Genomic DNA, 115343 nt, shown 5'->3' on the forward strand with positions numbered 1-115343 from the left:
GGCATGGCTGCCGCGCTGACGGGGCAGTACGCGATCGCGATCCTCGACGTGATGATGCCCCGGATGAACGGGCTGGAAACGCTGCGCCGCATCCGCGCCGCCAGCCGCATGCCGATCCTGATGCTGACCGCGCGGGGCGACGATACCGACCGCATCGTGGGCCTGGAACTGGGCGCCGACGATTACGTGACCAAGCCCTGCACGCCGCGCGAGCTGACGGCGCGCATCCGCGCGATCCTGCGCCGCACGGCCGGCACGCCAATGGACCAGCTGGCATCGGCGCCGCTGGTAGTGGGCCAGTTGACGATGTGGCCGGAACAGCGGCGGGCCGCGTGGGCCGGCGCCACGGTGGATCTCACCAGCACCGAGTTCAACCTGCTCGAAGTGCTGGCACGCAATGCCGGCAAAGCCGTCAGCAAGAACACGCTGTCCGAACAGGGTCTGGGCCGGCCGATGGCCCGTTTCGACCGCAATATCGACGTGCATTTGTCCAGCCTGCGCCACAAACTGGGCACGCTGGCCGACGGCCGCTCGTGCCTGCAGACCGTCTACCGGATGGGCTACCAGCTGATCAAGGATTGACGTGGGCCGCCTGTTCTGGAAGTTCTTCCTGTCGATCCTGCTGGCGCAGGTGGCCGCCACGGTGGGCATCGGCGGCGCCCTCTGGCTGAAGAACCGCGCCGCGGAACAGGAACAGCGCCCGGCCATCGACACCAGCCCGCCGGCCGCGATGGCGATCGAGTCGGCCGCCGCCACGCTGGAGTTCGGCGGGCCCCTGGCACTGGGCCGGCTGCTGGAAAACATGGACCGCCACCGCGTGTTCGCCGTGGACGACCTGGGCAAGGAACTGCTGGGCCGCATCGTCAACCCGGTGCAGGCGGCGGCCGCGCGCGCGGTGCTGGACAAGGGCGATACTCGCGTGGTGCGCCGGGTGACACTGCCGAATGGCCGCCATTACCTGCTGTTCCTGCCGGCGCAGGACCGCATGATTTCGATGAGCACTGCCGACGCGCGGCCGCTGCTGGCCAGGGCCGGCATGCCGATGCTGGACGGCGGCCCGCGCTGGCCTGGCCCGCAGCCCGGATTTCAATACGGTTTCCAGGCCGCCCCCGCCGCCGCTGGCGTACCGCCGGCACCCGCGAGCGCAGCGCCGTCCCGCATGGATGGCGGCGGTCCCGGCCCGATGATGGGACCGGATGGCCCGCGCGGGCGCTTCCAGCCGCTGACCCCGTTCGTTCCGCTGGCCGCCGCGCTGGTCGCCAGCCTGCTGTTTGCCGCGCTGCTGGCCTGGTACTTTGCGCGCCCGATCCGCTCGCTGCGCCAGGCATTCGAAGCCGCCTCGCACGGCGATCTTGCGCCGCGCTTTGCCGGCACGGGCAAGCGCGGCGACGAGCTGACCGACCTGGGCCGCGACTTCGACCGCATGACGGCGCGGTTGCGCAGCCTGATGGATGGCCAGCGCCGCCTGCTGCACGACGTGTCGCACGAAATGCGTTCGCCGCTGGCGCGGCTGCAGGCGGCCATCGGCCTGGCGCACCAGAACCCGGCGCGGATGGCGTCGTCGTTCCAGCGTATCGAGCGGGAGAGCGTGCGCATGGACAAACTGGTCGATGAACTGCTGACGCTGTCCCGCCTCGAAGCGGGCGCCCTGGACGGCGCGCGCGAGGAAATCGACGTGGCCGAACTGCTGCAAGGGATCGTCGGCGATGCGCAGTTCGAAGCCGCGACACAGGGCCGCAGCGTGGCCGCGCGCGGCACGGCGGACGTGGTGCTGCTCGGCCAGCCGGACCTGCTGGCGCGCGCGATCGAAAACGTGGTGCGCAACGCGATCAAGCACAGCCCGGAAGGCGAGACGATCCTCGTCGACAGCGCCGTCGATGGCGGCGTGCTGCGCATCCGCGTGCTCGACCGCGGCCCCGGCGTGGCGCCACAGGACCTGCAGGCGATCTTCGAGCCCTTCTTCCGCAGCAGCGGCACCGAGAAGGACGTCGAGGGGCATGGACTCGGGCTGGCGATCGCCCGCCAGGTGGTGCAGCAGCATGGCGGCACGATCGGCGCCGCCAATCGGGAAAATGCGCGGGAAGGTGAGCGGAACGACCGGACTGGCGGTGGGTTGTGCGTGGAGATCGCGCTGCCGCTGGATTGAACACGTGGCCGTGCGCCGGGTGTGCGATTGCCGGTGCCTGTATGGGGCGCCGATGAAACAACGGCGCCTCCCGGCGCCGTTGTTTCATCAGCAGGCTTTTTCCATCAAGCCTTCGGCAGCGTCACGCCTTGCTGGCCCTGGTACTTGCCGTTGCGGTCCTTGTACGAGGTTTCGCATTCCTCGTCGCTCTGGAAGAACAGCACCTGGGCGCAGCCTTCGCCGGCGTAGATCTTGGCCGGCAGCGGCGTGGTGTTGGAGAATTCGAGCGTCACGTAGCCTTCCCATTCCGGCTCGAACGGCGTGACGTTGACGATGATGCCGCAGCGCGCATACGTCGACTTGCCGAGGCAGACCGTCAGCACGTCGCGCGGGATGCGGAAGTATTCGATGGTGCGGGCCAGCGCGAACGAATTCGGCGGGATGATGCAGACGTCGCTTTTCACGTCGACGAACGAATTCGAATCGAAGTTCTTCGGATCGACGATCGTGCTGTTGATGTTGGTGAAGATCTTGAACTCGTCGGCGCAGCGGATATCGTAGCCGTACGACGACGTGCCGAACGAAATGACCTTGCGGCCGTCCACTGCCCTTACCTGGCCCGGCTCGAAGGGCTCGATCATTCCGGTCGATTCCGCCATCCGGCGGATCCATTTGTCGCTTTTAATCGTCATCGCTAAGGCTTCAATGCTGTTGGTGGAAGGTGCGGCGCCGCCGCGTGGGGGCGATTTTACGCGATCGGGCCGGCCGATGAGAAGTTTTGCAAGGTTCCACGGTGGCTTGCGCTGGCCCGACGCTGGCGTTACGCCCGTCCCGCGCCGGTCCTATCCCTGCGGCGCCGGTGCACCGAGCGCCAGTTCCGCGCCGATCAGCTCGCACACCATGTCGCGGATCGCCTGCGCCGTCAGCACGGGGAACTCCATCGGGAACAGATGTCCGCCCGGCATCAGCCGGAAATTGCGGCCCACCAGTGCCTTCGTTGCCGCCAGCCCGGCCTGGCGGTTTTCCATCGAGATGCGCCCGGCCAGGTAACCGACCGGCACCGGGAACTCGCCGGCCACCAGCCCGCCCACGTGATGGGGCAAGGTGCGGTAGATCGCCGTTTCCACTTCCCGTGAGAAACGCAGTTGCACCCCTTCGGGATGTGGCGCCAGGCCCGCGTGCAGATAATCCTGCAGGACCCCGGGCGCCCATGCCGCGAACAGCTCCTTGCTGGCGAAATGGCGCAGCGCATCCGCTTCCCCCGGCCACACGTTCCGGCGCCGCACGGACAGGCGCGACGGCGAATAGCGGTCCTCGGCGTTGAGCCGCTTGATCACCCGCCAGGCAAACGCGCGCCAGCCCGCCACGACCGGCGAATCGAGCAGCACCACACAGCGCGCCAATTCGGGCCGCCGGGCCGCCGCCATCAGGCTCAGCATTCCGCCTAGCGAGTGGCCGGCAAGGATCACCGGCTTTCCACGGTAACGGGTCTCCAGCTCCGCAATCAGCTCGTCCACCAGCTCCCGCCAGCCATCCCGCACCGGAAAAGCCGGGTTGTGGGCATGCATGTCGAGAGCCTGGACGTCGAATTCCTTGTCAAGGTGCTCGAACAGCTGGCGGTAGGTGCCCGCGGGGTAGCTGTTGGCGTGCGAGAAATGCAGGATGGGTTTCATTGTGAAGGGCGCAGGGGCGCCGGTATTTCGGGCTTGCGCATGGTAGCGGACAAGTCTTAGATTTGCCTTACTTCAAGAATATTAAAACAAGAACCGGTATCGCCCGTGCCGATGGTGCCGGTACGGACAGACAATACAGGCAGTCATGCAAGCCCCTGCGCAAAGCCTGCTACGCTGGCGGCATGGACAGACTTTCGCCCCCCGGCCAGGCGGCCTATCATGGCCCCGGCATCACTTCCCCCGCCGAATGGCAAACCCGCGTCGACCTGGCGGCGTGCTACCAGCTGTGCGCGCTGTATGGCTGGGACGACGGCATCTATACGCATATCTCGGCGGCCGTGCCCGGCGAACCGGGCCATTACCTGATCAACGCTTTCGGCATGCGCTTCGACGAAGTCCGGGCGTCGAACCTGGTCAAGGTCGATGGCGGCGGCAACATCGCCGGGCCGTCGCAATACACGGTGAACGCATCCGGCTTCCGGCTGCACGGCGCCGTGCACAGGGCGCGCCCGGATGCCGGCTGCGTGATGCACCTGCATAACCTGGCCGGCATGGCGGTCGGCATGCAGGAAGGCGGCCTGCTGCCGCTGTCGCCCTACGCACTCCGTTTCTACGGCGTACTGGCCTTTCACGACTATGAAGGGATCGCGATGACGGAGGACGAGCAGGAACGCCTGGTGGCCGACCTGGGTGCCGCGCATGCCATGTTGCTGCGCAATCACGGCAGCATGACCGTGGGCCGCACCATTGCCGAAGCGTTCGTGCTGATGGAAACCCTGGACCGCGCCTGCGAGGTGCAGTTGCGCGCGCAGGCTGCCATGACGCCGCTGCGCCAGCCGTCCGAAGCGATGTGCCGGAAGGCGCATGCACAGCTGCTTGGCGACGGCTCGGCCGAAGGCGTGCTCGAATGGCCCTCGCTGCTGCGCCGCCTGGATGCCGCCGCGCCCCGCTACCGCACCTGACCTGCCTGCCACTGTTCACCGTTCACAATCAAAGGACAAGCCGATATGCCGACCATCAACGTTCAACTCTTCGAAGGCCGTACGCCGGAACAAAAGCGCGCATTCGTGCAGGCCGTCACGGAAGCCACCGTCAGGACCCTGGGCGGATCGCCCGAATCGGTCGACATCCTGATCCACGAGATCAAGCGCGAGCACTGGGCTACCGGCGGGAAGCTGTGGTCGGACGAGTAAAAATAACAACACTTTTGCACAAAATTTCCTGAACTCATCAGCGCCCGGCCCCGTATTATTCCTGCATTGATGATTCCTGCATGGTCATCGATCTCCAGCATCGCCGGAGTGGACACCTGCCGCGAAGGAGGCTTCGGATGAGAACAGCACCGGCAAGCATGCTCGCAAGCACGCTCGGCACGGCATCGCGCCTGGCCGCCCTGGCCGCCCTGCTGGCCGCCTGCGGCACCGCGCCGACCGGGCCGGCCACCGTGCCGCCCGCCGATCCCGCGGCAATCGCACAGGCCGGCCGGGACCCCTGCCTTGGCCGCGATCCGGCGAAGGAGGCCAGCGATACCCAGGGTGTGTCGGCCGCCTATCCCACCAATCCCTACACCGGCAAGGACGCCTATGCCAACGTCGTCGTGAAGGAAGGCACCGTGCTTTATTCGCTGACGCCGGGCGCGCCGCCCCGCTTCGCCGTCACCGAGCAAACGCTGCGCGAGGCCGGCGGCAACTGGGAAAAGTACTATGCGCTGGTGCAGGTCACCACCGATCCCGGAAAGGACGCCGATGGCAAGCCCCGCAAGCTGCGCGAGACGGTGCGGGCGTTCCACGTCGCCGAAGCGCTGTGCGCCGCTCATGGCATCGCCATGGCCAACCCGCAGTTCGGCAGCGGTGGCGGGGCGCAGTATTACATTTCGCCGGCCGACGGGGCGAAGCTTCGGCCGGGCGAGAACGTGCAGATTTCGCGCTGGCGCCTGGCCGACAGCGGTTCGCGATGACGAACGGATCGGCGTGGATCGACAACAGCGGCGGCGGCGGGCTGCAATACGATTTCCATCCGCCGGGCGACTGGACGAACGACCGGATCATGGCGGAACAGGCCGCCATCGCCGCGCTGCTCGAAGCCAGCGAAGACACCGAAGCCACCGAAGCCGACGATGATGGCATGGCCGCAGCCGGCTGGCTGCGGCTCGCCACGCGCCTGCCCATGGGCCTGCGCGCAGCCCTGGTCGCCGAGCTGCGCGCCGGTAACCGCCTGGCGGGCATCGGCAGCGCGGGCTGGCCCGGCGAAGGCAGCGTCGTCGTCAACATGCGGGAACGCTTTACGGCCGCCCGCTACGCGCCGCCGCCGGGCGTGATCTGGCGCGAGCTGAACGACCCGCAGTACGCCCGTGAGGAATTGAGCGCGAAAGCCGGCTCCGTCGAGTTCCTGGCCATTACCTGAACCGCCGCGGCATCACGTCGCAATGCCCTTGCCGAACATCCGCGATTCCGCCGCCAGTGCCAGCAGGTTCGGATCCCGCTCGCGCGTTTTCGGCAGCAGCAACGTGATCACCTGGTGCGATGCATACGGTTCGGCCAGCGCGATCAGCTCGATCCGCGCGCTGTACTCGGCCACCCGCGCGGGCAGCAGGCTGTAGCCCATGCCGCTGCCCACCAGGTTGATCAGCGAGAAGATGTCGCCGACCTGCATCGTGGTCTCGGGCACGAAGCCGGCTTGCCGGAACGCGTGATTGAAGCTGTCGGACGTGACGAATCCGCTGCCCAGCGTGATGAACTGCGCGTCGCGCAAGTCCTTCAGGTCCACCTGCGCCATGCCGGCATAGGGCGATCCCAGCGGCGCGGCCAGCCGCACCTCGTCCTCGAACAGCGGCACCGATACCAGGTTCGGGTGGTCGCCCGCTTCCTGCAGGCCGATGACGACCGCATCGAGGCGTCCATCGGCCAGGCCCTGCAGCAGATCCTTGTTCGAGCCCAGCGTCAGGTCGATGTGCACGTCGGGCCGGCGCAGCTTCAGGCCCATCAGGAGATGGGGAATGCAGCGCAGCGTCAGCGAATAAAGCGAGCCGATGCGCAGGCGGTTGCTGTGGAAGCCGGCCAGTTCGCGCACCTTGCGGATGCCTTCCTCGGTTTCCGCCACCGCCCGCTGCGCATGGCTGGCGAATGCGAACGCCGCCGGCAGCGCGGTCAGCTTGCGGCCCTCGCGCTGGAACAGCTGGCAGCGCAAGCCCTCCTCCAGCGAATGCAATGCGCGGTGCACGCTGACGACGCTCTGCCCCACCTCTTCCGACACCCGCGCAAGGCTCGACAGCCGCATGAAGGCCAGGAAGATTTCCAGTTTCTTCAGTGTGATTTCTTCGTCGATCATCCGGCCAGCTTACCCGAATCTTTAACACCAGAGTAAACCTGGCCTGTTCACGCCATCTTGTCCACGCCGTCTTGTTCACGCCATTGCCACCCGGCTCAGGAAAGCCGCCGCGGAGTGACTTCGGCCAGTGCCGCGACGAGCCGGCCGACATCGACGGGCTTGACGAAATACAGGTCGAAGCCCGCGGCGATCGCCGCCGCCCGGTCGGACGCCTGGCCATAGCTCGACAGCGCAATCAGCCTGGTGGCGCGCGTACGCGGTTCACTGCGCAGCTGCCGGGCCAGCGCCAGGCCGTCGATGTCGGGCAGGCCGATGTCGAGCAGGCACACGTCGGGCTGCAATTGCACGGCGCATGCCACGGCATGGCGCGAACTGGACAGGCTGACCACCCGGTGCCCGAGCGAGGACAGCAGCATTTCCACCATCGCCAGCGCATCCTCGTTGTCGTCCACCGCCAGCACCCGCAGGGACGTCGCGCTGGGCGCCGGCTCCCAGTCGCGCGCCGGCGCCGCATCGTGCGGGCTGTCGGCCAGCGGCAGGCACACGACAAACCGCGCGCCTTGCCCCGGCCCGGCGCTTTCCGCCTGCACCGTGCCGCCGTGCAGCGCCACCAGGCTGCGCACCAGCGCCAGCCCGATGCCGAGTCCGCCCTGCTTGCGGTCCGGGCTGCGCGCGCCCTGCACGAACATGCCGAACACGGAGTCGATCATGTCCGGCGGCAGGCCGATACCGTTGTCCGAGACGGTCGTGCGCACGTGGCGCGCATCGATCGCCAGCTCGACCTCGATCGTGCCGCCTTCCGGCGTGAACTTGGCTGCATTGCTGAGCAGGTTCGCGACGACCTGCACGAGCCGCTTTTCATCGCCCAGCACGGTCGCGGCCGTGGGCGGCTGGTGCACGTGCAGCAAGTGGCCACGCGCTTCGAGGGCCGGGCGGGCCTGCTCGGTGGCCTGGGCGACGACCCGTTTCATGTCGAGCGGCGCCTGGGCCAGTGTGATCAGGCCACGGGTGACGCGCGCCACGTCGAGCAGTTCGTCGATCAGGCCGCTCATGTGGGCGACCTGGCGATGGATGACCGCCAGCGTCAGTTCGACCTGTTTTTCGTCGCGCCGGCCCATCGACAGCAGCGCGGCCGCGGCGCTGATCGGCGCCAGCGGATTGCGCAGCTCGTGGGCCAGCATCGCCAGGAATTCGTCCTTGCGGCGGTCCGCCACGATCAGCGCCTTTTCCGCTTCGACGCGGTCGGCGATGTCCATGCTGACCGCGGTGGCGCCGGCCGGCTTGCCCGCGCCATCGACGATCGGTGCCGCCGAGACCAGCACGGTGCGGCGCGGCCGGCCGGCATCGAAGGATTCGATTTCAAGCAGGCACTTGTCGACGGCTTCGCCGGCCAGCGCCCGGTACAGCGGCCAGTCCTGCGGGCGCAGCTTGACGCCCTCGCCGCCCGGGCTGGACGTCCAGCCGTTCCAGGCGGCGAAATCGAGCACGCCATCGTTGCAGGGGATCGCGGTGCCGAACAGCGCGTCGTTGGCCGGGTTGGCATGCAGCAGCCGGCCCTGCCCGTCGAGCATCATGATGCCGACCGGCGCCGAGCGCAGCACCGAGGCGAGGTAGGCGCGATTGGCTTCCGCGCTCCTGGCACTGCGCACCGCCTCTTCACGGGCACCGCGCAGGGCACGCTGCGCCAGCACTTCGGCCGTGACGTCGATCGTGGTGTGGGAAATGCAGATGAGCTTCCCGGTCGAATCGAACAGCGGCGTATTGGTCGCGCTCCAGTACATGTCCTCGAACCAGGTCATGCCGTCCTTCGTCATCCGGATCGGGTAGCGCTGCGCCGGAATCACGTGCGGGGCACCCGTGGCAATCGCCACCGCGATCGAGCGCGCCAGCGGACCGACCCCGGTATCGCCCGTGTCCCCGGGGTCCTCGCCAAATGCCTCGAACAGCGGCAGGCCCAGCACATCCTCGCGCCGGCGCGAGACGGCTTTCAGGAAAGCATCGTTGACGGCGATGATTTCCAGGCCATCGGTCGGCGCCAGCAGATACTGGGGGATCGGCGAGCGGTGAAAGGCGGCAGTGAAGAGCGCATCCATCGGTGAGTTCCATCGCGGTAACAGGCCCGATTGTGTCATTGCCGGGCCCGCCCCGGCGCCCGTAACGGCCGCGCAGGCTATCGACCCGCATGAATCGGCCCGCCGGGCTATCATGGGGGTCGGTCCAGCCGTCCTCAGGGGTGGCGAAACCGTTCAACCCACCCTCTGTCTAGTTTATTTGGAGAAACTACAATGACGTATGCCTTGCCCCCACTCCCCTATGCCTACGATGCGCTCGAACCGCACTTCGATGCGCGCACGATGGAAATCCACCATACCAAACATCACCAGACGTACATCACCAACCTGAACAACGCCCTCGGCGAGGCTGGTGTCGAGGCGATCCCGGTGGAAGCACTGATCAAGTCGATCGACAAGCTGCCTGCGCAGATCCAGACGGCCGTGCGCAACAACGGCGGCGGCCACGCGAACCATGCGCTGTTCTGGACCGTGCTGACGCCGGCAGCGGCCGCTGCCGCACCATCGGGCGCGCTTGCCCAGGCGATCGACACCGAGCTGGGCGGCTTTGACAAGTTCCGCGAAGCGTTTACAAAGGCGGCGCAAACCCGCTTCGGCAGCGGCTGGGCGTGGCTGACGGTGGATGCCGACGGCAAGCTGCTGGTCGAAAGCAGCGCCAACCAGGACAGCCCGCTGATGGGCCAGTTCGCCGGCCTGTCGGGCGGTACGCCGATCCTGGGCCTCGATGTGTGGGAACATGCCTATTACCTGAACTACCAGAACCGGCGCCCCGACTACATCTCCGCCTTCTTCAACATCATCGACTGGAATGAAGTGGCGCGCCGCTACGAAGCCGCCCTGAAGTAAGCACCGCCGTTTTTCTTGTAGCACCCCGTAGCACCTCCGCAGCACCTCCGCAGCACCTTCCGGACCAAGTCAGCCGACTGCCAGCCCGTTCCGGTTTCCTCCCCGCAAACACGCTCCCGCTACGTCCACGGACCGCTCCCGCATCCGTTCGGTGCATCTCGCGCCAGTTATTGGGGCACTTTTCCGCAGCCGATTGTCGACAATCCCGTTTCGCGTAACGCGGCTGCCGGCCTGTACCAGCGCTTTTTAATTGCTGGAATCCAGCGCCCATGCGCCTTTCCACAGGCATTCCACACCCGGATTGTCGACAATCCAAGAGGGTGGCATGCCCCTTGCTAAGGAATGGTTGAGCCAACCAGACATCCGCTGCCATGCACGCTGCACCAATTTCGCCACCCGCCTCACCTGCATCGTCCCCGTCAACCGTGCCCGCCTTCGCGCCGGAAGACCGCATGTACCTCGACGTGTACGACGCGATCATGTCGCACCGCCTGCATGCGGGCACCAAGCTGACCGAGCAGGGGCTGGGCGAGATCTACGGCCTGGCGCGCCATCACGTGCGGCGCGTGCTGGCCAGGCTGGCGGCGGACGGCCTGGTCGACCTGGAGCGCAATCGCGGCGCCCGCATCGCCAGCCCGGGTGCGCGGGAAGCGGAAGACATGTTCGAGCTGCGCCACGTCCTGGAAGCGAAGGTGATGGACAAGCTGGCAGGCCGGCTGAGTGAAGCGGACGGCAGGGCCATGCGCGAACTGATCGCGCGCGAACGCGATGCCTGGATGCGCGGCGACCGGCCGCTATGGATACGCCTGTCGGCCGATTTCCACATCGAACTGGCCAAGCTGGCCGGCAATGCGCTGCTGGTCGATGCGCTGCGCCGGCTGGTCTCGCGCACCACCCTGCTGATCTCGAATCTCGACAACGCCGGCCAGCAACCCTGCTCCTTCGACGAGCATGCGGCGGTGATCGACGCGCTGCAGCACCAGGACAGCGCCCAGGCGCAGGAGCAGATGGCGCGCCACCTGGGCGAATGTGCCTGCCGCCTGCTCACCCGCGCGCCGGCGCGCTTCGACCTGCGCAGCGCGCTGGGCAAGGCCTGACCCATTTCACGGCGGCCCGCGGGCCGTCTTCACCACAGAGAGGAATCACCATGCATCCGACTTCCCGTTTTTCGCGCGCTTTTTCACCCTCTTCCCGCTTCAGCCGGTTTTCCCGCCTTGCCGCCGCGCTGGCGCTGGGCGTACTGGCCCTGCCTGCGCTGGCGCAGGACACGAAGATCAAGTTCCAGCTGGACTGGCGCTTCGAAGGTCCGTCGGCCCTGTTCCTGGTCGCCAAGAGCAAAGGCTATTTCGCGCAGGAGAAGCTGGACGTGACGATCGATGCCGGCAGCGGCTCCGGCAACGCCGTGAACCGGGTTGCCTCGGGCGCCTACGACATGGGCTTCGCCGACCTGGCCGCCCTGATGGAATTCACCGCCAATAATCCGACCGCGCCGGGCAAGCCGGTCGGCGTGATGATGGTGTACAACGACACGCCGGCCGCCGTGCTGGCCCTGAAGAAATCCGGCATCAAGTCGCCCGCCGACCTGAAAGGCAAGAAGCTGGGCGCGCCGGTATTCGATGCCGGCCGCCGCGCCTGGCCGCTGCTGGCCAAGGGCAACGGGCTCGATCCCGCGGCAGCCGCGTGGACCAGCATGGAACCCGCGCTGCGCGAAACGATGCTGGTGCGGGGCGACGTGGATGCGATCACCGGCTTCACGTTCACTTCGCTGCTGAACCTGAACGCCCGCGGCGTCAAGGACCAGGACATCGTCGTGCTGCCTTACCCGCAATACGGCGTGCGGCTGTACGGCAATGCCATCATCGCTTCCGATGCGCTGGTCAAGCAGAAGCCGGAAGCCGTGAAGGGATTCCTGCGCGCTTTCGCCAAGGCCGCGCGCGACGTGATGGCCAATCCCGAAGCGGCCATCAAGAGTGTCAAGGAACGCGATGGCCTGATCGACGAAAAACTCGAACTGCGCCGCCTGAAGCTGGCCATTTCCACCGCGGTCGCCACGCCGAACGCGAAAGCCGAGGGCTTTGGCCAGGTATCCGCGCCGCGGTTGTCGCTGATGGCGTCGCAAGTGTCCGACGTGTACAACACCAAGACACGCGTCGACCCGAAAGCGGTGTGGGTGCCGACCTTCCTGCCGTCCGCGGCTGAACTGAATGTGTTCCCGAAATGAACGCCGTCGCCGATACCCCTGTCAAGGACGGCGTCGTGGCCGACACGTTCGTCGATTTTCGCGAAGTCTTCCTGGCCTACGACAATTCGGACGAATGCGCGGTGGAAGACATCTCGCTGCAGACCAGGCCGGGCGAATTCATCGCCATCGTCGGCCCGTCCGGCTGCGGCAAGTCGACGTTCATGAAGCTGGCCACCGGCCTGAAGGCGCCCACCCGCGGCACCGTCCATATCGCCGGCCAGCCGGTGACCGGGCCGCTGAAGTTCGTCGGCATGGCCTTCCAGGCGCCGACGCTGCTGCCATGGCGCACCACGCTGGACAACGTGCTGCTGCCGCTTGAAATCGTCGAGCCGTACCGCCGCACCTTCAGGAAGGACCGTGACAAGCACGTCGAGCGCGCGCTGGCGCTGCTGAAGACCGTGGGCCTGGACGGCTATGCCGACAAATATCCGTGGCAGCTTTCCGGCGGCATGCAGCAGCGCGCATCGATCTGCCGGGCGCTGATCCACGAACCGAAGATGCTCCTGCTGGACGAGCCGTTCGGCGCGCTTGACGCCTTTACACGCGAGGAACTGTGGTGCGTACTGCGTGACCTGTGGACCGAGCGCAAGTTCAACGTCATCCTCGTCACGCACGACCTGCGCGAGGCCGCCTTCCTGGCCGACACGGTCTACGTGATGAGCAAGCGGCCGGGCCGCATCGTTGCGCGCCGCGAAAACCCGCTGCCGAGGCCACGCGACATCGACATCACCTACACCGAGCCGTTCAGCGCGCTCGTGCACGAGTTGCGCGAACATATCGGCCGCGTTCGCAGCACGTGAACGGCGAAAGCAGAAATATCGGCACATCAGAAATATCAGCAATAGCAGGAATACCGGGACCACCATGAACACCAAAGCCATCAAGACCTTCGCGCCGTGGGCGCTGCTCGCCGCCATCCTGCTGCTGTGGCAGGCCGCCTGCAGCCTTTTCGACGTTTCCGAATTCATCTTCCCGAGTCCGTATGCGATCGGCGTGGCGCTGGTCGACTACGCGGGCCCGATCGCCGGCCACGCATGGCAGACGTTCTGGGTGACGATGGCCGGTTTCGCCATCGCCGTCGCCGTCGGCGTGTCGTTCGGCGTGCTGATCGGATCGTCGCCGGTGATGTACGCAGCCGCCTATCCGCTGATGACCGCCTTCAACGCGCTGCCGAAAGCGGCCTTCGTGCCGATCCTCGTCGTCTGGTTCGGTATCGGCGCCGGCCCGGCGATCCTGACGGCCTTCCTGATCTCGTTCTTCCCGATCATGGTCAATATCGCCACCGGCCTGGCCACGCTCGAACCGGAGCTGGAAGACGTGCTGCGCGTGCTCGGCGCGCGCCGCCTGGACGTGCTGCTGAAGGTCGGCCTGCCGCGCTCGATGCCGTATTTCTTTGCATCGCTGAAGGTGGCCATCACGCTGGCCTTCGTCGGCTCCACGGTGTCGGAGATGAATGCCGCCAACGAAGGCATCGGCTACCTGCTGGTATCGGCCGGCTCGTCGATGCAGATGCCGCTGGCCTTCGCCGGCCTTGGCGTGATCGGCGCGATGGCGATGGCGATGTATGAACTGTTCGCCGTGGTCGAGCGCCGCTCCACGGCCTGGGCCCACCGCGGAGCGCGCTGACCCGCCGGAGTAACGCTCAGCAGCTTGATTGTTTTCGTATTGACAGCGCCGGCCAGGCGGCATCTACTGGCCGGCGACGTCCACAATGCTAGGGAGACAGCATGATCATGAAACCGGCCCTGGCCGGGCTGCTGGCGGCATGCTGCGCCGCCATGTCCCACCCGGCCAGCGCGGCGCCCGCCGAACGCTATGCCAATCCCATCATCCATGCCGACTATTCCGACCCGGACGTGATCCGGGTCGGCGACGATTACTGGCTCGTCGCGTCCAGCTTCCACTTTTCGCCGGGCCTGCCGGTGCTGCAGTCGAAGGACCTGGTGCACTGGAAGATCGCCGGCCACGTGCTGCCGAAGCTCGATTTTCATCCGTCCTACGACATGGTGCCGCCGTACACGCTGACGGACAGCATCTCGAAACCGGTGGGGCCCGGCATGCGCTATGCCGGCGGCGTGTGGGCGCCGGCCATCCGGCACCACGAAGGCCGCTTCTACGTTTATTGGGCCACGCCGGACGAAGGCATCTTCATGAGCACCGCTGCGCACCCGGCCGGGCCGTGGTCGGTACCGGTCACCGTTCTGGCAGGTGCCGGCTACGAGGATCCCTGCCCGTTCTGGGACGACGACGGCAAGGCCTGGCTGGTGCATTCGAAGGTCGGCGCCGGGCCGATCGTCCTGCATGCGATGACGCCGGACGGCACCCGCCTGCTCGACGCGGGCACGACGATCGTCGAGGATAAAGTGAACCTGCCGGTGCTGGAGGGACCGAAAGTGTACAAGCGCGATGGCTGGTACTACATCTTCGCGCCCATCGGCGGCGTCGGCACCGGGCCGCAGGCCGTGCTGCGGGCACGCTCGATCCAGGGGCCCTACGAACATCGCACGGTGCTCCACCCGGGGAACGGCCTGAAAGGGCCGCACCAGGGCGGCTACGTGGAGACGCCGTCCGGCGAAGGCTGGTTCATCCACTTCAACAGCACCGGTGCGTTCGGCCGCATCGCGCACCTGCAGCCGGTGGTGTGGAAGGATGGCTGGCCAGTGATGGGCGACGGCGGCCTGCCGGTGCCCGGCCACGCGGTGCCGCGCACCGCCGCGCGATCCGGGGATTACCGCCTGCAGGATTCGGACGAATTTGCGGGCGGCACGCTGGGCCTGCAATGGTCGTGGAACCACAATCCCGACGCGGCGCGCTGGAGCCTCGCGCAGCGGCCCGGCTTCCTGCGCATCGAGGCGAACCAGGCCCGGCACCTCGTCGGCGCCCGCAATACGCTGACGCAGATCCTGCAGGGGCCGGCCGCGGAAATCACCACCCGCATCGAGCTGCAGGGCATGGCCGAAGGCCAGCGTGCCGGGCTCACGCTGTTCGGCGTGAAAGTGCCGTGGATCGGCGTCGCGCGCGAAGGCGGCGCCAACTATCTCACCTATGCGAATGCCGGGGAAGAAACGCGCGGTGCAAAGCTCGCCGACGACGCCATCGTGCTGCGCGCCACCGTGCGCAACGACCAGACCGTGCGGTTTTCGTACGCGGCACGCGAGGGCGAGCGGTTCGTGGACTTCGGCCCCGTCACCGAACTGGCGAAGTTCTCCTGGTGGAAAGGCAGCAGGCCGGCGGTGTTTACGTATATCCGCTCGGACAGCGACGAGGGCAAGGCCGGGGCCGGGATGCCCCTGAACCGGACCGAGCGCAACTACATCGACGTGGACTGGTTCAGGGTGAAGGTGAACAGGTAGCGCGCGCGGCTACAGCCGCACGTTCAGCGTGGCAAAGAACGTGCGGCCCAGCGGATCGTAGGTGGCCGACACCGAATTGTTCGACGGCAGCTGGGTGGAGCCCAGCACCGGCGGATCGCGGTCGGTGACGTTGCGGACGCCGGCCGTGAAGTTGACCGCCTTGCTGAACTCGTAGCCGGCCGTCAGGTCGAGATACGTGTAGGAGCCGATGCGCGGATTGGTCAGCGACTCGTAAGCCGGCGGCGCGACGCCGCGGCGCTGCGGGACCAGGTACGCATCGGTTGTCACGCTGCCGCTGTAGCGGGCCCGCGCCGACAGCATCAGCTTGCCGCTGTTCATGGTCACGCGCGCAGTGCCTTTCCACTTCGACACCGGCTGACCGCAGGTGCCGCCCCAGGTGCCCACGCATTCGTTCGTCACGTCGGGAATATCCTGGATGGGCGTGAACGTCAGTTCGTCGACATAGGTCCAGTTGGTGTCGACACTCCAGCGCGTGCCGGCGCCGGACAGCCCCCAGGCGGTATTGAAACCGTAGTTCGCCGCCAGGTCGACACCGCGCGTCTCGATGCCGCCTATATTGGCCGCCGTCGTCATCACATAGGTGGGCGCGGCGATCTGGCCCGTGACGGGATCGCGGTTGATGGCCCGGCAATACACGCTGTCCGCGCTCTGGATCGTCAGGTAGCACAGGTCCAGCACGGACTGGATGCCGCCGCCGCCCAAGGTCGAGATGGCGTTGTCCAGCGTGATCTTGTAGTAGTCGAGGCTCATCTGCAGCCCGCGCACCGCGGTGGGCGCGAAGACGGCGCCGATGGTCGTGGTATGCGAGGTTTCCGCGGTGAGATCCGGATTGCCGCCGAGGATCTGCGTGAGGAACTGGGTCGGCTGCACGGAGGCGTCGAATACCAGGCCGCCCGGCACACCGGTCGCCTCGCACAACGCGCGTATGGCGGCGGTCTGCTGCCCGGCCGGCGCGCGACTGGAACAGGGGTCGATGGCGGTCGGTCCGTTGCGGCCCTGGCCGCCGAACAGCTCGCCCACGTTCGGCGCCCGGATCGACTTCTGCTTCTGCACGCGGAAGGTCAGGCTGTCCGATGGCGACCATTCGGTGCCGATCGAATTGGTCCATACCTTGCCAACCGATTCCACGTCGTAGTCCGAGCGGCGGAAGGCTCCGCTGACGCTCAGGCTCCTGGCGAACGGCCGGTCCTTCAGCAGCGGCACGCGGGCCTCGCCGTAGAACTCCTTGACGGTGGCCTCGCCCTCGGTCGGCCGCGCCGCGTTCCAGCCCGACACGTCGCCCGAGGACAGGAAGGCGTCCGGCGTGTACTTGCTGTACGAATGGCGGCGTTCGAAGCCGGCGGAAAAGTCCACCGGCCCGGACGGCAGCTCGGCCAGCTTGCCGGTGATGTTCCCGGCAACGACCTGCTGTTCGGCGACGATGTCGGAATTCGACGAGATCAGGATCGCCTCGCGTGCCGCGGGGCTGAGGTTCTGGCCGAACGGATTGAGTACCGGCGCGGCGCCGTTCTGCGCCAGCAGCGCGTTCTGGAAGCGGCTCAGCGAGATCGAGCCGGCCTGGTACTGCGATTCGGTAGTACGGGCGTGCGTGTAATAGATGTCGTATTTCAGGTCGCCCAGGTAGTTCTCGGACACCGCGGGCAGCTCGCCCTTCAGGCCAAGGGCGATGCGGAATACCGAGTGATCCGTCTCGGCCAGCCGGGTGCCCAGGTCGGACAGGCGGCGGTTCAGGTTGACGAGCGCCAGGCCGTCGCCGGCCACCGTCGTCAGTGTCTGCGAACCGTTGGTGGCGCGCAGCGTGCCCGATTCGCGCAGGTCGAGCTGGCGCATCACTTCCTGCATCTGCGTACTCAGGTAAGGATTGTTGGCGTTGACGAGGAAATTCCCGCTGGCGCTGGTCGGGCCGATCTGCACATTGGCGACGTTGCTGCTGTAGTGCATTTCCAGGTAGCCGGTGGCGCGCTCGCTGAAGTCGTAGTGGGCGAACGCGTTGCCCATCCAGCGCTTCTGCGGCGTGACGACATACGACAGCGGCCCCAGGTCGTAGCCGTCGTCGGGAGCGACGTACGGCCGCACTGACCTGCCGGTATCGTCGAAGATGGCGCCCAGCGTCCCCATGCCCTGCAGGCCGGCGGCACCCAAGGCCGCATCCAGCGCCGGATTCGATGCCGCCGAACCGATCACCGGCAGGTTGCCGATCCGGCCGTTGGGCACCGTGGACGAGCCGCTGTAGATCAGCCCGGGACGGCCGCCCGCCGACAGGCAGGTTTGCCCACCGGGCACGGCCAGCGGCGTACCCGGGCGGGTTGCCGACCACGACGCCGCCGTTACGCAACCGTCGCCCAGCGACGGCAGCGAATAGCCACCCAGTTCGCCGCGCGTCATGCCCTGGCGGTCCATGTAGTTCAGCGACAGCACGGCGTTGCCGCGGTTGCCGGCGAAGTTGCCGCCCACCGTCAGGTCGACGCTGTTCGTCGGCGTGCCGGTCGGCTGGTCCCGCGTGTGCTGGGCGTTGATCTCGACACCCTGGAAATTGTCTCGCAGGATGAAGTTGACGACACCGGAAATCGCGTCGGAGCCATACACCGCCGACGAACCGCCGGTCACGGTTTCGATGCGCCGCACCAGCGCGGCGGGGATGGCGTTGATGTCGGTCGTGAAATCCGGGCCGGTGATGGCAAAGCGGCGCCCGTTCACCAGCACTAGGTTGCGGGTCGGGCCCAGGTTGCGAAGGTTCAGCGTCGCCGTGCCGGACGGTTGGCCTGCCTGCATCGTGTTGGCGGTGGGGCTGCTCAATTGACTGGCTGCGAACTGCGGGGTGTCGGTCAGCAGGGTTTCCAGGTTCTGCGTGCCGGTCACCTTCAATTCTTGCGCATCGAGCACCGTGACGGGCGTGGGCGCGAGGAAGCCGCGGTTCACCAGGCGCGTGCCGGTGATGACGACCGTGGTTTCCCCGGGCGCGGTACCGGCCGTGTCCTGCGCCGCCGCGCCGCCGCCGATGCAGCTCGCTATCAGTGCCGCCGAAATGGTGCGTTGTTGCCGGGTTTTGTTCTTCTTGCTGCGCTGCTGGTGTCGCATCTTGTCGCCCCCAATCGAAATTAAGTCGTTACCCATCCGATGTCCCGGCTGTTCTCGCGTGCGGCCTTGCAACCGTGAACGTAAAACGATGGTATGAACGTTCCGATCGGAGCGTCAATGCGCCGGCCGCTCAAGGAAATGATTAATGTCGCCGTGGTCAGCGAAGTGCGCGAAGGAGATGGTTGCGTGCGGCATGCCGCCCTTCCGGTCATGCCGGATGAGCGGGAGATGCGCATCGTTGATCGGCAATCCCGGCCGCGATCAATGGGTTGACCGACCGCGGATAACGTCAATCGTGCCAGTAGCGCGGACGCGACAGCCGGTAAGCATCGACGCCCACCGTCGCGGCAAGATCGATGCGGATGGCACCCGCCGTGTCCGTCCGCATGGTCGCCACGTTGCGCCGTTCGTACCGCGCGACGACCTCCCGCTTCGGATGGCGGTAGCGGTTCCGGTAGCCGACCTGGAACACGGCAAGCGACGGCTGTACCGCATCGAGGAACGCTTCGGTCGACGAGGTGCCGCTGCCATGGTGCGGTACCAGCAGCACGTCGGCGCGCAACATTGTCGACGACCGGACCAGCAGCTCCGCCTCCTGGCGCGCTTCGATATCGCCGGCCAGCAGCACGGCCTTGCCGCCGGCGACGATGCGCAGGGTGCAGCTGCGTCCGTTGGTCTTCAGCGATGCGTCGGCATAACTGCCGGCGGTCGGGTGCAGCATCTCGAAGCGCACGCCGTCCCACTCCCAGCGCTGGCCGGCCACGCATCGCCAGTGCCGGGGCGACGCCAGGGTTACCGGGTGCGCCGGCGGCAGCGAGGACAGCGACCAGGCGGTACGGATCTCTCTCAGCACCGCCAGCGCGCCACCGGCGTGGTCGGCATCGCCATGGCTGACGACGACGCCGTCCAGCCTCCCTATGCCGCGCGCGCGCAGGTACGGCACGATCACACGGCTGCCGGCGTTCGCATCGGTACCATAAGCCGGCCCGGTGTCGTACAGCAGCCGGTGCCCGGCCGTTTCGACCAGCACCGCCATGCCCTGCCCCACGTCGAAGGCCAGGATGCGCGCGCTGCCGGGAGCGGGCGCCTCCGGCTGCGCGGTCAGCAGCGGTATCCATGTCAGCGCCCCCAGCCACCGCGTCGGCCAGCCGCGCGGGGCCAGCAGCCAGAAGGTGCCGAGCAGCGCGAGGACGAACAGGTACCACGGCGGTGCCGGCGCATGCCATACCGCCAGCGGCGCGGCACTGAACCATTGCAGCGCCACGGCCAGCCAGTGCATCATCTCATGCGCCAGCACCAGCAGCGGCGTCGCCAGCGGTTCCGGCAGCAGGCCGCCGGCCAGCGCGAGCGGCGTGACCAGCAGGCTGACGACGGGGATGGCGACCGCATTGGCCAGCGGGCTGATAACGGACACCTGCGCGAACAGCAGCATCGTCAGCGGCACCAGGCCGAGCGTGACGGCATACTGGGTGTTGACCGCGCCCTTCAGGACCGCCGTCATGCGCTGGCGGTGCGACAGGGGCGTCGGCCCGCGGGCATCCGGATCGATGGCGTCCGGATCGGCGGGATTCTTCCAGGCGGCCGTGCGGCCCACCGATGCATACAGGATGATGGCCACCGCGCCGAACGACAGCCAGAAGCCCGGCCACATCACGGCCCACGGGTCGAGCAGCACAACCAGCCCGGCGGCCAGCGCCAGCACGTGCGACACGCAGGCGATGCGGTTCGCCCATACGGCCAGCGCCACCACGCACAGCATGTACAGCGTGCGCTGCGCGGGAACCCCGAAGCCGGCCAGCAGCACGTACAGCAGCGCCGCCAGCAGGCCGGCCAGCGCACCGACCTTCTGCGCCGGCAGCAGCAGCGGCAGTTGCGCGTGGCGCAGGAAGAACGAGCGGCGCCACAGCGCTGCCGCGGCCCACGCGACGAGCCCGGCGATCATCGTGATGTGCAGGCCGGAGATCGACACCAGGTGGCCGACGCCGGTGCGCGTAAACAGCTGCCAGTCGTCCTGGTCGATGCCCCGCTGGTCGCCGACCACCAGCGCGACGATCACTTCCGCATACTCCCTGCCCTGCAGCGCGCGCCGGATTTTCGCGCGCAAGCCATGGCGCAGCCGTTCCACGGTATTGCGCGGGGAGAAATTGAAACCGTCCAGCCGGTCGTGCGGCCCCTCGGCGCGGACGTAGCCGGTGGCGCGGATGTCCTGTTCCAGCAGCCAAAGTTCGTAATCGAAGCCATGGGGATTGGCGTTGCCGTGCGGCCGCTGCAGCCGCACCTTCAGGCGCCAGCGCTCTCCCGGCCGCAGTTCCGGCACCGCTTGCACGTTGCCCCGAAAGCCGGCATACCAGGCCAACGCGATGCGCGGCGGCACCTGCAAGCCGCCGGCATGCTCGACGGCAAAAAAGAAGCGCGTGAACTGGGCGGTGTGGTTCGGCAGGTTGTCGATGGTGCCGGTGACGATGACGTCGCGCCCTTCGTCGGCCTTGGCCAGTTGCGGCGCCAGCGCCTGCGACGCCAGCGATGCCGCCCAATAGAAACCCAATGCGGCGCCGTACGCGACGCTGGCGAGCAGCCGCCACCTGCCCCGCAGCCGCGAAACGGGCGGAAATGTGAGCGCCAGCAGCACCAGCATCAGCACCAGCAGGCCCGCTAGCGCACCGCCCGGATGTGCAGGCAGCGCGGCTTGCGTCTGCAGGAACGCCGCACCGGCGACAAAACCAAGGATCGCGCTGCGCATGCCGGTGCGCCGGATCAATGACGCCCGGAGCGCGGCCTGCGCAGCCGGGATCGAACCCGCTCGAACTTGAATCCTGTAATGGTCATGGGGCCTCCGGAGTCCATACGGGTCTGACAACGGCCATCCTGAAAGGTTCGGTCCGCCTGAGTGGGCCTGCGACCATATTGCAAAAGGAAATATCGAAGCTGCCAATCATTCTTTGACTTTCCTGCCGTTGCACAGGACACTTGCCGTTGTGGTATCGGTACCATCGCCGTGCCGCATGACAAACCGAAAACATGGAGAACAGTGAATGAAGGTGGCTGGAAAAGTAGCAGCGAAAAGCGTGTTGGCGCTGGCGGTCATGGTCCCATTCTCGGCAAGCCTCGGGGCACAACCCGTCGAGGCGGCCGCGTCGCCACCCGCGGTACCGGCCACTGAGTATTACGGCGATGCCCGGCCGGATGCGCCCGAACTGGCGGCGCGCGGCCCGCTGCGGGTTGGCGTGCGCACCCAGGTCGTCGAACACCGGGACCAGTTCGATATCCTGCGCGCCAGTGAAAACGCCCCGGATCCCCGTTACACGCGCAGGCTGACGCTGGAAATATGGTATCCGGCTGACCTGGCGCCGGGCCAGGCCGAGCATACCGTGTACACCGACGTGCTGGGGTCAGGACCGGGCAACCCGGCGCGGCCCAACACGCCCTTCTCGTTCCCCGGCCGCGCTGCGCGCGACGCGCGACCGGCGCCGCCGCAGACGCCGTCGGACCGTTACCCGCTGGTCATCGTGTCGCACGGCTATCCGGGCTCGCGCCTCCAGATGAGTTACCTGACCGAACACCTGGCATCGAACGGATTCGTCGTCATCGCCATCGACCATGCGGAATCGACGCGGGCCGACAAGGCAGGTTTTGCCAGCACGCTGCTGAACCGGCCGCTGGACGATCTGTTCGTTCTCCGCACGGTGAGTGCATGGGCACAAGCCGGCAGCGGCCATTTCCTCGCCGGGCTGGTCGACACCGGCCGCACCGCACTGGTCGGCTATTCGATGGGCGGCTATGGTGCGCTCAATGCGGTAGGCGCGGGCATCAGCGCAGCCGCCGTCGCTTACGTTCCCGGCGGCCGGCTGGCCATCCACCAGCAAGGCGATCCGCGCCATGAAACAAGGCGCGACGCGCGCATCAAGGCGGTCGTCGCCATCGCGCCGTGGGGCGGCGCGAACGGGATCTGGGATGCGGCGGGCTTGGCGGGGCTGCGTACGCCGACACTGTTCATCAGCGGCGACCAGGATGACATTTCCGGCTACCAGGATGGCGTGCTGCGCCTGTTCCAGGGTGCCGTCCACGCCGACCGCTACCTGCTCACCTACCGGGGTGCACGCCACAATACCGGTCCGAATCCGCCATCGCCGGCCGCGGCGGCGGCCGGTCTGGAAGATTTCATGGCGTATGCCGAACCGGTATGGGACAGCCGGCGCATCAACAACATCAACCAGCATTTCATTTCCGCCTTCCTCGGCATCACGCTCAAGGCGCAACCGCTGCAGGCTTACCTGGATGTGCCGCCGCTGCCTGCCGGCGGCAAGGCGGGGCCGGATAGCGCAGCATGGAAGGGTTTTCCAACACGCACGGCGGTCGGGCTAGAACTGCAGCATTTGCCCGCGCAGTAGCGGGCTAGCCGGGCATGAGGGCGCGCAGCCGCGGCATGACGGCGTGCGCGTTGGCCGTCGTGGCGGCTTGCAGTTCGTCCAGGCCGATGCCGCGCAATTGCGCCAGCACTTCGGCGATGCCGGGAACCTGGTCCGGCGTGTTGACGCCGGGGTGAAGCCACTGCGGCGCGATATCCGGCGCATCCGTTTCCATCACGATGGCCGACAGCGGCAACTGCTCCGCCAGTCGCCGGATCTGCAGTGCCCGAGTAAAAGTCAGGTTGCCACCGAAGCCCAGCTTGAAGCCGATGTCGATGTAGCCCTGGGCCTGCTGGAAGCTGCCGTTGAATGCATGGGCGATGCCGCCGGCCGGCGCGATCTGCCGCACATGTTTCAGCACCTGGTCCTGCGATTTGCGCACGTGGGTCAGGACCGGCAGGCCGAACTCGCGGGCGATCTTCAGCTGTTCGCGGAAGAACAGGACCTGCTTGTCGCGCATCTCAGGCGTGCACAGTTGAGGCAGGAAAAAGTCCAGCCCGACTTCGCCGATGGCGACGAAGTTCGGGTCATGTAGCGCTTCCCGCACCGTCTCGCGCATGGCGGCCAGGTCGGCGTCGGTGGCGTTCGGCACGCAGATGGGATGAATGCCGATCGCGTACGAAGCATTGCCGGCCGCGGCGCCCAGCTTGCGCACGGCCTCCCAGTTGGCACGGTCGATCGCCGGAATGACGATCATGCCGACCCCCTTTTCCAGCGCGCGAGCGGCCACCCCGAGCGCATTGTTGCCGAATTCACGCGCATCGAGATGGCAGTGCGTATCGATCCACATGGCCTACTCCTGGCGCAGGCCCTCGTCCGTCAACCGCAGCACCCGGTCGCAGCGGCGCGCCAGCTCCGGATCGTGGGTGACGATGACGAAGGCCGTGCCCAGCGTGCGCGACAGCTCCAGCATCAGGTCGAAGATCGCCTCGGCCGTGGTGTGATCGAGGTTGCCGGTGGGTTCGTCGGCCAGCACGCAGGCCGGTTGCGTGACGAGCGCCCGCGCCAGCGCCACGCGCTGCCGCTCGCCGCCGGACAGCTCGCCCGGTACGTGCGTCACCCGTTTCGCCAGGTTGACGCGGGCCAGCATCGCCTGCGCCGCTTCCTCGGCCTGGGCGCGCTTCATCCGCCGGATCATCAGCGGCATGGCCACGTTGTCCAGCGCGGAAAATTCCGGCAGCAGGTGGTGGAACTGGTAGACGAAGCCCAGCGCCGCGTTGCGCAGGTCGCCCCGCGCCGCCTCGGACAGCGTGGCGAAATCCTTGCCCTGCAAGGTCACGTTGCCGGTGGTCGGCGTATCGAGACCGCCCAGCAGGTGCAGCAGCGTCGACTTTCCGGAGCCGGAAGCGCCGATGATCGCGACGCGCTCTCCGCGGTGTACCGCGAAATCGATATTCTTCAGCACCGGCACGGAATAGCTGCCCTGCGTGAAGGTCTTGCCCAGGTTGCGGCATGAAAGAACGGCTTCATCGACCAGCTTATTCATAGCGCAATGCCTCCGCCGGTTTCACGCGCGATGCCCAGCGGCTCGGGTACACGGTGGCCAGGAAGGCCAGCAGCACGGAGATCACGCCGATCTTCGTCACGTCCGGCCAACGCATGTCGGACGGCACCGTGGTGATGTAATAGATATCCTTCGACAAGAACTGCACTCCCAGGAGGTTTTCGATAAACGGTACGATCACATCGATGTTCTGTGCCACCAGCACGCCGCCGGCCACGCCCAGTGCGGTGCCGAGCAGGCCGACCAGCGCCCCCTGGATCACGAAGATCTGCATGATCGAGCGGGGCGACGCACCCAGCGTGCGCAGGATGGCGATGTCCGGCTGCTTGTCGGTGACGGTCATGACCAGCGTCGACACCAGGTTGAACGCGGCCACGGCGACGATCAGCGTCAGGATGATGAACATCATGCGCTTTTCGGTCTGTACGGCGGCGAACCAGTTGGCGTTCAGCTTCGACCAGTCGCGCACTTCCAGGTTTGCCGGCATGATCTTCTTCAGTTCTTCGGCCACCTGGGGCGCGCGATGCATGTCCGCCAGGCGCAGGCGCAGGCCGGCAGGCGCCGCCATGCGCAGCATGCGCTGCGCGTCTTCAAGGTGGATGAAGGCCATGCCCGCATCGAATTCCTGGTGCTGGGCTGCGAAGATGCCGACCACGGTGAACGAGCGCATGCGCGGTACCAGCCCGGCCGGCGTGACGGTCCCCTGCGGCAGGACCATCGTCACCTTTTCGCCGATGCCGGCGTTCAGCGCACGGGCCAGGTCGATGCCCAGCACGATGTTGAACTCGCCAGGGCGCAGCGCCGTGAAGCTGCCCATCCTGATGTGCCGGGCCACGTCGGCCACGGCCGATTCCTGCTCGGGCAGCACGCCGCGCACCATGGCCGGGCGCAGTGCCTCGCCGCCGTGCATCAGGCCCGCCTGGGTTTCCGAGAACGGCGCGGCGCCTTTCACTTCCGGGTGACGCAGCGCTTTCCGGGCCTGCTGCCGCCAGTCCGGCATGCCGCCCGCCTTGTCGAACACTTCCACGTGGGCCAGCACGGACAGCATGCGGTCCGTCACATCTTTCTGGAAGCCGTTCATCACGGACAGGATGATGATCAGCGCGCCGACGCCGAGGGCGATGCCGGCCGTCGAGATCAGGGAGATGAACGAAATGAAGCGGTTGCGGCCGCCGCGCTTGCCTGCACGGGTGTAGCGCAGGCCGACCTGCCATTCATAAGGAAGATTTTTCAGGAAGCTCATTGCTGGCCATGTAACGAGGGAGCCGAAGTTTGCCACAAGCTGGACGTATCCTTGGACCTATTCTTGAACCTATTCATAGCGCAACGCCTCGGCAGGCTTTACCCGCGCCGCCCACCAGCTGGGGTACAGCGTGGCCACGAACGCCAGTCCCACGGCCGTACCGCCGATCGCGGCCACGTCGCCCCAGCGCAGGTCGGACGGCACGGCGCTGATGAAATAGATATCCTTCGACAGGAATTTCATGCCGAGCACCGTTTCGATGGCGGGCACGATGACGCCGACGTTCATTGCGATCAGCACGCCCCCGGCCACGCCCAGCGCGGTGCCCACCACGCCGACCAGGGCCCCCTGCACCATGAAGACCTGCATGATCGAGCGGGGCGAAGCGCCCAGCGTGCGCAGGATGGCGATGTCGGCCTGCTTGTCCGTTACCGTCATCACCAGTGTCGCCACCAGGTTGAACGCGGCCACCGCGATGATCAGCGTGAGGATGATGAACATCATCCGCTTCTGCGTCTGCACGGCGGCGAACCAGTTGGCGTTCAGCTTCGACCAGTCGCGCACCAGCAGGTCGCCCGGCATCGTCTGTTTCAGCTGGAAGGCCACCTCGGGCGCCTGGTCCATGTCCGCGATCTTCAGGCGCAGGCCGTACGGGCCGGCCAGGTTCAGCAGTTGCTGGCCGTCGGCCAGGTGCACGTAGGCCAGCGAGGAGTCGAATTCGTTGTGGCCGGCCTCGAAGATCCCGACCACGGTGAACGTACGCATCGCCGGCGCGCCGCCGGCCATGCCGCCTTCGGACAGCGCCATCGCCACCTTGCCGCCGACCTTGGCCTCCAGCGCCCTGGCCAGCTCGATACCGAGCACGATGCCCTTTTCGCCCGGCTTCAGCCCGGCCAGGCTGCCCTGCCTCACCTGCCGCGGGATGTCGGATACCTTGCCTTCTTCCTCGGGCAGGATGCCGCGCACGATCGCCGGGCGCAGCACATCGCCGCCGTGCGCCAGCAGCGCCTGCAGTTCCACGAACGGCGCCGCGCCCTTCACTTCGGGATTGGCGAAGGCGTTGCGCGCCGTGGCGTGCCAGTCCGTCATCGGGCCGCCCATCTGGTAGATCTCGATATGCCCCAGCACCGACAGCATGCGCGCCGTGACTTCCTTCTGGAAGCCGTTATAGACCGACAGGACGATGATCAGCGCGGCCACGCCCAGGCCGATCCCCGCCATCGAAATCGCGGAAATGAACGAGATGAAGCTGTTGCGGCCGCTGCGCCGGCCAGCGCGCGTGTAGCGAAGCCCGACCTGCCATTCGAACGGCATCTTGTGGGTGAAACTCATGGAGAAGGATGGCCCGTGGTGCAAAGTGCGCAGTTTGCCATATAAACAGCATGGCGGGGCTTACTGCTGAGCCAGATGACGGCGCGGCGCGCCGTGTCCGCCAATCTTTTATAATGGCGCATGGCTTCCACGACCCTTGTTTTACCTTTCGGCCTGCCGCCGGCCGAAATGGCGCCGGACCTTGTCCGCGCCCTGCAGGCCCCGGCGCTGGCGACTTTACTTTCCCGCAATTCCACGCATACCATGCACGCGTTCGATGCCGACACGCGGCTGCTGCCGCACGAAGCATGGCTGGCGCACGCACTTGGACTGGCCGGAGCGCCGTCCACGCAGCCGGCCGCGCCGTTCGCACCGGCCGTGATGCGCGGGCTCGGGATGACGCCGGAAACGGGCCACTGGTTCATCTTCCACCCCGTGCACCTGGTGATCGGCACGCACCTGATGATGCCGGACCTGCGCGGCCTGCGCATCACCGGCGCCGAGTCGCGCGCGCTGTTCGACGCCGCGCTGCCGCTGTTCGAGGAGCTGGGCAAGACGCTGGTCTATGGCGACGCCTATACGTGGTTCCTGCGCGCCGACGACTGGGCGGAACTGGCGACGGCTTCGCCGGATGCCGCGACCGGCGACAACCTGCATCCCTGGCTGCCCTCCGGCGCGGCGGCGCGCGATTTCCGCCGGCTGCTGAACGAGGTTCAGATGCTGTGGCATGCGCACCCTGTGAACGCGGCACGCAAGCAAGCCGTCAACTCGTTCTGGCTATGGGCCGGCGGGCCGGCGGAGCAGCCGCGGCCAGAGGCGGCCCTGGCAGCCAGTGCCGTCCCGGCCTGGCTGAACGCGCTGGCCGAGCCGGAACTGCGCGATGCCACCTGTGTCCAATGGCTGGCAGCGAAAGGACGTCAGCGCACTGCGGTGCTGGGCCACCTGATCGGTGCCGGCCTGGCCGAGGACTGGTCCGGCTGGCTGGAATCGATGAAGCAGCTGGAAGACCAGTGGTTTGCGCCATTGCTGGGCGCGCTGCGCGCGGGGCAACTTCATGGTCAGGGACGTGGCCACGAACCCGGCTTGCGCATCGTGCTTTGCAATCGCAGCGCCTGGACCGACACGACGACGACGAAACCGGCGTTGAACAAGTTCTGGCGCACCGAGAATTTCAAGAACCTGCTCACATGAGTAACGCACCTGGGTGCCGCATGCTGAATGATCAAACAATCCGGGCAACTCAGCTCAGCAATTTGGCTGGGCACCCGCGCTGTCCCATGCACCCGAGTTTATTAGCAAAGCCGAATCCATGACCCGTATCACCCACCGTCCCTGCCCGTTCCGCGAATCGGAAATGTTGCGCCAGGGGGGCATCCATCCGGTGCTGGCGCGCCTGTTTGCCGCGCGCGGCCTGACCGATCCGAAGGACCTGTCATCCGAACTGTCGGCGCTGATCCTGCCTTCGGGTCTGCTGCACATCGATGCCGCCGCCGTTTTCCTGGCCGATGCGATTGCCGCGGGCAAGCGCATGGTCATCGTGGCCGACTACGATTGTGACGGCGCCACTGCCTGCGCCGTCGCGCTGCGCGGCCTGCGTGCAATGGGCGCGAACGTCGACTTCATCGTGCCGAACCGCTTCGAGTACGGCTATGGCCTGACGCCGGAGATCGTGGCGCTGACGGCGCGCGAGAAAGCACCCGACATCATCCTGACCGTCGACAACGGCATCGCCAGCATCGACGGTGTGGAAGAAGCAAAGCGGCGCGGCATCGAGGTGATCGTCACCGACCATCACCTGCCGGGCGACCGGCTGCCCGATGCACGCGTGATCGTCAATCCGAACCAGCCGGCCTGCGGTTTCCCATCGAAGAACCTGGCGGGAGTCGGGGTCGTGTTCTACGTACTGCTGGCCTTGCGTGCCGAACTGCGCCGCCGTGGCGTATTCGATGCGCAAACCCAGCCGAAACTCGATTCGCTGCTCGACCTGGTTGCGCTGGGTACCGTGGCGGACGTGGTCAAACTGGACACGAACAACCGTATCCTCGTGGCGCAGGGCCTGAAGCGGATGCGCGCCGGCCGCATGCATGCCGGTGTCGCCGCGCTGTTTCGCGTGGCTGGCCGCCAGGCGCGCTGCGCCACGCCGTTCGACCTGGGCTTCGCGCTGGGGCCGCGGCTGAACGCGGCGGGCCGCCTGCAAGACATGTCGCTCGGCATCGAATGCCTGATCACCGACGATGAAGGCCGCGCCTGGGCGCTGGCCCAGCAGCTCAACGAGATCAACCTGAAGCGGCGCGAAATCGAGGCCGAGATGCAGGACACGGCGCTGCTGCACCTGGACGATTTCCAGCCCTCGCAAAGTTCGACGATCTGCGTGTTCGACGATTCGTGGCACCAGGGCGTGATCGGCATCGTTGCCTCGCGGCTGAAGGAAAAATTCTACCGGCCCACGATCACGTTCGCACCGGCCGGCGATGGCTGGATCAAAGGATCCGGCCGCTCGATTGCCGGCTTCCACCTGCGCGATGCGCTTGACCTGGTGTCGAAGCGGGCACCCAGCCTGATCGACAAATTCGGCGGCCACGCGATGGCCGCCGGCCTGTCGATCCGTGCCGACGCATTCGACGCGTTTGCCACGGCGTTCGAGACGGTCGGCCAGTCCTGGCTGACGGAGCAGCAGCTGGAAAGGATCATCGAGACGGATGGGCCGCTGGAAGATGCCTATTTCACCACGCAGTTCATTGAACTGATGGATGGCATCGTATGGGGCCAGGGGTTCGCACCGCCTGTATTCTGTGACGAATTCCGCGTGATCAGCCAGCGCATCCTGAAGGAACGCCACCTGAAACTTCTGCTGGAGCGCAATGGCGCCCGCTACGACGCGATCTGGTTCGGCCGCACGGATGCCCTTGGCGACCGCGCCCGGGTTGCATTCCGGCTCGACGCCAACGAATACAACGGCACCACCCGCGTGCAGTTGATGGTGGAGCACGCCGAGCCGGCGTAGAGCACCGGTTAAAGCCTTCAAGGCGAGCACGGCGACAAAGTCGGTCCGGCCGTCCGGCTGGGGGCAAACCGGACATGAGGTTTTGTCAGGCGCTGTTGAGCGCCGTATCGCGATTGGATGGCATAGCACGAGTACGACGCTTGCCGGCGGTCCGGAAACGGAGTATAAAGACTCCAGATACGGAGGCCTTATGCATTCTTCCCCTGCTCATCCCTTGGCATTTCCTTACGTCTACCCCAAGTCGCGCTACGAGCCGACACCGCCTGTCGACCTGAATACCCGCGAAGTGCGGGAACGCCTTTCCCGTTCGGCGCTGAAGAGCTTTTTCAAGCTTGTCGACGCCTGGAAACTGCGCGAAGACGATGCCCGGGAGTTGCTCGGCGGCCCATCGGGCAGTACCTTCTATGAATGGAAGCGCAATCCCGACCGCGTGCTCGAAGCCGACCGCATTACACGCATCTCCTACCTGCTTGGCATCTACAAATCGCTGCACATCATTTACGGCGACAAGCTCGCCGACGAATGGGTTAAATTACCCAATAGCAATATCATCTTTAAAGGCAGCAGCCCGCTGGCCTACATGCTGGCCGGCGGCATGCCGGCAATGCAGACTGTGCGCAAGCTGGTCGATGCGCGCCGCGGAGGCCTGTAGTCGCCAGCGCCGCCCTTGCCACCGAATGCCGCCCAATCTTGCCACCTAACTTTTCAACAAGCTCGCCGGTCCTGCCAGTGCCGCCCTTACGGCAGCTGCGGCAGTTCGACACGTACCGGCTGATACCCTCCCGTTTCGCGGATCTCGAAGACTCGGTGCTGACACCGCTGGCCGACAGCGACGCTGAACTGGCCGACCTGTTCGAACTCGATAACGCCACTAACGCGCGGCTGCTTGCCGAACATGGCGGTGCACCGGGTATCGGCATCGACGAACTGTTGTCGCATGTGCCGAACTTCCGCATCGTGAATGCCGCGTACACGTATCCCCGCCCGGAAGGAAGCCGGTTCAACGATGGCGAACGGGGCGCCTGGTATTGCGCCTTCGAGGCGGAAACCGCGCTGGCCGAGGTGATTTTCCACAAGACCGTCGAATATGCGGAAATCGGCCGGTTCGACGACAGCGTCAGCTACCAGGCCATGCTGGCCGATTTCACGGCCCAGTTCCACGATATCCGGGGCCTGGCGGAGTTCGGTCCCTGCCTGGCACCGGACAGCTATGAAACGTCGCAATTGCTGGCCGAGCGGCTGCTGGCGGCGGGCTCGACCGGCATCATCTACCCCAGCGTGCGTCACGCGGGCGGCACCAACCTTGCCTGCTTCCGGCCGGCGTTGGTCGGCAACGTTCGCAAAGGGCTGGTCTATCGGTTAACATGGGAAGGCAGCCCGACGCCAGTCGTCGAACCCGATCCAAGTGGAAATTGAACCGACATGCAACTGAATCCCGATAAAGATACCGAACTACGCCAGAAGGTGAACCGCGAAACGGGCCGCCTGCCATGGAGCGAATTGATGCGCCACTTCGCCTCCGGCAACGTGGTGTGGATCGCCGACGAAATGGACCTGGTCGAAGTGGCCGTTCGCATCGCCCACGACGACAAGGCCAGCGTGGGCCAGTGGATGGCTGCCGGCCAGATCGCCAAGGTATCGGACCAGCAGGCGCAAGCCTGGCTGGAATCGGACGCCTCGCTGTGGGCGTGCGTGGTCAGCCCGTTCATCCTCGTCCAGCAGCAGAAGAAAACCCATTAAGCGGGCGGGCGCGACGATGCTGGCTCCGCTCGACGCCCACCTGACGGACGCCCGCCCGCGCCATCTTCGGCCAGCCCACCGCCCGCTCGTCGAACTGTTTTACTTCGGCATCAAGGAAGCGCGCGCCTGCCTGTTTGCCGGGCTGTTTTTTCTGGCAATGTTCTGCGTGCCGCGCGCCGGCTTGCTGGGCATTCCCCGCTACGATGTGCTGCTGGCCGTGGCGCTGGCGATCCAGGCCTGGATGCTGTACGCCCGGCTGGAAACATGGGACGAAATGAAGGCCATTGGCCTGTTCCATGCGGTCGGCTTCGCACTCGAAGTGTTCAAGACACAGATTGGCTCGTGGAGCTACCCGGACTTCGGCTACACCAAGCTGCTCGGCGTGCCACTGTTCTCAGGGTTCATGTACGCGGCGATCGGCAGCTACATCATCCAGGCATGGCGCCTGCTCGACCTGCGCATCCGCCACCACCCGCCATACCCGATGGCCGCGACCATTGCGATCCTGATCTACGTGAATTTCTACACGCACCACTATATCGGGGATTACCGGTGGTATCTGGCCGCATGCGCGCTAGGCCTGTATGCGCGCACCACCGTGATATTCCGGCCACTGGACCGCGACAGGCAGATGCCGCTGCTGCTGGGCTTCATGCTGACCGGCTTCTTCATCTGGATTGCCGAAAACCTCGGCACGCTGATGGGCGTATGGCGCTACCCGAACCAGCTGGGCGCCTGGTCCGTCGTCCACGTCAGCAAATGGAGTGCCTGGTCGCTGCTGGTGATCATGACCTTTACCATCGTCGCGAATCTAAAACACGTCAAGGCGCGAGTGCACGTGCCGGCGTGACAATACCGCCGATGGTGGCGGGCTTTTCGGAGGACTATCCAGGCATGGCCTGCGTCTGATTTCCTGCCGGGAAGGCGGATTCGATCGATGAGAAGCGCATTCCTGCGTTGCGATTTTCATTTCGCAACACCCCGCCTGTCACAACCCGACGAGCGCTGTCAGGCGCCTGCAGTCAGCTTCGCACATGATGCGGCCAAATCGGATCCGGCCTCGATGGCGCGCAGCGAATAATTATTACGGAGAAGCACTGTCGCGGTGAACGCCGGAAGGTTCGTCAACGCGTGGAACGTCACGCACGGAATTCGTGACAGGAGACCCGACTTCAGGAGGATGTACGCTCACGCTCTACAATTTGCTGTGTCACAAGACTTCGCTCATCGGCCGACGTCGCCGCGAGTTTCTCGTCTTCGTCGCGCACGCGCTTCATCGAACTTCCTTGAAGCTCGAAATAGCATTTGCTGATTTCTGCGGCGACCCGCTGCCAGGTATATTGCTCTACCAGCGTGCGTACGGTTTCGCGCGTCGGCGGTCGATCGATAAATTCCAGGATTGCCGAGCGCTGAGCAGCGGCGTCATGCCACTTTGCCTTGCGCAAGGCGAATGCGCTTTCCTGCAAGTCGAGAGCGTTTTCATCCGTCATCACGACCGGCGTCCCCGCCGCCAGCGATTCCAGTACCGCCAGCGGAAACACTTCTCCGTGGCTTGGCAACGCCACGACCGACGCTGCGCAGTAAGCGCTGGCGAGGAGCGGATCGTCATGATCCAGTGCGCCGAGCCAGCGCACCCAGGGTGAACGCAGCACGGTATCAAGATAGACCTGATCCTGCCGGGCCACACGGCCGATCAGCACAACGGGGAGATTCAGGTCGGCGAGTGCCTGGACCAGCCCAAGCTGATTTTTGTAAGGGTTTATCGAGCCAACCATCAGTACGAACGGCCCAGTGATGCCGGTGCGCTGGCGGAATAACTCCGGGCGCGATGTAAAGAAACGTGCGCTTATGCCATTCGGAAATACGCGGATTTTCGCGGGATCCGTGAGAAATCCCGACACGATCGCTTGCCGTTCGGCTTCGCCGAGCGCTATGACCAGCTCGGCAAGTTGCAATGCGCGCTTTGCCTGTGCGTAACTGGTCTGTACGTTCCAGGATGTCAGTCGGCCAGTAATCCGGTCGGCCATGCGAGCGCGCAAACCCGAGCCCCGGTCCCATCCGGGCGACAGCAACGGCGACAATACGACCGGAACGCCCATCTCGTTGGCGGCCTCTACCAAGCGATAGTTGCCGTTTATGGCAGAAAATACATGGATGAGGTCAAACGAGTCGAGTCGTTCCCGATTGGGATCAACCAACTGCGCCCGTAATGGGTGGGATGTCTCTGCACCGATGCGGTTCAGGGCTGCAATGGTCTCGCGGACTTGAATCTGCAGGCCGCCATCACGCTGGAACAGCATTGGATAGGACAATACGCCGACGCGCATGGCTACCACTCCTTTTAAGTTGCATTTCGACGGGCTACCTTGCGCCACGCAAGTTCCAGCTCCTCCGCAAGCGGATGCCGAAAGATGACAACGCCCACAAGCCACAGCGATACGGCACAGATGGAAGCAACCATCAGCTGGACCGGACCGGACTTCATCATGAATAAAGCGCCAATCGGCGCCAGCGTCGTGAGTAACGTCAACGCGGCACTTTGGCGTACCGCACGCAGCAGGTCCGCAGCGTTGATCTCAGCCAACCTCGACAGATAACCCCACGTGAGCCAGCTCCGGATCACGACGCTTCCGGCCACTGCCAGTGCTACCCAATAGAGCCCGAACAAGGCGGCTGGCAACAGCAGCGCGACCCGGAACGCGACGGAAAGCGTGTCAAGACGAGCCTGTTCGCGCACGTGCCCTGTGGCAATGAACAAATACCGAGCCATGATGAACATGCTATATAGCGCGGATGAGCAACACATGATGCGTATCAACGGCGCCGCTCCATCCCATTGGGGGCCGTACACAAAATTGACAGTCGGCAGCGCGAGCGTACCAAGCAGTGCAAAAAACGGCCAGGCGACAGCGGTCATGCAGCTGACCGTCAACAGGTAGCTCGTGCGGAAGTCTTGTCCATCGCGCGCTTGCCGTGCAAACATGGGCAGGATTACCGGTGACACAGCGCTTGTGACGGCCTGGCTGAACAAGTTAAGCAAGGCCTGCGCCTTGCCAAAGGTCGCTACCGCTTCGGCGTCCAGCAATTTACCGATGATCAGATCGGGCGCTGCAACACCGGCTTCGTCGACGAGGTTGCCTCCAGTCGCATAAAAGCCGAAACCGATGACAGCACGTGCGCCCTGCAAGGACGGCCGCCAGGGGAGGTCAGCCGGACGCAATGGCAAGCTTACCAATAGCCCGGCCACCGCCGCGGCAACGGTTCCCCAGGCGAGACTGAGGCAACCATAGCCGCAGGCGGCCAGCCAGACGGTACTGACCAATTGCACAAGACTGTGGGTCGTGTTGATGATGTAGATCCCGGAAACACGTAGTTGCCTGCGCAGATAGGACAACGTCAGCGCGGTGAACGGTAGCAGGACGAAGTTGAGCGCGAGCAGGCGCATGACGTCCCGCAGGCGCGGCTCGTCGTAAAAGTCCGCCGTCATCCCGCTGAGGAGCGCGACCAGCCCTGCAAGCGTCCAGGCTGAACAAACGGACACGCCCAGCACGGCACGCAACTGGTCCGGCGTCAGCGTCTTGGAAGCAACCACGTACTGGCCGACCCCGAAGTCGCGCAATACCTGTGCCAGCCCGACCAGCACGGCGCCGATTGAAAAGATTCCGATTTCTGAAGGCGGCAGGATCCGCGCAATGATCATGGTGCCGGCGACACCGAACAGCAGCAGCGTGTATCGCTCGCCAAAAGACACGAGGAGCGACCGTCGGGCCGAGGCCTTGCTAAAGCAGACCGTCATAGAATTCCTGTACCAAGGCCTGGACGCGAACCGTGCTGAAGCGGCGAATAGCCTCTGCCCTGCCCTGTACACCCATGCTTGCACGGCGGTCTGGATCCGCAAGCAGGCCAGCCACGACTCGAGCCACCTCATGATCGTCATCGAGGGGTACGAGCACGCCGCCTTCGCTGCCTGAAAGGACATCTGTATTGCCGGGCACGGCGGTGGCAACCGCCGGGACACCGCACGCCATCGCCTCTATTGTCGCGATACCAAAACCCTCGCGGCGGCTGAGAAGCAGGTGCACGTCCAGTGCAGGCATGATCTTCTCGATGTGATCCTGATAACCGGTAAAGATCACGAAAGGTGCCACGCCAAGCGCAATGGCAAGTTTGCGCACCTCGTCCTCCAGCGGGCCAGTACCTGCCAGCACCAGATGCAATGTTGGAAAATCCTCGCGCAATGTGCACAGCAGCGCCAACAGTGCCTCGGGCCGTTTTTGCGGCGACAGACGCGCGACGGCACCGATCACCATTGCGTCGAGCGGCACGCCCCAATGCAGCCGGGTCGCCGCGCGCAATTCAAAGGATGGCCGAAAGCGTGCGGTATCGACACAGTTGGGAATTACGGCCAAGCGAATGTCCTGCCTCAGGTATGGCCGGTACAAAGCCAGGAAGTGCTGCAGCGCCGATTCGGTGGCGCCGTAGATGCCGCGAACAGCCGCGAAAGCCTCCTGCAATAGCGGGTGATGCCAGCGTCCGAACTCGCAGAGGGGAAACGTATTATGAACACTGATGACCGTCGGCAGTCCGCAGCGGCCCGCTAGCCACAACGCTGTCGCTCCATAGGTGTTCCAGCAAAATGCCACGTGTACCAGATCGGCCCGGAAACGGCGCAATACGCGCACACTTCCCAACAGGGCACGGACCTTGTTCAAGCGCCGCCACCGCCATTGTTCCAGCACGGGTGGCGGTGCAAACCGCACTACAGGCAGACGCCGCTCACGTAAGTCATTCGCCCAGATATCGCTGCGGGGAAATGGCCGAATCCCCAAGACGCCGTCGAATCCTCCTGCGCGCAAGAATTGCGCCTCCTGCGCCATGCGCAGCTCCATACCGCCCAATTCGCCAGAATAGCTGGTGATCAGAATCTTGCCCGTGCTTGGCGGCGGGGAGCCGCGCCAAGCTTCGTGCACGTAGCCGCGCAGGTAAGCCAATTCCCACCGGTGCAGAAAAATGCCGTCGGAGTCGCGCCGCACGCGAGCGGACACCAGGCTGAACAGTTCAATCACATAGCGGCTGAACATCCATCGCGGCACGCCAAACCATTCCGGGAATCTTCCAGGACATTCCTGGCGATACTTGCCGCGGCCGAAACGCCTGGCCCGCTCGAGTACCCAGCCTGGCGTCATCTGGTTCGGCCGGATGAAGTGCGCCACTCTTGCGCCGCGGCAGAACCAGGCCTGGTGGCCGGCGTCGCCGAGCCGGCGCGTCAACTGGGTTTCGCTGCCCATCGCGTAGGCACCTGCAGCGGGACCGATCGACTCATCGAAGCGTAGACCGTTGTCGAACAGCTGGCGCCGGATGGCCATGTTGGCGCCCCAGACAAGACCTGGAAAGACCGGTCCTTCCGCGACGTCCGGGGGTGTAATGCCGAACGTCAGGCCAAGCGGCACCAATCGCTTGATCCAGGCTGGTACCGGCATTCCCCAATCAGCCACGATGACGCCCGCGAAAATAGCGTAGTCCGTTTGTCTCCGTGCTGCTTCCGCAAGCTGTTGCAGCCAGTCCGGCTCTGGCGTTGCGTCGTCGTCGGTAAAAACAAACAGCCCGTCGCCACCGACTCCATCGAGGGCCAAGCCGAGGGCAGAGTTGAGTGCGACGTTCTTGCCGCGCCGTGGCTCGAAAACATACTGGAGCGGCAGCCGGCTCGCATAGTGCTCGATCAGCAGGCGCGTGCCATCAGTGCTGCCGTTGTCAGCGATGATCATGCGCCATCCGGTGGGGGGTGCGATCAACCTGCAATAGGCTTCGAGAACCTTGGGCAGCGTGGAAACGCCGTTGAAGGTTGCCATGAGAACGGTCAACAAGTGCGCTCCTTCTGCAACGTATGATGGACTGCCGGGCTGCACCAGTGTACTGGCGGGCCTATTGCTTTCGTTGAGCCCCGTCAAGAAGGAAGCCATGCGCGATATTCTCGTTACTTTGCTGGTCCTCGGCGGTCTCCCATTTGCCCTGCAGCGCCCCGTCATCGGTGGTCTCATGTGGGTTTGGATCAGCGTCATGAATCCCCACACACAAGGCTGGGGCTTCGCCACCACGTTCCCGTTCGCGCAACTGATCGCAGGCGTTACCATTCTCAGTCTGCTGAAATCGCGGGAAAAGAACCCGCTGCCGATGACGCCGATTACCGTCACGCTGATCGGATTCGTCATCTGGATGAACATCACAACGCTGTTTGCCATCATCCCCAGTGCGGCTTGGGCTCAATGGAACAAGGTCATGAAGATCATGCTGATGACATTTGTCGTGATGATGGTCATCAGGAAGCGCGAACACGTCCGCCACCTGATCTGGGTACTGGTCATTTCGTTGGGTTACTACGGCGTCAAGGGCGGGATTTTCACGGTCCGCAGCGGAGGCAATCAGCGCGTCTGGGGCCCACTGGGAACCTTCATCGGGGACAATAATGCCTTGGCGCTCGCCCTGATCATGACGATCCCGCTGATGTACTACCTGATGCAGGAACTGCCAAAACGGTGGATGCGCCATCTGATGCTGGTCTCGATGGGGTTATGCGCACTCGCAGCGTTGGGCAGCTATTCGCGCGGCGGCGTCCTGGCAATCGTTGCAATGCTTATCTTCATGTGGAAGAAGAGCCGGCACAAGCTGGTCGGCGCTGCCCTGCTGATCTTGCTTGTACCACTCGCACTGGTGTTCATGCCCGACCAGTGGGGCGCGCGGATGGACACGATTGCCGAGTATCAGGCCGATGGTTCCGCCATGGGTCGCATCAACGCATGGCATATGGCATTCAATCTGGCATGCGATCGCTTCTTCGGCGGTGGCTTCTCCATGTACGAACCTGTTACATTCGCGATGTACGCGCCGGATCCATCGGGTGTGCACGCGGCACATAGCATCTACTTCCAGGTCTTGGGCGAGCATGGATTCCTTGGCCTCGCCCTGTACCTCATCCTAGGATTCCTGACCTGGCGTTACGCGGCCTGGATCGTGCGCCACGGGCGGGGACATCCGGACCTGCAATGGGCCACCTCGCTGGCGGCAATGATTCAGGCCAGCCTGATCGGCTTCGCCGTCGGCGGCGCATTCCTCAGCCTGCTTTACTGGGACGTTCCCTATTACCTGATGGTCGCCATCATGGTCACCCGCACCGTGGTGGGTCAACAACTAGCCTTGGCGCCGGCGCCTGTGCCGACCGTGGTTCCCCGCATGCCGCCAGTCAGCCGTAATGTTGAGTCGCCACAAGGGAGGACTGTCCGGCCGGAGGTTAAATGAAGCGATGAAAAATCGCTTCCTCAAATGCATCACGGAACTGGGCTGGTTCAACGCCTTTATGTATGGCGCAGCGCGCTTGGCGAGAAGAACCCCATTGCGCGTGCATCGCTACTACTTCGTCGCGCAGCGCGTCGCCGCGAACCCTGCACGTGCCGGATGGGGCCGGGCGATCAAGGTCCATACGCTTTCGGTTCCCGGCGAAATCCCATGGGGATATCCGCGACCGCGCGATGTCATAGCAGAACGTTTCCGCCAGGGTGGTCACAGCCTTGCAGCCTGGCGCGGCAACGAGCTCGCAGGCTTCCTGTGGTATCAGTTCGGAGCCTATCGCGAAGACGAAGTGCGCGTCCGTTACTGCCTGACCTCTCCGCATTCGGCATGGGACTACGATGTATTCGTACAACCCCATTTGCGCCTTGGTCCTACGTTCTCAAGGCTGTGGGAGGAAGCCCACCTTCGCTTGCATGCCCGTGGAGTACGCTGGACTTGCAGCCGGATCTCCGCCTTCAATCCCGACTCGCTCCGCTCGCATTCAAGGCTTGGCGCAGTGCGGCTCGGCAGCGCGACATTCCTGGCGATCGGGCGTTGGCAGTGCATGTTTGCCACCCAGGCGCCGTACCTCCACTTCTCATTCAGTGCGGCGTCCGTTCCGCAGTTACGTTTCAACACCGATGCGCTGGAACACGCGCGAAAGAGGGAGTCCTTATGCCATTCCGGCCACCGCTGATCCTGGCGCTCGTACTGCTGCATGGGCTTGCACGTGCCGCCGCCGATTGCCCTGCCTTCAACAATACAGTCAGCGGCGGCGACTACACCAATGCCGAGGACCGTCAAAAACTCGATGTCGTCGAACGTTTTCACTTCACGCCGCAGGTCGAGCGGCTCGAACGTGGCCAGTCCGGCTATCTCGTCGACGATATCGGTTATACGCTCGATCACTTCGCCAATCACCATCGCGCGCTGACGGCGATGGCCCGGTTGGCGGTGCGTGAAAAGTCGTCGCGCCCCAAGGGTGCAAAGTATTCAATCGAATGCTATTTCGACCGCGCGATCCGATTCAGACCTGACGATTCCAGGGTCCGCGCAATCTTCGGTGGTTACCTGCTGGTACTCGGTCAAGAGGAAGCCGCGCTAACGCAACTGCAAGAAGCGGCCAGGCTGGAGCCCAACAATGCCACGAATCAGTATAATCTTGGCCTCCTTCACCTGCGTCGAAAAAACTTCGACAAGGCTCGCCAAGCGGCAAAACGGGCATATGAGCTTGGCATTCCGTTGCCAGGCCTCAAAAACAAGCTGGTTGCTGCCGGCCAGTGGAAAGACTGATCGGACTCCCATCGCCCTGGACGTAAACAGTCTCGATCGCGCGCGACGCCTGCTACCTGCTTCATCCTGACGTCAGCTCTCGTCTTTGCCCAGTCGTTGCCTGGACCTGCCGGTTAGCCACCAGCTTGCAGCGCACTCGCTGCCGGACGGCTGCATCATCCGTGTATCGCCTGATTACGGCTCACTTGATTCCATGGTGAGCCATCAGGTCATACAACGTGGGGCGGCTCACGCCAAGCATTTCGGCTGCTTTGGCGATGTTCCCTCCAGAGCGTGCCAGCGCCTTCACCATGACCCTGTATTCGGCGGCGTTACGCGCCGTTCTCAAGTCGATGCTTTCATCGGCAACAGGAGCATCGGGCAAACCCAAGTCGGACGTACTAATCTGAGTGCCTTCCGCCATGATCACAGCGCGCTTGATACAGTTTTCCATTTCGCGCACGTTGCCGGGCCAACTGTAGGCTTCAATGGCTATCAGCGCATCCGGGCAGAAGTGCATCGTGGCCCGACCCTCGGTCGCACAAAAGCGGTTCTTGAAGTGCTGCGCCAGTAGTACGGCATCGCCCATCCGTTCGCGCAGCGATGGAATGACGAGCACGATTTCACTTAGGCGATAAAACAGATCCTCCCGAAAAGTGCCCTCGTTCACCAAGCCCTTCAGGTTACGATGGGTAGCGCAAACAATGCGAACGTCGATGGGAATTTCGCTCCGACCGCCGACGCGTTCGATCACGCGCTCCTGAAGGAAGCGCAGCAGCTTGCCCTGCAATGCCATTGCCATGTCGCCGATTTCGTCGAGGAAGAACGTGCCCCCCTGAGCAAGCTCGATCTTGCCTGGTGTTTGCCGGACCGCCCCGGTGAACGCACCTTTCTCAAACCCGAACAGCTCGCTTTCCAGCAGATGTTCGGGAATCGCCGCGCAATTGATCGCCACGAATCGCTTGTCATTGCGGGGCGACAGCCGGTGTAACCCTCGCGCAATCAATTCCTTGCCGCTTCCCGACGCCCCCAGCAACAGCACGGTCGCCGAAGACGGTGCAACCTTCTCCACGTTCCGGCATACCTTCAACATGCCCGGATCGCGGCTGATGATACCGGCCAAAGGCGAATCTGCTTCGATCTGCAGGATCCGGCGTTGGTCCTGCTGCACTGCGTGGAGAAAATATGCCCGTTCGATAACCAGTCTGAGCAACTCAGCCTCAAGTGGCTTCTGGTGGAAGTCGTAGGCTCCCATTGCGATTGCCTTCAATACGTTCGTACGATCACGGTTCCCTGACAGCACTATGACTTTCGTGTCGGGTGCTATCGTCAAGATCTGCTGCAAGAGCGCCAAGCCTTCGCTGGCCCCGTCCGCGTCGGGAGGCAGTCCAAGATCCATCGTCACCACAGCCGGCTGGTGTCGGCGTAGGAGCGTCAACGCCGTCTCCCGGTCGCCCGCGGCAACTACGTCAAAATCGTCGAGGCTCCAGCGCAGTTGCCTTTGCAGTCCTGTGTCATCTTCGACGACCAATAATTTCCGCTTTGGCATTTCCCAGTCTCCTCAGGCCACGTTGGGCCACGTCAGGCCATTGCCGGCACTTTTTCCGCCGCCAGCTCCAGCGGCAGCACGATCCGGAACGTGCTGCCGAACCCTGGCCGGCTGTCGACATCGAATCGCCCTCCCAGTTCGCGGATGTACTCCCGACTCTCATACACACCGATACCCATCCCGGCCGGTTTGGTGGTTTCAAAAGGCCGGAACAGGCGTTCACGCATGAACGCTTCACTCATGCCGGCACCGGTGTCACGCACTTCGATGACGGCAGATTCGTCCAGGCGCCGCAGGCTCACCGTGATGTGGCCATCCGGCGGTGTCGCTTCCATGGCGTTTTGCAGCAGATGCGCGACCGTGCGCTCGAGCCGCTGCCCATCGACGAGAGCAAACAGCGTGAGATCGGTGATGTCGAGGGTCGGACACGGCTGCGCAGTTGCGTACCCGGAGATAGCTCGCCGCAGCACATCAGCCAGCGCATGCGGCGAACGTTCGGCGGCATGATCGCCGCGCGACAGCCGATGCAACATCGCCGTCATTTTCTGAACCGAATGTTCGAGCGTTGCCAGCATGTCCTTTTGGAACGCGGGGTTGTCCTTATGACGCTGGGCGTTTGCCAGCAACAGCGAATGCTGAGAGAGCAAATTCTTCAGGTCATGGACGACGAATGTCGTCATCCGGTTGAACGATTCGAATTGACGCGCCACGGAGAGCCGCTCGGCCAACTCGCCATGCGCCAGGCAGCTCGCAGCCTGGCTGCCGGCCAGCCTCAGGACGTCGAACACTTCCCAGTTCAACGCAACCGGCGTACGTGGGCCGGTCAGCGCGATGAAGCCAAACAGTTGGCCGTGCAACATCAGAGGCACCACCAGCCACAAGCCGGGAATGCCGTGCAGCCAGGCCGGATACGGTGCCTCGGCATGGCGCAGCAGATGTCCCGCCACGACGATCCACTGTCGTCCTTCCAAAAGTCGGCAGAACGCGCTGCCAGTGGTTTCCGTTGCGAGCTGGGCCGGCACGTTCCAGCTAGCGGCAGGCTCAAAGGCACCGTTACGCCTGATCCACAGCGCTCCGGCCGGGCTTTCCACAAGCGCCGCGACCGCCTGGATCGCGCGCTCCCCCGGTGACGGGCCAACCTCGGACAGCACCTGCGTAAAACGACACCATTCATTGCGGTAATCGAAATGTCCCTGGTAAAAATGCTTGCTGATGAACACTCGCAATCTCGCCCGCGCTGCGCCGGAGAACAACACGCCGGCCAGTATCAATCCGGCGCCGCACAGGCAAATCAATTGCATCACAGGGCCCCACGCGCCACCCACGCTGCGCAGATACCAGCCACCCGCCGCCATCGCCATAAGGTAGACGGCGCATGCCAGCAGGCCCGCGGAACGCAACATCATCTTGCGTGATATGAACAGTTCCAGCTTCCAGCCCGGATTGCGGGCAGCGGTGATTGCAAGCAGCGGCACACATAATGCGTCCACCACTCCACGCCCAGCCCATAGGTGTGGCTCGACCCGCCGGAACAGCAATGCGTCGCTGTACAGGTAAAAGTCGTAGGCGAACAGCGTACCGAAGGCCAGGCAGGCGAACTTGATCCCCCACCGCTCTCGCGTGGGCGTACAGCGGTACAACTGTTCGACAAGGAGGATCCCCACGACGGCAAGCAGCAAGCTCGAAGCGATTGTGGCGATAAGAGCCGGGTCGGCCGGTTGCGACGCGTTGTAGCCGAGCACGATCGTCACCGGCGCCAATTCGCCAGTAGCCAGCTGGGTCATTGATAACAACGCCACCACCGCGAGCAAACGCTTTGCCGGCAAGCCCGAGGGTTGCAGCAACAACATCAGGAACACGAGCCACGCAGCAGTCCGAAACGTCTCCAGCACGCGTGCCACCTGCGCGACGGCCACTCCCAGGACGAAATAGTCGTGCAGGGCGGTTGCCGCGGACCACGTCGCGGTCAATGCGCATGCCGTAAGCAGAAGACGGTGTTGCCCCTGGACCCGGCGGCCGAGCAAAAGCAGCAACGAGAACGCGGCGAATGCGACGGCGCCGATGCCATGGCTGGCCGAGGCAACCAGCGCGGCCCCCTCCATCACCGCGCGCCTTTGCCTGACAACACGACCTGCACCGTATCGATCAGAATCAGCAGATCGAGGAACAGACTGTTGTTCTTTACGTAGTACAGGTCGTACTGCAGCTTGCGGACGGCGTCCTCGACGGAAGCGCCGTATTGATAGCGCACCTGAGCCAATCCGGTGATGCCCGGCTTGATACTGTGGCGCACATCGTAATAAGCGATCTCGCGTCCCAGCTGTTCAACGAAATAGGATCGCTCCGGGCGCGGCCCGACGAAACTCATCTCACCGCGAAAAACATTGAACATCTGCGGCAACTCGTCGATGCGGAGCTTGCGCAGCCAGTAACCGACCCGGGTTACACGCGGATCGCCGGCGCAGGCCCATCGGGGCTTGCCATCACGCTCGGCATCTGTGCCCATGCTGCGAAACTTCAGCACCTGAAACACGCGGCCATGCTTGCCGACCCTGTCCTGCCGAAAGATCACCGGCCCACCATCTTCGAGTACGATGCACAATGCGGCCACCAACATGACCGGCAGCGTGGCGGCGCAAATCGCAGCACTGGCAACCAGGTCGAAAGAACGCTTGACGAGGGCACGCAAGAAACTCTGGTCGAAACCGCCACCGTGAATCAGGTAGCTGGGCTGCAGCGAATCGACGCGGATCTGGCTGGCCTCGCGCTCGAAGAACGCGGCTGCATCGGTGACCCGCACGCCACCCAGTGCACAATCCAGCAGCTCCCGCAATGGGTAAGCACCGTTGCGGCGATCGCCGACTGAAATGACCAGCTCGTTCGCGCCATGCCGTCGCGCCAGCGTCAGCAACGATTCGCCAGGCTCCAGCACCTTGGCGACCGGCACGCACCGTTCTTCGTCCGGCATCGGCACACAACCGACGACCTCGAATCTTCGTGGCCCGTCGCGCATGGCCGCCAACTCGAGGCACTCGCGTGCGAGTGCTCCCGCACCGATCAGTATCAGGCGCTCCACCAGGATATCGGACTGCGCCGACGTGAACAGGAGCACTCGCGTCATCAGCACGCAAGCGCCACCCAGCACGAAAGCGAGGCTTGCCGCGTGGCCCAGATCGACAGCAGGCGTCACCTCCATCAATGCGGACATCAGCACGAAGCCGACCAGGAACGCCGGCGGAATGCGCCCGAACGAACCGCGCAGGTCCTCGCGCAACTGCTGCTGGTACAACCCCAGGGTACTCATCGCAAACACGTTCACGAGCGCGAACAAACTGCCTGTCAAGTACGCATCGGCGGTGCCGCGCGGTGCGCCACTCCACAACAGCGCTGTCGCGCTGGCGGCCGCATGCAGGATCAGGATTTCAAACAGCAGCAGAATAAAACCGGTGCGCGATACGTAATGATTGAAGATCCGGATCACAGTAGGAAGCTCCCTCGCCCGTCCGGTGGGCGCAACCGCCATCACGCTGCGGATGGCTCAGCAATGATGCCGGGCCCTTGCGATACGAACGTTGAGACCGCGCAAAACAGCCCCAGGCATGACGCGTGTTTGCAAATGGTCTATAGTCATAGTCTTTTCCGCGAAAAATACCTTTCTCACCATGAAATTTGACGTAGCCATTGTTGGTAGCGGGCTGGCCGGCCTGTCGGTCGCCCTGCACCTGGCCGAAACACGCCGGGTTGCCATCATCTCCAAGCGCGAACTGCTGGATGGGGCCAGCAACTGGGCCCAGGGAGGCATCGCCGCCGTGCTCGATTCGGGCGACAGCCACGCCGAACATATCGACGATACGCTGGTCGCAGGCGCCGGCCTGTGCGACGAAGGTGCCACCCGCTACATCGTCGAACATGGCCGCGAAGCGATTGAATGGCTGATTGCACAGGGCGTCCCGTTCACCCGCGATAACACGGCAGAACTGGGTTTCCACCTGACGCGTGAGGGCGGGCACAGCCAGCGTCGCATCATTCACGCCGCCGATGCCACCGGCCACGCGGTGCAGGTCACACTGGAAGAGAAGGTCCGCGCCCACCCGAACATCAGCCTGTTCGAGCATCACTGCGCAATCGACCTGATCACGTCCGACAAGCTGGGTCCCCGTCCGGCAAACCGCAACGCACAACCGAAATGCCATGGCCTCTACGTGCAGGATGTACGCAATGGCGAAGTCCACACCGTGGCCGCGGAACATACCGTGATGTGCACGGGCGGCGCCGGCAAGGTGTATCTGTATACGACGAATCCGGACACGGCAAGCGGCGACGGCATCGCCATGGCCTGGCGCGCCGGCTGCCGGGTGGCGAACATGGAGTTCATCCAGTTTCACCCGACCTGCCTGTACCACCCGTATGCGAAATCGTTCCTGATTACGGAAGCGATGCGCGGCGAAGGCGGCCTGCTGAAACTGCCGCCCGAGGCAGGTGCGGCTGCCGGCCAGCGCTTCATGCTTGCCCACGATCCTCGCGCGGAGCTTGCCCCGCGCGACGTGGTGGCACGCGCGATCGACTTCGAAATCAAGAAGCGCGGCCTGGACTATGTTCACCTGGACATCAGCCACAAGCCCGCGGATTTCCTGATCGAGCACTTCCCGACCATCTACGCACGCTGTCTCGAACTGGGCATCGACATCACGAAGGAACCGATCCCCGTGGTGCCGGCGGCCCACTACACTTGCGGCGGCGTGGTAACGGACATGCTGGGCCGCACCGACCTTCCCGGCCTGTATGCAGTCGGCGAGACCGCCTACACGGGGCTGCACGGCGCCAATCGCCTGGCCAGCAACTCGCTGCTCGAATGCGTCGTCATCGGTCGTGCGTGCGCGCAGGACATCCTGTCGAAGGAAAAGAACGGCACGCCGTACCTGCCGGACTGGGACGAAAGCCGCGTCACCGATGCCGACGAGGAAGTGGTCATCGCCCACAATTGGGATGAGCTGCGCCGCTCGATGTGGAACTACGTCGGCATCGTGCGCACCACCAAGCGACTGGAACGCGCGCAGCATCGCATTGCGCTGCTGAAGGAAGAGATCGACGAGTATTACCGCAACTTCCGCATCACCGCCGATTTGCTGGAGCTGCGCAACCTGGTCGACGTTGCCGCCCTGATCGTGAACAGCGCCCTGCAGCGTCGCGAGAGCCGCGGCCTGCACTTCTCGCGCGACTATCCTGAAACGCTGCCGAAAGCACTGCCTACGATCCTCACGCCCAATCGCCGATGACCGCCATGCTGCGCGCTGCCATGCCGGACGACATCGCCGCGCTCGAGGCGCTGATCGCCCGATCGGTTTTTTTGCTCAGCAGGGGCTTTTATACCGAGGATCAGGCGCAAGCGATAACGCAGCATGTGTTCGGCGTCGACACCCAACTGATCCGGGACGCCACGTACTTCGTCATCGAGCGCGATGGCAAGCTCCTGGCCTGTGGTGGCTGGAGCCGCCGCGCCACGCTGTTCGGCGCCGACCGCACGAAGTCCGCGGCGGATCCGCTGCTCGATCCCGCCACGCAGGCCGGCCGCATCCGGGCGTTTTTCGTCGAACCGTGCGAGGCGCGAAAGGGATTGGGAACCACGCTGATCAGGCATTGCGAAGCCGAGGCGGCCCGCGCCGGCTTCGCCACGCTGGAAATGGCGGCCACGCTGCCAGGCGTACCGTTATACCGTTCGGTGGGCTATGAGACGGTCGAGGAGTTCGAAATCGATCTCCCCGGCGGCATCAGGGTACCGCTGGCGCGGATGCGCAAGCGGATAGGCTGACAGGCGCGATCAGCCGCCGTTGAAGCTCTTGCCCTCGGCGGCCAGCCGCGCCAGCAGCGGTGCGGCCTGCCAGGCTTCGCCATGGCGGCCCGCGGCAAAGCCCTCGATCGCCGCCAGCACATTGCGCAGGCCCACCGTATCGGCATGGAACATCGGTCCGCCACGAAATAGCGGAAAGCCGTAGCCGGTCAGGTACACCATGTCGATGTCGGACGCACGCAATGCGATCCCTTCCTCCAGGATTCGTGCCCCCTCGTTAACCAGCGCATATACGAGGCGCTCGACGATTTCCTGGTCGCCGATCGCACGCCGCTCAATGCCGAGCTCCTGCGCGCGGGCCAGGATCAGGGCATCGACCTCGGTGCTCGGATGCGGCGTGCGTTCCCCGGGCCGGTAGTCGTACCAGCCGCCGCCCGATTTCTGACCAAACCGGCCCAGTTCGCAAAGCCGGTCGGCCACTTTCGAATATGTCATGCCGGGCTGCCCCGCGGCACGGCGCTTGCGGATCGCCCAGCCGATATCGTTGCCGGCCAGGTCGCTCATCCGGAATGGTCCCATCGCGAAACCGAACCGTTCGAGGGCACCATCCACCTGGGACGGCGTGCAGCCCTCCTCCAGCAGGAAGCCGGCCTGCCGCACATACTGTTCAATCATCCGGTTGCCGATGAAGCCGTCGCACACGCCGGATACCACGCCGGTCTTTTTCAGCTTCTTCGCCAGCGCCAGCACGGTCGCCAGCACGTCGCTGCCGGTAGCACGGCCACGCACGATTTCCAGTAGTTTCATCACGTGGGCGGGGCTGAAGAAGTGCGTGCCGATCACATCCTGCGGCCGGCTCGTCGCGGCTGCGATCCGGTCCACGTCCAGCGTCGACGTATTCGTGGCAAGGATCGCACCGGGCTTCATCACGCCATCCAGTTGCCGGAACACGGCTTCCTTGACCGCCAGGTCTTCAAAGACTGCTTCGATGACGATGTCGGCCGTGGCGACGTCCCGGTAATGCAGCGTGCCCGTGACCAGCGCCATGCGCTGCACCAGCAACTCGGGCGTCAACTTGCCCTTGCCGACAGCACTCTCATACTGAGCACGGATCGCCGTCATGCCTTTGTCCAGCGCTTGCGACGACGACTCGAGCAGCGTCACGGGAATACCGGCGTTGACCAAGGCCATCGCGATGCCGGCACCCATCGTCCCGGCGCCGATCACGGCCGCCCGCTCGATCGGCCGCCTAGGCGTATCGGCCGGCACGCCCGGAATCTTCGCCGCTTCGCGCTCCGCAAAGAACGCATGCCGCAGTGCGCGGGATTCCGGCGTGTGGATCAAGTGCATGAAACGTTCGCGCTCGAATGCCAGCCCCTGCTCGAACGGCATCGTGACCGCTGCCGCGACGGTTTCGACGCATTCGAGCGGTGCCGGGAAAGGCCCGGCGGCTGCCGCGACGCGGGCACGCGCGGCGGCGAGGAAGGCATTGGCATCGGGATGCCCGGCCTGCCGGTCGCGCACCTTCGGCAGGGGCCGCACCCCAGCGACCCGCTCCGCGAACGCCACCGCCGACGCCACCAGGTCGGCGTTCGGCGCAAGGACTTCATCGAACAGCGCCGGCAGCTTCTCCGACAGCACCGGATTGCCGGATACGATCATGTTCAGCGCCGCCTCCAGGCCCAGCACACGTGGCAGCCGCTGCGTACCGCCGGCCCCGGGCAACAGACCGAGCTTCACCTCCGGCAGGGCCACCTGGGCGCCGGGCAGCGCCACACGGTAGTGGCAACCCAGCGCCAGTTCCAGCCCGCCCCCCATGCACACGCTGTGGATCGCCGCCACGACAGGTTTCACCGATTCCTCGGCCGTGCGGATCAGCGTGTGCAGCGTGGGTTCCGTGAGCGCCTTCGGCGAATTGAACTCGCGAATATCGGCGCCGCCGGAAAACGCCTTGCCGGCGCCGGTGATGACGATCGCTGTCACGTCCGGGTCATCCTGGGCCCGGCGGATGCCGTCGACGGCCGTGGTGCGCGTCGCCAGACCGAGCCCGTTGACGGGCGGGTTGTTGAACGTGATGACGGCCACGGTGCCGTGCAGGGCATATTCCGCACTCATGTCTCGGTTCCTCTTCTGTTGAACGGGTCCGGGCACTATACCCGCAAAGGTCCGACCGTGCTATTTTTGCCCGTGCCGCGTCCGCCCGTTTTTCCGGGCTGGGGTAAAATCCGCCGTAATACCCACCTCGCCAGTCAGGAACCGCCATCGCTTCCCTTACCCTACCCCTGGAGAACTCCTTTGCCACGCTGCCGGCCGAGTTCTACACGCGGCTGATGCCCACCCCGCTGCCGGCACCGTACCCTGTCGCCATCAGCGCCAGTGCAGCGCGGCTGATCGGCGCCGATCCCGCCGCGCTGGTTGCCGATGGCCTCGACGTCCTGGCCGGCAACCGCGTGCCGGACCGCGCGGAGCCGCTGTCGGCCGTCTATTCCGGCCACCAGTTCGGCGTATGGGCCGGCCAGCTTGGCGACGGCCGGGCGATCCTGCTCGGCGACGTGCCGACCGATACCGGCCCGATCGAACTGCAATGGAAAGGCGCCGGCCTGACCCCTTATTCGCGGATGGGCGACGGACGCGCCGTGCTGCGCTCGTCGATCCGCGAATTTCTGTGTTCCGAGGCGATGCATGCGCTGGGCATTCCCACCACGCGTGCGCTGTCCGTGGTCGGCTCGGACCAGGGCGTGATCCGCGAAACGATCGAAACGGCAGCCGTGGTGGTGCGGATGGCACCGACCTTCGTGCGCTTCGGCTCGTTCGAACACTGGTTCTACCGCAATGACGAAACGCGGCTTCGCATCCTTGCCGATTACGTGATCGAACGTTTCTATCCGGATCTGCGCAACGAGGAAAATCCGTACGCAGCCCTCCTCGAGGAAGTCACCCGCCGCACCGCGCGCCTGATCGCGCAGTGGCAGTCCGTCGGCTTCATGCATGGCGTGATGAATACCGACAATATGTCGATCCTCGGCCAAACCCTCGATTACGGTCCATTCGGCTTCATGGAAGCATTCAATGCCCAGCACATCTGCAACCATACCGACCAGGGCGGCCGCTATTCCTATGCGATGCAACCGCAGATCGGCCATTGGAACTGCTATGCACTGGCACAGGCACTGGTGCCGCTGATCGGTTCGGTCGAACAGACGCAGGAAGCGCTGGACGTCTACCAGGGCGTGTTCGGCGCGACGGTCGACGAACTGCTGCACGCCAAACTGGGGCTCCAGGAAAACCGCGACGGCGACCGGGCGCTGCTGGACGAGATGTTTGGCCTGCTGCAGGCAAATCACGCCGACTTCACCTTGTTCTTCCGGCGACTTTCCGGCGTGCGTTCCGGCTCGACCGACGGCGACGAACCACTGCGCGACCTCTTCATCGACCGCGCCGGGTTCGATGCCTGGGCCAACAAATACCGCGAGCGCCTGCGCGCCGAAAACAGTGTCGACGCGGCACGGCAGGCGGCGATGAATGGCGTCAACCCCAAATACGTCCTGCGCAATTACCTGGCCCAGGCGGCTATCGACAAGGCCCAGCACAAGGATTTCTCGGAAGTCGAGCGGCTGCTGTCCGTGCTGGAACGGCCATTCGACGAGCAACCGGAGCATGAACATTACGCGGCGTTGCCACCCGACTGGGCGGCGGGCCTGGAAGTCAGCTGCTCATCCTGAACCATTAACATACTGAAAACATGAGCGATCAAACGAAGAAAGTAGTGAAAACGGACACCGAATGGCGCGCCCAACTGGATGCGACCCAGTACCAGGTTACCCGGCATGCCGCAACCGAACGGGCGTTTACCGGCAAGTATTGGGATCACCACGAGCCCGGCATATATACCTGCGTCTGCTGCAATACACCGCTGTTCCGTTCGGACGCGAAATTCGAATCCGGCTGTGGCTGGCCAAGTTATTTCGAAGCACTCGATCCGGAAAATGTCGTTGAGAAAGTCGACCGTTCCCATGGTATGCTGCGCACCGAAATCATTTGCGCCGTCTGCGATGCGCACCTGGGCCATGTATTCCCGGACGGTCCGCCGCCCACCGGCCTGCGTTACTGCATCAATTCCGCGGCGCTCCGTTTTACTTCGGACGTCTGATCACCATGATGAAATTCCTGTTTGATATCTTCCCGTTACTGGTTTTCTTCGGCAGTTATAAATGGGCCGGCAGCAACGAGGAGGCAGCGCAGAGCCTTATTAACGGCAACCTGTCCGGCATTATTTCCGGCGGTGCGATCACCGCCAGCCAGGCGCCCATCATCCTGGCCACGATCACGGGTATCGTGGCCACCGCGCTGCAGATCGCTTACCTGCTGGCGCGCGGCCGTAAAGTCGATGGCGCGCTGTGGGTGTCGATGGTCGTGTTCGTTTTCTTCGGCGGTCTCACGATTTATTTCCACGACGATAACTTCATCAAGTGGAAGCCCACCATTATCTACTGGAGCTTTGCGATCGCGATGGTCATTGCTTCGCGCTTCTTCGCCAAGAATCTGATTCGCATGGCAATGGAAAAGCAGATCGCTTTGCCGGATGAAGTCTGGCAGCGCCTGAATGCCGCATGGATCATGTTCTGGATCGTGCTGGGCCTGTTGAACCTGTTCGTGGCATTCGTGCTGTTCAAATCCGATACCGGCGCGTGGGTCAGCTTCAAGGCATTCGGTGTCACCGGCCTGATGCTGGTGTTCTTCATCGCGCAAGGCTTTTACCTGTCCAAACATATCAAGGATGAAGCATGAACGATCCACGTCTCGATAAGATCCGCGACAGGCTGCTGGCCAATCTCGGCCCGGCCGAGATTGAGCTCGAGGATGAATCAGCGCTGCATGCCGGCCATGCCGGTGCGGCCTCGGGCGGAGGCCATTACCGCTTAAGGATCACCTCAGTGAAATTCGCGGGCCTGAACCTCGTCACGCGTCATCGGCTGGTGTATGATGCCGTGCACGATATGATGCATAAGGAAATCCATGCATTGGCCATTACTGCAGTGGCACCGTCGGAAATTTGAATGTGCGGTTTGGTAGGAATGAATTGCTCTTTGCGTTAAGTCCCTTCTCCTCCCGCGATTGACAAGAACTTTTCCCCGTAGGAAATAATAATGACTCTCAAGCCAGCAGTCCGTATTCTGGTTGCATCGATCGCCGTTGCCTCGGCTCCCGCTTTTGCACAGAACATCGCCGTCGTCAACGGCAAGGGCATCCCCACCGCGCGCGCCGATGCGATCGTCAAGCAGGTGGTGGCCCAGGGCCAGCAGAAGGATTCGCCTGAGTTGCGCGAACTGGTCAAGAAAGACCTCGTCAGCCGCGAAGTACTGATGCAGGAAGCTGAAAAGCAGGGTTACGCGAAAAGCGCCGACGTGAAACAGCAGATGGAAAATGCCCGCCAGGCACTCGTCGTGCAGGCGATGGTTGCCGACTACGTCAAGAAAAACCCTGTCAAGGACACCGACGTAAAGGCCGAGTACGACCGCTTCGTCAAGGAAACGGGCGACAAGGAATACCATGTGCGCCATATCCTGGTCGACACCGAGGCAGCCGCCAACGACATCATCGCCAAGCTGAAGGGCGGCGCCAAGTTCGAAGACCTGGCCAAGCAGTCGAAGGATACCGGCAGCGCCAATAACGGCGGCGACCTGGACTGGGCAACGCCTTCCGCGTTCCCGGAAGTCTTCTCGAAAGCGTTCGTCAGCCTGCAAAAGGGCCAGGTCACGGAAAAACCGGTGCAGACGCCAAACGGTTTCCACGTGATCAAGGTCGACGACGTGCGCCAGGCCAAGCTGCCGACGCTCGACGAAGTGAAGCCGCAGATCGAAGAGGCGCTCACCCAGCGCAAGCTGCAGGCTTACCAGGAAGAGCTGGTCAAGAAAGCCAAGATCCAGTAAATTGCCCCGATGGCGCCCTGTCGCGGCGCCGGCATCCGTTTGAAACGGCCCTCCATTGCGGGGGGCAAACTCCAGTTTTTTTATAGGACGTGACATGATTTTGAAGCCAGCCCGCCTGTTGACAGCACTGATCGCCATCGCCGCCGCGCCCGCGTTCGCCCAGAACGTGGCCACCGTGAATGGCAAGGCGATCCCGGCGTCCCGCCTGGAAGCCGTAGTCAAGCAGGTCTCCGCGCAAAGCAAGCAGCCGGACAGCCCGCAACTGCGCGATGCGATCAAGAAAGACCTGATCGCCCGTGAAGTGATGGTGCAGGAAGCCGACAAGCAAGGCTACAGCAACAAGCCCGACGTCAAGCAGGCCCTGGAGAATACGCGCCAGAGCATCGTCATCAACGCGATGCTGGCCGACTACGTCAAGAAGAACCCGGTCAAGGACGCGGAGATCAAGGCCGAGTACGACAAGGCAAAAGCCGCCAACGGCGACAAGGAATATCACGCCCGTCACATCCTGGTCGCGACCGAGAAGGAAGCCACCGACATCATCGCCAAGCTGAAAGGCGGCGCCAAGTTCGAGGAGCTGGCGAAACAGTCGAAAGACACCGGTTCGGCAGCCAATGGCGGCGACCTGGACTGGGCGAGCCCGGCCAACTTCGTCAAGCCGTTCTCCGATGCGATGGTGGCCCTGAAGGATGGCCAGATCACCGAGAAACCCGTGCAGTCGCAATACGGCTACCACGTGATCAGGCTGGAAGGTTCGCGCGCCGCCAAGTTCCCGGCAATGGAAGAAGTGAAGGGCCAGATCGAGCAGGGCCTGACCCAGCGCAAGATCGCCGCCTACCGTGACGAACTGGTCAAGAAAGCCAAGATCCAGTAATCCGGTTGCACCCGCCGAAAAAGCGCTCCACGGAGCGCTTTTTTCATTGTTACGCCCGCGCTGCCGCTGCGGCGACGCCGGCGCCCTGCCCGCCTTCACGCACGCGTGCCCCGCGCCCAAGCAACTCGGCAAAGCTGGCGGCATCGATATTCGAGCCGCAAACCACCAGGGCCACCTTCTTGCCGCTCAAGCGCGCGCGTAGGGGGCCCATCAGAGCAGCCGTGGCGACCGCCGCCGCCGGCTCCGCCACCAGCTTGGCATCGCGGAACAGGTCGAGCATCGCGCGGCAGATTTCATCGTCCGTCACACGGACCACGTCGTCGACGAAGTGCCGGCATAGCGCAAGGCTGTAGGGCAGCGTCTGCGGCGCGCAGAGGCTGTCGGCAACCGTGTCGACGCGCTCCAGGCGCTCCTGTTGCCCGGAGCGGAAGCTGCGAAACATCGCGTCCGCGCCGAACGGTTCCACGCCATACACGGCGCACGCTGGATTGACCTGCTTCACCGCAGCGGCAATACCGCCACACAGGCCGCCGCCGCCGATCGGCACCACGACCGCATCCAGGCCCGGGACCTGCTCCATCAGTTCCAGGCCGATCGTCGCGGTACCCAGCGCGGTCAGCGGGCCTTCATACGGGTGCAGCATGCTGCGCCCCTCGTCGCGGGCGATGTCGCTGCCGTATGCGAACGCCTGGTGTACGTCCGGCATCAGAATCACGTCGGCACCGAGGTCGCGGCAGGCGGCGATACGGGCCGGGCTGGCATGGCGCGGCATGACGACCTTGGCGCTGCAGCCAGCCAGCCGTGCCGTGTAGGCCACGGCCACGGCGTGATTGCCGGCGCTCACGGCAACCACCCCGCGGGCACGCTCGGCCGCGTCCAGCGCATCGATACAGTTCAGCGCGCCGCGCAGCTTGAAGGTGCCGGTCTTCTGGAACAGCTCCAGCTTCAGCCAGACGTCACCGGTGCCGCCAAACGATTCTTCGATGACGCCGGTCTGCCAGCGCCATACGGGTGTATGCAGGATCCTGCCCGCCAGGCGACCGGCACTGGCGCGGATCTCCGGCACGGTCGGGTAGCGGTGTGAAAGCAATGAATGGGGTAACAGCGTGGGTACGGGTGGATGCATGATTTCTCCAGATATTCGATCAGGGAAGGCGACCGGGGTCGCGCGGCGTGACGGGGCGCCGAGCACCGGCGACGCCGCAGCTCAGCGACCCTTGCTAATTCGAATAATGGAGAGATTGCAGACGCGGCAGAACGACAGGCGGATAAACGACAGGCATGCACCCTCGCATACGGCAACGCTCGCGCGGGCGCCGATGTTGCCGCTGCTGTCGACCAGCAGCGCGGTAGTGGAGGATTGCGATGTCATTCCTTCAATCATGCGGGAGAAAGTCGCTGCTGGCAAGGCTGAAGAACGCGATCGTGCCGGCGCTGCACAGCATCGGCGCCGCGGCCCCTTCCGACGCCGCCTACGAAATCACGTGATCGGCATGCGCCCCGGCGTCGCCGATGCGCTCGCGCAGCGTGCGCTGCATCTGCGCCACCTCCTCCTCGACCCAGCTGCGGAAGCGCACCACCTTCGGCAGCACTGCCTTGCGCGGTGCCTGTACCCAGTAATAGCCGCCCGGGTACGTCACGCTGGCGCCGCGCATCAGCCGCAGCACGCCGCGGTCGATGTCGTCGCAAACCAGCGAATACGGCACCAGCGCGATGCCATGGCCGACGATGGCCGCCTGCGCCGTCACCGCCAGGTTGGTAAACCCGCGCGAGAAATCGAAGCGCCCTTCCGGCACGCCATGCGTGCGCAGCACCCTGATCCAGTCATCGGTGGATTCGTCGTACAGCAGCGGGAAGCGCGTCAGGTCCGCAAGCGTCAGCTCCTGCCCGGCGGACGCCAGCAGCATCGGGCTATAGACGGCCACCATCCGATCGTGATACAGCGCGGTCGGCTGATCGATGATGGTGCCGTGGCGGATTGCCAGGTCGACGTCCTCGTGTTCGACATCGACCAGCCGTTCGCACGAGTCGAGGCGAATGTCCAGCTCCGGATGGCGCAGCGTGAAGCGGCCCAGCCGCGGCGCCAGGAACTTGATCGCGAACGTATGCGTGGTCGAGATCCGCACCACGTTTTCCTCGTCGCCGCCGCGCAGCGCCTCGACCTTCGTGCGCAACTCCCTGAGCATCTTCGCCACCGTCACCGCGAGCTCCTGGCCCTTCGGCGTCAATGTGATGTGCCGTGGATGACGCACGAACAGCGCGAAGCCCACCGCTTCTTCGAGCTGCTTGACCTGCAGGCTGATCGCCGCCGGGGTCTTGTGCAGTTCCTGGGCCGCCAGCGTGAAACTGCCCCAGCGCGCGGCGCAATCGAAATCGATCAAGCCGGACAGGCTGCGCAGTGTCTTGGTCGGTATCCCTGCCTGCATAAGGTTTCCTTGGCCTTCCCCACAAATTTACTCGTTTGTCCACGCCCGGTGGCAGGCCGACAATATACCGCAACGATACCAACAACGAGAGGGGAAAACCATGTACAAACCGATCCGCCAGCCCGCTGCCGGGCTGCAATGCCCGGCACAGGAAACCAGACCGACGCCAAGCCGCGGCTACGTGCGTACCCTGCTGCGACTGTTTGCCGACCTGGCATGCAAGCTGCGGTGATGCCGCCGCCCGTTAGTGACCTGAAGCCTGCCGCAACAGCCGGTATTGCGCGGCCAGCATCGCCTCGTTCGGATCGTGCCCGGTGCGCGGCACGGCCACGAAAGTCTTCGAGGGGGCCTTGACCGCATCGAAGTAGCGCCGCGCAATCTCGATCGGCCCCAGCAGATCCTCCTCGCCGTGCACGAAGTACATCGGCACGGCGAAGCGCGTGCCCATCCGGTAGAGGTCGAACCTGGAAAACATGCCGTCGCCGCGCCAGCCGACGAAATGGAGGAACGAGTAATCTTCGCCCGCCGTGTAGTCGGCTTGCGCTCTTGGCGTGGCGTACTGCGGTGCCGGCTCCCACCAGGCCTTCGGCGGCGCGTCGGTCGCCAGCGCCTCATACTTGCGCACCACGCGGCGCATCACGCCGAAGCTGCGCGGATTGGTCCATGGCGGCGCGCCCAGCGCTTCGAGCTTGCCGAGCGACTCCGCATCCCCGGCGGCGTGCGCCAGCGCCACCAGCCGCGCATACCCGGCCGCCTGGGTAGTCCGGTAATCCACGACCTGGGCACTCCCGACATAGGCGGTAAATATTTCCGGGCGCGCGTGGGCCATGCTGATGCCCAGCATCGCGCCCCAGGAACTGCCCCACAGCAGCAGCTTCGGCTGGCCCAGCTGCCGCGTCACGTGTTCGGCCACGGCGAGGCCGTCGGCTGTCATCTGCTCCATCGTCAGCGGCGTTTCCTCCGGCGGCGGCTGGCGGCCGTAGGTCATGCCGGCGCCGCGCTGGTCCCACTGCACCAGCGTGAACTCCCCTTCCCACGCACCGAACAGCTTGTCCGCGTAGGGGCTCAGCGGATTGCCGGGACCGCCATGGATGAACAGCACCGCCGGGTTGCCGCACCGCTTGCCCTTGATCGTCACCCACTGCGCGATGCCATTGACCGGCACGAACGCCGCCTCGTCGACCGGCGCGTCCGGATCGGGGCAGGCGGCAAATGACGCGGAAGACGAGGCCAGGAACGCTGCGGCGAGCAGCTTGGCGAAACGGTGCATACAAGCTCCGGAAGGTTGCGATCGCCCAGCTTAGCTCAGCCTTAATAGCGCCGACAAGCAATAAAAAAGCCGGGCTGAGCCCGGCTTCCAGCCGATGGTGGCGAGCCGCCTCAGCCGCCGATTACGCCGCACGCGATACGAGCCCCGCCGCCACCGAGCAGCGCAGGCTGGTCGGCGTAATTGTCGCCGCCCGCGTGGATCATCAGCGCGCGGCCTTTCACGTCCGCCAGTGTTTTCAGCTGCGGTGCCTGCACCGGCGTCCTGGCCGATCCATCGGCCGCCACTTCCAGGCGCGGCAGGTCACCGGCGTGGCCTTCCTTCTCGGCCTTGCCCGGACCATGGTGCGATTTCGTGTCATGCGGGTCCAGGTGGCCACCGGCGGCACCGGCCGGCACCTTCTTGCCATCCGTCTCGGCCGGCGAGCAGTCGCCCTTGGCGTGCACGTGGAAGCCGCGCGGTCCCGGCGGCAGGCCGGCCAGTGCCGGCGTGAAGGTCAGGCCGCCGGCCGTTTCCGAGATCGTCACGCTGCCCAGCGCCTTGCCGGTACCCGACGCGTCGACGGCATGGATCGGCACAGTGACGTCGGCCGCCTGCGCATGCGCGGCGACGGCGGCAAAGGCTGCCAGGACGAGTGTCTGTCGGATCGTGATGTTCATATCTGCTCCCAATGTGTGAATGCCGCGCTGTCGCGGTCGGTTGAACGTTGCAATCCTAGCACTATTGCCGCGCGACAGTACACACTGCAGGCGTAAAAAAGCCGGGCAAGCCCGGCTTTTTCAGCGAACGTTGGCTGCTCAGCCGACAAACTTGCGCGCGTTGCGGAACATCCGCATCCACGGCGAATCCTCGTTCCAGCCGTCCGGCGCCCACGAATGCTGCACGGTGCGGAATACCCGCTCGGCATGCGGCATCAATACGGTGAAGCGGCCGTCCGGCGTCGTTACCGACGTGATGCCACGCGGCGAACCGTTCGGGTTGAACGGATAGGCTTCGGTGGCGCTGCCGCAGTTATCCACGTAGCGCATCGCGGCGATTGCCTCGTCCAGGCTACCGGTCTGGCTGAAGTCCGCATACCCCTCGCCGTGCGCGATGGCGATCGGCGTCTGCGTGCCGGCCATGCCCTGGAAGAAGATCGACGGCGAATCGAGCACCTCGACCAGTGCGAAGCGTGCCTCGAATTTCTCCGACTTGTTGGTCGTGAACTTCGGCCACGCCTGCGCGCCAGGGATGATCGATTTCAGATTGCTCATCATCTGGCAGCCGTTGCAGATGCCCAGGCCGAACGTGTCGCTGCGGCCGAAGAACTGCGCGAACTGGTCGGACAGCGCCGGGTTGAACAGGATCGACTTGGCCCAGCCCTCACCCGCGCCCAGCACGTCGCCGTACGAGAATCCGCCGACGGCGATGACACCCTGGAAGTCGGCCAGCTTGACGCGCCCGGCGATCAGGTCGCTCATGTGCACGTCGACTGCCGCAAAGCCCGCCTGGTGCATGACCCATGCCGTCTCGATGTGCGAGTTGACGCCCTGCTCGCGCAGGATCGCCACGCGCGGGCGCACGCCGGTGGCCAGGAATGGTGCCGCCACGTTGTCGTTCAGGTCGAAGGTGACCTTCGGCGTCATGCCCGGATCCTGCTCGTCCAGCAGGCGGTCGTATTCCTGGTCCGCCGTGGCGGGGTTCTCGCGCATGCGCGAGATACGCCAGCTGGTTTCGCTCCACAGGCGGTGCAGCTCGGCGCGCGGTTTCGCATACACCAGCTTCGCATCGCGGGTGAACTCGATCACGCCGCGGTCATTGGGCTTGCCGATGATGTGGCTGCATGCACCCAGGTTGAACGAACGCAGCACGTCCATCACCGCCGACTTGTCCTCGGCACGGACCTGGATCACGGCGCCCAGCTCTTCGCTGAACAGCGCGCGCAACGTCAGCTCATTGCGGCGCTCGCCCACCTGGCTGGCCCAGTTCTTGGCGTCGCCCCAGTCGGCCGCGTGTTCGCCTTCCAAAGTCAGCATGTCGAGGTTGATCGACAGGCCGGCGCGGCCGGCAAAGGCCATTTCAACCAGCGTAGCGTACAGGCCGCCGTCCGAACGGTCGTGGTAAGCCAGCAGCTTGCCATCGCGGTTCAGTTGCTGGATCGCCGCGAAGAAGCCCTTCAGGTCGTCGGCGCTGTCCACGTCCGGCACGTCATTACCCAGCTGGCCCAGCACCTGCGACAGGATCGATGCGCCCATCCGGTTCTTGCCGCGGCCCAGGTCGATGACGATGATCGCCGTCTCGCCCAGGTCGGTACGGATCTGTGGTGTCAGCGACTTGCGCACGTCATACACCGGTGCAAAGCCGGAGACGATCAGCGACACGGGAGACATCACGGCCTTCTGCTCGCCGTCATCCGACCAGGTGGTGCGCATCGACAGCGAATCCTTGCCGACCGGGATCGAGATGCCCAGTGCCGGGCACAGGTCCATGCCCACCGCCTTCACGGTGTCGAACAGCGCGGCGTCCTGCCCCGGCTGGCCGCACGCGGCCATCCAGTTGGCGGACAGCTTGATCGCGGCGATATCCTCGATCGGCGCGGCGGCCAGGTTCGTGATCGTCTCGCCGACGGCCATGCGGCCGGAAGCCGGCGCGCCGAGCACGGCCAGCGGCGTGCGTTCGCCCATCGCCATCGCCTCGCCCACGTAGCCCTCGTACGACAGCGTGGTGACGGCGCAATCGCCGACCGGCACCTGCCACGGGCCGACCATCTGGTCGCGCACCGACATGCCGCCCACGGTACGGTCGCCGATCGTGATCAGGAAGCTCTTGTCGCCCACGGTCGGCTGGAGCAGCACACGCCGTGCCGCCTCTTCCAGTTCCACGCCGGTGAGATCGACGGCCGGATATTCGCGCGCGACATGCTGCACGTCGCGGTGCATCTTCGGCGGCTTGCCCAGCAGCACATCCATCGGCATGTCCACCGGACTCGTGCCGTTGTCCGGATCGACCAGTTTCAGCTGGCGTTCTTCCGTGGCGGTACCGACCACGGCGAACGGGCAGCGCTCGCGCTCGCACAGTGCACGGAACGTGTCGAGGTCGCTTGGCGCGATCGCCAGTACGTAGCGTTCCTGCGATTCGTTGGACCAGATTTCCTTCGGTGCCATGCCGGATTCTTCCAGCGGCACCTTGCGCAGGTCGAAGATCGCGCCGCGCTTGGCGTCGTTGGTGATCTCCGGGAACGCATTCGACAGGCCGCCCGCGCCCACGTCGTGGATCGAGATGATCGGGTTGTGTTCACCCATCTGCCAGCAGCCGTTGATCACTTCCTGGGCGCGGCGTTCCATTTCCGGATTGCCGCGCTGGACCGAGTCGAAGTCCAGGTCGGCCGTGTTGGTACCGGTCGCCATCGACGAGGCGGCGGAACCGCCCATGCCGATGCGCATGCCCGGGCCGCCCAACTGCACCAGCAGGCTGCCGACCGGGATATCGTTCTTGTGGGTATGCTGCGCCGAGATGTTGCCGATGCCGCCGGCAATCATGATCGGCTTGTGGTAGCCGTACACGGCGTGGCCCACGTTCTGCTCATACGTGCGGAAGTAGCCGCCCAGCACCGGCCGGCCGAATTCGTTCGAGAACGCGGCGCCGCCCAGCGGACCGTCGATCATGATCTGCAGCGGCGAAGCGATGCGCTCGGGTTTGCCGTACGCCGCCTCGCTGGCACCGTCTTTCGACGTCACCACCCTGGTCACATCGTTTGCATTCTCCCAGGGACGCACAGCGTCCGGGAGCATCAGGTTCGAGACCGTGAAGCCGGCCAGGCCCGCCTTCGGCTTGGCGCCGCGGCCCGTCGCGCCCTCGTCGCGGATCTCGCCGCCGGCGCCGGTGGAGGCGCCCGGGAACGGCGAAATCGCCGTCGGGTGATTGTGCGTTTCCACCTTCATCAGCGTATGGATCAGCTCCGTCGACGCGCCGTACTCGTGGCCTTCGCCGCGCGGATAAAAGCGCGTGACAGTAGCGCCTTCCATGATCGACGAATTGTCCGAATACGCGACGATGGTGCCCTTCGGCTGCTTCTCGTGCGTGTTCTTGATCATCTTGAACAGCGAGCGCTCCTGCGCCACGCCATCGATGGTCCAGTCGGCGTTGAAGATCTTGTGGCGGCAGTGTTCCGAGTTCGCCTGCGCGAACATCATCAGTTCCACGTCGGTCGGATTGCGCTTGGCTGCCGTGAAGGCATCGTTCAGGTAATCGATCTCGTCGTCCGACATCGCCAGGCCCAGCTCCGTGTTGGCGCGCACCAGCGCGTCGCGGCCATTGCCCAGCACATCCACGGTTTCCAGCGCCTTGCCTTCCAGGCTGCCGAACAGGCCGGCGGCCTGGCTCGCGTCGCGCAGCACCGATTCGGTCATGCGGTCGTGCAGCAGCGCGGCCACGGCCTGCGCCTGCTCGGCGTTCAGCCCCTTGGCGGCGCCCAGGCTCGTGCCCAGGATGCCGCCCTTGAGCACCACGCGATACGCCACGCCACGCTCGACGCGATGGATATGCGTCATGCCGCAGTTGTGCACGATGTCCGTGGCCTTCGAGGCCCATGGCGAAATCGTGCCGAAGCGCGGGATCACTACGAACGATTCGACGGCGCCGTCGCCTACGTCAGCCTGGGCCGGCTCGCCATAGGTCAGCAGGCCGTCCAGGCGCGCGCGATCCTCGGCGGACAGGTCGGACGGCGTGTCGACGAAGTGAACGTACCTGGCCTGGACCGCGGAGACGGCAGGAACCACGGCTTGCAGTTGGGTGAGAAGACGCTGGCTACGGAATGCGGACAGGGCGTTGGAGCCCGGGAGTATCAACATGGTTGGGAGCGAGTCGGTGCAGCGAGGCTGCGGATTAAGAAGAAAATGGGCACGGCAATGGAAACCACGGGCTCTCGAAGTGCGCCAGCGCTGAATGGGCTGGTTGATTTGCCGGCATTATACCTGTTTCAACGTGTCTTTTATAGGGCGCCCCAGGCACCGACGGCAGTAATCGTGTCCAAGAGGAAAGAAACCGCGCCGATTTAGTCGTAGCGCAGCGCCCCGATCGGGTCGAGCCGCGCCGCCTGCCGCGCCGGCATCGCGCCGAATACGATACCGACGCGGCCGGAAAACAGCAGGGCGAGCGCCACCGCCCACCACGGCACCACGCCGAACGAAAGTCCGGGACCTGCGACCGCAGCGCTCATCCCGTCGAGCGTAATGCTTGACAGCCATGGCACGGAGATCTTAAAGTGATATCACTTTAATATAACCGAAACGCCACAGGAGAACACAGCATGGCTGCACAGATCCGCCCAGAGGCCCGCAGGGAAACGCCCTTCACGTCGGTCAACGGTTACCTGGCAGCGGCGGGCGGCGTACTGCTCGTCGTCGCGGGCGCCCTCGCGCTGCGCGGCTTCCTGCTGCTGCCCGGCATCCTGCTGATCGCCGCCGGCGTTTTCCTCGCCGCCGGCCTGTACATGCTGCAACCGAACGAAACCGCGATCCTGACGCTGTTCGGCAAGTACGTCGGCACCGACCGCACCGAGGGATTGCGCTGGGCTTTCCCGCTGTACCGCAAGCGCAAGCTGACGGTGCGCGCACGTAACCTGAACGTGGCCACGCTGAAGGTGAACGACAGGCGCGGCAATCCGATCGAGATCGGTGCCGCGGTGGTGTGGCGCGTGCAGGACACCGCGCAGGCCGTGTTCGAGGTCGACGATTTCGAGCGCTACGTCTCGATCCAGGCCGAGGCGGCGCTGCGCCACCTGGCCTCGCAATATGCGTATGACGAAGCGGACGACCTGGCGACGGGAGAAACCACGCTGCGCGCCGGCGCCAACGAAGTCGCGCTGGCGCTGCGCGCCGAATTGTCGGCCCGCTTCGAGGCGGCGGGCGTGGAAACGGTCGATGCCAAGCTGACGCACCTGGCCTATGCCGCCGAAATCGCCCAGGTGATGCTGCGCCGCCAGCAGGCCGAGGCCATCATCAGTGCCCGCGCCAAGATCGTGCACGGCGCCGTCACGATGGTGGACGCGGCGCTGAAGGCGCTTGCCGAGCGCGACATCGTCGAACTCGATCCCGAACGCAAGGCTGCGATGGTCAGCAACCTGCTCGTGGTGCTGTGCTCGGACCAGAATGCGCAACCGATCATCAACGCAGGCACGCTGTACAACTGACGCCGTACCGCTGAAACACGTGCTGAAGAAGCGAACCGAAGCCCATGGCAAGCCCTGGTAAAAAAGCCTATCCGTTGCGCATCGACCCGGCATTGTGGGCCGAGCTGCAGCGGCTGGCCGCGAACGACCTGCGCAGCGTGAACGCGGAAATCGAATACCTGCTGCGCGAGGCGCTGGCACGCCGCGGCATCAAGGTGCAGCCGCCCGCGCACCATCCGGATGAAGAACAAGGATGACGAACAAGGATGACAAACACGGATGACAAACACGGATGACCAAGCGTGACGGTCAGTCTGGTTTGCCGTAGCCGCCACCACCCGGCGTTTCGATGACGAACACATCTCCCGGCGACATCGCCGTCTTGCCGATGTGCCCCAGTTCCTCGACGCTGCCGTCGGCCCGTTCCACGGTGTTCCTGCCCACGGCGCCCGGTGCGCCGCCGGCCATGCCGAACGGTGCGTAGGTACGGTTGTTCGACAGGATCGCCGCCGTCATCGGTTCCAGGAAGCGGATGCGCCGCACGCCGCCATTGCCGCCACGCCAGCGCCCGGCACCGCCGGAGCCGTGGCGGATCGCATAGCTGTCGAGACGTACCGGGAAGCGGAACTCGAGGATTTCCGGGTCGGTCAGCCGCGAGTTCGTCATATTGGTCTGGACCACATCGGTGCCGTCGAATCCGGGACCGGCACCGGAGCCGCCGCTGATCGTCTCGTAGTACTGGTGGCGGCTGCTGCCGAACGTGAAATTGTTCATCGTGCCCTGCGCCGCCGCCATGACGCCCAGCGCGCCATACAGCGCATTGGTGATGCACGTCGACGTTTCGACATTGCCCGACACGACCGATGCCGGGTGCCGCGGATTGAGCATCGAGCCGGGCGGGATGATCACGCGCAGCGGCTTCAGGCAGCCGGCGTTCAGCGGGATGTCGTCGTCCACCAGCGTGCGGAACACGTACAGCACCGCAGCCATGCACACGGCGGAGGGCGCATTGAAGTTATTGTCCAGCTGGGTCGACGTTCCCGTGAAGTCGACCGTGGCTTTGCGCGCCACGACATCGACCGTGACGGCCACGCTGATCCGCGCGCCGTTATCCAGGTCCACCGTGAACGCCCCGTCGCGCAGCGCGCCGATCACGCGCCGCACGGCTTCCTCCGCATTGTCCTGCACGTGGCCCATGTAGGCGCTCACCACGTCGAGCCCGAAGTGGGCCACCATGCGGCCAAGTTCCTCGACACCTTTCTGGTTCGCGGCGACCTGCGCGCGCAGGTCGGCAAGGTTCTGGTCCGGATTGCGTGCCGGCCAGCGCGCGCCCGACAGCAACGCGCGTGTTTCGGCCTCGCGCAGCACGCCGCCATCGACCAGCTTGAAATTGTCGATCAGCACGCCCTCCTCCTCGATCGTGCGCGAGTCGGGCGGCATCGAACCGGGCGTGGTGCCGCCGATATCGGCATGGTGGCCACGCGACCCGACATAGAACAGGATCGCGCTGCCAGCCGCATCGAACACCGGGGTGATCACCGTCACGTCCGGCAGGTGGGTGCCGCCGTTATACGGATCGTTCAGCATGTAGACGTCACCGGGCCGCATCGAGCTGGCATTGGCATGCATCACGCGCTTGATGCTTTCGCCCATCGAACCCAGGTGCACCGGCATGTGCGGCGCATTGGCGATCAGGTTGCCGGCGCCGTCGAAGATCGCGCAGGAGAAATCCAGGCGCTCCTTGATGTTGACCGAATGCGCGGTATTCTGCAGCCGCAACCCCATCTGCTCGGCGATCGACATGAACAGGTTGTTGAAAATCTCCAGCATCACCGGATCCGCCGTGGTGCCGATCGCCCGGCGCTCGGGCAGCGCTTCGACGCGCGTCAACACCAGGTGGTCCTGCTGCGTCACCCGGGCCTGCCAGCCCGCCTCGACGACCGTGGTGGCATTGGCCTCGGCAATGATGGCCGGGCCGCGCAGCACGTCGCCGGCGAGCAGCCCGGCGCGCCGGTACAACGCCGTATCGCGCCATCCGCCGGCGCTGTACATCGGCACGACACGGTCGGGCCGCACCGCGCCATCGCGCTGCCGCTCTGGCATCACCGTCTCGGCCGGCGCATCGGACCGGCCGATCGCTTCCACCGACACCGCCTCGACAATCAGCGCGCGGTCCGGCATCAGGAACGAAAAGCGCTTTTTGTAGGCTTCCGCAAAATCCGCGCGCATACCCTGCTCGTCGCCGAACGGTACGGCCAGCGCGGAGTCGGTCCCTTCATAGCGCAGCAGCACGCGGCGTACCGTGACGATGCGGTCCGCACCCACGCCCTGTTTTTGCAGCTCGGCGCGGGCATCGTTCGCCAGCGTATCGAGCGCCGCCGCCAGCGCCGGGTGCATGGCGCCCTCCAGCCGGCTCTCGACGGCCTGCTCGCGCATCGCCACCTGGTCCGCCAGTCCCATGCCATAGGCGGACAGCACGCCGGCCAGCGTGTGGATGAATACCGTCTTCATGCCCAGCGCGTCGGCCACCAGGCAGGCATGCTGGCCGCCGGCGCCGCCAAAGCTCGTCAGCGCATATTCCGTCACGTCGTGGCCACGCTGCACCGAGATCTGCTTGATCGCGTTGGCCATGTTGCCGACGGCGATCTCGATGAAGCCGGCGGCAAGCTGCTCCGGTGTCGTGACCGCGCCGCCGGCCCGGGCGATCTCGCCGGCCAGCGCCGCGAAACGATCGCGCACCGTCTCCGCATCGAGCGGCTGGTCGCCATCAGGGCCGAACACATGGGGAAACTCGCCAGGCTGCAGCTTGCCCAGCATGACATTGCAGTCGGTGACGGCCAGCGGCCCGCCGCGGCGATAACTGGCCGGCCCCGGGTCGGCGCCGGCACTGTCCGGTCCCACGCGCAGCCGGCTGCCGTCGAAATGCAGGATCGAACCGCCGCCGGCCGCCACCGTGTGGATGCTCATCATCGGCGCGCGCATGCGCACGCCCGCGACCTGCGTTTCAAACACGCGTTCGAGCTCGCCCGCGTAATGCGACACATCGGTCGAGGTGCCGCCCATGTCGAAGCCGATCACCTTGTCGAACCCGGCCAGCCGGCTCGCCCGCACCATGCCGACGATGCCGCCGGCGGGTCCGGACAGGATGCTGTCCTTGCCCTGGAACGCCAGCGCGTCCGTCAGTCCGCCGTTGGACTGCATGAACTGCAGGTTCACGCCCGGCAGTTCGGCGGCGACCTGGTCGACGTAGCGGCGCAGGATCGGCGACAGGTAGGCATCGACCACCGTCGTGTCGCCGCGGGCGACGAATTTCATCAGCGGACTGGCTTCATGCGAGACCGAGACCTGGGTATAGCCCAGTTCCCGGGCGATGCGGGCCACCGCCGCTTCATGCGCCGTGTAACGGTAGCCGTGCATGAAGACGATCGCCAGCGACCGGTAGCCCCGCTCGTACGCGGCTTGCAATCCGGCGCGTGCCGCCGTGCCGTCGAGCGGCAATACGATTTCGCCATGCGCGCCCATGCGTTCATCGACCTCGACCACGTGCCCGTACAGCAGCTCGGGCAGCACGATATGGCGGTCGAACAGGCGCGGGCGGTTCTGGTAGGCGATGCGCAACGCGTCGCCGAAGCCCCTGGTCACAGCCAGCACGGTGGGCTCGCCCTTGCGTTCGAGCAGCGCGTTGGTCGCCACGGTAGTGCCCATCTTGACGGCACCGACCACGCCCGGCGGCACGGCGTCGCCGGCGCCGATGCCGAGCAGGTGGCGGATGCCGGCCAGCGCGGCGTCGCGATAGCGTCCCGGGTTCTCGGACAGCAGCTTGTGCGTGACGAGCGCGCCGTCCGGCCGCCGCGCGACGATGTCCGTGAAGGTGCCACCCCGATCGATCCAGAATTGCCAGTCCATGCCCGCTCCCGCAGTCAAAAGTGCCAGATGTGCAAAAGACGCTATTCTATCGGCTTGTTCTTCCTGCGAGGCCGCGATGAATCCCCTGTACAGCGTTGTCCAGATCCGCGACGTCGAACGCCTTGCGGCCTCCGGGCTGCCGAAGGGCATGCTGATGGAACGCGCCGGCCGCGCAGCCGCCGGCGTGGCGCTCGACCTGCTGCCGTTCGACACGCCGCGCGCGCAGGTGCTGGTACTGGCGGGGCCGGGCAACAATGGCGGGGACGCGTTCGAGGTTGCCGCCAACCTTGCCGATGCCGGCGCGCACGTATCGGTCGTGCACATCGCTCCCACCGGTCCCACTGCCGCCGAGCGTGACCGAGCGCTGGAGCGGGCCCGGGCCAGTAAGGCGCGCTTCGCCGACCTGGCGGCGGCCGACATCGCGGCCGCCGACTGGGACCTCGTGGTGGACGGCCTGTTCGGCATCGGCCCGCGGCGTCCGCTCGATGGCGCGCCAGGCTTGCTGGTCGACGCGGTCAACACGCTGGCCTGTCCGGTGCTGGCGCTGGACGTGCCGAGCGGGCTCGATGCGGATACCGGCTGCGTCGTCGGTCCGCAGGGCCGCGCGGTGCGGGCCTCGCACACGGTCACCTTCATCGGCGACAAACCGGGCCTGCATACGTGCGATGGCCGCGACCATGCGGGCAACATCATCGTGGCCGGCCTCGACCTCGCCCCGACGCTGCTGCCGGCGGCCACCATGCACCTGAACGACCCGGCATTCTTTGCGCGGCAGGCGCGCACGCGGCGGCACAACAGCCACAAGGGCAGCTACGGCAATGTCTTCGTGCTCGGTGGTGCGCCGGGCATGGCGGGCGCGCCCGTGCTGGCTGGCCGCGCCGCGCTGCATGCCGGCGCCGGCCGGGTTTACCTGTGTTTTGCCGGCGCGCCGCTGGCGGTGGATGCGGGCCAGCCCGAACTGATGTGCCGCGCCGCACGCGACGTCGATTTTACGGCGGGCGTCACAGTGGCGGGACCGGGGCTCGGCGGCGACGAAGAGGCGGCGCGGCTGCTGGCGGGTGCCGTCGCATCGCACCAGCCGCTGCTGCTCGACGCCGATGCGCTGAACCTGCTGGCCGCCGACGCGTCACTGGGCCTCGCGGTGGCGCAACGCACGGCGCCCACCCTGGCCACACCGCATCCGCTGGAAGCGGCGCGCCTGCTGGACACCACGATCGGCGCCGTACAGGCCGACCGTCCGGCGGCGGCGCGCATGCTGGCGCAACGCTTCAATGCCTGCGTGGTGCTGAAAGGATCGGGCACGGTGGTCGCCGCGCCGGATGGCCGGATCGCGATCAACCCGACCGGCAATGCGGGCCTGGCCACGGCGGGCACCGGCGACGTGCTGGCGGGACTGGCCGGCGCGCTGCTGGCACAGGGCTGGCCGGCATGGGAAGCCGCACTGGCCGCGGTCTGGCTGCACGGCATCGCGGCGGACATGCTGGTGGCCGAAGGCACCGGCCCGATCGGCCTGACCGCGACTGAACTGATTGCAACGATTCGCGTGGCGCTGAACCGCCTGGTAGCGCAGCAGGCTGTGCCGCGCGCGGCACAGCCTTCGTCCTGAGCCGTTACACGAGCCGCCCGGCGGCGATCGTGATCGTGCGGCCGCAGCGGGCAGCCATGGCCGGGTCGTGCGTCACCAGCACCAGCGTGGAACCATGCTCGCGATTGAGCTCGAACATGAGCGCTATCACCGCTTCGCCGGTGGCGGCATCGAGGCTGCCGGTCGGCTCGTCCGCCAGCAGCAGCGGCGGCTGCGTGACGAACGCACGGGCCAGCGCCACGCGCTGCTGCTCGCCGCCGGACAGGTACTTCGGGTAATGTTTCAGCCGGCTGGACAGCCCGACCCGGCCCAGCATTGCCTCGGCCTTCGGCCGCGCGTCGCCATCGCCGGCCAGTTCCAGCGGCAGCATCACGTTCTCCACCGCCGTCAGGTGCGGCAGCAGCTGGAACGACTGGAACACGAATCCCAGCTTGGCCTTGCGCAGTGAGGCGCGGCCGTCTTCATCGAGCGCGAAGATATCGGTGCCGTCGATCAGCACCTTGCCGTCGCTCGGCGTATCCAGCCCCGCCAGGAGACCGAGCAGCGTGGACTTGCCCGAACCCGACGCGCCGACGATTGCCAGCGTCTCGGCCTTTTGCACGGTAAAATCCACGCTGTGCAAAATGGTCAGCTCGCCGCTGGCATCGGCCACGCGCTTGGTCAGGCCCGTTACCGCGATCGCGGCCGCGTCGCCCGAAGCCGTGGCAGGATGCCGGCCCCTGTTATCCGATGCAGGCGAGTCTGGAATGAAATTGGCGGTCGCGTGAGGAAAATCTGGCATGGTTGAAGGTCTGCTTGGCTTGGTTGATCAGGTAATGTGGCAAATCCGGTCGCAAATCCGGTCGCAAATTCGGTGGCAAATAAGGTCGCGAATTGGGTCGCAAATACGGTCGCGAATTCAGTCGCAAATTCAGTTGCAAATTCGGTCGCGGATCGGCTCGCGGTTCTGCGCGTGTCTCGGTGCCATGCTGCTGCTGTGGGGCAGCCCGGCGATCGCCTATTCTGCCCCAAAAACGCTGCTCGTGGTGGGCGACAGCCTGTCTGCCGAATACGGCCTGGCGCGCGGCACCGGCTGGGTCGCGCTGCTCGAGCGCAAACTGCAGGCGCAGAAGCTCGACATTCGCATCGTCAACGCCAGCGTCAGCGGGGAGACCACCAGCGGCGGCCGTACGCGGCTTCCGGCGCTGCTGACGAAGCACCAGCCCGACTATGTGGTGCTGGAACTGGGCGCTAACGACGGTTTGCGTGGCTTGCCGGTGCCATCGGCGGACAGCAACCTGCGGGCGATGGTAAAGCAGGCCCGCGACGCCGGTGCGCGCGTGCTGCTGGTCGGCATCCGCATCCCGCCGAATTACGGCCGCGATTATTCGGAAAAATTCTTCGCCATGTACCACGCGATCAGCCGCGACGAGAAGGTCGCACTCGCACCTTTCATGCTCGACGGCGTGGCCGAGAAAACGGAAATGTTCCAGGCCGACCGCATCCACCCGCTGGCCAGCGCCCATCCGATCATCCTGAACAACATCTGGCCACACCTGCTTCCCATCCTAAGGACGAAATGAAGTATCCCGAAATCCTCCCCATCGACGACGTGCTGGCCCGGCTCGACGCCTTCGACACGATCATCGATGCGCGCACGCCGGCCGAATTCGCGCTCGACCACCTGCCGAACGCGATCAACTGCCCGGTGCTCGACGACGAGCAGCGCATCGTCGTCGGCACGCTGTACAAGCAGGCCGGCCCGTTCGAGGCGAAAAAGGTCGGCGCGCCGATGGTGGCGGCGAACATCGCGCAGCATATCGACACGCTGTGGCACGACAAGCCGCGCGAATGGACCCCGCTGGTCTACTGCTGGCGCGGCGGCAATCGCAGCGGATCGATGGCGCACATCCTGGCGAAGATCGGCTGGCCGGTGGTGCAGCTCGAAGGCGGCTACAAGGCGTTCCGCAACCGCGTCAATGCGGACCTCGAACAAGCGCCGGAACTCGATTTTCGCGTGATCTGCGGCACCACCGGCAGCGGCAAGACCCGCCTGCTGGACACGCTGGAAGCGGTCGGCGCACAGGTGCTCGACCTGGAGCAGCTGGCGGCGCACCGCGGCTCCGTGCTGGGCAACCTGCCCTGCCAGCCCCAGCCCACGCAGAAGGCGTTCGAGACATCGGTCTGGGACCGGCTGCGCCGCTTCGACCCGGCGCTGCCCGTGTTCGTGGAATCGGAAAGCAAGAAGGTGGGCGCGCTGCGCGTGCCCGGCGCACTGATGGAGCGGATGCGCGCGTCGCCGTGCATTGCGCTGCAGGTGGCGCGCGAGCACCGCGTGCAGCTGCTCATCGAGGACTACCAGCACTTCGCCTGCAACGCGCCGGCACTGAACACGCAGCTGTCCTACCTGACCGACCTGCATGGCAAGGAACGGATCGGCAAATGGCAGCAGATGGCGCTCGACGGCCGCATGCCCGAACTGGTCGATGAGCTGCTGGTCGATCATTACGACCCTGCCTATACGCGTTCCATCCACCGCAACTTCACGCAGTACGAACAGGCCCGCGCGATCGACCTGCCGGACATTTCGCCGGCCGCGTTCCTGGCGGCGGCACAGGCATTGCACGAAGGCTGAGCGCCGGACAGTGCACCGTTACGGGCAATGGTGTATCGGCAGCGTGCCGACATCGGCGCCCAACAAAAAAGCCACCGCGAGGTGGCTTTTTTGTTGGCTGGACAGCGCTTATTGCGCGGCGTCCGCTTTCGCTTCCGTCACCGGACGCACAACCTTGACCTTTGCCTTGTCCTTCAGGACTTCGACATAGTTCAGCATGTCCTGCTGAGCGACGATATTGCCGATCTGTTCGCGGGCCGATGCCAGGCGCGCTTCATCGGCCGCGGCCGGCTGGTGCACCTTGCCGATGCGATAGATGCCATAGCCCATGCCCGGCAGTTCCACGCCGACGTAGGCCGGCAGCTTCGACGTGTCGGCTTTGAGGACGGCACGCGCCACGGCTGGCGGCATGCCTTCGACCTTGGCGCGCGACACGGTCTGCACGGGGCTGAAGCCGGTTGCGTCGTCGGCCTTCTTCAGCGCGGCCAGCTTTGCTTCGCCGGCGGCCTTGGCGGCCTTCATCGCTTCCTCCAGCGTGACACGCTGGCGGATTTCGGCGGTCACATCGGCCAGCGGCTTTTGCGAAGCCGGCTTGAATTCGACGATGCGGCCGGATACCAGCGTGCTGGGTGCCACTTCGACCGCTTCCGTATTGCGCTTGTTCTTCACTGCGTCGTCGGCGAACAGCGCGGCCAGGAACTTGGCGTTGTTGTACGGGGTCGGCGCAGCGCCCTGGGCCGGGGTGCGCATGACGTTTTCCGCCGTCTCGATCTTCAGGCCCAGCTTGTCGGCCACCGGCTTCAGGCTGTCGGACTGTTCATACACGGTATTGGTGAACGTCTCCACCACTTCCGAGTACTTCTTGCCGGCCTTCTGCTTGCGCAGGTCGGCGGCGATCTCGGTCTTCACATCGTCCAGCGGCTTGACGACTGCCGGCTTCAGCGAGGTCACCGTGATGATGTGGTAACCGAATTCCGATTCGACGACGTTGCTGATCTCGCCCTGCTTCAGCGCGAAGATCGACTGCTCGACGGATGGCACCAGCGAGCCTTTCTCGATCACGCCGAGGTCGCCGCCCTGCTCGGCCGAACCCGGGTCTTCCGACTTGGCCTTGGCGACCTGGGCAAAGGTGGCCGGCGCCTTTTTCAGGTCGGCCAGCAGCGCTTCGGCCTTGGCCTTGGCGGCCGCCTTGTCGGCCGGCTTCGCGTCCTTGTTGACGGCTACCAGGATATGGCTGGCGCGGCGTTCTTCCGGCGCCGTATAGCGCGTGCTGTTCGCCTTGTAGAACGCGGCCACTTCGTCGTCGCCGACGCTGACCTGGCCTTCGATGGCCTTCGCATCGAGTACCACGTACTCGATGCGGGCCTGCTCGGGCACTGCATACTGCTTGGCGTTCTTGTCGTAGTACGCCTTGATCATGTCGTCGGTGACCTTCACGTTCGCCACGAACTGCTGCAGCGGCATGGCCAGTTCCTGTACGTCGCGTTCCTGCTCGGTGAGGTCGGTGACCAGCTTGGTGACGGTGCGCGGTGCGAAGGCGCTTGCCTGGATGCCGCTGACCAGCTGTTGCACGGCCATGTCGTGGCGCAGGGTCTGCTGATAGCCCTCCGGCGTCAGGCCGCTGTTATTGGCCAGCATCGCGCGGTAACGTTCGATGTCCACTTTCCCTTCCGGCGTGATCATTCCAGGGATGTCCTGGATGCTTTCGATCAGTGCTTTCTGCACCGCCGCGTCACTGACCGTCAGGTGGCCGCGCGCGACTTCGGACGTGACGGCGCGCTGCGCGATCAGGTTGTCCAGCACGCTCTGGCGGAACTCCGGAGTGTCGAACATCTTCTGGTCGAACTGCTCGCCGAAACGCTGGCGGTACTGGTCCAGCTGGCGGCGCAGCGCGTTATCGAACTCCTGCTGGGTCACCGGCTTGCCGTCGACCTTGGCGAGCGTGGTTGCGCTGTCGCCCATGCTGTCGTAGCCCTGCACGCCGACGAATACGAACGATGGAACGATCACGATCGCCAGCAAAATCTGCATCAGTTTCTGATGCGTACGTATGAATTCAAACATGGCCAATTTATCAGGTTATGCATTACAAAAAAAAGGCGAACGTTAGCGTTCGCCCCTTTCGCTGCTCACGCGATTATAGGGGGCACATTCCGCTATAGCAAGGTGGGTATTTGAAAAAACGGCAAGGGTTGGTGGGGTGGAGGGATCTCGAGGACGAGAGTGGCACGGGGTTGCGGAGCACGGGGTTGGAGAAGCGAGGAAGCCATGAAGGGGGGCGAAGCGCGAAGCGCGAAGCTGCGGAGGAGCGAAGCTGCGGAGGAGCGAAGCTGCGGAGGAGCGAAGCGGCGAAGCGGTGAGGGAGCGAAGCACGGAATTTGAAAGCGAAAGCTTTGAGGCGGCGCTGCGCGCTTGCCGGGCGTGCCGCCCGGCAGTACTTGCGCTTCGCGACTGGGACTCGCCGACATCCTGCCGGCCGCGGTTTCGCTTGCAAGCGAAACCCTTCGAGTGCCCGCCGTGCTTCCCGCAGGGGAAGCACTCCGCTGCGCTGCGAATCAGCATGAAAAAAGCCCGCTTGCGCGGGCTTTTTTGCTGATTCTGGCGGAGCGGACGGGACTCGCCGACATCCTGCCGGCCGCGGTTTCGCTTGCAAGCGAAACCCTTCGAGTGCCCGCCGTGCTGCCCGCAGGGGAAGCACTCCGCTGCGCTGCGAATCAGTATGAAAAAAGCCCGCTTGCGCGGGCTTTTTTGCTGATTCTGGCGGAGCGGACGGGACTCGAACCCGCGACCCCCGGCGTGACAGGCCGGTATTCTAACCAACTGAACTACCGCTCCCGGTAGCGATTCCGGAGAATCGAATAAACAGTCATCTTGATTTCGCTGGCGGAGCGGACGGGGCTCGAACCCGCGACCCCCGGCGTGACAGGCCGGTATTCTAACCAACTGAACTACCGCTCCAGCAAAACTTCCCGATACTGCTTTTACTACGATTTACCACATTGTTTCGTCTGCATTTCCAGCTCGACGAATCGGCTGGTGGGCGCTGAGAGGCTCGAACTCCCGACCTAATCCTTGTAAGGGATCCGCTCTACCAACTGAGCTAAGCGCCCGGCTCTTGCAACAATCTGCTGCGGCAAACGGTGAACAGCTGGGCTGCTCACCGAAGGCCATTAGTTTACTGCATCCTTCAGCGCTTTACCAGCCTTAAATTTCGGTACTTTCGCTGCATCGATCGTGATCTCTTCCTTCGTGCGCGGGTTGCGGCCGGTACGGGCAGCGCGCTCGCTCACCATGAAGGTGCCGAAGCCGACGAGGGTAACGCTGTCGTTCTTGGCCAGAGTGGTGGTTACGCCATCGATCATCGCGTCCAGCGCGCGTGCCGCGGCCGCTTTGGAGATATCGGCGGAAGTGGCGATATGGTCGATCAGTTCAGTCTTGTTCACAGCTTGTTCCCCGTCACAAAGTTTAAATCGTTTATACCGTTTATTTCGTTTATCGCGAAGACAGACGGTATTTTCCAGGCAGAGAAAAATCTCAGGCCGTATTAAACAAGCCGGGCTTGCTCTGTGTCAAGGCGTCAACATGTAAAAAACACCCTCTGAAACGCAAAACGGGCACCTCGGGTGCCCGTTTTCAAGAAGCCGGGCACCGCAGGGCGCCCTTTCTCACTGTACTGAACGAAACGTCAGTGCTTGACGACCTCCGTCGGCCCGTCCGCCTTCTGCGCGGCCGCCGCGACCGGCTCCACCGCCGGCACCTCCGCCAACGGTTCCGGCTGGCGCTCCAGAGCGACTTCCAGCACCTTGTCGATCCAGCGCACCGGCACGATCTCGAGCTTGTTCTTGACGTTGTCCGGGATCTCGGCCAGGTCCTTCACGTTCTGCTCGGGGATCAATACCGTCTTGATGCCGCCGCGATGCGCCGCCAGCAGTTTTTCCTTCAGGCCGCCGATCGGCAGGACTTCGCCGCGCAGCGTGATCTCGCCCGTCATTGCCACATCCGCCCGGACAGGAATGCCGGTGAACACCGAAACCATCGCCGTCGTCATCGCGATACCGGCGGACGGACCGTCCTTCGGCGTCGCACCTTCCGGCACGTGGATATGGATGTCCTGCTTCTCGAACACCTCCGGCTTGATGCCCAGGCGCTGCGCCCGGCTACGCACCACGGTCCGCGCAGCCTCGATCGATTCCTTCATCACGTCGCCCAGCGTACCGGTGCGGATGACGGCACCCTTGCCAGGTACCGCGACCGTTTCGATCGTCAGCAGATCGCCGCCGACTTCGGTCCAGGCCAGGCCGACCACCTGGCCCACCTGGTTTTCCTTTTCGGCGACGCCGAAGTCGTAACGGCGCACACCCAGGAACTTGTCCAGGTTCTTCGGCGTGACGGCAACCTTCTTCTCGGTCTTCTTCAGCAGCAGGAGCTTGACCACCTTGCGGCAGATCTTCGACACTTCGCGCTCCAGCGAACGCACGCCGGCTTCGCGGGTGTAATAGCGGATCACGTCGCGGATCGCCGCTTCGCTGACCGTCACTTCGCCGTCCTTCAGGCCGTTGTTCTTGATCTGCTTCGGCAGCAGGTAGCGCAGCGCGATGCTGGTCTTCTCGTCCTCGGTATAACCCGACAGGCGGATCACCTCCATCCGGTCCAGCAGTGCCGGCGGGATGTTGTACGAGTTCGACGTGGCCACGAACATCACGTCGGACAGGTCGAAGTCCACCTCGATGTAGTGGTCCGAGAACGTGTGGTTCTGTTCCGGATCCAGCACTTCGAGCAGGGCCGACGACGGGTCGCCACGGAAGTCGGCACCCATCTTGTCGATCTCGTCCAGCAGGAACAGCGGATTGCGCACGCCCACTTTCGACAGCGACTGCAGCACCTTGCCAGGCATCGAGCCGATGTAGGTACGGCGGTGGCCGCGAATCTCGGCCTCGTCGCGCACGCCGCCCAGCGCCATCCGTACGTACTTGCGGTTGGTGGCGCGGGCGATCGACTGGCCCAGCGACGTCTTGCCGACACCCGGAGGACCGACGAAGCACAGGATCGGCGCTTTCAGCTTGTCGACGCGCTGCTGCACCGCGAGGTATTCCAGGATGCGTTCCTTGACCTTGTCGAGGCCGTAGTGATCCGTTTCCAGCACTTTCTCGGCATTCGACAGATCACTGGTGACCTTCGACTTCTTCTTCCACGGCAGCGATACCAGCGTGTCGATGTAGTTGCGGACAACGGTGGCTTCGGCGGACATCGGCGACATCAGCTTCAGCTTCTTCAGTTCGGCATTGGCCTTGTCCAGCGCCTCCTTCGGCATCTTGGCGGCCAGCACCTTCTTCTCGAGTTCATCGAAATCGGCGCCGTCTTCGCCCTCGCCCAGTTCCTTCTGGATCGCCTTCACCTGCTCGTTCAGGTAATACTCGCGCTGCGACTTTTCCATCTGGCGCTTGACGCGGCCACGAATGCGTTTTTCGACCTGGAGGATGTCCAGCTCGCCTTCCAGCTGGCCAAGCAGGTGCTCGAGGCGCTTGGCGACGTTGAAGATCTCCAGGATCACCTGCTTCTGCTCGAGTTTCAGCGGCAGATGCGCTGCCACCGTGTCGGCCAGGCGGCCGGCATCGTCGATGCCCGACAGCGATGCCAGGATCTCGGGCGGGATTTTCTTGTTCAGTTTGACGTACTGGTCGAACTGCTGCACGATCGCGCGGCGCATTGCCTCGATTTCGGAATCGTCGCCGATTTCGGAATCCAGTGGCTGCAGCTCGGCCACGAAGTGCGTGGGGGTATCGGTAATCTTGCGGATGCGCGCGCGCTGTGCGCCTTCGACGAGCACCTTCACGGTACCGTCAGGCAGCTTCAGCATTTGCAGGATGTTGGCGACGCAACCGATTTCATAGATATCGGTAGGGGAAGGTTCGTCCTTGGCGGCAGCCTTTTGTGCGGCAAGCATAATGCTCTTGCCTTGCTCCATTGCCGCTTCCAGCGCCTTGATCGATTTTGGACGCCCTACGAACAGGGGTATCACCATATGCGGGAAAACGACGACATCCCGTAAAGGCAACAACGGCAGTTGGGTCTGCTCAGTTAATTTGGAAGTTGTCATGGCGTACCTTATGTAAAAGCATGTTTATGATGTAGGCACTCGCAGCCGAATCACAAGACCCGCCGCCAGAATAATTCTTCTCAACACATAATCTTTGTTGAAAACATTGGCAGCGCTGCTCTAAAAGTCAGCAGCTACAAATAAAAAAAGCCACGCGCGACGAGCGCCGCGAGTGGCTTTTCGAATGAAGCCTGCTTCTCTTATTGGTTTCGATTGTACTGCGTTGCTCTACGGATGCAAAACGCTTTTTTCGACCGGTGTGCAGACTGCGATAGCGGACACCGATCAGTTTTCGCCGGAGGCCTTCGGCGTTTCCTGATAAATCAACAACGGCTTTGCACCTTGAGTAATGGTGTTTTCGTCGATAACCACTTTCGTGACATTCTGCTGATTCGGCAAATCGTACATGATATCGAGCAGCGCATGCTCCAGGATCGAACGCAGGCCACGCGCGCCGGTTTTGCGTGCCAGCGCCTTGCGGGCAATGGCATGCAGCGCGGCAGGACGAATTTCCAGTTCCGCGCCTTCCATTTCAAGCAGCTTGCCATATTGCTTGATCAGCGCATTCTTCGGCTCGACCAGGATCTGGATCAGCGCCTCTTCCGTCAATTCGGCCAGCGTGGCGACGACCGGCAAACGGCCGACCAGTTCCGGGATCAGTCCGAACTTGATCAGGTCTTCCGGCTCGGCTTCCAGCAGGATGTCGCTGTTGGAACGCTGCTCCTTGCTCTTCACGGTGGCGGAGAAGCCGATACCGCTCTTTTCCGACCGGTTCGAGATGATCTTCGCCAGGCCGTCGAATGCACCGCCGCAGATGAACATGATGTTCGTGGTGTCGATCTGCACGAAATCCTGGTTCGGATGCTTGCGACCACCTTGCGGCGGCACCGAGGCCATCGTGCCTTCGATCAGCTTCAGCAGGGCCTGCTGCACGCCTTCCCCGGAAACGTCGCGGGTAATCGACGGGTTGTCGGACTTGCGCGAGATCTTGTCGATCTCGTCGATGTAGACGATGCCGCGCTGGGCTTTTTCGACATCGTAGTTACAGCTCTGCAGCAGCTTCTGGATGATGTTCTCGACGTCCTCGCCCACGTAGCCCGCCTCGGTCAGCGTCGTGGCATCGGCGATCACGAACGGTACGTTCAGCATGCGTGCCAGCGTTTGCGCCAGCAGCGTCTTGCCGGAACCGGTCGGGCCGACGAGCAGGATATTGCTCTTGGCCAGTTCGACGTCGTCTTTCTTGCCCAGGTGCTTCAGGCGTTTGTAGTGGTTGTACACGGCTACCGACAGGATGCGCTTGGCCGTTTGCTGGCCGATCACATACTGGTTCAGCAGCTCGGCGATCTCGTGCGGCGTCGGCAGGTCCGACTTGGCGCCCGTAACGGATTCGATGCTGGACGTCTCGTCGCGGATGATGTCATTGCACAAATCAATGCACTCGTCGCAGATGAAGACGGAGGGCCCGGCGATCAGCTTCTTTACCTCGTGCTGGCTCTTGCCGCAGAAGGAGCAGTACAGAAGTTTTTCGCCGCTGGAAGATTTTTTGTCGGACATGGGACGTTTTCTTTAGTTACAAGAATAGGTGTTGCACAAGTTGCTGGACTGTTACTGAATTACCGCCGAATAAGCAGCAGGATGTATAGCTGATCAACGCAATGAGCAACTTCATAAGCAGCTTCGTGAGCAAATCGTCATGCGGGTCGTTTATACGCAGGCCGGTTCACCGACACTGGCCATACAAACTACACAACATACGACCGACACGACGCATTACTCACGCTGCTCCATTACTCAGCTAGCCAACTCTTCGCGTACATCGACGCATATCTCATTTCCCATCTCGCCGCCTATCTCAGCAGGCGTGAATTCAGGAAGGCAAGCATGGACACGCATGGATGGTTACACAGGAATCCAGGACAGTCCAACCGTGCAGACGAGGCGTGTGATGAGGCAAGAAGTCCTGCACACAACCACATGCTACCCGAAATAAAAATAAAACGCCCGGAACGGTGTGGCGTCCGGGCGTAATTTTCGCGTTTTCACTGCGATGCGCTGGCTACCGCTTTGTGCTGCATCAAGCGCGGGTCGTCAACACCTTGTCGATCAAACCATACTCGGCAGCCTCGTCGCCGGACATGAAACGGTCGCGGTCCGTGTCCTTGGCGATCTGGTCGATGGTCTGGCCGGTGCGTTCGGCCAGGATACTGTTCAGGCGATGGCGCAGGTACAGGATTTCCTTGGCCTGGATTTCGATATCCGACGCCTGGCCTTGCGAACCACCGGACGGCTGGTGGATCATGATGCGCGAATTCGGCAGCGAGAAACGCTTGCCCTTCGCACCTGCGGCCAGCAGGAAAGCGCCCATCGACGCGGCCATGCCCGTGCACAGCGTCGAGACGTCGGGTTTGATGAACTGCATCGTGTCGAAGATCGCCAGGCCGGCCGAAACGGAACCACCGGGCGAATTGATGTACAGCGAGATATCCTTGTCGGGATTTTCGCTTTCCAGGAACAGCAGCTGCGCCACGATCAGGTTGGCCATCTGGTCGTTGACCGGGCCGACCATGAAGATCACGCGCTCCTTCAGGAGGCGCGAGTAGATGTCATACGAGCGCTCGCCGCGGCCGCTTTGTTCGATGACCATCGGCACCAGGCCGAGCATTTCCGTGTCCAGTGCCGGATTGCGGTTCATTCCGATCATTCCTTTTCCTTGTGAAGCGCACCGGCCGGCTGAAGTATGCATTTTCACGCAACATCAGCCGGCCGGCGCCGGATGTTTTTTACGACAGGGTAACTTAGCCCTGCGCTGCGCTTCCCATCAATTCGTCGAACGGCACTTCCTTCGCCGACGTCTTGGACAGGCCCAGGACATAAGTGACGACGTTTTCTTCCAATACAAGAGCTTCCACTTCGGCCAGGCGGCGGCGATCGCTGTAGTAGTACTTCAGCACTTCGCGCGGATCTTCATAGCTTTGCGCGAAATCTTCGATCTGCGCCTTCACCTGGTCCGGCGTGGCTTGCAGTTCATTGTCGCCGACCAGCTTCGACAGGATCAGGCCCAGGCGCACGCGGCGCTCGGCCTTGTCCTTGAACAGCTCCGGAGGGAATGGTACATCTTTTACGTTCATGCCGCGGGCGGCCATGTCCTGGCGGGTCATCTCGGCCAGACGCTCGGTATCCTGGTCGATCAGTGCCTGCGGCACGTCCAGCGTGGCGGTATTCACCAGCGCGTCCATCACCGCTTCCTTGTTGCGCGCCTTGACGCGGCCATTCACTTCGCGTTCCAGGTTGACCTTGATGTCGTCGCGCATCTTGGCCAGGTCGCCATCGGCCACGCCCAGCGACTTCGCGAACTCGGCGTCCACTTCCGGCAGGTGCGCCCATTCGAGTTTCTTCAGCGTGATCGTGAACTCGGCGGTCTTGCCGGCCACGTCCTTGCCGTGATAATCCTCGGGGAAGGCCAGCGGGAAGGTCTTTGCCTCGCCCACTTTCAGGCCGACCGTGGCGGCTTCGAATTCCGGCAGCATGCGGCCTTCGCCCAGCACGAACACATAGTCCTCGGCCTTGCCGCCGGCGAACTCTTCGCCGTCGATCTTGCCGACGAAGTCCACGGTCACGCGGTCGCCGTTGGCGGCCACCGCTTCGCCGCCGTCGCCATGCTCGCCTGCCTCACCCTTGGTGTGGAAGTGCACGCGCTGCTTGCGCAGGATGTCGATGGTCTTGTCGATCTCGACGTCGGTCACGGACGATTTCACGGTCTCGATCTCGACCTGGGACAGGTCGCCGATCTCCACTTCCGGGTACACCTCGAAGGTGGCATCGAACGTCAGCTGGCCTTCCGGCGAACCTTCCTTCGGTTCGATCTTCGGGAAACCGGCAACGCGCAGGTTGTTCTCGTTGGCGGCGTCGTTGAACGCGCGACCGACCTTGTCGTTCAGCACGTCGGTTTCGATCTGGTAGCCGTACTGGGCCGCAACCATCTTCATCGGCACCTTGCCCGGGCGGAAGCCGGGAGCGCGCGCGGACTTGGCCTGCACTTTCAGGCGCTTTTCCACTTCGGAGCGGACGTCCGACAGCGGGAAGGAAATCGTGAGTCGGCGTTCGAGTTTGCCCAAGTTTTCGACAGCAGTTGCCATGTAAAAATCGTCCAAAAAATTGTGAATACTGTTGGTGCGAGGAGGGGGACTCGAACCCCCACACCATTGCTGGCGTCAGGACCTAAACCTGGTGCGTCTACCAATTTCGCCATCCTCGCGCTATGGGAAACCTCGCAAAGCGCCGCCGTGTATTATCAATCTGCGATCAGACTGTGCGGCGCTTTCCGGGATCTCCAGCTTTCCCATTGCTACTTTGCGCAAAAGCAAAGGGCGACCATTAATTGAAAACGGGTCGCCCTACCCTGCAAATCACAGGGGCTTTCAACTTCAACACGGCATTTTACTGGTTTTTCCCGAGAATGGGGATGATTTTTGACCTTTAGCCAACTGATCAATTAATAAGCTGGCCGCCAGTCAATTCCCTCCCGATCCGATCGGCTATCCATCCGTGAATCATTTCCCGCCCTGCTCGCGCCCGCTTCCACTCCCACGCCGGTTACTACTCCCACACGTGATTCAGCGTGCCGGCTTCTTCACGCGGAACCATGCCGCATACAGCGCCGGCAGGAACAGCAGCGTCAACGCCGTGGCCAGTACCAGGCCGCCCATGATCGCCACCGCCATCGGCCCCCAGAATACCGAGCGCGACAGCGGAATCATCGCCAGCGCGGCGGCCGCGGCCGTCAGCAGGATGGGCCGGCAGCGCCGCACCGCCGATTCCACGATGGCATCCCACGGCGCCGCGCCCGCCTTGATGTCCTGCTCGATCTGGTCGACCAGGATCACCGAGTTCCGGATGATCATGCCGAACAGCGCGATGATGCCCAGGTTCGCCACGAAGCCCAGCGGCCGGTCCAGCAGCAGCAGTGCAAACGCCGCGCCGGCCACGCCCAGCGGCCCGGTCAGGAAGACCAGCAGCGAGCGGGAGAAACTGTGCAGTTGCAGCATCAGCAGGGTAAAGATGAGGAACAGCGCCAGCGGCAGGTTCGTCGCGATCGACTGCTCCGCCTCGCCGCTGTCGGCCGCGGCCCCCTTCTCCTCGATCTTGTAGCCTGCCGGCAGCCGCGCCCGCAGGTCGGCCAGTGCCGGGTTGATCTGGCCCGACACGGTCGGTCCCTGGATACCCTCGACGACGTCGGCCTGGACCGTGATGGCCCACTCCCGGCCAAGCCGCCATACCACGCCCGGCTCCCACACGAACTGCACGCGTGCCAGCTGCGAGATCGGCACCGAGCGGCCGCTCGCCGTCGGCACATTGGTGTTGTTCAGGATCTCGATGGTCTGCCGCTCCGCCAGTGGCTGGCGCACCTGGATGTCGATCAGCCGGATGCCTTCGCGGAATTGCCCGACCACCGTGCCGGACAGCACCGTGTTGGCCACCCGCATCACCGTCTGCGTCGTCACGCCGAGTGCACGCATGCGGTCCTGGTCCAGGTCCAGCCGCAGCACCTTCACCGACTCATTCCAGTTATCGTTGGTACCGACCGCATTCGGATTGGCCCGGACGATCTCCTTCACCTGGTCGGCAATGGCGCGCACCTTGTCTACTTCGGTGCCGGTGACGCGGAACTGCACCGGATACGGCACCGGCGGTCCGTTCGGCAGCAGTTTTACCCGGCCGCGCACTTCGGGGAAGTCGTCATGGAATACCTGCGTGATCTTCTTGTGCAGTTCGGCCCGCGCGCGCAGGTCCTGCGGCAGGACCACGATCTGCGACACGTTCGACTGCGGGAAGATCTGGTCGAGCGGCAGATAGAAGCGCGGACTGCCGGTGCCGACATAGCTCGTCACGGACACGACGCCCGGCTGCTTGCGGATGAATTCCTCGAACTTCTTCACCTGCGCCTCGTTGGCGGCAAATGCGGTGCCCTCGGGCGACCACATCTCCACCATCAGCTCGGGCCGCGACGAATCCGGGAAGAACTGCTTTTCGATGAACTCGAAGCCGTACACGCCGAGCGCGAAGATCAGCAGGGTGGCGGCAATCGTCGTCTTGCGCCATTCCACGCACCAGGTCACTACCCTGCGGAAGCGCTGGAAACCCGGCGAATCGAACACGTCGTGCCCGTGCTCGCCAGGGGCATGCGGCTGGACCTTCAGCAGCAGGTAGCCGATATACGGTGTAAATACGACGGCAACCACCCACGACATGATCAGCGCAATCGCATTCACGGAGAACAGCGAGAACGTGTATTCGCCGGCGGTCGACTGGGCCAGGCCGATCGGCACGAAGCCCGCTACCGTGATCAGCGTGCCGGTCAGCATGGGCATTGCCGTGGACGTGTAGGCAAACGTGACCGCTTCCAGACGCGACAAGCCCTCCTCCATCTTCCGCACCATCATTTCGACGGCGATGATGGCATCGTCCACCAGCAGGCCCAGGGCGATGATCAGCGCCCCCAGAGAAATCTTGTGCAGGTCGATGTTCAGCATGCGCATGAACAGGAACGTCACGGCCAGCACCAGCGGAATGGTTAGCGCCACCACCAGGCCGGGCCGCACGTCCAGCCGCCACTTCGGCTTCGTGTGCAGGCCCAGCGCGACAAAGCTGACGGCCAGCACGATCAGCACCGCCTCGATCAGCGTGTGGACGAATTCGCCGACGGACGCCGTGACGGCCTGCGGCTGGTCCGACACGCGGGCCAGCTCGATACCGACCGGCAGCTTGCCCTTCAGGTCGCCCACCGTCTGCTCGAGCGCCTTGCCCATCTCGATGATGTTGCCGCCCTTTTCCATCGATACGCCCAGGCCGATCACTTCCTTGCCGTTGAAGCGCATCTTGTCGCGCGGCGGGTCCTGGTAGCCGCGCTTGATCGTGGCGAAGTCGCCCAGCCGGAACGTGGTGCCGTTGGCGCGCAGCTCCAGGTTTTCCAGGTCCTTCACCGTGGCCAGCGCGCCGCTCACGCGCACCTGCAGGTTGTCGGTCGGCGTCACCAGCGTGCCGGTCGCCTCGATGGCGTTCTGCGTGGCAATCTGGTCGACGATCTGCTCGAACGGAATGCCCAGCTGGGCAAACTTCTGGTGCGAGAACTCGATGTCGATCTTCTCGTCCTGCACGCCGAACAGTTCGACCTTCGAGACTTTCCCTACGCGCAGCAGCTGCTGGCGCACGAAGTCGGCGTAATCCTTCATCTCGGCATACGTGAAGCCGTCGCCGGAGAGCGCGAAGATCGAACCGTAGGTATCGCCGAATTCATCGTTGAACGTGGGCCCGATCACCCCTTGCGGCAGCGTGCCGGCGATGTCGCCCACCTTCTTGCGCACCTGGTACCAGGCGTTGCCGGTTTCCTTCGGCGGCGTCGATTCGCGCAGGCTCAGCATGATCAGCGTCTGGCCCGGCTTCGAATAGCTGCTGATCTCGTCGATGTACGGCGTTTCCTGCAGCTTCTTTTCCAGCTTGTCGGTGACCTGGTTGGCCATCTGCAGCGCGGTGGCGCCCGGCCAGAAGGCCTGTACCACCATGATGCGGAAGGTAAACGGCGGATCTTCGTCCTGCCCCAGGTTCTGGTAGCTGAGCATGCCGCCGATCAGCATCACGGCGATCAGGTAGCGCGTCAGCGGAATATGTTCGAGGGCCCAACGCGACAGGTTGAAGCCTCTCATCATGCCCCCTTGGCTGCCGGCGCGGCGGGCGCTTTCGGGACATCGTCGCCGAGGATGCGCACCTTCTGGCCCGGCTTGAGCAGGTGCACGCCGGCGGTGACGACGGTCTGGCCGGCCTTGACGCCGCTGCCCAGCACCAGGTCGTTGCCGTCGGCGGCCGTCACCGTGACCGGCACCAGCCGTACCGCGCCATTCTCGACCACCCAGACGGACGTGGCGTTGCGGTCATGGAACAGCGCCGACAGCGGTACCTTGATCTTCGGCTGCCCCTTCGATGCGAACTGCACCACCGCCGTCATGCCCAGCTTGGCCTGTGTCAGCGTCGCCGGCAGCGTCACCTTGAAGGCATAGGTACGCGTGGCCGGATCGGCCACCGGCGACACTTCGCGGATCTTCGCCGCCACCGGCTGGCCCGGTGCGGCCCACAGCCGCACGTGCACGTCGTCGATCCGGCGCAGCGTCTCGACGCGGTCTTCCGGCACGCCGAACACCACTTCCTTCTCGTCCGTGCGTGCCACCGTGACAACCGGCGTGCCGGCCGCCACCACCTGCCCCGTCTCGGCCGCCACCTGTGTGACGACGCCATCCATGTCCGCCACCAGTACCGCATAGCCGGCCTGGTTCGACTGCTCCCGGTAGCCGGCGCGGGCCGCATCGACCTGCGCCTCGGCCGCGCGCAACGCCGATTCCTTTTCGTCGAGCACCGCCTGGGCGACGAAATTCTGCGCCCGCAGTTCGCGGTAGCGCTGCACGTCCGCCGCCGCCAGGTCGCGGCTGGTTTCCGCGGCACGCAGCGTGGCCAGCGACTGCGCCTGGCCCAGCCGCAGGTCCTGCGGATCGAGCTGCATCAGCACCTGGCCCTTGCGCACCACCGTGCCGACATCGACCTTGCGCGAAACGATCTTGCCCGGCACGCGAAAGCCCAGCTGCGACTGGTAGCGGGCCCGCACTTCGCCGGAGAATTCGGCATTCACGTCCACGTCGGAACTCTGCAGGACTATGGCGCGCACCGGCCGTACGTCCGCCGTTTTTTCCGGCGGCTTCGAGCAGGCAGCCAGCAGCACGGCGGCGGCCGCGATCAGGTAGGGCTTCAGGACTTGCACGGTACTTTCCTTCACTCGTATTGGACTGCAATTGCGGCAGGCACGCTTAGCCTCTATGATGGCGGGCTGAATTGATGACTTTCCGTACATTAATTTACAAAATGAGATGAAAATTATAGTCGTGGCACATGACTTTGAAAATGACTTTCGCGTCAGTTAGCCGCGCACGCCCCCATGGCAGTCGACCATTATGAAAACTTTCCCGTCGCGTCGCTGCTGCTGCCGCGCCGGCTCGTCCCTGCGGTGCAGGCCATTTATGCGTTCGCGCGCGGCGCCGACGATGTCGCCGACGAAGGCGATGCGACACCTGCCCAGCGGCTTGCTGCGCTGGCCGAGTATGAAGCCGCGCTGGTACACATCGAACTGGGGGCACCGCCGCCCGGCCCGGTATTCCTGCGCCTGGCCGCCACCGTCGCCGAACATGCGCTGCCGTTGAAACCCTTTCACGACCTGCTGTCCGCATTCCGGCAGGACGTGACGGTCACCCGCTACCAGTCCTACGGAGAGCTGCTGGACTATTGCCGCCGGTCTGCCAACCCGGTGGGCATCCTGATGCTGCACCTGTACGGCGCCGCCACGCCCGACAACGTGCGCGACTCCGATGCGATCTGCACGGCGCTCCAGCTGATCAACTTCTGGCAGGACGTGGCGGTGGACCAGCAAAAGGAACGCATCTACGTTCCGATGGAAGACCTGGCCCGCTTCGCGATCTCGCCGGCGCACCTGCACGATCCGGCAGCCCATGGCAAGTGGCGCGCGCTGATGCGCTTCGAAGTCGAGCGCACGCGCGCAATGATGCTCTCCGGCGCGCCGCTGGCGTGGCGCCTGCCCGGCCGCATCGGCCTGGAACTGCGGCTGGTGGTCCATGGCGGCCTGCGTATCCTGGAAGCGATCGAGGAGGTGGATTACGACGTCTTCCGGCGCCGGCCAGTGCTGCGGCGGACCGACTGGCTGAAAGTTTTCTGGCGCGCGCTGCGGCCCTTGCCATTAGAATAGCGCCTTCGACCGCGCAATATTGCCAAATAATTACATGTCTCCCGACGATTACTGCCAGCAGAAAGCCGCCGCCAGCGGCTCGAGTTTCTATTACAGCTTCCTGTTCCTGCCGCCCGAACGCCGGCGCGCGATCACGGCGCTGTATGCGTTCTGCCGCGAAGTCGACGACACCGTCGACGAGTGCAGCGACGAATCGCTGGCGCGCATCAAGCTGGCCTGGTGGCGCACCGAGATGGCCGCCATGTACGAGGGCAAGCCCTCGCATCCGGTCACCAAGGCGCTGCAGCCGCACGTGGCGCCGTACGGCCTGCAGCAGGAACACATGCAGGCCATCATCGACGGCATGGAGATGGACCTGAACCAGACCCGCTACCTCGACTACGCGGGCCTGTCGAAGTACTGCTGGCACGTGGCCGGCGTGGTCGGCATCCTGTCGGCCAGCATCTTCGGCGCCACGCGCCCCGAAACGCTGCGCTACGCGGAGAAGCTGGGGCACGCGTTCCAGCTCACCAACATCATCCGCGACGTGGGCGAGGATGCCCGCAAAGGCCGCATCTACCTGCCGATCAACGAGCTGCAGCAGTTCGGCGTGACCGCGGCCGATCTGCTGAACGCCCGGCATACGGACAATTTCACGAAACTGATGGCCTTCCAGGCCGAGCGCGCCCAGCGTTCCTACGAAGAGGCCTTCGCACTGCTGCCGAAGGAAGACCGGCGCGCCCAGCGGCCCGGCCTGATCATGGCGGCCATCTACCGCACGGTGCTCGACGAGATCGAGCGCGACGGCTTCCACGTGCTGACCCAGCGCATCTCGCTGACGCCGATCCGCAAGCTGTGGCTGGCCTGGAAGACCTACGTTCGCGGATGACGATGGCGCGCGCATGCTGAAGGTTGCCGTGGTCGGCGGCGGCTGGGCCGGCTGCGCCGCCGCCGTCGAACTGGCGCGCCGCGGCGCCGGCGTCACGCTGTTCGAAGCGGCGCGCACGCTGGGCGGCCGGGCACGCCGCATCGAAGCGGCCGGCCGTACCCTCGACAACGGCCAGCACATCATGCTGGGCGCCTATGCGGCGTCGCTGAAACTGATGCGCACCGTCGGCATCGACTTCGGCCGCGCGATGCTGTCCGTTCCGCTGCAGATGTGCTATCCGCCGGGCGGCATGCGCTTCGTTGCGCCGCGCCTGCCGGCGCCGCTGCACCTGGCCGTGGCCCTGCTGCGCGCCAGCGGCCTGGCGCGCGAAGACAAGCTGGCCATGGCGCGCTTCTCGACGACCGCGCGCTGGATGGGCTGGCGCCTCGACAACGACTGCACGGTCGCGGAACTGCTGGAACGCTTCGACCAGACGCCCCGGCTGATTAACCTGATGTGGCGGCCATTGTGCCTGGCCGCACTGAACACGCCGATCGACACCGCGTCCGCGCAGGTCTTCCTGGCCGTGCTGCGCGACAGCCTGGGCGCGCGCCGCAAGGCTTCCGACATGCTGCTGCCCCGGCACGACCTGTCGGCCCTGTTCCCCGATGCCGCCGCGCAGTGGTTGCAGCAGCGTGGCGCCGCCGTTCGGTTAGGTGCAAAAATTACCGAACTGGCGCCGCACGACGGCATCTGGCGTCTCGACGGCGAGGTCTTCGACAAGGTCGTGCTGGCCGCCTCGCCGGTGGCCAGCGCCGCGCTGCTGGCGCCGCTGGCCGAAGCCGCTCCCATCGTCGCGCAACTGGCGGCTTTCACGTACGAGCCGATCACCACCTGCTACCTGCAATACGAACCCGGCGTCGTCCTGCCCGGGCCGTTTTTCGCGCTGGAAGACGCACCGGCCGCCGGGCACTGGGGCCAGTTCGTGTTCGACCGCGGCCAGCTCGATCCGGCCCAGGCCGGCTTGCTGGCGGTTGTCGTCAGCGCGTCGGGCGCGGCGGCCGCCCTGCCCCAGCAGGCGCTGGCGCAAGCGCTTGCCGCCCAGCTGGCGCAGGCGTTTGGCCGCCCCGCACTCGCCGGTCCCGGCTGGACCCGGGTCGTCACCGAAAAACGTGCCACGTATGCCTGCACGGCCGGCCTGGCGCGCCCCGCCAACGCCACGCCGCTGGCCGGCCTGGCGCTGGCCGGCGACTTTACGGCCGGCGAGTATCCGGCCACGCTGGAAATGGCGGTGCGCAGCGGCCAGGCCGCCGCCCGGCTGCTGTGCTGACCGGCTGCCCGTGCAGCCCGCCTTCCTGCGTCCTGTCCCTGTCCCATGCCGCCTGCTCCCCCGTTTATGCAGCCTGTCGCAGTGCGTTGGCATGTTCCTTGCCATAGGCATACAGTGGGAACATCGGAGGACTGGACATGCGACTTACTTTGACAACCATTGCCGTTCTGGCCATCGTGCTGCTAAGCGCAGCGGCGATCGTGCAGATCGACGCGCACGGCCATCCCGTTGCGCTGCAACTGGCAATGAACTAGGAACTACCCGATGGGCAAGCAGGAATATCTCGACGCGCTCGGCAAGGCCATGACCGGCCTGCCGCCGGAAACGGCGGCCAGGACGCTGGCCTACTACGAGCAGCGTTTCATCGATGGCCTGGTGGCGGGGCGCAGCGAGGCCGAGATCGCGGCCGACCTGGATGAACCGCGCAAGATCGCGATGACGCTGCGCGCCAACGTGCACCTGCAATCGTTCGAGCAGCGGCGCACCCCTGCCCGGTTCGGCCGCATGCTGGCGTCGTTCGCCGGCCTGGCGGTATTCAACCTGTTCATGGTGGTCCCGGCGGCCGTCTTCGCGGCGCTGCTGATCGCCGTCTACACCTGTTCGTTCGCGTTCTATGTCGGCGGCATCGCGGTGGCCGCCAGCGGCCTGGCCGGCGCCAACGAGATGATCCTGGCCGGCCCGCTGCACCACATGGTCGACATCGACGACGACGGCGAAGCGCGCGGCGAACGGCTGCAGACGCGCGTCTCGATCGGCGAGCGCGGCATCGAGGTACGCCAGCAGCGCTCGCCGGGCCTGCAGCAGGAACTCGACGAAGAGTCGAGCCGCTCCGGCCGCCTGCTGGACAATGCCGAAGCGATGGCCGACGGCAGCGTGCGCATTTCCGTCGATCCGGAAGGCGCGTCGCGCGCCACGCAAACGGTACTCGGCTTCGGCCTGGTGGTGGGCGGCATCGCGCTGTTCCTGCTGTCGCTGGTGGTCACGCGCTACAGCGCCATCGGCCTGCGCCGCTATGCGCAGATGAACCATTCCCTGCTGCGAGGCCGGTGATGCGTATCGGTACCCTGGTCAAGGTCGGCCTGATGCTGTTCGTCCTCGCATTGGGGCTGATCGGCGTCTCCTACACGATGCTGCGGGCACAGGGCGTGGCCAATCCATCGACCACCGCCGGCCGCGTCACGCGCACCGAGATACGCGAGATCGGCCATGGCATCACGACCATTGACCTGCAGGGGCCCATCGACCTGACGCTGCGCCAGGGCAGCACGCCATCGCTGAAAGTGATTGGCGAACAGCGCCTGATCGGCAACGTCGCCACGACACAGGAAGACGGCACCCTGCACATCGCCACCACCGGCATGCTGTTCCACCACAAGCGCCCGCTGCAGGTGGAAGCTGTGCTGCCTTCGCTGCAGGCGGTGGAGATCCGCGGCAGCGGCGACAGTGCCATTTCCGGTTTTTCCGGCGAACGGCTGATGATCACGCTGAACGGCTCCGGCAACCTGGCGTTCTCCGGCCGCTACCGGCACGTGATGGCGGCGGTCCACGGCACCGGCGGCCTCGACCTGAAATCGGGCAGCGGCGAGAACGTACAGCTGGCCTTGTATGGTTCCGGTTCCATCAACGCCTCGGGCACCTGCAACGCCTTGAACGCCGAACTGACCGGCTCGGGAACCATCGATGCGCAGCACATGGCATCGAATACCGCATCGGTGGAAGTCAAGGGATCGGGTACCGCCGAACTCTTCGCCCGCGCATCGGCCTCGATCGCCGTGGCGGGCAGCGGCGACGTGACGGTGTACGGCAATCCGGACCAGCGCAGCGTGAACCGGACCGGCTCGGGGAATGTCAGCTTCGAGTGAGCCAGGCCGCCACATCGGCGCCCACCGCCACGCCGCTGGCCAGGCAAGCCGTCAACAGGTAACCGCCGGTCGGCGCTTCCCAGTCCACCATCTCGCCGGCCACGAACACGCCCGGCAACGCGCGTACCATGGTGCCTTCCAGCGCCTCGAATGCCACGCCGCCGGCGCTGCTGATGGCTTCGTCGATCGGCCGCGGCGCCCGTAGCGTCAGCGGCAGGGCTTTCAATGCGCGGGCCAGCGTGGCGGCATCCGCGAACTGCTCCCTGGACAGGCACTCGTGCAGCAGCCCCGCCTTGACGCCCTTGATGCCGAGCCGCCCCTGCAGGTGGCTGGACAGCGAGCGCGAGCCGCGCGGCCGCGTCACCTCGGCCAGCACGCGGCCGGCCGGCAGGTCGGGCAGCAAATCGAGCTCGACGATCGCGCTTCCGTGCGCGGCGATGCCGTCCCGCACCGGCGCCGACAGCGCATAGATCAGGCTGCCCTCGACGCCGGTCGCCGTCACCACGAACTGCCCCTGCTTGCGCACGCGCCGGCCCGCGCCATCGGTCCAGGTGGCGGCGACCGTGGTCAGCGGCTGGCCGGCATGCCGCTCCGCGAACAGCGGACTCCAGCCCACGTCGAAACCGCAGTTGGACGGCCGCAGCGGCGCCACGCCGATGCCGCGTTCGGCCAGCAGCGGCAGCCAGGCACCGTCGGAACCCAGCCGCGCCCAGCTGCCGCCGCCCAGCGCCAGTATGGTGGCGTCGGCCTGCACCAGCAGTTCGCCGGCCGGCGTCGCGAAGCGCAACGCATCGTGCGACCAGCCAGTCCAGCGATGGCGCTGGTGGAAATGCACGCCCGCTTCGCGCAGCCGGTGCAGCCACGCGCGCAGCAGCGGCGCGGCCTTCATTTCGGTCGGGAACACGCGGCCGGAAGAGCCGACGAACGTTTCGATGCCCAGGCCGTGCACCCACGCCCGGACGGCATCCGGCCCGAACGCATCGAGCATCGGCCGCAGCGCGGCGGCGCGCGCGCCGTAGCGCGTGACGAACTGCTCGTACGGTTCGGCGTGCGTGATGTTCATGCCGCCGCGGCCGGCCAGCAGGAACTTGCGGCCGACGGAGGGCATTGCGTCGTACAGGTGGACGTCGAACACGGCGGCGCGCGACAGCGTTTCGGCGGCCATCAGGCCGGCCGGTCCGCCGCCGACGATCGCAACACGCGGACGGGAAACTTCAGGGAGTGCTGGGGTCATCATGAGGAGCGAGATTGTAGTGCAAAACGCGGCCGTCCCCGGCATACTAGGGATCGACACGACAGAAACCCGCTGCTGGAGAAAACATGGGACCGCTCTTCTGGATCAAACGCTACCTGCTCGCGGCCGTGCCGCTGTTCGCCATCCTGGCGGCGGTGGAATGGGCAAAAGGCACGACTGCGCCGGCCGATATCGCCAGCGCCGCCATCTGGGCCGCCGTGGCGGCGGCAATCTTTACGGCCGCGGCGTGGAACCGCTACCGCAAGGCACTGTCCTGCGCGGCATGCGACGCGGTGCTGCCGAAGCCGGCCGCGGCGCAGCCGCCGCGCCGGAACAAGAAGTAAAAACGGCCGAAGCAAGCGCAGAGTAGGCAGCCTCAGCAGGTAGCCAAATGCAGGCGGCGGGCGTAAAAGCTCAGCCGCCCGTCACGGGCGGGAAGAACGCCACTTCGGCGTTGTCGGCCAGCGCTTCGTCCGCATGGCACATCCGCTGGTTGCAGGCCATGCGCAGCGCACGGCCTTCGCCCAGTGCCTCGGCCCAGAGGCCGCCGCGGGCCACCAGCAACGCGCGCAAGGCGCCGACCGTGGCGATGCCGGCCGGCACATCGATGGCCTCGCCGCCGGTGCCCAGCGTTTCACGGACGCTGGCAAAAAACTTCAGGTTGATTCGCATATCAGTACAGCGGTTCAGTACAGCAGTTCGTTAAACGGGATGAAGCGCACGGTGTCGCCGGCCGCGATCGGGTGATCCGCCGGATTGTCGATCAGGCCGTCGCCCCACACGGTCGACGTCAGCACGCCGGAGCTCTGGTTCGGGAACAGATCCAGGCCGCCGTGCGCATTGAGGCGGGCGCGCAGGAATTCGTTGCGACGGTCGCCCTTCCAGTCGAAGTCCGCGCGCAGCGGGAACGCGGCCGGCTCGCGCGCCGCGCCGGCGCCCTGCAGCTTGAGCAGGAAAGGCCGCACGAACAGCAGGAACGTGACGAAGCTCGATACCGGATTGCCCGGCAGCCCGATGAAGAAGGCGTTGCCCACTTCGCCGAACGCCAGCGGCTTGCCCGGCTTGATCGCGATCTGCCACATGGCCAGCCGGCCTTCCGCCTCGACGGCCGGCTTGACATGGTCTTCCTCGCCGACCGACACGCCGCCGGACGTGATGATCAGGTCACTGCCGGCCGCCGCCTGCCGCAATACCGCGCGGGTGGCATCCAGGTTGTCCGGCACGATGCCGAAGTCGGTCAATTCGCAGCCCAGGTTTTCCAGCAGTGCGCGCAAGGCAAACCGGTTGGAGTTGTAGATGCCGCCCGGCGCCAGCGGCTCGCCGGGCATCGTCAGCTCGTCGCCGGTGAAGAAGACGCCCACGCGCACGCGGCGCAGCAGCGGCAGGCTGGCCAGCCCGATCGAGGCGGCCAGGCCCAGTTCCTGGCTGCGCAGCCGCGTGCCGGCCGGCAGGATCACGCTGCCGCTGCGAATATCCTCGCCGGCGCGGCGGATCCATTCGCCGGCACGGGGCGCGTGGCGAATCGTCACGCTGTCGCCGTTGGCCTCGCACTGCTCCTGCATCACCACCGCGTCGGCGCCTTCCGGGATGAACGCGCCGGTGAAGATGCGGGCGGCCGTGCCGGGCCGCAGCGGTTCGCCGACATGGCCGGCAGGAATGCGCTGAGAGATCGGAAGCGAAGTTGGCAGCGCATCGGTGCCGCCGGCGCAATCGGCCGCTCGCACTGCATAGCCATCCATCTGCGTGTTGTCCCGCGCCGGCACGTCGAGCCCGGACACGCAATCGGCAGCCAGCACGCGGCCGTTCGCCTCCAGCGTGGGCACGGTCTCGACTTCCGCAACGGGGCGGCACGCCGCCAGCAGGAAGTCCAGCGCCTCCTGCCGCGACAGCATTGGCTTGCGCGTCCCCGTCATGTCAGAGCGCCGGAGCGGCGTCGACGTTGGCCGCAATGTACGCCTTCATCTTGTCGACGTCCGGCGGCATCACGGTGTACTTCTGCGGCAGCGATTCGATATCCTCGAAGCCGGCCGGGCGTTCCGCGTCCTCGCCCAGCGCTTCCAGGATCGTTTCATTGAATTTCGCCGCCAGCGCCGTTTCCAGCACGATCATCGGCACGCCCTCTTCCAGGTTTTCCCTGGCCACCTTGATGCCGTCCGCCGTGTGCGTATCGATGACGATGCCGTAATCGTCAGCCACGTCCCGAATCGTCTGCAGGCGGTCGGCATGCGTCGACTTGCCGGACTTGAAGCCGTATTGCGCCACCGTGGCGAATTCGTCGCCATCGCTTCCGGGTCCGCCGGAAAGGTCGAAGCCGCCGTCGCTTTCCACCTTCGTGAACAGCGCCTTGACGCGTGCCGGATCGCGGCCCACCAGGTCATAGATGAAGCGCTCGAAGTTCGAGGCCTTGCTGATGTCCATCGACGGGCTGCTGGTGTGGTACGTCTCGGCCGACTTGCGCACGCGGTAGATGCCGGTCCTGAAGAACTCGTCGAGCACGTCGTTCTCGTTGGTGGCGACCACCAGCTTGTCGATCGGCAGACCCATCATGCGGGCGATGTGGCCGGCGCAGATATTGCCGAAGTTCCCCGACGGTACCGTGAACGAGACTTTCTGGTCGTTCGACGTGGTGGCCGCCAGGTAGCCGCGGAAGTAATAGACTACCTGCGCGACCACGCGTGCCCAGTTGATCGAATTGACGGTGCCGATCTTGTAGCGCGACTTGAATTCCAGGTCGTTCGACACGGCCTTCACCATGTCCTGGCAATCGTCGAACACGCCTTCGACGGCGATGTTCAGGATGTTCGGGTCCTGTAGGCTGAACATCTGCGCGGTCTGGAATGCGCTCATCTTCTTGTGCGGCGACAGCATGAACACGCGAATGCCGCGCTTGCCGCGCATCGCATATTCCGCCGCGCTGCCGGTATCGCCGGAGGTCGCGCCGAAGATGTTCAGCTGCGCATCCTGTTTCGCCAGCGCGTATTCGAACAGGTTGCCGAGCAGTTGCATCGCCATGTCCTTGAAGGCCAGCGTCGGGCCGTTCGACAGCGCCTGCAGCACCAGCTTCCTGCCGCCGTTTTCTTCCAGCACGCGCAGCGGCGTGATGTCGGCCGCGTTCTCGCCTTCGCGGGCGTTGCGGTAGACGTCGGCCGTGTAGGTCTTGTGTGCCAGCGCCTTCAGGTCCGCTTCCGGAATGTCGGTCGCGAACTTGGACAGGATCGCAAACGCGAGATCGGCATACGACAGCTTGCGCCACGCATCGAGTTCGGCACCGGTGACTTGCGGATACTCGCTCGGCAAATACAGGCCGCCGTCGGGGGCCAGGCCGCCCAACAGGATGTCGGAAAACTGCGCGGAAGTTTGCTGGGAAGGTGCTGCGGCGGCCGACACGTCGGCGCGGGTGGACACATATTGCATGATTCAGGAGATCCGGTTGTGCACAGAAGAGGGATAACTATTATAGTGCGGCCGCAGTTTCTTTGCGAAATTTGCCAGCTTTTCGAATTTTATGTTGTATCGGCTTCGGTTCGGCGCGCTTGAACACCGGCGTCAGTCCCCTTGTGTGAAGCCGCTGGCCGAGATTTCATGCCGGCGACTGGCGGGGACAGACCCCAGAGCCGCTGGCCGGGGCTCGATGCCAGCGACTGGCGGGGACAGACCCCTGAGCCGCAGGTACCCCGCCAGACTAGCAAGCGGCGTGATTCACCGTCACCACGTGCACCGCCAGCCCGCCCAGCGATGTTTCCTTGTATTTCGCGCCCATGTCGGCGCCGGTCTGGCGCATCGTCTCGATCACGTCGTCGAGGCTGACGAAGTGCGTGCCGTCGCCCTTCAGCGCCAGCGACGCGGCCGTGATGGCTTTGACCGCGCCCATGCCGTTGCGCTCGATGCAGGGGATCTGCACCAGGCCGCCGATCGGATCGCAGGTCATGCCCAGGTGGTGCTCGATGCCGATCTCCGCGGCGTTTTCGATCTGCGCGTTGGAACCGCCCAGCGCGGCGACCAGGCCGGCGGCGGCCATGGCGCAGGCCACGCCCACTTCGCCCTGGCAGCCGATCTCCGCGCCGGAAATCGACGCGTTCCGCTTGCACAGCATGCCGATCGCGGCGGCACTCAGCAGGAAGTCGCGCACGCCGCTCACCGGGTCGAGCGGCTTGCAATCTTCCGCATAGTATTTCAGTACCGCGGGAATGATACCGGCTGCGCCGTTGGTCGGTGCGGTCACTACCCGGCCGCCAGCGGCGTTTTCCTCGTTGACGGCCATCGCATACAGCGACACGCCATTGAGTGCATCGTGCGGCAGCTCGTTGGCGCGGTCCGCACCCTGGGCCTGCTGCCACAGCTTCGCGGCGCGGCGCTTCACGTTCAGGCCGCCCGGCAGCTGGCCCGACGTTTCCAGCCCGCGCGCAATGCATGACCGCATGACCTGCCAGATCCGGTCCAGTCCCGCATCGAGCTGTTCGGCCGGCATGCGCGCCAGCTCGTTCGCACGCAGCATGCGCGGGATCGCCAGGCCGGTGCGCGCGCCGTGCGCGAGCAGGTCGGCCATCGTGTCGAACGGATACGGCACCGCTGCGGCCGGTGCGCCGTCCGGCGCGGTGCCCTCGCCTTCGGCGCGGATGAACCCGCCGCCGATCGAGTAATACACCCGGCTGGTGTCGCCGCCCGGACGGTGCAGCGTAAAACGCATGCCGTTCGGGTGCTCCGGCAGGTTCTCGGTCTTGTGGAATACCAGGTGCCGCGCACGCACGAACGGCACCGTCTTCACGCCCAGCAGGCTCAGTTCGCCGCGCCGCTGCGCCTCCGCCAGCATCGCATCGACCCGGCCGGGGTCCACGTCCTGCGGCGTTTCGCCCATCAGGCCGAGGATCACCGCCGTGTCGGTACCGTGGCCGACGCCGGTCAGCGCCAGCGAGCCATACAGTTCGGCCGTGACGCCGCTCGCGTCATCCAGCGGCCCCTGGTCCAGCAGGAAGCGGCGCGCCGCCACCATCGGCCCCACCGTGTGCGAACTGGAGGGGCCGATGCCGATCTTGAACAGGTCGAATACGCTCATGTCCATCTTTGTCTCTCTTTATAGTCATAGTGAAGATGGCGTGGCGCGGATCAGGCGGCCTGGCTGACTTTCACGTCGATGTTGGCCAGCATGTCCCGAACGATTTCCTCGACGCCGATGCGGGCTTGCCAGCCCCAGTCGGCCCGTGCCGCACCGTCGTCCAGGCTTTTCGGCCACGTGTCGGCGATCTGCTGGCGGCTGTCCGGCCTGTACGAGACCGCGAAACGCGGCACCTGGGCCTTGATCGCGGCGGCCAGCTGTTCCGGCGAGAACGACACGCCGGCCACGTTGTACGACGAACGGATTTTCACCTGTTCCGCCGGCGCCTCCATCAGTTCGAGCGTGGCGCGGATCGCGTCGGGCATGTAGATCATCGGCAGCGTGGTCTGCGGGCCGAGGAAGCATTCGTAGCGTTCGCCCCGCAGCGCGGCATGGAAGATCGCGATGGCGTAATCGGTGGTGCCGCCGCCCGGCGGCGACTTGTAGCTGATGATGCCGGGGTAGCGGATGCTGCGCACGTCCACGCCGTATTTCAGGTGGTAGTACTCGCACAGGCGTTCGCCGGCCAGCTTGCTGATGCCGTAGATCGACGTCGGATCCATCACCGCCATCTGCGGCGTGGCATCCTGCGGCGTGTTCGGGCCGAACGCGGCGATCGACGACGGCCAGAACACTTTCAATGGCTTGCCGAGCTCCTTGCGCTCGCGGGCCACCTCGAGAATGTTCAGCAGGCCATCCATGTTCAGCTTCCAGGCCTTCAGCGGCGCGCTTTCGCCGGTGGCGGACAGCATCGCGGCCAGCTGGTACACCTGGGTGATGTCCTGCGACGAGACCAGCTGCGCCAGCGCTTCGTCGTCGAGCACGTTCAGCACCTGGTATTGCGCGGCGCCATACAGGTTCTTCGGCGAGATGTCGGTGGCGAACACATTGTCGGCGCCGTACTTGACCGACAGGGCTTCCACCAGTTCGCTGCCGATCTGGCCATTGGCGCCGATGACGAGAATCCGTTCCATATTATTGTTCCTTCAGAATGCCGAGTTCCTTGCCGGCCTGCGCGAACGCGGCCAGTACCTTGTCCAGCTGTTCCCGGGTGTGCGCCGCGGAGAGCTGCACGCGCACGCGCGCCTGGCCCATCGGCACCACCGGATAGAAGAAGCCCGACAGCAGCACGCCCAGTTCATACATGCGCGCCGCGAATTTCTGCGCCACCGGCGCCTCGAACAGCATCACCGGCACCACCGGGTGCGTACCCGGCTTGATGGTGAAGCCGATGCGCTCGATCTCCTGGCGGAAGTAGGCGGTGTTTTCATGCAGGCGGTCGCGCAGCTCGGTCGATCCGGAGAGTTTTTTCAGTACCGCCAGCGATGCGCCGGCGATCGACGGCGCCAGCGTGTTCGAGAACAGGTACGGGCGCGATTTCTGGCGCAGCGTGTCGATCACTTCCTTGCGCCCGCTCGTGAAACCGCCCATCGCGCCGCCCAGCGCCTTGCCGAGGGTGCCGGTGATGATGTCGATCCTGCCCAGCACGCCGTGGTGCTCGTGCGTGCCGCGGCCGGTCTTGCCCATGAAGCCCGACGCATGGCATTCGTCGATCATCACCAGCGCACCATACTGTTCGGCCAGCGCGACGATCCTGTCGAGCTGCGCGATCGTGCCGTCCATCGAGAACACGCCGTCGGTCACGATGATCTTGTGGCGCTTGCCGCTGGCCGCCTGCAGCTGGGCTTCCAGGTCGGCCATGTCGTTGTGGGCATAGCGGTAGCGTGCCGCCTTGCACAGGCGGATGCCGTCGATGATCGAGGCGTGGTTCAGCGCGTCGGAAATGATCGCGTCGTTCTCGTCGAACAGCGGCTCGAACACGCCGCCATTGGCGTCGAAGGCGGCCGCGTACAGGATCGTGTCCTCGGTGCCCAGGAATTCCGAGATCGCCCGCTCCAGCTGCTTGTGCACCGTCTGCGTCCCGCAGATGAAGCGCACCGACGACAGGCCGTAGCCATACTGTTCGGTGGCATCGATCGATGCCCGGGCCACCCACTCTTCGCCGGATAGCCCCAGGTAATTGTTGGCGCACATATTGATCAGCGTTCTTCCGTCGTCGCCCGTCACTTCCGCGCCCTGGCGCGAAGCCAGCACGCGCTCGGGCTTGTACAGGCCCTGTTCGCGCAGCTGCTCCAGGTTGTGCCGCAGGCCGGCATAGAAATTCGCTTGTTTGCTCATGGTGATCCTCGGTTGGGTTCCAGCGGATGTTCAGCTGATTTCAGTGGGTCGCGGCCGGCGGCCATTGCTTGACCGGCATGTTGACCCTGTTGTACCGTGCATCGCGGAGAACAGGGTATCGAACTTCGCCCCGATTCCTGTATTTTCTCCGGTATTCATTATCTTGAACTTTTGTTCGATATACTGAATCCTACATAAGCTTATTGAACTTTGCAACCGCCAATGACGAAATCGCCCGCCGTACCCATCGCCAACGCCCCGCCCGAGGTGGGCGCCGCCCTGCAACGCCTGCGCCTGGCGCGCGGCCTGACGCTGGAGGATCTGTCGCGCATCGCCGGCGTGTCGAAATCGATGCTGTCGCAGATCGAGCGCGAAAAGGCCAACCCGACGATCGCCATCACGTGGCGCCTGGCCAATGCGCTGGGGGTGGCGATCGGCGAACTGCTGGCCGACGAGCAGCGCCCGGTCGACACGATCCGCGTCGTCGACGCGCACGAGACGCCGACCCTGCCGGGCAACCATGCCGGTTACGTGCTGCGCATCCTGGGCCCGATGGAACTGGCCGGTAAATACGAATGGTATGAACTGACGCTGGCGCCGGGCGGCGAACTGGTCTCCCAGGCCCACGATCCCGGCACCACCGAACACGTCACGCTGCTGCACGGCGCCATCGAGATCGAAGTGGGGGCGAACAAGAAGAAGGTCAAGCTGGGCGGCACCGCGCGCTACCCGGCCGACCAGCAGCATGCGCTGCGCAATATCGGCAAGACGGAAGCCAGGGCGCTGCTGGTGGTGATCCACCGCTGAGCAAGGGTCCGGCGCCACCTCGGCCTGTCGTGCTCTGCTTTTCCACGGCGCACCCTACAATGCGAGCCTGTCCATGACAATCCATTACCATGAACATCGTCTGTATTGCCTGGGGTTCGCTGCTGTGGAAGCCCGGCCCGTTGAAACTGGCATCCGGCTGGCACCCGGGAGGCCCGCTGCTGCCGCTGGAATTCGCCCGTGACAGCGATGACAGCGCCGAGCTGGCGCTGGTGCTGTGTCCCGGCGTGCCGCTGGTCCCCACGTATTGGGCCTACGTCGACGCGCCCGACCTCGACACCGCGCGCGCCATGCTGGCCGCGCGCGAAAAGATCACCCCGGGGCACCCTGAATCCATCGGCAGCATTCCCGCCATCGATGGCGCCCCTGTCCAGCAGGAAATCGCCGCCTGGCTGCGCGGCCGGCGCATCGATGCCGCCATCTGGACGGCACTGCCGCCGAAGTTCGCCGGCGTTGGCGGACGCATGCCGTCGGCCGAAGAAGCGGTCGGCCTGCTGTCCCGTCTCTCCGGCGAAACCCGCGCGGCCGCCGAGTTCTACCTGCGCCGCACTCCGCCGCACATCGACACCCGCTATCGCCGGCTGGTGGAGGCACGGCTGGGCTGGCGGCCGCTGCGCGAAGCCGCCGTCACCTGCCCGGCCTGAGCCCTGCGGCCCGGGCCCAGCACGACCGTCCTTTCCGGCCGGACATCCTTCCTGATAACATTGGCAGGATAGCCAGCCCTCTTCCGGACCAATGACACCAGACCAACCCGCCGCCGCCGACCTGCCGAACCAGCCCGATTCGCCGCATTTGCCGGATTTGCCAATCCCGCCGGACTTGCCGGTCGCTCCGCTGAGCGTGACGTTCACGGCCGACGCCACCACCGGCTACGCAGCCATGCAGAACGACGTGCCCGTGGTGCGCAGTATCGCGCTCGCCAACGCCGGTACGGCCGCGCTGACCAATGTCGAGGTATCGATCGCCTGCCAGCCGGCCTTTGCCGCCGGTCTGACGTTGCGCTTCGAACGCCTGGCTGCGGGCGAGACGCGGACCATCGCGCCGGTCGACCTGAAGCCCGACCACGCCTGGCTGGCCGGCCTGGACGAAGCCCAGCGCGCGAACGTGGTGCTGACGGCCAGCGCCGACGGGCATGCGCCGTGCGAGGCGCAGCAAGGCGTGGAAGTGCTTGCCTACGACCAGTGGGCCGGCACGCGCCTGCTGCCGGAACTGCTGGCGGCATTCTGCATGCCCAACTCGCGTGTCGTCGATCACCTGGTCGCGGCCGGCGCCACGCTGCTGCGCGGGGCGCCCGGCAGCCCGTCGATGAACGGCTACCAGTCGCGCAACCGTGAGAAGGTGTGGCAGCAGGTCTCGGCGCTGTATGGCGCGGTGCTGGCGCAGGACCTGCATTACGCCAATCCGCCGGCATCGTTCGGCACCGATGGCCAGAAGATCCGCACGCCGGAACGCATCGTCGACACGAAGGTCGCCACCTGCCTGGACCTGGCCATGCTGTTCGCCGCCTGCCTGGAGCAGGCCGGCCTGCATCCGGTCGTGCTGCTGACGGAAGCCCACGCCTGGGTCGGCGTATGGCTGATCGATACCTGCTTCCCCACCGCGCTGGTCGACGATGCGCAGGCGGTGCGCAAGCGCGTGCGCTCGGGCGAACTGATGGTGTTCGAGACCACCGGCGTCACCGGCGGCCAGCGGCAACCGCTGCGCCTGGCCTGCGCGGCCGGCGAGGAACACCTGGCCGACGAAGGCGCGTTTGCCTGCGCAGTGGACATCCGCCGGGCGCGCGAGCTGCACATCCGCCCCCTGCCATCCCATGCCCCCGCCGGGGCGGCGGAACCGGAGGTCGAACAGGATGCCCCCGCCATCGAGCCAATGCCGCCGCTGCCGCCGCTCGACCCGGCGTTGCTGCCGGCCGCCGACGGTACCGCCGACACGCCGGAAGGCCGGCTGGCGCGCTGGAAAGGCCGCCTGCTCGATCTCACGCTGCGCAACCGCCTGCTGAACTTCAAGCCGTCAAAGACGACATTGCGCGTGATCTGCCCGGACCCGGCCGCCCTCGAGGACACGCTGGCCGACGGCAGGGATTTCCGGTTGCGTGCAGCGCCGCCGGTGGCCAGCGGCACCGACCCGCGCGAAGCGTCGGTCATGGCGGCCCGCATCGGGCAGGCGCCGCTCGATGCGCTGGCGGCCGATGCGCTGGGCCGCAGCGAGATCCTGGTCGATGTGCCGGAAGAAGCGCTGGACGGCCGGCTGCTGGACATCTACCGCGCCGCCGGCACCAGCCTCGAGGAAGGCGGCGCCAACACGCTGTTCCTGGTGTTCGGCTTGCTCGAGTGGCGCGAACAGCAGGAGGCGGAGGCAGCGCACCTCGCCCCGATCCTGCTGGTGCCCGTCACGCTGACGCGCCAGTCGGTGCGCAGCGGCTTCCGGCTGGTGCGCCATGACGACGAAGCGCTCGTCAACCCGACACTGGTGCAGAAACTGGCGCAGGACTTCCAGCTGAAGCTGCCGGCCTTCGACGTGCTGCCGGCCGACGACAAAGGCATCGACGTGGCCGGCATCCTGCAATCGTTCCGGCTGCACGTGGCCGAGCTGAAAGGGTGGGAGGTGCGCGAGCAGGTCCACCTCGGCATCTTCTCGTTCACCAAGTACCTGATGTGGAAGGACTTGCAGGACCGTCACCGGCAACTGCAGGAAAACCCCGTCGTGGCCCAGCTGGTCGAACATCCCGGCGAGGCGTTCGCGCCGGCCGCGCTGGGTTTCGAACCCCGCACGCTCGACGCCAGCCACCGGCCCGACGAGCTGTTCGCGCCGCTGCTGTCGGATTCCTCGCAGCTGCGCGCGATCTGCGTGGCCGGCAGTGGCACCAGCCTCGTCATCGAAGGCCCGCCCGGCACCGGCAAGAGCCAGACCATCACGAACCTGATCGCCCATTTGCTGGCGACCGGCAAGTCGGTGCTGTTCGTTTCCGAAAAGATGGCCGCGCTGGAAGTCGTGCAGCGCCGCCTGGCGGCGATCGGCCTGGGCCCGTTCAGCCTGGAACTGCATTCGTCGAAGGCGAAGAAGGCCGACGTCGTGCGCCAGCTCGGCATTGCGCTCGACGCCGCCGGCACGCGCGGCGTCAGGGAATGGGAGCTGGAAGCGACACGCCTGGCCACGCTGCGCGCGGAACTGAACGGCCTCGCCGTCGCGCTGCACCGGCTGCATCCGAACGACCTGACCGTATTCGACGCGATCGGCACGTGCATCGCGCATGCGGGCGAGCGCCCCGCCCCGTTCGCGTGGCCAGATCCCGATGCGCACACCCGCACCGAACTCGAAGCGTGGCGCGAGACCAGCCGCCAGATCGGCGCGCTGGCCAGCCAGCTGACCACGCCGGCGGGAGATGGGCTGGCTAGTCAGGGGCTGGCCAGTCAGGGGCTGGCAGGACGGGGGCTGGCAGGCCATGCGTTGAGCCGCATCGGCACGGCGGCCTGGTCGCCGTCGTGGGAGCAGGAACTGCTCGACAGCGCCGCCGCCCTGGCCACGCGGCTTGCGGCACTCGGCAGTGCCAGCGCCGCGCCGCTGCAGCTGCTGGGCGCCACCCCGGATGGCCTGTCGCTGGCCGACCTGGCCGCCCTCGACCGGCTCGCCGAGACATTGCTGCAAGCACCGCGCGTGCCCGCCGGTGTCGCGCGCACGGCGCACGACGAAGCGGCGCGGGCCCGGCTGGCGGCGCTGCGCGAACACGGCCAGGCGCGCAACCGCGCCTGGGCCTTGCTGGCGGGGCGCCATGCCGACGCGATCGCGCAACTGTCCGCCGCCGACCTGCGCCGCGAATGGACTGCCGCGCAAACGGCATGGTGGCCGAAAAGCTGGTTCGCCTCGCGCAGCCTGCTGAAACGCCTGCAAACCTACCGTACCGATGCGCAGCAGCCGGTTGCCGCCGACGTGCCGCCTTTGCTGGACGCGCTGGCGCAGGTCAACCACGAGGATGCCGCCATCGCGGCCATGGCGGCGGACGCTGGCGCCCTGCTGCAGGGGGACTTCGCTGCGCACCGCACGGACTGGGAAGCGGTGGCACGCGCCGAACGGTGGGCCAGGGACTTCGCCGACGCCGTCGTCCGCCTGGCCGGCGGCGATATCGCGCTGGTCGCGGCGCTGCGCGCCAGCCTGCAGCCGTATGTCGCCGAACACCGCGCGCTGCTGGCCGCCGATGCGCCGGCCGGCGCCGCGCTGGCCGCATACCGCGATGCCTGGCGCGATTTTTCCACGCAGTTGCGCAATACCTCGAACCTGGGCGGCTGCGGCGACAACCTGGGCATCGACACGGCGGCCTCGGGCGCGCTGGCGTCCATCGCGGCGATCCTGCAAGGCTGGCAGCAGCACGCCCGCCAGCTGCGGCCATGGTGCCTGTGGCAAGGTGCCCGTGCCCGTGCCGTGAACGGCGGCCTGCAAGGCGTCGTTGCCGCGCTGGAAGCGGGGACGGTGGCGCTGGAGCGCGTGCCCGACTTCTTCGAATACAGCTACCGCAACTGGTGGGTGCGCAAGGTGATCGACCGCGAGCCGGTACTGTGCGGTTTTTCCAGCGCCGACCACGAGCGCAAGATCCGTGAATTCCGCCAGGCCGACGAACGCTTCCAGCAGCTTACGCAGCAGTATGTGGTGGCTTCGCTGGCGGCGCGTGTTCCTGCCACCGCGGCCAGCGCCGCCGCCGCGGCGCTGGCCAGCGGCTCCGATTCGGAGCTGGGCCGGCTGCGCCGCGAATTGCAGAAGCAGCGCCGGCACATGCCGGTGCGCCAGCTGATCGCCGGCCTGCCGACGCTGCTGCCACGGCTGAAACCGTGCCTGCTGATGTCGCCGCTGTCGGTGGCGCAGTACCTGGACGCCGGCCACGCGCCGTTCGACGTCGTCATCTTCGACGAAGCATCGCAGATTCCCGTGTGGGATGCGGTGGGCGCCATTGCCCGCGGCCGCCAGCTGGTGTGCGTGGGGGACCCGAAGCAGTTGCCGCCGACCAGCTTCTTCAGCCGTGCCGACGACGGCGACGGCAGCGACACCGATGCCGAGGTGCAGGACCTGGAGAGCATCCTCGACGAATGCCTCGGCATCGGCCTGCCGGAACTGACGCTGAACTGGCACTACCGCAGCCGCCACGAAAGCCTGATCGCGTTCAGCAACGCCACCTATTACGGCAACGAACTCGTCACGTTCCCGTCGCCCGTGACCGCCGACACCGCCGTGCGCTTCCAGCACGTGCCGGGCGTCTACGACCGCGGCGGCACCAAGACCAACCGGGCGGAAGCGGAAGCCATCGTGGCCGCCATCGAGCGGCACTACCTCGATCCGGCGCGCAGCCGGCACACGCTGGGCGTGGTCACGTTCAACAGTGCCCAGCAACACCTGATCGAACGGCTGCTGGAAGAACGGCGCCGCGCCCACCCGGCGCTGGACGGCGCCATCGCCCAGCCGGCGCAGGAGGCGCTGTTCATCAAGAACCTGGAAAACGTGCAGGGCGACGAACGCGACATCATCCTGTTCTCGGTCACCTACGGGCCCGATGCGCAGGGCAAGGTGAGCCTGAACTTCGGCCCGCTGAACCTGGAAGGCGGCCAGCGCCGCCTGAACGTGGCGATCTCGCGCGCACGGCAGGCGGTCGTCATCTTCAGCACGCTGCTGCCCGAGCAGATCGACCTGGCGCGGGTGCGCGCCGCCGGCGTGCGCGACCTGCGCAATTACCTGGAGTTCGCGATCCGCGGTCCGGCCGCGCTGGCCGCCCGCCCGGCCATTGCCGGCGCTGGTGCCGGTGCCGTTGCGGTGACGAGCGCGGCGGCCGGGGGCTTCGAGCGCCAGGTTGCCGCCGCGCTGCGCGCGCACGGCTGGACCGTGCATCAGCAGGTCGGCGTGTCGGGCTACCGGGTCGACCTGGGCGTGGTGGACCCGCGCGCGCCGGGGCGCTACCTGCTGGGCATCGAATGCGACGGTCCGTCGTACCACTCCGGCGCCACCGCGCGCGACCGCGACCGGCTGCGCCAGCACGTGCTGGAAAGCCTCGGCTGGAACCTGGCGCGGGCCTGGTCCACCGACTGGTGGCTGGATCCGGACCCACCGTTGCAGGGATTGCTGGCGCGGCTCGATGCGCTGCTGCGGCAGGAGCAAGCGCCGCCGGCCGGGCCATCCACGCCCGAGCCGGCCCCGGCACCGGCGTCGGAAGCGGTCCCGGAATCGCCGATGGAAGGATCGATCGAAGCGGCCGGGGAAGCGCCGGCGGTGCCGCAAGCCAGCTCACCGGCCGCCGCCCTGTATCTGCCGGTAACGCTGCCGCAAGGCGATCCGGAACGATTCTACGAACCGGCCACGGCCGCCGAGCTGCGCCACCAGCTGCACCGCATCGTCCACGAGGAAGGCCCGGTGGCGCAGGCGGCGCTGTTCCGCCGGATCATCCGCGCCTGGGGCCTGGCCCGCACCGGCGCGCGCATCGAGAAGCACCTGGCGGCACTGCTGCCGGCACAGGTCCGCACGACGGCCGATGACAGCCTGTTTTATTGGCCCGAGCACCTGGACCCGGCCACGTGGGATGGCTTCCGGGTGCCTGGCGCGGAGCCGGAAGGGAAACGGGCGATCGATGAAATCTGCCTGGAAGAGCTGGGCAATATCGCTCTGTACGTGCTGGGCCAGCAGGGCAGCACGACCCGGGCGGGACTGGCGCGCGCCGTGTGCCGGCTGCTCGGCATGGCGCGCACCGGCGCCGAGGCGGAAGCGCGCCTCGGCCGCGCGCTGGCGCATGGCCGGGTGGCGGGCCAGGTTGCCGTCGAGGACGGCGTGGTGTCGCTGTTACCTTCCTGAGCGAAGTGACGCGGCGGGAAGCGGCGCAACATGGTTGACCGCCCTGCCGCGAATGCAGCGATCCGTTCAGTCGAACGGGTTGGCGACCTTCTTCACGGCCGGCGGCGCCAGCGCGGTCGGCAGGTCCTTCTGGCCCTCCAGCCGTGCGAGCGCGGCACCCAGCAGCTGGTGCAGCGCGCGCGCATGCTCCAGTCCTTGCCGGTCCAGCGTCAGGTCGATGTCGCCATCGATCGTGATCCGGTCCAGGCGGTTCTCGATGGTCAGGCCGCCAATCGTCAGCACGTCGGCCTCGTTCGCGTACGGCACGAATTTCTTGCTCATCTGTGATGGTCCTTTCTTAACCCTTGCGTTTCGTCGTCTTCGGCAGTTTCAGCATGACCCCCTTCTGCCGCGCCGTCAGCGACGGTATCAGATCGATGCCGATCCTGCTTTCCAGTTGGGCGATCGTCATCGTCTGCGGCCTGGCATCGGCCTCGTTGGCCACGAACCAGGCGCCGCCGGCACGCTGGCGCGGACTGTAGACCACCTTGTAGAGATGGCTCGGCACCAGCACGTTGCCCACCTTGCGCAGGTCGCTGCCCAGGAAAGCCGGGCCGGTGATCACGTACAGGTCGCCCTCCTTCTTGACCATGCTGCGCACGGCGTTCTCGATACCGGCCCACACGTGGCGGTTGTTGTCGGCATCCTGCGGCACCATGTTGGCCAGCGTGAAGCTCTGGTACTGGCTGGTTTCATCCGGCATGTTGCCGCTCGGCGCCATGTGGCCGCGATCGAAGCCGCTGCGCGCGTAATCGGCCAGTTCGGCGCGCTGCGCCTTCGGCAGCCGCTTCTCGGCATGGAAGGCGTTGTCGCGCGACATGTCCTCGGCGGCGGCGATGCGGCGCGGCGTCAGGTGTTCGGCCGACCACAGCGGCGTACGCGTGACGCCGCTGTGCATGATACCGAAGACGTTGTAGCACAGCGGGCGGGTGGCGCGCGCCAGCTTCTCGTTGAGGATGCGCGGCGCCTGGCCTTCCACGTAATGCTGGGGGCAGGTTTCGGCGGCGACTGCGGATTGCGAAAGAAGGAGCACCGCGACGGCGGCGGCGTAAAGCGGGCGGATGAGCATTGGAGCGACAGCGATCAGGGAGAATGCAAGACGGGCATTCTAACGGAGCGCGAATCATGGCAGCAAGCGCGGCTGCAAGCGCGGCAAGCGAAAGACGCCGTGCACCATCCCGTCGGCGCATGACGGCAAGTCGGCTGCGTCGATCCGGCGTGGCGGCGGCGTCCCGGTGCCGACACCGGACTTTCCGTGCCGGACACCGGGACGCTGCGGAAGCGCTGGCGCTCAGTGCAGCCTGTCCAGCGCCTCCAGCACGCCCTTGCGGTTCTTGTGCTTCACCTCATAGGAGCGCACCTTGCGGCGCTGCGCGGCGGTCAGCTCGGCCAGCGCGCCCTTCACTTGCGGCACCGTCAGGTGCTCGTAGTTCGCGATGGGCACGCTGCGGTCGGGCGACGCGCCGGCGCGGTCCTGCGCCTTGGCTCCCTTGGTCTCGCCGAACTGCTTGCGCTGCTTGTTGACGATGCGCGCCGCCACTTCTTCTTCGCGGCCCTTGTAGCGGCCTTCCTTCTCGAACTGCTTTTCAAGCTTCTCGTATTCCTGTTCCCGTTTCGGGCTGGCACCTCGCGGCATGATGTCCTCCTTGGTCGATGTTTGCCACATCGTAGCGAAACCGCGGCAGGCCGGGCGCACGAACGTCAGAACCGTTCGATCCAGCCCGCCAGCCGCTGCGGCGTGGACGCGGCATCGGCCAGTGCCAGCCGCACGTGCACGCCTTCGGGCCCGCCCGACACGTGCAGCGTGCGGCCCTGCCGGCCCAGCCACAGCAGCACCGCCAGCCAGGCCGCGTGCGGTGCCGACACCGCGCTGGCCGTCGGTTTTTCCAGGAATTCGGTCAGGCACGCGGTATCCAAGAAGGTGCCGCCTTCCGCCGTGCGGTGGAAGGCGGCGCCGAACGCCTCGCCGAGCAGCGCGAACACGCCATCGGGTGCGGTGCCGCCAGCAGCCAGGGCATCGAACCGCTCGCGCGCCAGGTGTCCGAAAGCAGCGGCGCGGAACGCTTCGGAAGCGATCAGGTCCGAGTGGATCATCATCAGCCAGTCCGGTTCGGCCTGCGTCATCCCGGCGCACCGCGCCGCCGACAGGTAGGCGTCGAACGGCATTGTGCCGGCATTGCCGGTCACGCCGGCACATAGGGCGTACAGCGTGCCGATGCGGCTGGCCACCACCTGCTTCTGCCGGATCAGCAGCTTCTCGCGCAGCAGTTGCGCATGCTCGCGCCGCAGCCGCGCCAGGTCGACCGCCTGCCGCATCTCCAGGCGCAGGGCGGCAAGGTCCCACGGCTTCTGGATATAGCGGTGGATCTGCCCCTGGTTGATCGCATCGGCGGTATGGTCAATTTCCGAGTACGCGGTGGTCAGGATGCGCACGATGTGCGGGTAACGCTCCCATGCGTAGAACAGCAGTTCGTTGCCGCAGGCACCCGGCATGCGCTGGTCGGACACCAGCACGGCGAGGGTATCGGCATGCAGTTCCAGCACGCGCTTGCCTTCTTCGACCGATCCCGCCGTGAGTACCGTGGCTTGCGCGCCCAGCGCACGCTGGAAATACTTCAGCGCCGTCGGCTCGTCGTCGACATACAGGATCGCCGGCAATGGCCTGGCAGCGTCGGTCATGCTTGTTTCTCCTGGTGGTGTGACGTGTCGATCCGATGGCGGCGATGCCCGCCATCGGCCCGCGGCAGGTCGAACGTGAACCTGGTCCATTCTCCCTGCCTGCTCTCGACCGCCAGGTGGCCGCCGTGCCGCTGCACCACGCTGTAGCAGACCGACAGCCCCAGGCCCAGGCCCTGCCCCACTTCGCGCGTGGTGAAGAAGGGCTCGAATACCCGGTCCAGGTGGCCGGCCTCGATGCCGGGGCCGTTGTCGCGCACCGTGACGCGCAGCCGTTCGCCCCCTTCGTGGGCGCCGATGACGATTTCCGGCGCCGGCGTCCCGGCGCCGCGCAGCGCCAGCGCGGCATTGCCGAGCAGGTTGATCAGCACGCCGACGATGGCCGCCTCGTCGCCCAGCACCAGCGCCGCGCCGGCGATGTCGCGCCGCAGAGCGATGCCCTTCGTTTCATGGCCGACGAACCGCACCGCCGTATCGAGCGCGCGGGCGAACGGGAAGGCGGCGCCTTCCCCGTTCTCCTTGCGGTAGGCGAACGTCTTCAGGTCGGAGACGATGTACTGCACGCGCTGCATGCCCTGCCGGGCATCGTCGAGGCATTCGCGCAGCGCCGGACTGTCCTGCGCGACCGGGTCCTCCAGCGCGACGTCGATCGCCAGCAGGCAGAAATTGACGGGATTGTTGACTTCGTGCAGCAGGCCGGCCGACAGCGTGCCCAGCGCCGCCATCTTTTCCTGCTGCATCAGCTGGCCCTTGATGTCGGCGAGATCGCGGTTGGTGCGCGCCAGTTCGTCGTTCTTCCGTGCCAGCTCTTCCTTCAGCGCGAACATCTGGCGGCGGCCCCGTTCGTTATAGAACGTGTACACCGTACTGCCCGCCACGGCGAACAGGATGATCGTCGTGTGGAACAGCATCTGCGCGTGATCGGTCACGCCGTCGGGCCGGGTCGCGCACGCGGTCCAGTAAGCGAGCAGCGTCAGCGCGCCGAATCCCAGCGTGTACAGGTAACCGACCGGGAACAGCGTACCGACGGCGAAGATGGTCAGGATGAGGCCCGCATAGAACAGCGATGCCTCGCCCTGCGTCACGTGGATCATCCACGCGATCATCCACTGCGGGAAAGTCAGCCACACGAATGTCACGGCGTGCACGTGCCGCCTGCCGAATGCGGTGTACAGCATGCCGAGCCCGGCCAGTACGCCGAGGCTGGCCACGACGCGGACCATGGCAAAGCGCGCCATCTGTTCCGGATACACGGCGAAATCGAGCACGACGCCCAGCAGTACCAGCACGATCACGGTCACCGCGCAGGCCCGGCTCTGCATCAGGTGGAACCCGGACAGTTCCCTGGCATAGCTGCCGCGCGCGGCCATGGCATGGACCGCCGCGCCGTTGGCCCGGGCGGCGGCGCCAGGATCGATGGGTGTTGATGGGTACACGAGCTAGGCCAGGACTTGCAATTCGGATGCGAAGCTTACATGGTTGGGGTCCGCCCTGCAATGCAGGCCCGGCCGCCCCGGCACGGACGTGCGCTGCAGGCATGTACGCTACCGTACAGAGCCCCTCGACCGCGGATGCGACAGTAGCGGCATGGGAGGAAACACTTGATGACCGACGTACGCACCGGCCAGGCGCCCGGCAAACTGGACCGCGAAGCATTCCACCGCAAGTTCACGCAGTCGTTCTACGATCCGCGCTTCGATTCGCTGCGCGCCGACATCGCGCGGCTGGAAGAAGTTGCCTGGCAAAATTATTGCGACGGCCGCAAGGCGCCCGTCACCGTCAAGGCAGGCCCGGGCTTTGCCGATCCTGACTACGATCTCTCTGCCGAGTGGAAGGCAGCGCACGACAGGCTGCTGGCGGCCGAGCGCCGCCAGAAAGATCCGGCCACGGCGTCGCGCGTGCTGGTGATCTGCGGCAGCTCGCGCAACGACGGCACCTGTCCGGGAGAAATGTCGAAAACCTTCCGCATGGTGCAATGGGCGCGTACCGCGCTGGAAACCGAAGAGATCGAAGTCGACGTACTCGACCTGTCGCTGGTCACGTCCACGTACGACCACCACATCCATCCGTGCAAGGGCTGCGCATCGACGGCAATGCCGCTGTGCCACTGGCCCTGCAGCTGCTACCCGAACCACAGCCTGAACCAGGTCAACGACTGGATGAACGAAATCTACGAACGGTGGGTGCTGGCGCACGGCGTGCTGATCGTCGCCCCCACCTACTGGTACCAGTCGCCGTCGCCGCTGAAGCTGATGATCGACCGGCTGGTGTGCGCCGACGGCGGCAATGCCGATCCTTCCAGCACCCATGGCAAGGAAGCCGACAAAGCCAAGGACCTGGAACTGGCAGGCTGGGATTATCCGAAGCACCTGGCGGGCCGGGCCTACGGCGTGTTCGTTCACGGCGATGTCGCGGGCGTGGAAAGCCAGCGCCGCAACCTGGCCGACTGGCTCGACTGGATGGGCCTGATCGGTGCCGGCACCCAGGCCGTGCTGGACCGCTATGTCGGCTACTACGAGTCGTATGCGGAGAGCCATGCCACGCTGGACCGGGATGCCCCGCTGCAGCAGGAAGTGCGCAACAGCGCGCGGGCGGTGGCCGAGGCGGTGCGGCAGATCCGGGCCGGCAAGCTGGTGCCGCCGGATGCGCGGTTGCGGAAGCCGCGGCCGAAGTAAGCGGCCGGAAAGCGGCCAAAATAAGGGCCGAAGCCGGCGGCAATGCCGGTTCGGGAGTTACGGGACGAGGGTACCGATCCGATCATCGTTGACGGCCGCCGGCAGCCATGGCGGGACGGCGCGTTACCGCCGCGCCGCCACCTGCCGCTCGAATGCATCGGCCACCCGTTCCGCCCGCTCCAGCGCGGTCCGGTCGCCGCGCCGGTGCGCGAACGCCGCGGCGGCCGTGCGGAACCGGTTATCGTCGAGCAGCAGCCGCACCACGGCGCGCCAGTCGCCATCGGGCTTGACCCGCGCGCCATTGATGCCGCCGCCCCAGCTTTCCACCCGGCGCGCCATCAGGTACTGCTCCAGCTGCATCGGCAGCATCAGCACCGGCACGCCGGCGAGCGAGGACTGCACGACCGCGGCCTCGCCGCCATGGCACACGCACAGCGCGGCGCCGGCCAGTGCCGCTTCCATGGCCACGGGCTGCGCCGAATACGCGATCGAAGGCGAGCGCAACGGCGCCGCCCGTCCGGCAGCCACCTCGGGCAGGTAGCACAGCACGCGGCAGCCTTCCTCCACGAGCGCCTGCAGCACGGCGGCATGGCCGGCATAGTCATGCTTCAGGTAGGCGAACACGCGCGGGCCGGTGCCGGGCGGCCATGCGGGCGCGGCCCCGCCGGCCGGCATGGTCACCGGGCCCAGCCACTCGCCGCCGCCGGCCGGGCGGCCATAGTGGTCGAATTCCGGCCACGTGCACAGCAGGGGCGCATCGCCCAGCAGCAGGCGCGCCGCGTGCAGTAGTTCCGGGGCGCCATGCATTTCCAGCACCGCGTTGACGACGTTGAGCAGGTGGGCTTCGGCCCGCGCCAGGCGCTGCTGCGCCACGCCCTCCCAGTCGCGCAGGCAGGGCAATGCGACGTCCGCGGGCGGGCTGTAGAAACCGACCCCGACGGACGCCGTCGGCACCTTGAGCGTGCGCGCGGCCAGCAGCGCGGTGGGCGCGTAATCGGCCACCACGAGGTCCGGCTCGAGCAAGGTGAACAAGGTACGCCAGCCCTCCGCCAGCCCGGCCAGGCCGGGCACTTCCAGGTAGCCGGCGGCGAGCAGGATTTCGGCCAGGCTCGCATGATTGGGCGGCATGCCTTCGGTGCGGTGCAGCCACACGGGGGCCTGGAAGCGCGGCACGGGCAGGTCGGCCATCACGCGCTGGGTATAGCCGAGATCTCGCAGCGACAGGCTGACGCGATGGCCGCGCGCCAGCAGCACGCGCGCC

At 65.4% G+C, this 115343-nt stretch carries 95 protein-coding genes and 4 tRNA genes (2 of these 99 only partly in view); 48 read left to right on the plus strand and 51 right to left on the minus strand.

Going from position 1 to position 115343, the window contains the following annotated elements:
• Both FHS02_RS04165 and FHS02_RS04170 read left to right on the plus strand, forming a co-directional pair.
• Nucleotides 1-582 carry the 3' portion of a response regulator transcription factor gene (locus FHS02_RS04165; protein ID WP_137312939.1) on the plus strand. The gene continues 108 nt to the left of window position 1, outside the view, so 582 of the gene's 690 nt are visible here — the last part of the coding sequence; its start codon lies off the left edge, out of view; the stop codon is at nucleotides 580-582.
• Nucleotide 583: 1 nt separating this feature from the next.
• Complete coding sequence (locus tag FHS02_RS04170; protein WP_137312940.1) at nucleotides 584-2146, plus strand: sensor histidine kinase; 1563 nt, start codon at nucleotides 584-586, stop codon at nucleotides 2144-2146.
• Nucleotides 2147-2250: 104 nt separating this feature from the next.
• On the opposite strand, the gene dcd is transcribed toward FHS02_RS04170, so the two are convergent.
• Nucleotides 2251-2817, minus strand: a complete 567-nt coding sequence (gene dcd, locus FHS02_RS04175; RefSeq protein ID WP_137312941.1) for a dCTP deaminase — start codon at nucleotides 2815-2817, stop codon at nucleotides 2251-2253.
• Between the two features lie 150 nt (nucleotides 2818-2967).
• Nucleotides 2968-3798 carry an alpha/beta fold hydrolase gene (locus FHS02_RS04180; RefSeq protein ID WP_137312942.1) on the minus strand — a complete coding sequence of 277 codons (831 nt, stop codon included), beginning with the start codon at nucleotides 3796-3798 and terminating at the stop codon, nucleotides 2968-2970.
• A 182-nt stretch (nucleotides 3799-3980) separates the two neighbouring features.
• Between FHS02_RS04180 and FHS02_RS04185 the strand changes: the two genes are divergently transcribed.
• The 4 genes from FHS02_RS04185 to FHS02_RS04200 all read left to right on the plus strand — a co-directional run bounded on the left by FHS02_RS04185 (nucleotide 3981) and on the right by FHS02_RS04200 (nucleotide 6201).
• Nucleotides 3981-4760, plus strand: coding sequence for a class II aldolase/adducin family protein (locus tag FHS02_RS04185; RefSeq protein WP_137312943.1), 780 nt, complete (start codon nucleotides 3981-3983; stop codon nucleotides 4758-4760).
• A 27-nt stretch (nucleotides 4761-4787) separates the two neighbouring features.
• A complete protein-coding gene (locus tag FHS02_RS04190; RefSeq protein ID WP_371870553.1) occupies nucleotides 4788-4991 on the plus strand; it encodes a 4-oxalocrotonate tautomerase in 204 nt (67 codons plus the stop codon).
• Nucleotides 4992-5128: 137 nt separating this feature from the next.
• Nucleotides 5129-5755 (plus strand): hypothetical protein, encoded by a 627-nt coding sequence (locus tag FHS02_RS04195; protein WP_137312945.1) that lies wholly within the window; start codon nucleotides 5129-5131, stop codon nucleotides 5753-5755.
• Nucleotides 5752-6201: a hypothetical protein gene (locus FHS02_RS04200; protein ID WP_137312946.1), complete on the plus strand. Its 450-nt coding sequence runs from the start codon at nucleotides 5752-5754 to the stop codon at nucleotides 6199-6201. The genes FHS02_RS04195 and FHS02_RS04200 overlap by 4 nt, the downstream gene beginning before the upstream one ends.
• Nucleotides 6202-6213: 12 nt before the next feature.
• On the opposite strand, the gene FHS02_RS04205 is transcribed toward FHS02_RS04200, so the two are convergent.
• Together FHS02_RS04205 and FHS02_RS04210 are read right to left on the minus strand one after the other, a co-directional pair.
• The gene (locus FHS02_RS04205) at nucleotides 6214-7125 is read right to left on the minus strand and encodes a LysR family transcriptional regulator (protein WP_137312947.1); all 912 of its coding nucleotides are present in this window, start codon (nucleotides 7123-7125) and stop codon (nucleotides 6214-6216) included.
• A 95-nt stretch (nucleotides 7126-7220) separates the two neighbouring features.
• The gene (locus FHS02_RS04210; RefSeq protein ID WP_175424730.1) at nucleotides 7221-9218 is read right to left on the minus strand and encodes a PAS domain-containing hybrid sensor histidine kinase/response regulator; all 1998 of its coding nucleotides are present in this window, start codon (nucleotides 9216-9218) and stop codon (nucleotides 7221-7223) included.
• Nucleotides 9219-9410: 192 nt separating this feature from the next.
• Between FHS02_RS04210 and FHS02_RS04215 the strand changes: the two genes are divergently transcribed.
• From FHS02_RS04215 to FHS02_RS04240, 6 genes are all read left to right on the plus strand, one after another.
• On the plus strand, nucleotides 9411-10043 hold the full coding sequence (locus tag FHS02_RS04215) for a superoxide dismutase (RefSeq protein ID WP_137312949.1): 633 nt from the start codon (nucleotides 9411-9413) through the stop codon (nucleotides 10041-10043).
• Between the two features lie 452 nt (nucleotides 10044-10495).
• Nucleotides 10496-11140 (plus strand): GntR family transcriptional regulator, encoded by a 645-nt coding sequence (locus tag FHS02_RS04220; protein WP_229422541.1) that lies wholly within the window; start codon nucleotides 10496-10498, stop codon nucleotides 11138-11140.
• Between the two features lie 50 nt (nucleotides 11141-11190).
• Nucleotides 11191-12264, plus strand: coding sequence for an ABC transporter substrate-binding protein (locus FHS02_RS04225; RefSeq protein ID WP_137312951.1), 1074 nt, complete (start codon nucleotides 11191-11193; stop codon nucleotides 12262-12264).
• Nucleotides 12261-13085 (plus strand): ABC transporter ATP-binding protein, encoded by an 825-nt coding sequence (locus FHS02_RS04230; RefSeq protein ID WP_221403769.1) that lies wholly within the window; start codon nucleotides 12261-12263, stop codon nucleotides 13083-13085. Before FHS02_RS04225 ends, FHS02_RS04230 begins: the two co-directional genes overlap by 4 nt.
• A 64-nt stretch (nucleotides 13086-13149) precedes the next feature.
• Nucleotides 13150-13911, plus strand: coding sequence for an ABC transporter permease (locus FHS02_RS04235; protein WP_137312952.1), 762 nt, complete (start codon nucleotides 13150-13152; stop codon nucleotides 13909-13911).
• Between the two features lie 101 nt (nucleotides 13912-14012).
• Entirely contained in the window at nucleotides 14013-15638 is a 1626-nt protein-coding gene (locus FHS02_RS04240; RefSeq protein WP_217496908.1) for a glycoside hydrolase family 43 protein, read from the plus strand.
• Between the two features lie 9 nt (nucleotides 15639-15647).
• On the opposite strand, the gene FHS02_RS04245 is transcribed toward FHS02_RS04240, so the two are convergent.
• On the minus strand, nucleotides 15648-18737 hold the full coding sequence (locus FHS02_RS04245) for a TonB-dependent receptor domain-containing protein (RefSeq protein WP_137312953.1): 3090 nt from the start codon (nucleotides 18735-18737) through the stop codon (nucleotides 15648-15650).
• 93 nt (nucleotides 18738-18830) lie between these two features.
• Here FHS02_RS04245 and FHS02_RS04250 point away from each other — a divergent pair, with 93 nt between their 5' ends.
• Nucleotides 18831-19010, plus strand: a complete 180-nt coding sequence (locus FHS02_RS04250) for a hypothetical protein (protein ID WP_137312954.1) — start codon at nucleotides 18831-18833, stop codon at nucleotides 19008-19010.
• 16 nt (nucleotides 19011-19026) lie between these two features.
• Here FHS02_RS04250 and FHS02_RS04255 read toward each other — a convergent pair whose 3' ends face one another.
• Nucleotides 19027-21477, minus strand: a complete 2451-nt coding sequence (locus FHS02_RS04255) for a DNA internalization-related competence protein ComEC/Rec2 (RefSeq protein WP_137312955.1) — start codon at nucleotides 21475-21477, stop codon at nucleotides 19027-19029.
• Between the two features lie 343 nt (nucleotides 21478-21820).
• Between FHS02_RS04255 and FHS02_RS04260 the strand changes: the two genes are divergently transcribed.
• Nucleotides 21821-23125, plus strand: coding sequence for an alpha/beta hydrolase family protein (locus FHS02_RS04260; protein ID WP_217496909.1), 1305 nt, complete (start codon nucleotides 21821-21823; stop codon nucleotides 23123-23125).
• Nucleotides 23126-23129: 4 nt separating this feature from the next.
• Here FHS02_RS04260 and FHS02_RS04265 read toward each other — a convergent pair whose 3' ends face one another.
• From FHS02_RS04265 to FHS02_RS04280, 4 genes are all read right to left on the minus strand, one after another.
• Nucleotides 23130-23933, minus strand: coding sequence for a TatD family hydrolase (locus tag FHS02_RS04265; protein WP_137312957.1), 804 nt, complete (start codon nucleotides 23931-23933; stop codon nucleotides 23130-23132).
• A 3-nt stretch (nucleotides 23934-23936) separates the two neighbouring features.
• The gene (lolD, locus tag FHS02_RS04270) at nucleotides 23937-24629 is read right to left on the minus strand and encodes a lipoprotein-releasing ABC transporter ATP-binding protein LolD (protein WP_137312958.1); all 693 of its coding nucleotides are present in this window, start codon (nucleotides 24627-24629) and stop codon (nucleotides 23937-23939) included.
• Nucleotides 24622-25890, minus strand: coding sequence for a lipoprotein-releasing ABC transporter permease subunit (locus FHS02_RS04275; RefSeq protein ID WP_137312959.1), 1269 nt, complete (start codon nucleotides 25888-25890; stop codon nucleotides 24622-24624). Before FHS02_RS04275 ends, lolD begins: the two co-directional genes overlap by 8 nt.
• Before the next feature lie 69 nt (nucleotides 25891-25959).
• Nucleotides 25960-27222 (minus strand): lipoprotein-releasing ABC transporter permease subunit, encoded by a 1263-nt coding sequence (locus FHS02_RS04280; protein WP_137312960.1) that lies wholly within the window; start codon nucleotides 27220-27222, stop codon nucleotides 25960-25962.
• Between the two features lie 120 nt (nucleotides 27223-27342).
• On the opposite strand from FHS02_RS04280, the gene FHS02_RS04285 reads away from it, so the two are divergent.
• The 6 genes from FHS02_RS04285 (at nucleotide 27343) to FHS02_RS04310 (ending at nucleotide 32795) form a co-directional block, all read left to right on the plus strand.
• Entirely contained in the window at nucleotides 27343-28392 is a 1050-nt protein-coding gene (locus FHS02_RS04285; RefSeq protein ID WP_137312961.1) for a hypothetical protein, read from the plus strand.
• Between the two features lie 118 nt (nucleotides 28393-28510).
• Nucleotides 28511-30205 carry a single-stranded-DNA-specific exonuclease RecJ gene (gene recJ, locus FHS02_RS04290; protein WP_137312962.1) on the plus strand — a complete coding sequence of 565 codons (1695 nt, stop codon included), beginning with the start codon at nucleotides 28511-28513 and terminating at the stop codon, nucleotides 30203-30205.
• Between the two features lie 190 nt (nucleotides 30206-30395).
• Nucleotides 30396-30857, plus strand: coding sequence for an antitoxin Xre-like helix-turn-helix domain-containing protein (locus tag FHS02_RS04295; RefSeq protein WP_371861454.1), 462 nt, complete (start codon nucleotides 30396-30398; stop codon nucleotides 30855-30857).
• A 71-nt stretch (nucleotides 30858-30928) separates the two neighbouring features.
• Nucleotides 30929-31621: an RES family NAD+ phosphorylase gene (locus FHS02_RS04300; protein ID WP_137317295.1), complete on the plus strand. Its 693-nt coding sequence runs from the start codon at nucleotides 30929-30931 to the stop codon at nucleotides 31619-31621.
• A gap of 6 nt (nucleotides 31622-31627) precedes the next feature.
• On the plus strand, nucleotides 31628-31945 hold the full coding sequence (locus tag FHS02_RS04305) for a DUF2288 domain-containing protein (protein WP_137312963.1): 318 nt from the start codon (nucleotides 31628-31630) through the stop codon (nucleotides 31943-31945).
• A gap of 16 nt (nucleotides 31946-31961) precedes the next feature.
• Nucleotides 31962-32795: a DUF817 domain-containing protein gene (locus tag FHS02_RS04310; protein WP_137312964.1), complete on the plus strand. Its 834-nt coding sequence runs from the start codon at nucleotides 31962-31964 to the stop codon at nucleotides 32793-32795.
• A 322-nt stretch (nucleotides 32796-33117) separates the two neighbouring features.
• Here FHS02_RS04310 and FHS02_RS04315 read toward each other — a convergent pair whose 3' ends face one another.
• Genes FHS02_RS04315 through FHS02_RS04325 form a run of 3 tightly spaced genes read right to left on the minus strand, consistent with a single transcriptional unit; the run spans nucleotide 33118 to nucleotide 37809 of the window.
• Nucleotides 33118-34272, minus strand: coding sequence for a glycosyltransferase family 4 protein (locus FHS02_RS04315; RefSeq protein WP_137312965.1), 1155 nt, complete (start codon nucleotides 34270-34272; stop codon nucleotides 33118-33120).
• A gap of 14 nt (nucleotides 34273-34286) precedes the next feature.
• Nucleotides 34287-35741 carry a lipopolysaccharide biosynthesis protein gene (locus FHS02_RS04320; RefSeq protein ID WP_137312966.1) on the minus strand — a complete coding sequence of 485 codons (1455 nt, stop codon included), beginning with the start codon at nucleotides 35739-35741 and terminating at the stop codon, nucleotides 34287-34289.
• On the minus strand, nucleotides 35725-37809 hold the full coding sequence (locus tag FHS02_RS04325; RefSeq protein ID WP_229422542.1) for a glycosyltransferase: 2085 nt from the start codon (nucleotides 37807-37809) through the stop codon (nucleotides 35725-35727). The genes FHS02_RS04320 and FHS02_RS04325 overlap by 17 nt, the downstream gene beginning before the upstream one ends.
• Nucleotides 37810-37903: 94 nt before the next feature.
• Between FHS02_RS04325 and FHS02_RS04330 the strand changes: the two genes are divergently transcribed.
• From FHS02_RS04330 to FHS02_RS04340, 3 genes are read left to right on the plus strand one after another with little or no spacing between them, the layout of a single operon-like run.
• The gene (locus tag FHS02_RS04330) at nucleotides 37904-39238 is read left to right on the plus strand and encodes a putative O-glycosylation ligase, exosortase A system-associated (protein WP_137317297.1); all 1335 of its coding nucleotides are present in this window, start codon (nucleotides 37904-37906) and stop codon (nucleotides 39236-39238) included.
• A 4-nt stretch (nucleotides 39239-39242) separates the two neighbouring features.
• Nucleotides 39243-39965, plus strand: a complete 723-nt coding sequence (locus tag FHS02_RS04335) for a GNAT family N-acetyltransferase (protein WP_137312967.1) — start codon at nucleotides 39243-39245, stop codon at nucleotides 39963-39965.
• The gene (locus FHS02_RS04340) at nucleotides 39944-40561 is read left to right on the plus strand and encodes a tetratricopeptide repeat protein (protein ID WP_137312968.1); all 618 of its coding nucleotides are present in this window, start codon (nucleotides 39944-39946) and stop codon (nucleotides 40559-40561) included. Before FHS02_RS04335 ends, FHS02_RS04340 begins: the two co-directional genes overlap by 22 nt.
• A 181-nt stretch (nucleotides 40562-40742) precedes the next feature.
• Here the strand turns inward: FHS02_RS04340 and prsR are convergent, their stop codons facing one another.
• The 3 genes from prsR to FHS02_RS04355 are packed head-to-tail and all read right to left on the minus strand — an operon-like array spanning nucleotide 40743 to nucleotide 45570.
• On the minus strand, nucleotides 40743-42089 hold the full coding sequence (gene prsR, locus FHS02_RS04345) for a PEP-CTERM-box response regulator transcription factor (protein ID WP_137312969.1): 1347 nt from the start codon (nucleotides 42087-42089) through the stop codon (nucleotides 40743-40745).
• A 32-nt stretch (nucleotides 42090-42121) separates the two neighbouring features.
• Entirely contained in the window at nucleotides 42122-44191 is a 2070-nt protein-coding gene (gene prsK / locus FHS02_RS04350; RefSeq protein WP_137312970.1) for an XrtA/PEP-CTERM system histidine kinase PrsK, read from the minus strand.
• A complete protein-coding gene (locus FHS02_RS04355) occupies nucleotides 44191-45570 on the minus strand; it encodes a TIGR03013 family XrtA/PEP-CTERM system glycosyltransferase (protein WP_137312971.1) in 1380 nt (459 codons plus the stop codon). The genes prsK and FHS02_RS04355 overlap by 1 nt, the downstream gene beginning before the upstream one ends.
• 181 nt (nucleotides 45571-45751) lie before the next feature.
• On the opposite strand from FHS02_RS04355, the gene nadB reads away from it, so the two are divergent.
• Nucleotides 45752-47365: an L-aspartate oxidase gene (gene nadB / locus FHS02_RS04360; RefSeq protein ID WP_137312972.1), complete on the plus strand. Its 1614-nt coding sequence runs from the start codon at nucleotides 45752-45754 to the stop codon at nucleotides 47363-47365.
• Nucleotides 47362-47898 (plus strand): GNAT family N-acetyltransferase, encoded by a 537-nt coding sequence (locus FHS02_RS04365; protein ID WP_137312973.1) that lies wholly within the window; start codon nucleotides 47362-47364, stop codon nucleotides 47896-47898. The genes nadB and FHS02_RS04365 overlap by 4 nt, the downstream gene beginning before the upstream one ends.
• 9 nt (nucleotides 47899-47907) lie before the next feature.
• Here the strand turns inward: FHS02_RS04365 and FHS02_RS04370 are convergent, their stop codons facing one another.
• Nucleotides 47908-49992 (minus strand): 3-hydroxyacyl-CoA dehydrogenase NAD-binding domain-containing protein, encoded by a 2085-nt coding sequence (locus tag FHS02_RS04370; RefSeq protein ID WP_137312974.1) that lies wholly within the window; start codon nucleotides 49990-49992, stop codon nucleotides 47908-47910.
• Between the two features lie 215 nt (nucleotides 49993-50207).
• Between FHS02_RS04370 and FHS02_RS04375 the strand changes: the two genes are divergently transcribed.
• The 6 genes from FHS02_RS04375 (at nucleotide 50208) to FHS02_RS04400 (ending at nucleotide 54681) form a co-directional block, all read left to right on the plus strand.
• Nucleotides 50208-51599 carry a protein adenylyltransferase SelO gene (locus FHS02_RS04375; protein ID WP_229422544.1) on the plus strand — a complete coding sequence of 464 codons (1392 nt, stop codon included), beginning with the start codon at nucleotides 50208-50210 and terminating at the stop codon, nucleotides 51597-51599.
• Between the two features lie 20 nt (nucleotides 51600-51619).
• A complete protein-coding gene (gene msrB / locus FHS02_RS04380) occupies nucleotides 51620-52027 on the plus strand; it encodes a peptide-methionine (R)-S-oxide reductase MsrB (RefSeq protein WP_137312976.1) in 408 nt (135 codons plus the stop codon).
• Between the two features lie 8 nt (nucleotides 52028-52035).
• The gene (locus tag FHS02_RS04385) at nucleotides 52036-52665 is read left to right on the plus strand and encodes a septation protein A (protein ID WP_137317298.1); all 630 of its coding nucleotides are present in this window, start codon (nucleotides 52036-52038) and stop codon (nucleotides 52663-52665) included.
• Complete coding sequence (locus tag FHS02_RS04390; protein ID WP_137312977.1) at nucleotides 52662-52934, plus strand: BolA family protein; 273 nt, start codon at nucleotides 52662-52664, stop codon at nucleotides 52932-52934. Before FHS02_RS04385 ends, FHS02_RS04390 begins: the two co-directional genes overlap by 4 nt.
• A gap of 90 nt (nucleotides 52935-53024) precedes the next feature.
• Nucleotides 53025-53807, plus strand: a complete 783-nt coding sequence (locus FHS02_RS04395; protein ID WP_137312978.1) for a peptidylprolyl isomerase — start codon at nucleotides 53025-53027, stop codon at nucleotides 53805-53807.
• Between the two features lie 94 nt (nucleotides 53808-53901).
• Nucleotides 53902-54681, plus strand: coding sequence for a peptidylprolyl isomerase (locus tag FHS02_RS04400; protein WP_137312979.1), 780 nt, complete (start codon nucleotides 53902-53904; stop codon nucleotides 54679-54681).
• A 49-nt stretch (nucleotides 54682-54730) separates the two neighbouring features.
• Here the strand turns inward: FHS02_RS04400 and FHS02_RS04405 are convergent, their stop codons facing one another.
• A complete protein-coding gene (locus tag FHS02_RS04405; protein WP_137312980.1) occupies nucleotides 54731-55807 on the minus strand; it encodes a threonine ammonia-lyase in 1077 nt (358 codons plus the stop codon).
• An 81-nt stretch (nucleotides 55808-55888) separates the two neighbouring features.
• Complete coding sequence (locus tag FHS02_RS04410; RefSeq protein ID WP_175424732.1) at nucleotides 55889-56053, minus strand: hypothetical protein; 165 nt, start codon at nucleotides 56051-56053, stop codon at nucleotides 55889-55891.
• On the opposite strand from FHS02_RS04410, the gene FHS02_RS31805 reads away from it, so the two are divergent.
• On the plus strand, nucleotides 56047-56169 hold the full coding sequence (locus tag FHS02_RS31805) for a hypothetical protein (RefSeq protein WP_259772481.1): 123 nt from the start codon (nucleotides 56047-56049) through the stop codon (nucleotides 56167-56169). The genes FHS02_RS04410 and FHS02_RS31805 overlap by 7 nt on opposite strands.
• Here FHS02_RS31805 and FHS02_RS04415 read toward each other — a convergent pair.
• A complete protein-coding gene (locus FHS02_RS04415) occupies nucleotides 56154-57107 on the minus strand; it encodes a LysR substrate-binding domain-containing protein (protein WP_137312981.1) in 954 nt (317 codons plus the stop codon). The two genes, FHS02_RS31805 and FHS02_RS04415, sit on opposite strands and share 16 nt — an antisense overlap.
• Before the next feature lie 100 nt (nucleotides 57108-57207).
• Between FHS02_RS04415 and FHS02_RS31810 the strand changes: the two genes are divergently transcribed.
• On the plus strand, nucleotides 57208-57339 hold the full coding sequence (locus FHS02_RS31810; RefSeq protein WP_259772482.1) for a hypothetical protein: 132 nt from the start codon (nucleotides 57208-57210) through the stop codon (nucleotides 57337-57339).
• A 12-nt stretch (nucleotides 57340-57351) separates the two neighbouring features.
• Here the strand turns inward: FHS02_RS31810 and FHS02_RS04420 are convergent, their stop codons facing one another.
• The 4 genes from FHS02_RS04420 to FHS02_RS04435 form a co-directional block, all read right to left on the minus strand.
• A complete protein-coding gene (locus FHS02_RS04420) occupies nucleotides 57352-58377 on the minus strand; it encodes an alpha/beta fold hydrolase (protein WP_175424733.1) in 1026 nt (341 codons plus the stop codon).
• Nucleotides 58378-58487: 110 nt separating this feature from the next.
• A complete protein-coding gene (gene sodC / locus FHS02_RS04425; RefSeq protein ID WP_137312982.1) occupies nucleotides 58488-59033 on the minus strand; it encodes a superoxide dismutase family protein in 546 nt (181 codons plus the stop codon).
• Nucleotides 59034-59171: 138 nt separating this feature from the next.
• Nucleotides 59172-63203: a phosphoribosylformylglycinamidine synthase gene (gene purL / locus FHS02_RS04430; RefSeq protein WP_137312983.1), complete on the minus strand. Its 4032-nt coding sequence runs from the start codon at nucleotides 63201-63203 to the stop codon at nucleotides 59172-59174.
• A gap of 203 nt (nucleotides 63204-63406) precedes the next feature.
• Nucleotides 63407-63571, minus strand: a complete 165-nt coding sequence (locus FHS02_RS04435) for an ABC transporter permease (protein ID WP_175424734.1) — start codon at nucleotides 63569-63571, stop codon at nucleotides 63407-63409.
• A gap of 90 nt (nucleotides 63572-63661) precedes the next feature.
• Here FHS02_RS04435 and FHS02_RS04440 point away from each other — a divergent pair, with 90 nt between their 5' ends.
• Both FHS02_RS04440 and FHS02_RS04445 read left to right on the plus strand, forming a co-directional pair.
• Nucleotides 63662-64543 carry an SPFH domain-containing protein gene (locus FHS02_RS04440; protein WP_137312984.1) on the plus strand — a complete coding sequence of 294 codons (882 nt, stop codon included), beginning with the start codon at nucleotides 63662-63664 and terminating at the stop codon, nucleotides 64541-64543.
• A gap of 44 nt (nucleotides 64544-64587) precedes the next feature.
• A complete protein-coding gene (locus FHS02_RS04445) occupies nucleotides 64588-64779 on the plus strand; it encodes a type II toxin-antitoxin system antitoxin (protein WP_137312985.1) in 192 nt (63 codons plus the stop codon).
• A 52-nt stretch (nucleotides 64780-64831) separates the two neighbouring features.
• On the opposite strand, the gene FHS02_RS04450 is transcribed toward FHS02_RS04445, so the two are convergent.
• Complete coding sequence (locus tag FHS02_RS04450; protein WP_137312986.1) at nucleotides 64832-68428, minus strand: hydantoinase B/oxoprolinase family protein; 3597 nt, start codon at nucleotides 68426-68428, stop codon at nucleotides 64832-64834.
• Nucleotides 68429-68504: 76 nt separating this feature from the next.
• Here FHS02_RS04450 and FHS02_RS04455 point away from each other — a divergent pair, with 76 nt between their 5' ends.
• Complete coding sequence (locus FHS02_RS04455) at nucleotides 68505-70034, plus strand: NAD(P)H-hydrate dehydratase (protein ID WP_137312987.1); 1530 nt, start codon at nucleotides 68505-68507, stop codon at nucleotides 70032-70034.
• Between the two features lie 4 nt (nucleotides 70035-70038).
• Here FHS02_RS04455 and FHS02_RS04460 read toward each other — a convergent pair whose 3' ends face one another.
• Nucleotides 70039-70794: an ABC transporter ATP-binding protein gene (locus FHS02_RS04460; RefSeq protein WP_137312988.1), complete on the minus strand. Its 756-nt coding sequence runs from the start codon at nucleotides 70792-70794 to the stop codon at nucleotides 70039-70041.
• A gap of 184 nt (nucleotides 70795-70978) precedes the next feature.
• Between FHS02_RS04460 and FHS02_RS04465 the strand changes: the two genes are divergently transcribed.
• Nucleotides 70979-71575 (plus strand): arylesterase, encoded by a 597-nt coding sequence (locus tag FHS02_RS04465; RefSeq protein ID WP_137317300.1) that lies wholly within the window; start codon nucleotides 70979-70981, stop codon nucleotides 71573-71575.
• Nucleotides 71572-72627 (plus strand): tRNA 2-selenouridine(34) synthase MnmH, encoded by a 1056-nt coding sequence (gene mnmH / locus FHS02_RS04470; protein ID WP_137312989.1) that lies wholly within the window; start codon nucleotides 71572-71574, stop codon nucleotides 72625-72627. Before FHS02_RS04465 ends, mnmH begins: the two co-directional genes overlap by 4 nt.
• Nucleotides 72628-72735: 108 nt before the next feature.
• On the opposite strand, the gene FHS02_RS04475 is transcribed toward mnmH, so the two are convergent.
• The 12 genes from FHS02_RS04475 to FHS02_RS04530 all read right to left on the minus strand — a co-directional run bounded on the left by FHS02_RS04475 (nucleotide 72736) and on the right by FHS02_RS04530 (nucleotide 87506).
• Nucleotides 72736-74670, minus strand: a complete 1935-nt coding sequence (locus FHS02_RS04475) for a SurA N-terminal domain-containing protein (RefSeq protein ID WP_137312990.1) — start codon at nucleotides 74668-74670, stop codon at nucleotides 72736-72738.
• A 694-nt stretch (nucleotides 74671-75364) separates the two neighbouring features.
• Nucleotides 75365-75441 (minus strand) — tRNA-Asp (locus FHS02_RS04480).
• 46 nt (nucleotides 75442-75487) lie between these two features.
• Nucleotides 75488-75564, minus strand: a tRNA-Asp gene (locus tag FHS02_RS04485).
• 76 nt (nucleotides 75565-75640) lie between these two features.
• Nucleotides 75641-75716: transfer RNA gene (locus FHS02_RS04490), tRNA-Val, on the minus strand.
• Between the two features lie 60 nt (nucleotides 75717-75776).
• The gene (locus tag FHS02_RS04495) at nucleotides 75777-76049 is read right to left on the minus strand and encodes an HU family DNA-binding protein (RefSeq protein WP_107142294.1); all 273 of its coding nucleotides are present in this window, start codon (nucleotides 76047-76049) and stop codon (nucleotides 75777-75779) included.
• A gap of 242 nt (nucleotides 76050-76291) precedes the next feature.
• Entirely contained in the window at nucleotides 76292-78703 is a 2412-nt protein-coding gene (gene lon, locus FHS02_RS04500; RefSeq protein WP_137312991.1) for an endopeptidase La, read from the minus strand.
• Between the two features lie 285 nt (nucleotides 78704-78988).
• Nucleotides 78989-80257 carry an ATP-dependent Clp protease ATP-binding subunit ClpX gene (clpX, locus tag FHS02_RS04505; RefSeq protein WP_137312992.1) on the minus strand — a complete coding sequence of 423 codons (1269 nt, stop codon included), beginning with the start codon at nucleotides 80255-80257 and terminating at the stop codon, nucleotides 78989-78991.
• Nucleotides 80258-80777: 520 nt separating this feature from the next.
• Entirely contained in the window at nucleotides 80778-81395 is a 618-nt protein-coding gene (gene clpP, locus FHS02_RS04510) for an ATP-dependent Clp endopeptidase proteolytic subunit ClpP (protein ID WP_371861255.1), read from the minus strand.
• A 103-nt stretch (nucleotides 81396-81498) separates the two neighbouring features.
• The gene (gene tig / locus FHS02_RS04515; RefSeq protein WP_137312993.1) at nucleotides 81499-82839 is read right to left on the minus strand and encodes a trigger factor; all 1341 of its coding nucleotides are present in this window, start codon (nucleotides 82837-82839) and stop codon (nucleotides 81499-81501) included.
• Nucleotides 82840-82871: 32 nt separating this feature from the next.
• Nucleotides 82872-82958 (minus strand) — tRNA-Leu (locus FHS02_RS04520).
• A 358-nt stretch (nucleotides 82959-83316) separates the two neighbouring features.
• Complete coding sequence (locus FHS02_RS04525) at nucleotides 83317-86406, minus strand: efflux RND transporter permease subunit (RefSeq protein WP_137312994.1); 3090 nt, start codon at nucleotides 86404-86406, stop codon at nucleotides 83317-83319.
• Nucleotides 86403-87506 carry an efflux RND transporter periplasmic adaptor subunit gene (locus FHS02_RS04530; protein ID WP_229422546.1) on the minus strand — a complete coding sequence of 368 codons (1104 nt, stop codon included), beginning with the start codon at nucleotides 87504-87506 and terminating at the stop codon, nucleotides 86403-86405. Before FHS02_RS04530 ends, FHS02_RS04525 begins: the two co-directional genes overlap by 4 nt.
• Before the next feature lie 174 nt (nucleotides 87507-87680).
• On the opposite strand from FHS02_RS04530, the gene hpnC reads away from it, so the two are divergent.
• The 5 genes from hpnC to FHS02_RS04555 all read left to right on the plus strand — a co-directional run bounded on the left by hpnC (nucleotide 87681) and on the right by FHS02_RS04555 (nucleotide 92541).
• Entirely contained in the window at nucleotides 87681-88502 is an 822-nt protein-coding gene (gene hpnC / locus FHS02_RS04535; RefSeq protein ID WP_137312996.1) for a squalene synthase HpnC, read from the plus strand.
• A gap of 34 nt (nucleotides 88503-88536) precedes the next feature.
• Complete coding sequence (hpnD, locus tag FHS02_RS04540; protein ID WP_137312997.1) at nucleotides 88537-89370, plus strand: presqualene diphosphate synthase HpnD; 834 nt, start codon at nucleotides 88537-88539, stop codon at nucleotides 89368-89370.
• Between the two features lie 13 nt (nucleotides 89371-89383).
• On the plus strand, nucleotides 89384-90679 hold the full coding sequence (gene hpnE / locus FHS02_RS04545; protein ID WP_137312998.1) for a hydroxysqualene dehydroxylase HpnE: 1296 nt from the start codon (nucleotides 89384-89386) through the stop codon (nucleotides 90677-90679).
• 264 nt (nucleotides 90680-90943) lie between these two features.
• Nucleotides 90944-91729 (plus strand): DUF1700 domain-containing protein, encoded by a 786-nt coding sequence (locus FHS02_RS04550; protein WP_137312999.1) that lies wholly within the window; start codon nucleotides 90944-90946, stop codon nucleotides 91727-91729.
• Complete coding sequence (locus FHS02_RS04555) at nucleotides 91729-92541, plus strand: head GIN domain-containing protein (protein ID WP_221403771.1); 813 nt, start codon at nucleotides 91729-91731, stop codon at nucleotides 92539-92541. Before FHS02_RS04550 ends, FHS02_RS04555 begins: the two co-directional genes overlap by 1 nt.
• Here FHS02_RS04555 and FHS02_RS04560 read toward each other — a convergent pair.
• Nucleotides 92528-93778 (minus strand): TIGR03862 family flavoprotein, encoded by a 1251-nt coding sequence (locus tag FHS02_RS04560; RefSeq protein WP_371861455.1) that lies wholly within the window; start codon nucleotides 93776-93778, stop codon nucleotides 92528-92530. The two genes, FHS02_RS04555 and FHS02_RS04560, sit on opposite strands and share 14 nt — an antisense overlap.
• Before the next feature lie 83 nt (nucleotides 93779-93861).
• Between FHS02_RS04560 and FHS02_RS04565 the strand changes: the two genes are divergently transcribed.
• Nucleotides 93862-94119, plus strand: coding sequence for a hypothetical protein (locus tag FHS02_RS04565; protein WP_137313000.1), 258 nt, complete (start codon nucleotides 93862-93864; stop codon nucleotides 94117-94119).
• A gap of 70 nt (nucleotides 94120-94189) precedes the next feature.
• Here the strand turns inward: FHS02_RS04565 and moaD are convergent, their stop codons facing one another.
• The 6 genes from moaD to kbl form a co-directional block, all read right to left on the minus strand.
• Nucleotides 94190-94447 (minus strand): molybdopterin converting factor subunit 1, encoded by a 258-nt coding sequence (gene moaD / locus FHS02_RS04570; protein WP_137313001.1) that lies wholly within the window; start codon nucleotides 94445-94447, stop codon nucleotides 94190-94192.
• A gap of 14 nt (nucleotides 94448-94461) precedes the next feature.
• On the minus strand, nucleotides 94462-95667 hold the full coding sequence (locus FHS02_RS04575; protein WP_371861474.1) for a molybdopterin molybdotransferase MoeA: 1206 nt from the start codon (nucleotides 95665-95667) through the stop codon (nucleotides 94462-94464).
• A gap of 22 nt (nucleotides 95668-95689) precedes the next feature.
• Nucleotides 95690-97189 carry a threonine synthase gene (gene thrC / locus FHS02_RS04580; protein ID WP_137313003.1) on the minus strand — a complete coding sequence of 500 codons (1500 nt, stop codon included), beginning with the start codon at nucleotides 97187-97189 and terminating at the stop codon, nucleotides 95690-95692.
• Nucleotides 97190-97457: 268 nt separating this feature from the next.
• Entirely contained in the window at nucleotides 97458-98834 is a 1377-nt protein-coding gene (locus tag FHS02_RS04585; protein ID WP_137313004.1) for an L-serine ammonia-lyase, read from the minus strand.
• 44 nt (nucleotides 98835-98878) lie between these two features.
• Nucleotides 98879-99841: an NAD-dependent epimerase/dehydratase family protein gene (locus FHS02_RS04590; RefSeq protein WP_137313005.1), complete on the minus strand. Its 963-nt coding sequence runs from the start codon at nucleotides 99839-99841 to the stop codon at nucleotides 98879-98881.
• 1 nt (nucleotide 99842) lies between these two features.
• Nucleotides 99843-101045 carry a glycine C-acetyltransferase gene (gene kbl, locus FHS02_RS04595; protein ID WP_175424735.1) on the minus strand — a complete coding sequence of 401 codons (1203 nt, stop codon included), beginning with the start codon at nucleotides 101043-101045 and terminating at the stop codon, nucleotides 99843-99845.
• Between the two features lie 222 nt (nucleotides 101046-101267).
• On the opposite strand from kbl, the gene FHS02_RS04600 reads away from it, so the two are divergent.
• The 3 genes from FHS02_RS04600 to proA all read left to right on the plus strand — a co-directional run bounded on the left by FHS02_RS04600 (nucleotide 101268) and on the right by proA (nucleotide 108692).
• Nucleotides 101268-101852: a helix-turn-helix domain-containing protein gene (locus FHS02_RS04600; protein WP_137313007.1), complete on the plus strand. Its 585-nt coding sequence runs from the start codon at nucleotides 101268-101270 to the stop codon at nucleotides 101850-101852.
• Nucleotides 101853-101941: 89 nt separating this feature from the next.
• Nucleotides 101942-102514 (plus strand): hypothetical protein, encoded by a 573-nt coding sequence (locus tag FHS02_RS04605; RefSeq protein WP_137313008.1) that lies wholly within the window; start codon nucleotides 101942-101944, stop codon nucleotides 102512-102514.
• Nucleotides 102515-102605: 91 nt separating this feature from the next.
• Nucleotides 102606-108692, plus strand: coding sequence for an anti-phage protein ProA (proA, locus tag FHS02_RS04610; protein ID WP_137313009.1), 6087 nt, complete (start codon nucleotides 102606-102608; stop codon nucleotides 108690-108692).
• A 66-nt stretch (nucleotides 108693-108758) separates the two neighbouring features.
• Here proA and FHS02_RS04615 read toward each other — a convergent pair whose 3' ends face one another.
• The 5 genes from FHS02_RS04615 to FHS02_RS04635 form a co-directional block, all read right to left on the minus strand.
• Complete coding sequence (locus tag FHS02_RS04615; RefSeq protein WP_137313010.1) at nucleotides 108759-109013, minus strand: hypothetical protein; 255 nt, start codon at nucleotides 109011-109013, stop codon at nucleotides 108759-108761.
• A gap of 16 nt (nucleotides 109014-109029) precedes the next feature.
• Nucleotides 109030-109800 carry a DNA/RNA non-specific endonuclease gene (locus FHS02_RS04620; RefSeq protein ID WP_137313011.1) on the minus strand — a complete coding sequence of 257 codons (771 nt, stop codon included), beginning with the start codon at nucleotides 109798-109800 and terminating at the stop codon, nucleotides 109030-109032.
• A gap of 222 nt (nucleotides 109801-110022) precedes the next feature.
• Nucleotides 110023-110367: a hypothetical protein gene (locus tag FHS02_RS04625; RefSeq protein WP_137313012.1), complete on the minus strand. Its 345-nt coding sequence runs from the start codon at nucleotides 110365-110367 to the stop codon at nucleotides 110023-110025.
• 65 nt (nucleotides 110368-110432) lie between these two features.
• Nucleotides 110433-111410, minus strand: coding sequence for a response regulator (locus tag FHS02_RS04630; RefSeq protein ID WP_137313013.1), 978 nt, complete (start codon nucleotides 111408-111410; stop codon nucleotides 110433-110435).
• Nucleotides 111407-112777 (minus strand): sensor histidine kinase, encoded by a 1371-nt coding sequence (locus FHS02_RS04635; protein ID WP_137317303.1) that lies wholly within the window; start codon nucleotides 112775-112777, stop codon nucleotides 111407-111409. Before FHS02_RS04635 ends, FHS02_RS04630 begins: the two co-directional genes overlap by 4 nt.
• 234 nt (nucleotides 112778-113011) lie before the next feature.
• On the opposite strand from FHS02_RS04635, the gene FHS02_RS04640 reads away from it, so the two are divergent.
• On the plus strand, nucleotides 113012-114082 hold the full coding sequence (locus tag FHS02_RS04640; protein ID WP_137313014.1) for a flavodoxin family protein: 1071 nt from the start codon (nucleotides 113012-113014) through the stop codon (nucleotides 114080-114082).
• A gap of 123 nt (nucleotides 114083-114205) precedes the next feature.
• Here the strand turns inward: FHS02_RS04640 and FHS02_RS04645 are convergent, their stop codons facing one another.
• Nucleotides 114206-115343, minus strand: the 3' portion of a protein-coding gene (locus tag FHS02_RS04645) for a glycosyltransferase (RefSeq protein ID WP_137313015.1). The gene runs 68 nt beyond the window's last position; the window shows 1138 of its 1206 coding nt (coding positions 69-1206); the start codon falls outside the window, past its right edge — the gene reads right to left on this strand; the stop codon is at nucleotides 114206-114208.

This window comes from Pseudoduganella umbonata, from assembly GCF_014192225.1.
Lineage (GTDB): Bacteria > Pseudomonadota > Gammaproteobacteria > Burkholderiales > Burkholderiaceae_D > Rugamonas > Rugamonas umbonata.

Excerpts from the sequence above, each read along its gene's own strand:
- FHS02_RS04630 (WP_137313013.1), bottom strand. The coding sequence starts at position 111,410 with ATGACCGACGCTGCCAGGCCATTGCCGGCGATCCTGTATGTCGACGAC.
- FHS02_RS04620 (WP_137313011.1), bottom strand. The coding sequence starts at position 109,800 with ATGCTCATCCGCCCGCTTTACGCCGCCGCCGTCGCGGTGCTCCTTCTT.
- FHS02_RS04335 (WP_137312967.1), top strand. The coding sequence starts at position 39,243 with ATGAAAAATCGCTTCCTCAAATGCATCACGGAACTGGGCTGGTTCAAC.
- kbl (WP_175424735.1), bottom strand. The coding sequence starts at position 101,045 with ATGAGCAAACAAGCGAATTTCTATGCCGGCCTGCGGCACAACCTGGAG.
- FHS02_RS04220 (WP_229422541.1), top strand. The coding sequence starts at position 10,496 with ATGTACCTCGACGTGTACGACGCGATCATGTCGCACCGCCTGCATGCG.
- lon (WP_137312991.1), bottom strand. The coding sequence starts at position 78,703 with ATGACAACTTCCAAATTAACTGAGCAGACCCAACTGCCGTTGTTGCCT.
- FHS02_RS04310 (WP_137312964.1), top strand. The coding sequence starts at position 31,962 with ATGCTGGCTCCGCTCGACGCCCACCTGACGGACGCCCGCCCGCGCCAT.
- FHS02_RS04625 (WP_137313012.1), bottom strand. The coding sequence starts at position 110,367 with ATGCCGCGAGGTGCCAGCCCGAAACGGGAACAGGAATACGAGAAGCTT.
- hpnE (WP_137312998.1), top strand. The coding sequence starts at position 89,384 with ATGCTGAAGGTTGCCGTGGTCGGCGGCGGCTGGGCCGGCTGCGCCGCC.
- lolD (WP_137312958.1), bottom strand. The coding sequence starts at position 24,629 with ATGAATAAGCTGGTCGATGAAGCCGTTCTTTCATGCCGCAACCTGGGC.
- FHS02_RS04275 (WP_137312959.1), bottom strand. The coding sequence starts at position 25,890 with ATGAGCTTCCTGAAAAATCTTCCTTATGAATGGCAGGTCGGCCTGCGC.
- FHS02_RS04600 (WP_137313007.1), top strand. The coding sequence starts at position 101,268 with ATGACGAAATCGCCCGCCGTACCCATCGCCAACGCCCCGCCCGAGGTG.
- FHS02_RS04250 (WP_137312954.1), top strand. The coding sequence starts at position 18,831 with ATGAACGTTCCGATCGGAGCGTCAATGCGCCGGCCGCTCAAGGAAATG.
- thrC (WP_137313003.1), bottom strand. The coding sequence starts at position 97,189 with ATGCAATATGTGTCCACCCGCGCCGACGTGTCGGCCGCCGCAGCACCT.
- FHS02_RS04585 (WP_137313004.1), bottom strand. The coding sequence starts at position 98,834 with ATGGACATGAGCGTATTCGACCTGTTCAAGATCGGCATCGGCCCCTCC.
- FHS02_RS04465 (WP_137317300.1), top strand. The coding sequence starts at position 70,979 with ATGCTGCTGCTGTGGGGCAGCCCGGCGATCGCCTATTCTGCCCCAAAA.
- FHS02_RS04605 (WP_137313008.1), top strand. The coding sequence starts at position 101,942 with ATGAACATCGTCTGTATTGCCTGGGGTTCGCTGCTGTGGAAGCCCGGC.
- FHS02_RS04555 (WP_221403771.1), top strand. The coding sequence starts at position 91,729 with ATGCGTATCGGTACCCTGGTCAAGGTCGGCCTGATGCTGTTCGTCCTC.
- FHS02_RS04210 (WP_175424730.1), bottom strand. The coding sequence starts at position 9,218 with ATGGATGCGCTCTTCACTGCCGCCTTTCACCGCTCGCCGATCCCCCAG.
- nadB (WP_137312972.1), top strand. The coding sequence starts at position 45,752 with ATGAAATTTGACGTAGCCATTGTTGGTAGCGGGCTGGCCGGCCTGTCG.
- FHS02_RS04435 (WP_175424734.1), bottom strand. The coding sequence starts at position 63,571 with ATGAGCGCTGCGGTCGCAGGTCCCGGACTTTCGTTCGGCGTGGTGCCG.
- FHS02_RS04420 (WP_175424733.1), bottom strand. The coding sequence starts at position 58,377 with ATGCACCGTTTCGCCAAGCTGCTCGCCGCAGCGTTCCTGGCCTCGTCT.
- FHS02_RS04575 (WP_371861474.1), bottom strand. The coding sequence starts at position 95,667 with ATGCTGTCGCGGCAGGAGGCGCTGGACTTCCTGCTGGCGGCGTGCCGC.
- purL (WP_137312983.1), bottom strand. The coding sequence starts at position 63,203 with ATGTTGATACTCCCGGGCTCCAACGCCCTGTCCGCATTCCGTAGCCAG.
- FHS02_RS04230 (WP_221403769.1), top strand. The coding sequence starts at position 12,261 with ATGAACGCCGTCGCCGATACCCCTGTCAAGGACGGCGTCGTGGCCGAC.
- FHS02_RS04400 (WP_137312979.1), top strand. The coding sequence starts at position 53,902 with ATGATTTTGAAGCCAGCCCGCCTGTTGACAGCACTGATCGCCATCGCC.
- clpX (WP_137312992.1), bottom strand. The coding sequence starts at position 80,257 with ATGTCCGACAAAAAATCTTCCAGCGGCGAAAAACTTCTGTACTGCTCC.
- FHS02_RS04525 (WP_137312994.1), bottom strand. The coding sequence starts at position 86,406 with ATGATGAGAGGCTTCAACCTGTCGCGTTGGGCCCTCGAACATATTCCG.
- FHS02_RS04280 (WP_137312960.1), bottom strand. The coding sequence starts at position 27,222 with ATGAGTTTCACCCACAAGATGCCGTTCGAATGGCAGGTCGGGCTTCGC.
- FHS02_RS04200 (WP_137312946.1), top strand. The coding sequence starts at position 5,752 with ATGACGAACGGATCGGCGTGGATCGACAACAGCGGCGGCGGCGGGCTG.
- prsR (WP_137312969.1), bottom strand. The coding sequence starts at position 42,089 with ATGCCAAAGCGGAAATTATTGGTCGTCGAAGATGACACAGGACTGCAA.
- FHS02_RS31805 (WP_259772481.1), top strand. The coding sequence starts at position 56,047 with ATGTCATTCCTTCAATCATGCGGGAGAAAGTCGCTGCTGGCAAGGCTG.
- dcd (WP_137312941.1), bottom strand. The coding sequence starts at position 2,817 with ATGACGATTAAAAGCGACAAATGGATCCGCCGGATGGCGGAATCGACC.
- FHS02_RS04315 (WP_137312965.1), bottom strand. The coding sequence starts at position 34,272 with ATGCGCGTCGGCGTATTGTCCTATCCAATGCTGTTCCAGCGTGATGGC.
- FHS02_RS04440 (WP_137312984.1), top strand. The coding sequence starts at position 63,662 with ATGGCTGCACAGATCCGCCCAGAGGCCCGCAGGGAAACGCCCTTCACG.
- FHS02_RS04405 (WP_137312980.1), bottom strand. The coding sequence starts at position 55,807 with ATGCATCCACCCGTACCCACGCTGTTACCCCATTCATTGCTTTCACAC.
- FHS02_RS04215 (WP_137312949.1), top strand. The coding sequence starts at position 9,411 with ATGACGTATGCCTTGCCCCCACTCCCCTATGCCTACGATGCGCTCGAA.
- FHS02_RS04590 (WP_137313005.1), bottom strand. The coding sequence starts at position 99,841 with ATGGAACGGATTCTCGTCATCGGCGCCAATGGCCAGATCGGCAGCGAA.
- FHS02_RS04305 (WP_137312963.1), top strand. The coding sequence starts at position 31,628 with ATGCAACTGAATCCCGATAAAGATACCGAACTACGCCAGAAGGTGAAC.
- FHS02_RS04615 (WP_137313010.1), bottom strand. The coding sequence starts at position 109,013 with ATGAGCAAGAAATTCGTGCCGTACGCGAACGAGGCCGACGTGCTGACG.
- proA (WP_137313009.1), top strand. The coding sequence starts at position 102,606 with ATGACACCAGACCAACCCGCCGCCGCCGACCTGCCGAACCAGCCCGAT.
- FHS02_RS04560 (WP_371861455.1), bottom strand. The coding sequence starts at position 93,778 with ATGATGACCCCAGCACTCCCTGAAGTTTCCCGTCCGCGTGTTGCGATC.
- FHS02_RS04285 (WP_137312961.1), top strand. The coding sequence starts at position 27,343 with ATGGCTTCCACGACCCTTGTTTTACCTTTCGGCCTGCCGCCGGCCGAA.
- moaD (WP_137313001.1), bottom strand. The coding sequence starts at position 94,447 with ATGCGAATCAACCTGAAGTTTTTTGCCAGCGTCCGTGAAACGCTGGGC.
- FHS02_RS04460 (WP_137312988.1), bottom strand. The coding sequence starts at position 70,794 with ATGCCAGATTTTCCTCACGCGACCGCCAATTTCATTCCAGACTCGCCT.
- FHS02_RS04320 (WP_137312966.1), bottom strand. The coding sequence starts at position 35,741 with ATGACGGTCTGCTTTAGCAAGGCCTCGGCCCGACGGTCGCTCCTCGTG.
- FHS02_RS04185 (WP_137312943.1), top strand. The coding sequence starts at position 3,981 with ATGGACAGACTTTCGCCCCCCGGCCAGGCGGCCTATCATGGCCCCGGC.
- FHS02_RS04635 (WP_137317303.1), bottom strand. The coding sequence starts at position 112,777 with ATGGCCGCGCGCGGCAGCTATGCCAGGGAACTGTCCGGGTTCCACCTG.
- FHS02_RS04260 (WP_217496909.1), top strand. The coding sequence starts at position 21,821 with ATGGTCCCATTCTCGGCAAGCCTCGGGGCACAACCCGTCGAGGCGGCC.
- hpnC (WP_137312996.1), top strand. The coding sequence starts at position 87,681 with ATGGCAGTCGACCATTATGAAAACTTTCCCGTCGCGTCGCTGCTGCTG.
- FHS02_RS31810 (WP_259772482.1), top strand. The coding sequence starts at position 57,208 with ATGTACAAACCGATCCGCCAGCCCGCTGCCGGGCTGCAATGCCCGGCA.
- FHS02_RS04395 (WP_137312978.1), top strand. The coding sequence starts at position 53,025 with ATGACTCTCAAGCCAGCAGTCCGTATTCTGGTTGCATCGATCGCCGTT.
- FHS02_RS04265 (WP_137312957.1), bottom strand. The coding sequence starts at position 23,933 with ATGTGGATCGATACGCACTGCCATCTCGATGCGCGTGAATTCGGCAAC.
- FHS02_RS04550 (WP_137312999.1), top strand. The coding sequence starts at position 90,944 with ATGGGCAAGCAGGAATATCTCGACGCGCTCGGCAAGGCCATGACCGGC.
- FHS02_RS04410 (WP_175424732.1), bottom strand. The coding sequence starts at position 56,053 with ATGACATCGCAATCCTCCACTACCGCGCTGCTGGTCGACAGCAGCGGC.
- FHS02_RS04195 (WP_137312945.1), top strand. The coding sequence starts at position 5,129 with ATGAGAACAGCACCGGCAAGCATGCTCGCAAGCACGCTCGGCACGGCA.
- FHS02_RS04225 (WP_137312951.1), top strand. The coding sequence starts at position 11,191 with ATGCATCCGACTTCCCGTTTTTCGCGCGCTTTTTCACCCTCTTCCCGC.
- tig (WP_137312993.1), bottom strand. The coding sequence starts at position 82,839 with ATGGCAACTGCTGTCGAAAACTTGGGCAAACTCGAACGCCGACTCACG.
- FHS02_RS04340 (WP_137312968.1), top strand. The coding sequence starts at position 39,944 with ATGCCATTCCGGCCACCGCTGATCCTGGCGCTCGTACTGCTGCATGGG.
- FHS02_RS04375 (WP_229422544.1), top strand. The coding sequence starts at position 50,208 with ATGCCCACCCCGCTGCCGGCACCGTACCCTGTCGCCATCAGCGCCAGT.
- FHS02_RS04450 (WP_137312986.1), bottom strand. The coding sequence starts at position 68,428 with ATGGACTGGCAATTCTGGATCGATCGGGGTGGCACCTTCACGGACATC.
- FHS02_RS04365 (WP_137312973.1), top strand. The coding sequence starts at position 47,362 with ATGACCGCCATGCTGCGCGCTGCCATGCCGGACGACATCGCCGCGCTC.
- sodC (WP_137312982.1), bottom strand. The coding sequence starts at position 59,033 with ATGAACATCACGATCCGACAGACACTCGTCCTGGCAGCCTTTGCCGCC.
- msrB (WP_137312976.1), top strand. The coding sequence starts at position 51,620 with ATGAGCGATCAAACGAAGAAAGTAGTGAAAACGGACACCGAATGGCGC.
- FHS02_RS04640 (WP_137313014.1), top strand. The coding sequence starts at position 113,012 with ATGACCGACGTACGCACCGGCCAGGCGCCCGGCAAACTGGACCGCGAA.
- FHS02_RS04255 (WP_137312955.1), bottom strand. The coding sequence starts at position 21,477 with ATGCGCAGCGCGATCCTTGGTTTTGTCGCCGGTGCGGCGTTCCTGCAG.
- FHS02_RS04330 (WP_137317297.1), top strand. The coding sequence starts at position 37,904 with ATGCGCGATATTCTCGTTACTTTGCTGGTCCTCGGCGGTCTCCCATTT.
- FHS02_RS04475 (WP_137312990.1), bottom strand. The coding sequence starts at position 74,670 with ATGTTTGAATTCATACGTACGCATCAGAAACTGATGCAGATTTTGCTG.
- prsK (WP_137312970.1), bottom strand. The coding sequence starts at position 44,191 with ATGGAGGGGGCCGCGCTGGTTGCCTCGGCCAGCCATGGCATCGGCGCC.
- FHS02_RS04180 (WP_137312942.1), bottom strand. The coding sequence starts at position 3,798 with ATGAAACCCATCCTGCATTTCTCGCACGCCAACAGCTACCCCGCGGGC.
- clpP (WP_371861255.1), bottom strand. The coding sequence starts at position 81,395 with ATGAACCGCAATCCGGCACTGGACACGGAAATGCTCGGCCTGGTGCCG.
- FHS02_RS04235 (WP_137312952.1), top strand. The coding sequence starts at position 13,150 with ATGAACACCAAAGCCATCAAGACCTTCGCGCCGTGGGCGCTGCTCGCC.
- FHS02_RS04565 (WP_137313000.1), top strand. The coding sequence starts at position 93,862 with ATGGGACCGCTCTTCTGGATCAAACGCTACCTGCTCGCGGCCGTGCCG.
- FHS02_RS04205 (WP_137312947.1), bottom strand. The coding sequence starts at position 7,125 with ATGATCGACGAAGAAATCACACTGAAGAAACTGGAAATCTTCCTGGCC.
- FHS02_RS04245 (WP_137312953.1), bottom strand. The coding sequence starts at position 18,737 with ATGCGACACCAGCAGCGCAGCAAGAAGAACAAAACCCGGCAACAACGC.
- FHS02_RS04415 (WP_137312981.1), bottom strand. The coding sequence starts at position 57,107 with ATGCAGGCAGGGATACCGACCAAGACACTGCGCAGCCTGTCCGGCTTG.
- FHS02_RS04445 (WP_137312985.1), top strand. The coding sequence starts at position 64,588 with ATGGCAAGCCCTGGTAAAAAAGCCTATCCGTTGCGCATCGACCCGGCA.
- FHS02_RS04455 (WP_137312987.1), top strand. The coding sequence starts at position 68,505 with ATGAATCCCCTGTACAGCGTTGTCCAGATCCGCGACGTCGAACGCCTT.
- FHS02_RS04385 (WP_137317298.1), top strand. The coding sequence starts at position 52,036 with ATGAAATTCCTGTTTGATATCTTCCCGTTACTGGTTTTCTTCGGCAGT.
- FHS02_RS04295 (WP_371861454.1), top strand. The coding sequence starts at position 30,396 with ATGCATTCTTCCCCTGCTCATCCCTTGGCATTTCCTTACGTCTACCCC.
- recJ (WP_137312962.1), top strand. The coding sequence starts at position 28,511 with ATGACCCGTATCACCCACCGTCCCTGCCCGTTCCGCGAATCGGAAATG.
- hpnD (WP_137312997.1), top strand. The coding sequence starts at position 88,537 with ATGTCTCCCGACGATTACTGCCAGCAGAAAGCCGCCGCCAGCGGCTCG.
- FHS02_RS04370 (WP_137312974.1), bottom strand. The coding sequence starts at position 49,992 with ATGAGTGCGGAATATGCCCTGCACGGCACCGTGGCCGTCATCACGTTC.
- FHS02_RS04390 (WP_137312977.1), top strand. The coding sequence starts at position 52,662 with ATGAACGATCCACGTCTCGATAAGATCCGCGACAGGCTGCTGGCCAAT.
- mnmH (WP_137312989.1), top strand. The coding sequence starts at position 71,572 with ATGAAGTATCCCGAAATCCTCCCCATCGACGACGTGCTGGCCCGGCTC.
- FHS02_RS04240 (WP_217496908.1), top strand. The coding sequence starts at position 14,013 with ATGATCATGAAACCGGCCCTGGCCGGGCTGCTGGCGGCATGCTGCGCC.